118 protein-coding genes, 2 tRNA genes and 2 riboswitches (1 of these 122 only partly in view) are annotated in these 110,322 nt (G+C 62.2%); of the genes, 57 read left to right on the forward strand and 63 right to left on the reverse strand.

Going from position 1 to position 110,322, the window contains the following annotated elements; all coding sequences use genetic code 11:
* Positions 1-292 precede the first annotated feature (292 nt).
* Positions 293-1,239, forward strand: a protein-coding gene (locus DMO26_RS05565) for an IS630 family transposase (RefSeq protein ID WP_117191058.1) whose coding sequence is annotated in 2 segments (ribosomal slippage) — positions 293-629 and positions 629-1,239 — 948 coding nt in all. Because the reading frame shifts where the segments join, the coding sequence is not laid out codon by codon here.
* Between the two features lie 92 nt (positions 1,240-1,331).
* Here the strand turns inward: DMO26_RS05565 and DMO26_RS05570 are convergent.
* From DMO26_RS05570 to metG (DMO26_RS05580), 3 genes are all read right to left on the reverse strand, one after another.
* Entirely contained in the window at positions 1,332-1,859 is a 528-nt protein-coding gene (locus tag DMO26_RS05570) for a gamma carbonic anhydrase family protein (RefSeq protein WP_117191059.1), read from the reverse strand.
* A gap of 25 nt (positions 1,860-1,884) precedes the next feature.
* Complete coding sequence (locus tag DMO26_RS05575; RefSeq protein ID WP_117191060.1) at positions 1,885-2,571, reverse strand: fumarylacetoacetate hydrolase family protein; 687 nt, start codon at positions 2,569-2,571, stop codon at positions 1,885-1,887.
* Between the two features lie 128 nt (positions 2,572-2,699).
* Entirely contained in the window at positions 2,700-4,253 is a 1,554-nt protein-coding gene (metG, locus tag DMO26_RS05580) for a methionine--tRNA ligase (protein ID WP_117191061.1), read from the reverse strand.
* Positions 4,254-5,029: 776 nt separating this feature from the next.
* Between metG (DMO26_RS05580) and dusA the strand changes: the two genes are divergently transcribed.
* Positions 5,030-6,079 (forward strand): tRNA dihydrouridine(20/20a) synthase DusA, encoded by a 1,050-nt coding sequence (gene dusA, locus DMO26_RS05590; protein WP_117191063.1) that lies wholly within the window; start codon positions 5,030-5,032, stop codon positions 6,077-6,079.
* Between the two features lie 135 nt (positions 6,080-6,214).
* On the opposite strand, the gene DMO26_RS05595 is transcribed toward dusA, so the two are convergent.
* From DMO26_RS05595 to gcvT, 5 genes are all read right to left on the reverse strand, one after another.
* Positions 6,215-6,544 carry a flagellar basal body rod protein FlgC gene (locus tag DMO26_RS05595; protein WP_117191469.1) on the reverse strand — a complete coding sequence of 110 codons (330 nt, stop codon included), beginning with the start codon at positions 6,542-6,544 and terminating at the stop codon, positions 6,215-6,217.
* Between the two features lie 152 nt (positions 6,545-6,696).
* A complete protein-coding gene (locus DMO26_RS05600) occupies positions 6,697-6,957 on the reverse strand; it encodes a hypothetical protein (protein WP_117191064.1) in 261 nt (86 codons plus the stop codon).
* Positions 6,958-7,353: 396 nt separating this feature from the next.
* Positions 7,354-10,218, reverse strand: a complete 2,865-nt coding sequence (gene gcvP, locus DMO26_RS05605; RefSeq protein ID WP_117191065.1) for an aminomethyl-transferring glycine dehydrogenase — start codon at positions 10,216-10,218, stop codon at positions 7,354-7,356.
* Positions 10,215-10,577, reverse strand: coding sequence for a glycine cleavage system protein GcvH (gene gcvH, locus DMO26_RS05610; protein ID WP_117191066.1), 363 nt, complete (start codon positions 10,575-10,577; stop codon positions 10,215-10,217). Before gcvH ends, gcvP begins: the two co-directional genes overlap by 4 nt.
* Before the next feature lie 76 nt (positions 10,578-10,653).
* Positions 10,654-11,802: a glycine cleavage system aminomethyltransferase GcvT gene (gcvT, locus tag DMO26_RS05615; protein WP_117191067.1), complete on the reverse strand. Its 1,149-nt coding sequence runs from the start codon at positions 11,800-11,802 to the stop codon at positions 10,654-10,656.
* A gap of 68 nt (positions 11,803-11,870) precedes the next feature.
* Positions 11,871-11,951: riboswitch (glycine riboswitch) on the reverse strand.
* Positions 11,952-12,039, reverse strand: a riboswitch (glycine riboswitch).
* 194 nt (positions 12,040-12,233) lie between these two features.
* Here gcvT and DMO26_RS05620 point away from each other — a divergent pair.
* Complete coding sequence (locus DMO26_RS05620) at positions 12,234-12,611, forward strand: hypothetical protein (RefSeq protein ID WP_117191068.1); 378 nt, start codon at positions 12,234-12,236, stop codon at positions 12,609-12,611.
* 76 nt (positions 12,612-12,687) lie between these two features.
* Positions 12,688-13,245, forward strand: coding sequence for a copper chaperone PCu(A)C (locus DMO26_RS05625; RefSeq protein WP_404947018.1), 558 nt, complete (start codon positions 12,688-12,690; stop codon positions 13,243-13,245).
* Positions 13,246-13,412: 167 nt separating this feature from the next.
* Here the strand turns inward: DMO26_RS05625 and DMO26_RS05630 are convergent, their stop codons facing one another.
* Positions 13,413-13,829, reverse strand: a complete 417-nt coding sequence (locus DMO26_RS05630) for a DUF2000 domain-containing protein (protein WP_117191069.1) — start codon at positions 13,827-13,829, stop codon at positions 13,413-13,415.
* 164 nt (positions 13,830-13,993) lie between these two features.
* Here DMO26_RS05630 and DMO26_RS05635 point away from each other — a divergent pair, with 164 nt between their 5' ends.
* Entirely contained in the window at positions 13,994-14,491 is a 498-nt protein-coding gene (locus tag DMO26_RS05635; protein ID WP_264319346.1) for an Lrp/AsnC family transcriptional regulator, read from the forward strand.
* Positions 14,492-14,682: 191 nt separating this feature from the next.
* On the forward strand, positions 14,683-16,278 hold the full coding sequence (locus DMO26_RS05640) for an EAL domain-containing protein (protein ID WP_117191071.1): 1,596 nt from the start codon (positions 14,683-14,685) through the stop codon (positions 16,276-16,278).
* Between the two features lie 28 nt (positions 16,279-16,306).
* Here the strand turns inward: DMO26_RS05640 and DMO26_RS05645 are convergent, their stop codons facing one another.
* Positions 16,307-16,585, reverse strand: coding sequence for a hypothetical protein (locus DMO26_RS05645; RefSeq protein WP_117191072.1), 279 nt, complete (start codon positions 16,583-16,585; stop codon positions 16,307-16,309).
* A 123-nt stretch (positions 16,586-16,708) separates the two neighbouring features.
* Here DMO26_RS05645 and crcB point away from each other — a divergent pair, with 123 nt between their 5' ends.
* Genes crcB through DMO26_RS05670 form a run of 5 tightly spaced genes read left to right on the forward strand, consistent with a single transcriptional unit; the run spans position 16,709 to position 20,134 of the window.
* Complete coding sequence (gene crcB / locus DMO26_RS05650) at positions 16,709-17,086, forward strand: fluoride efflux transporter CrcB (RefSeq protein WP_117191073.1); 378 nt, start codon at positions 16,709-16,711, stop codon at positions 17,084-17,086.
* Between the two features lie 38 nt (positions 17,087-17,124).
* Entirely contained in the window at positions 17,125-18,114 is a 990-nt protein-coding gene (locus tag DMO26_RS05655; protein WP_117191074.1) for an RluA family pseudouridine synthase, read from the forward strand.
* Positions 18,114-18,767: an HAD-IA family hydrolase gene (locus DMO26_RS05660; protein WP_117191075.1), complete on the forward strand. Its 654-nt coding sequence runs from the start codon at positions 18,114-18,116 to the stop codon at positions 18,765-18,767. The genes DMO26_RS05655 and DMO26_RS05660 overlap by 1 nt, the downstream gene beginning before the upstream one ends.
* A gap of 27 nt (positions 18,768-18,794) precedes the next feature.
* Positions 18,795-19,586: an ATP12 family chaperone protein gene (locus tag DMO26_RS05665; RefSeq protein WP_117191076.1), complete on the forward strand. Its 792-nt coding sequence runs from the start codon at positions 18,795-18,797 to the stop codon at positions 19,584-19,586.
* Between the two features lie 56 nt (positions 19,587-19,642).
* Positions 19,643-20,134 (forward strand): hypothetical protein, encoded by a 492-nt coding sequence (locus DMO26_RS05670; protein WP_117191077.1) that lies wholly within the window; start codon positions 19,643-19,645, stop codon positions 20,132-20,134.
* 74 nt (positions 20,135-20,208) lie between these two features.
* Here the strand turns inward: DMO26_RS05670 and fghA are convergent, their stop codons facing one another.
* The 10 genes from fghA to DMO26_RS05720 all read right to left on the reverse strand — a co-directional run bounded on the left by fghA (position 20,209) and on the right by DMO26_RS05720 (position 27,796).
* Positions 20,209-21,042, reverse strand: coding sequence for an S-formylglutathione hydrolase (fghA, locus tag DMO26_RS05675; protein ID WP_117191078.1), 834 nt, complete (start codon positions 21,040-21,042; stop codon positions 20,209-20,211).
* Between the two features lie 14 nt (positions 21,043-21,056).
* Positions 21,057-21,719: a DUF1345 domain-containing protein gene (locus tag DMO26_RS05680; protein WP_117191079.1), complete on the reverse strand. Its 663-nt coding sequence runs from the start codon at positions 21,717-21,719 to the stop codon at positions 21,057-21,059.
* 16 nt (positions 21,720-21,735) lie between these two features.
* On the reverse strand, positions 21,736-22,206 hold the full coding sequence (locus DMO26_RS05685) for a YaiI/YqxD family protein (protein ID WP_117191080.1): 471 nt from the start codon (positions 22,204-22,206) through the stop codon (positions 21,736-21,738).
* 58 nt (positions 22,207-22,264) lie between these two features.
* Positions 22,265-22,453 (reverse strand): YegP family protein, encoded by a 189-nt coding sequence (locus DMO26_RS05690; protein ID WP_117191081.1) that lies wholly within the window; start codon positions 22,451-22,453, stop codon positions 22,265-22,267.
* A 68-nt stretch (positions 22,454-22,521) separates the two neighbouring features.
* Entirely contained in the window at positions 22,522-23,649 is a 1,128-nt protein-coding gene (locus DMO26_RS05695) for an S-(hydroxymethyl)glutathione dehydrogenase/class III alcohol dehydrogenase (RefSeq protein ID WP_117191082.1), read from the reverse strand.
* A 119-nt stretch (positions 23,650-23,768) separates the two neighbouring features.
* On the reverse strand, positions 23,769-24,383 hold the full coding sequence (locus DMO26_RS05700) for a GNAT family N-acetyltransferase (RefSeq protein ID WP_117191083.1): 615 nt from the start codon (positions 24,381-24,383) through the stop codon (positions 23,769-23,771).
* 58 nt (positions 24,384-24,441) lie between these two features.
* The gene (locus DMO26_RS05705) at positions 24,442-25,719 is read right to left on the reverse strand and encodes a hypothetical protein (protein WP_117191084.1); all 1,278 of its coding nucleotides are present in this window, start codon (positions 25,717-25,719) and stop codon (positions 24,442-24,444) included.
* Positions 25,720-25,854: 135 nt separating this feature from the next.
* Positions 25,855-26,490 (reverse strand): hypothetical protein, encoded by a 636-nt coding sequence (locus DMO26_RS05710; RefSeq protein ID WP_162894737.1) that lies wholly within the window; start codon positions 26,488-26,490, stop codon positions 25,855-25,857.
* Between the two features lie 180 nt (positions 26,491-26,670).
* A complete protein-coding gene (locus DMO26_RS05715) occupies positions 26,671-27,585 on the reverse strand; it encodes a DMT family transporter (protein ID WP_117191086.1) in 915 nt (304 codons plus the stop codon).
* Positions 27,586-27,711: 126 nt separating this feature from the next.
* A tRNA-Leu gene (locus DMO26_RS05720) sits at positions 27,712-27,796 on the reverse strand.
* 176 nt (positions 27,797-27,972) lie between these two features.
* Between DMO26_RS05720 and lipB the strand changes: the two genes are divergently transcribed.
* Positions 27,973-28,692 carry a lipoyl(octanoyl) transferase LipB gene (lipB, locus tag DMO26_RS05725; protein ID WP_117191471.1) on the forward strand — a complete coding sequence of 240 codons (720 nt, stop codon included), beginning with the start codon at positions 27,973-27,975 and terminating at the stop codon, positions 28,690-28,692.
* An 11-nt stretch (positions 28,693-28,703) separates the two neighbouring features.
* Positions 28,704-29,126 (forward strand): OsmC family protein, encoded by a 423-nt coding sequence (locus DMO26_RS05730; protein ID WP_117191087.1) that lies wholly within the window; start codon positions 28,704-28,706, stop codon positions 29,124-29,126.
* On the opposite strand, the gene DMO26_RS05735 is transcribed toward DMO26_RS05730, so the two are convergent.
* From DMO26_RS05735 to DMO26_RS05745, 3 genes are all read right to left on the reverse strand, one after another.
* Positions 29,123-29,620 (reverse strand): BON domain-containing protein, encoded by a 498-nt coding sequence (locus DMO26_RS05735; protein ID WP_117191088.1) that lies wholly within the window; start codon positions 29,618-29,620, stop codon positions 29,123-29,125. The two genes, DMO26_RS05730 and DMO26_RS05735, sit on opposite strands and share 4 nt — an antisense overlap.
* Before the next feature lie 65 nt (positions 29,621-29,685).
* The gene (locus DMO26_RS05740) at positions 29,686-29,943 is read right to left on the reverse strand and encodes a BON domain-containing protein (RefSeq protein ID WP_117191089.1); all 258 of its coding nucleotides are present in this window, start codon (positions 29,941-29,943) and stop codon (positions 29,686-29,688) included.
* Positions 29,944-30,009: 66 nt separating this feature from the next.
* Positions 30,010-30,501, reverse strand: coding sequence for a peptide deformylase (locus DMO26_RS05745; RefSeq protein WP_117191090.1), 492 nt, complete (start codon positions 30,499-30,501; stop codon positions 30,010-30,012).
* A 219-nt stretch (positions 30,502-30,720) separates the two neighbouring features.
* Here DMO26_RS05745 and mgtE point away from each other — a divergent pair, with 219 nt between their 5' ends.
* Together mgtE and DMO26_RS05755 are read left to right on the forward strand one after the other, a co-directional pair.
* Positions 30,721-32,139 (forward strand): magnesium transporter, encoded by a 1,419-nt coding sequence (mgtE, locus tag DMO26_RS05750; RefSeq protein ID WP_117191091.1) that lies wholly within the window; start codon positions 30,721-30,723, stop codon positions 32,137-32,139.
* An 84-nt stretch (positions 32,140-32,223) separates the two neighbouring features.
* Complete coding sequence (locus DMO26_RS05755; protein ID WP_162894738.1) at positions 32,224-32,616, forward strand: MerR family transcriptional regulator; 393 nt, start codon at positions 32,224-32,226, stop codon at positions 32,614-32,616.
* Between the two features lie 143 nt (positions 32,617-32,759).
* On the opposite strand, the gene DMO26_RS05760 is transcribed toward DMO26_RS05755, so the two are convergent.
* Positions 32,760-33,719: a DUF1624 domain-containing protein gene (locus DMO26_RS05760; protein WP_117191092.1), complete on the reverse strand. Its 960-nt coding sequence runs from the start codon at positions 33,717-33,719 to the stop codon at positions 32,760-32,762.
* A gap of 51 nt (positions 33,720-33,770) precedes the next feature.
* The gene (locus DMO26_RS05765) at positions 33,771-34,469 is read right to left on the reverse strand and encodes a DUF599 domain-containing protein (RefSeq protein ID WP_117191093.1); all 699 of its coding nucleotides are present in this window, start codon (positions 34,467-34,469) and stop codon (positions 33,771-33,773) included.
* A 233-nt stretch (positions 34,470-34,702) separates the two neighbouring features.
* Here DMO26_RS05765 and DMO26_RS34770 point away from each other — a divergent pair, with 233 nt between their 5' ends.
* The 3 genes from DMO26_RS34770 (at position 34,703) to DMO26_RS05775 (ending at position 36,959) form a co-directional block, all read left to right on the forward strand.
* On the forward strand, positions 34,703-34,828 hold the full coding sequence (locus tag DMO26_RS34770) for a hypothetical protein (protein ID WP_264319349.1): 126 nt from the start codon (positions 34,703-34,705) through the stop codon (positions 34,826-34,828).
* Between the two features lie 165 nt (positions 34,829-34,993).
* Positions 34,994-36,394 (forward strand): L-serine ammonia-lyase, encoded by a 1,401-nt coding sequence (locus tag DMO26_RS05770; RefSeq protein ID WP_117191094.1) that lies wholly within the window; start codon positions 34,994-34,996, stop codon positions 36,392-36,394.
* A gap of 127 nt (positions 36,395-36,521) precedes the next feature.
* Entirely contained in the window at positions 36,522-36,959 is a 438-nt protein-coding gene (locus tag DMO26_RS05775; protein WP_117191095.1) for a DUF1489 family protein, read from the forward strand.
* A gap of 26 nt (positions 36,960-36,985) precedes the next feature.
* Here DMO26_RS05775 and DMO26_RS05780 read toward each other — a convergent pair whose 3' ends face one another.
* The 3 genes from DMO26_RS05780 to DMO26_RS05790 form a co-directional block, all read right to left on the reverse strand.
* Positions 36,986-37,255 (reverse strand): hypothetical protein, encoded by a 270-nt coding sequence (locus DMO26_RS05780; RefSeq protein WP_117191096.1) that lies wholly within the window; start codon positions 37,253-37,255, stop codon positions 36,986-36,988.
* Positions 37,256-37,339: 84 nt separating this feature from the next.
* The gene (locus DMO26_RS05785; RefSeq protein ID WP_117191473.1) at positions 37,340-38,878 is read right to left on the reverse strand and encodes a D-alanyl-D-alanine carboxypeptidase; all 1,539 of its coding nucleotides are present in this window, start codon (positions 38,876-38,878) and stop codon (positions 37,340-37,342) included.
* 142 nt (positions 38,879-39,020) lie between these two features.
* On the reverse strand, positions 39,021-39,755 hold the full coding sequence (locus DMO26_RS05790) for a hypothetical protein (protein WP_117191097.1): 735 nt from the start codon (positions 39,753-39,755) through the stop codon (positions 39,021-39,023).
* Positions 39,756-39,914: 159 nt separating this feature from the next.
* Here DMO26_RS05790 and DMO26_RS05795 point away from each other — a divergent pair, with 159 nt between their 5' ends.
* On the forward strand, positions 39,915-40,283 hold the full coding sequence (locus DMO26_RS05795; protein ID WP_117191098.1) for a VOC family protein: 369 nt from the start codon (positions 39,915-39,917) through the stop codon (positions 40,281-40,283).
* Between the two features lie 52 nt (positions 40,284-40,335).
* Here DMO26_RS05795 and DMO26_RS05800 read toward each other — a convergent pair whose 3' ends face one another.
* The 3 genes from DMO26_RS05800 to DMO26_RS05810 form a co-directional block, all read right to left on the reverse strand.
* On the reverse strand, positions 40,336-40,947 hold the full coding sequence (locus DMO26_RS05800; protein WP_162894739.1) for a transglutaminase-like cysteine peptidase: 612 nt from the start codon (positions 40,945-40,947) through the stop codon (positions 40,336-40,338).
* A gap of 566 nt (positions 40,948-41,513) precedes the next feature.
* The gene (locus DMO26_RS05805) at positions 41,514-42,125 is read right to left on the reverse strand and encodes a PilZ domain-containing protein (protein WP_117191099.1); all 612 of its coding nucleotides are present in this window, start codon (positions 42,123-42,125) and stop codon (positions 41,514-41,516) included.
* Positions 42,126-42,211: 86 nt separating this feature from the next.
* A complete protein-coding gene (locus DMO26_RS05810) occupies positions 42,212-42,808 on the reverse strand; it encodes a PAS domain-containing protein (RefSeq protein WP_117191100.1) in 597 nt (198 codons plus the stop codon).
* 236 nt (positions 42,809-43,044) lie between these two features.
* Between DMO26_RS05810 and DMO26_RS05815 the strand changes: the two genes are divergently transcribed.
* Together DMO26_RS05815 and DMO26_RS05820 are read left to right on the forward strand one after the other, a co-directional pair.
* Entirely contained in the window at positions 43,045-43,806 is a 762-nt protein-coding gene (locus DMO26_RS05815; RefSeq protein ID WP_226951202.1) for a rhomboid family intramembrane serine protease, read from the forward strand.
* A 105-nt stretch (positions 43,807-43,911) separates the two neighbouring features.
* Entirely contained in the window at positions 43,912-44,346 is a 435-nt protein-coding gene (locus DMO26_RS05820) for a CBS domain-containing protein (RefSeq protein WP_117191102.1), read from the forward strand.
* Positions 44,347-44,390: 44 nt separating this feature from the next.
* Here the strand turns inward: DMO26_RS05820 and DMO26_RS05825 are convergent, their stop codons facing one another.
* The 3 genes from DMO26_RS05825 to folE all read right to left on the reverse strand — a co-directional run bounded on the left by DMO26_RS05825 (position 44,391) and on the right by folE (position 46,552).
* Complete coding sequence (locus DMO26_RS05825; RefSeq protein WP_117191103.1) at positions 44,391-45,350, reverse strand: patatin-like phospholipase family protein; 960 nt, start codon at positions 45,348-45,350, stop codon at positions 44,391-44,393.
* 108 nt (positions 45,351-45,458) lie between these two features.
* On the reverse strand, positions 45,459-45,920 hold the full coding sequence (hisI, locus tag DMO26_RS05830; protein WP_117191104.1) for a phosphoribosyl-AMP cyclohydrolase: 462 nt from the start codon (positions 45,918-45,920) through the stop codon (positions 45,459-45,461).
* Positions 45,921-45,937: 17 nt separating this feature from the next.
* A complete protein-coding gene (folE, locus tag DMO26_RS05835) occupies positions 45,938-46,552 on the reverse strand; it encodes a GTP cyclohydrolase I FolE (RefSeq protein WP_117191105.1) in 615 nt (204 codons plus the stop codon).
* 287 nt (positions 46,553-46,839) lie between these two features.
* Here folE and DMO26_RS05840 point away from each other — a divergent pair, with 287 nt between their 5' ends.
* The 6 genes from DMO26_RS05840 (at position 46,840) to DMO26_RS05865 (ending at position 51,729) form a co-directional block, all read left to right on the forward strand.
* Positions 46,840-47,301, forward strand: coding sequence for an iron-sulfur cluster assembly scaffold protein (locus DMO26_RS05840; RefSeq protein ID WP_117191106.1), 462 nt, complete (start codon positions 46,840-46,842; stop codon positions 47,299-47,301).
* Positions 47,302-47,305: 4 nt separating this feature from the next.
* Positions 47,306-47,677: a membrane protein insertion efficiency factor YidD gene (gene yidD, locus DMO26_RS05845; RefSeq protein WP_117191107.1), complete on the forward strand. Its 372-nt coding sequence runs from the start codon at positions 47,306-47,308 to the stop codon at positions 47,675-47,677.
* Positions 47,677-48,102 (forward strand): DUF2267 domain-containing protein, encoded by a 426-nt coding sequence (locus DMO26_RS05850; RefSeq protein ID WP_162894740.1) that lies wholly within the window; start codon positions 47,677-47,679, stop codon positions 48,100-48,102. The genes yidD and DMO26_RS05850 overlap by 1 nt, the downstream gene beginning before the upstream one ends.
* Positions 48,099-48,620: a DUF1697 domain-containing protein gene (locus tag DMO26_RS05855; RefSeq protein ID WP_117191108.1), complete on the forward strand. Its 522-nt coding sequence runs from the start codon at positions 48,099-48,101 to the stop codon at positions 48,618-48,620. The genes DMO26_RS05850 and DMO26_RS05855 overlap by 4 nt, the downstream gene beginning before the upstream one ends.
* A 127-nt stretch (positions 48,621-48,747) precedes the next feature.
* Positions 48,748-50,778: a threonine--tRNA ligase gene (gene thrS, locus DMO26_RS05860; RefSeq protein ID WP_117191109.1), complete on the forward strand. Its 2,031-nt coding sequence runs from the start codon at positions 48,748-48,750 to the stop codon at positions 50,776-50,778.
* Between the two features lie 111 nt (positions 50,779-50,889).
* Positions 50,890-51,729, forward strand: a complete 840-nt coding sequence (locus DMO26_RS05865; protein ID WP_117191110.1) for a lysophospholipid acyltransferase family protein — start codon at positions 50,890-50,892, stop codon at positions 51,727-51,729.
* 93 nt (positions 51,730-51,822) lie between these two features.
* Here DMO26_RS05865 and DMO26_RS05870 read toward each other — a convergent pair whose 3' ends face one another.
* Positions 51,823-52,806, reverse strand: a complete 984-nt coding sequence (locus tag DMO26_RS05870; protein WP_117191111.1) for a hypothetical protein — start codon at positions 52,804-52,806, stop codon at positions 51,823-51,825.
* Positions 52,807-52,914: 108 nt separating this feature from the next.
* On the opposite strand from DMO26_RS05870, the gene DMO26_RS05875 reads away from it, so the two are divergent.
* Positions 52,915-53,496, forward strand: a complete 582-nt coding sequence (locus tag DMO26_RS05875; protein WP_117191112.1) for a nitroreductase family protein — start codon at positions 52,915-52,917, stop codon at positions 53,494-53,496.
* A 4-nt stretch (positions 53,497-53,500) separates the two neighbouring features.
* The gene (locus tag DMO26_RS05880; protein ID WP_117191113.1) at positions 53,501-54,115 is read left to right on the forward strand and encodes a flavin reductase family protein; all 615 of its coding nucleotides are present in this window, start codon (positions 53,501-53,503) and stop codon (positions 54,113-54,115) included.
* Here the strand turns inward: DMO26_RS05880 and DMO26_RS05885 are convergent.
* Positions 54,055-54,768, reverse strand: a complete 714-nt coding sequence (locus DMO26_RS05885; RefSeq protein WP_162894741.1) for a hypothetical protein — start codon at positions 54,766-54,768, stop codon at positions 54,055-54,057. The genes DMO26_RS05880 and DMO26_RS05885 overlap by 61 nt on opposite strands.
* A 107-nt stretch (positions 54,769-54,875) precedes the next feature.
* Between DMO26_RS05885 and DMO26_RS05890 the strand changes: the two genes are divergently transcribed.
* Positions 54,876-56,003 carry a DUF2336 domain-containing protein gene (locus DMO26_RS05890; protein ID WP_117191115.1) on the forward strand — a complete coding sequence of 376 codons (1,128 nt, stop codon included), beginning with the start codon at positions 54,876-54,878 and terminating at the stop codon, positions 56,001-56,003.
* 6 nt (positions 56,004-56,009) lie between these two features.
* On the opposite strand, the gene DMO26_RS05895 is transcribed toward DMO26_RS05890, so the two are convergent.
* Complete coding sequence (locus DMO26_RS05895; protein WP_117191116.1) at positions 56,010-56,441, reverse strand: hypothetical protein; 432 nt, start codon at positions 56,439-56,441, stop codon at positions 56,010-56,012.
* Between the two features lie 124 nt (positions 56,442-56,565).
* Here DMO26_RS05895 and DMO26_RS05900 point away from each other — a divergent pair, with 124 nt between their 5' ends.
* Complete coding sequence (locus tag DMO26_RS05900) at positions 56,566-57,024, forward strand: GNAT family N-acetyltransferase (RefSeq protein WP_117191117.1); 459 nt, start codon at positions 56,566-56,568, stop codon at positions 57,022-57,024.
* On the opposite strand, the gene DMO26_RS05905 is transcribed toward DMO26_RS05900, so the two are convergent.
* Entirely contained in the window at positions 57,002-58,216 is a 1,215-nt protein-coding gene (locus DMO26_RS05905; protein WP_117191118.1) for an AI-2E family transporter, read from the reverse strand. The two genes, DMO26_RS05900 and DMO26_RS05905, sit on opposite strands and share 23 nt — an antisense overlap.
* Positions 58,217-58,467: 251 nt before the next feature.
* Between DMO26_RS05905 and DMO26_RS05910 the strand changes: the two genes are divergently transcribed.
* A complete protein-coding gene (locus tag DMO26_RS05910) occupies positions 58,468-61,020 on the forward strand; it encodes an HWE histidine kinase domain-containing protein (protein WP_117191119.1) in 2,553 nt (850 codons plus the stop codon).
* Between the two features lie 71 nt (positions 61,021-61,091).
* Here the strand turns inward: DMO26_RS05910 and parE are convergent, their stop codons facing one another.
* Positions 61,092-63,143 (reverse strand): DNA topoisomerase IV subunit B, encoded by a 2,052-nt coding sequence (gene parE, locus DMO26_RS05915; RefSeq protein ID WP_117191120.1) that lies wholly within the window; start codon positions 63,141-63,143, stop codon positions 61,092-61,094.
* A 195-nt stretch (positions 63,144-63,338) separates the two neighbouring features.
* On the opposite strand from parE, the gene DMO26_RS05920 reads away from it, so the two are divergent.
* The 5 genes from DMO26_RS05920 to DMO26_RS05940 all read left to right on the forward strand — a co-directional run bounded on the left by DMO26_RS05920 (position 63,339) and on the right by DMO26_RS05940 (position 68,461).
* Positions 63,339-64,226 carry an alpha/beta fold hydrolase gene (locus DMO26_RS05920; RefSeq protein WP_117191476.1) on the forward strand — a complete coding sequence of 296 codons (888 nt, stop codon included), beginning with the start codon at positions 63,339-63,341 and terminating at the stop codon, positions 64,224-64,226.
* A gap of 246 nt (positions 64,227-64,472) precedes the next feature.
* Positions 64,473-65,243 (forward strand): triose-phosphate isomerase, encoded by a 771-nt coding sequence (tpiA, locus tag DMO26_RS05925; protein ID WP_117191121.1) that lies wholly within the window; start codon positions 64,473-64,475, stop codon positions 65,241-65,243.
* Positions 65,244-65,335: 92 nt separating this feature from the next.
* Positions 65,336-65,791, forward strand: a complete 456-nt coding sequence (secG, locus tag DMO26_RS05930; protein ID WP_117191122.1) for a preprotein translocase subunit SecG — start codon at positions 65,336-65,338, stop codon at positions 65,789-65,791.
* 126 nt (positions 65,792-65,917) lie between these two features.
* Positions 65,918-67,555 (forward strand): CTP synthase, encoded by a 1,638-nt coding sequence (locus DMO26_RS05935; protein ID WP_319025393.1) that lies wholly within the window; start codon positions 65,918-65,920, stop codon positions 67,553-67,555.
* Between the two features lie 135 nt (positions 67,556-67,690).
* Positions 67,691-68,461, forward strand: a complete 771-nt coding sequence (locus DMO26_RS05940; protein ID WP_117191124.1) for an SDR family oxidoreductase — start codon at positions 67,691-67,693, stop codon at positions 68,459-68,461.
* A 7-nt stretch (positions 68,462-68,468) separates the two neighbouring features.
* Here the strand turns inward: DMO26_RS05940 and DMO26_RS05945 are convergent, their stop codons facing one another.
* Entirely contained in the window at positions 68,469-69,557 is a 1,089-nt protein-coding gene (locus tag DMO26_RS05945; protein ID WP_117191125.1) for a citrate synthase/methylcitrate synthase, read from the reverse strand.
* Between the two features lie 58 nt (positions 69,558-69,615).
* Between DMO26_RS05945 and DMO26_RS05950 the strand changes: the two genes are divergently transcribed.
* Positions 69,616-70,779 carry a citrate synthase gene (locus DMO26_RS05950; protein ID WP_226951203.1) on the forward strand — a complete coding sequence of 388 codons (1,164 nt, stop codon included), beginning with the start codon at positions 69,616-69,618 and terminating at the stop codon, positions 70,777-70,779.
* Positions 70,780-70,870: 91 nt separating this feature from the next.
* On the forward strand, positions 70,871-71,296 hold the full coding sequence (locus DMO26_RS05955; RefSeq protein ID WP_117191126.1) for a VOC family protein: 426 nt from the start codon (positions 70,871-70,873) through the stop codon (positions 71,294-71,296).
* 28 nt (positions 71,297-71,324) lie between these two features.
* On the opposite strand, the gene DMO26_RS05960 is transcribed toward DMO26_RS05955, so the two are convergent.
* The 11 genes from DMO26_RS05960 to DMO26_RS33565 form a co-directional block, all read right to left on the reverse strand.
* A complete protein-coding gene (locus DMO26_RS05960) occupies positions 71,325-71,504 on the reverse strand; it encodes a hypothetical protein (protein ID WP_117191127.1) in 180 nt (59 codons plus the stop codon).
* The gene (locus DMO26_RS05965) at positions 71,501-72,934 is read right to left on the reverse strand and encodes a cryptochrome/photolyase family protein (protein WP_117191128.1); all 1,434 of its coding nucleotides are present in this window, start codon (positions 72,932-72,934) and stop codon (positions 71,501-71,503) included. The genes DMO26_RS05960 and DMO26_RS05965 overlap by 4 nt, the downstream gene beginning before the upstream one ends.
* Before the next feature lie 56 nt (positions 72,935-72,990).
* Entirely contained in the window at positions 72,991-74,205 is a 1,215-nt protein-coding gene (locus DMO26_RS05970; protein WP_117191129.1) for a molybdopterin molybdotransferase MoeA, read from the reverse strand.
* A gap of 3 nt (positions 74,206-74,208) precedes the next feature.
* Positions 74,209-74,688, reverse strand: coding sequence for a cyclic pyranopterin monophosphate synthase MoaC (gene moaC, locus DMO26_RS05975; protein ID WP_117191130.1), 480 nt, complete (start codon positions 74,686-74,688; stop codon positions 74,209-74,211).
* Positions 74,688-75,503 carry an indole-3-glycerol phosphate synthase TrpC gene (gene trpC, locus DMO26_RS05980; protein WP_117191131.1) on the reverse strand — a complete coding sequence of 272 codons (816 nt, stop codon included), beginning with the start codon at positions 75,501-75,503 and terminating at the stop codon, positions 74,688-74,690. The genes moaC and trpC overlap by 1 nt, the downstream gene beginning before the upstream one ends.
* A gap of 4 nt (positions 75,504-75,507) precedes the next feature.
* The gene (gene trpD, locus DMO26_RS05985; RefSeq protein WP_117191132.1) at positions 75,508-76,536 is read right to left on the reverse strand and encodes an anthranilate phosphoribosyltransferase; all 1,029 of its coding nucleotides are present in this window, start codon (positions 76,534-76,536) and stop codon (positions 75,508-75,510) included.
* A gap of 14 nt (positions 76,537-76,550) precedes the next feature.
* Positions 76,551-78,434, reverse strand: coding sequence for a SurA N-terminal domain-containing protein (locus tag DMO26_RS05990; protein ID WP_117191133.1), 1,884 nt, complete (start codon positions 78,432-78,434; stop codon positions 76,551-76,553).
* A gap of 118 nt (positions 78,435-78,552) precedes the next feature.
* Entirely contained in the window at positions 78,553-79,470 is a 918-nt protein-coding gene (locus DMO26_RS05995; protein WP_117191478.1) for a DUF72 domain-containing protein, read from the reverse strand.
* Positions 79,471-79,534: 64 nt separating this feature from the next.
* Positions 79,535-79,882, reverse strand: coding sequence for a DMT family protein (locus DMO26_RS06000; RefSeq protein ID WP_117191134.1), 348 nt, complete (start codon positions 79,880-79,882; stop codon positions 79,535-79,537).
* A gap of 39 nt (positions 79,883-79,921) precedes the next feature.
* Positions 79,922-80,650, reverse strand: a complete 729-nt coding sequence (locus DMO26_RS06005) for an endonuclease III domain-containing protein (protein ID WP_226951204.1) — start codon at positions 80,648-80,650, stop codon at positions 79,922-79,924.
* 152 nt (positions 80,651-80,802) lie between these two features.
* Entirely contained in the window at positions 80,803-80,964 is a 162-nt protein-coding gene (locus tag DMO26_RS33565) for a hypothetical protein (RefSeq protein ID WP_162894742.1), read from the reverse strand.
* Positions 80,965-81,151: 187 nt separating this feature from the next.
* On the opposite strand from DMO26_RS33565, the gene DMO26_RS06010 reads away from it, so the two are divergent.
* A tRNA-Ser gene (locus DMO26_RS06010) sits at positions 81,152-81,241 on the forward strand.
* Positions 81,242-81,557: 316 nt separating this feature from the next.
* Positions 81,558-82,208, forward strand: a complete 651-nt coding sequence (locus DMO26_RS06015; protein ID WP_117191136.1) for a LysE family translocator — start codon at positions 81,558-81,560, stop codon at positions 82,206-82,208.
* Between the two features lie 275 nt (positions 82,209-82,483).
* On the opposite strand, the gene DMO26_RS06020 is transcribed toward DMO26_RS06015, so the two are convergent.
* Positions 82,484-83,203, reverse strand: coding sequence for a Crp/Fnr family transcriptional regulator (locus tag DMO26_RS06020; protein WP_117191137.1), 720 nt, complete (start codon positions 83,201-83,203; stop codon positions 82,484-82,486).
* Positions 83,204-83,358: 155 nt separating this feature from the next.
* Here DMO26_RS06020 and DMO26_RS06025 point away from each other — a divergent pair, with 155 nt between their 5' ends.
* From DMO26_RS06025 to DMO26_RS06060, 8 genes are all read left to right on the forward strand, one after another.
* Positions 83,359-83,589: a DUF6894 family protein gene (locus tag DMO26_RS06025; RefSeq protein ID WP_117191138.1), complete on the forward strand. Its 231-nt coding sequence runs from the start codon at positions 83,359-83,361 to the stop codon at positions 83,587-83,589.
* Positions 83,590-83,877: 288 nt separating this feature from the next.
* Entirely contained in the window at positions 83,878-84,990 is a 1,113-nt protein-coding gene (locus DMO26_RS34910) for a septal ring lytic transglycosylase RlpA family protein (protein WP_319025391.1), read from the forward strand.
* Between the two features lie 69 nt (positions 84,991-85,059).
* Complete coding sequence (locus tag DMO26_RS06035) at positions 85,060-86,226, forward strand: D-alanyl-D-alanine carboxypeptidase family protein (protein ID WP_117191479.1); 1,167 nt, start codon at positions 85,060-85,062, stop codon at positions 86,224-86,226.
* A 65-nt stretch (positions 86,227-86,291) separates the two neighbouring features.
* Positions 86,292-86,972: a dTMP kinase gene (gene tmk, locus DMO26_RS06040; RefSeq protein ID WP_117191140.1), complete on the forward strand. Its 681-nt coding sequence runs from the start codon at positions 86,292-86,294 to the stop codon at positions 86,970-86,972.
* A complete protein-coding gene (locus DMO26_RS06045; protein ID WP_117191141.1) occupies positions 86,969-87,997 on the forward strand; it encodes a DNA polymerase III subunit delta' in 1,029 nt (342 codons plus the stop codon). The genes tmk and DMO26_RS06045 overlap by 4 nt, the downstream gene beginning before the upstream one ends.
* Before the next feature lie 122 nt (positions 87,998-88,119).
* Positions 88,120-89,667, forward strand: a complete 1,548-nt coding sequence (gene metG, locus DMO26_RS06050) for a methionine--tRNA ligase (RefSeq protein WP_117191142.1) — start codon at positions 88,120-88,122, stop codon at positions 89,665-89,667.
* Between the two features lie 9 nt (positions 89,668-89,676).
* The gene (locus tag DMO26_RS06055; protein ID WP_117191143.1) at positions 89,677-90,459 is read left to right on the forward strand and encodes a TatD family hydrolase; all 783 of its coding nucleotides are present in this window, start codon (positions 89,677-89,679) and stop codon (positions 90,457-90,459) included.
* Positions 90,460-90,462: 3 nt separating this feature from the next.
* A complete protein-coding gene (locus DMO26_RS06060; RefSeq protein WP_117191144.1) occupies positions 90,463-91,284 on the forward strand; it encodes an MBL fold metallo-hydrolase in 822 nt (273 codons plus the stop codon).
* A 283-nt stretch (positions 91,285-91,567) separates the two neighbouring features.
* Here the strand turns inward: DMO26_RS06060 and DMO26_RS06070 are convergent, their stop codons facing one another.
* The 3 genes from DMO26_RS06070 to DMO26_RS06080 form a co-directional block, all read right to left on the reverse strand.
* Complete coding sequence (locus tag DMO26_RS06070) at positions 91,568-92,047, reverse strand: GNAT family N-acetyltransferase (protein WP_117191146.1); 480 nt, start codon at positions 92,045-92,047, stop codon at positions 91,568-91,570.
* A gap of 77 nt (positions 92,048-92,124) precedes the next feature.
* Positions 92,125-92,709: a J domain-containing protein gene (locus DMO26_RS06075; RefSeq protein WP_117191147.1), complete on the reverse strand. Its 585-nt coding sequence runs from the start codon at positions 92,707-92,709 to the stop codon at positions 92,125-92,127.
* A gap of 137 nt (positions 92,710-92,846) precedes the next feature.
* Positions 92,847-94,001: an MFS transporter gene (locus tag DMO26_RS06080; protein WP_162894743.1), complete on the reverse strand. Its 1,155-nt coding sequence runs from the start codon at positions 93,999-94,001 to the stop codon at positions 92,847-92,849.
* A 269-nt stretch (positions 94,002-94,270) separates the two neighbouring features.
* Between DMO26_RS06080 and DMO26_RS06085 the strand changes: the two genes are divergently transcribed.
* A complete protein-coding gene (locus tag DMO26_RS06085) occupies positions 94,271-94,696 on the forward strand; it encodes a DUF4864 domain-containing protein (protein WP_117191149.1) in 426 nt (141 codons plus the stop codon).
* A gap of 30 nt (positions 94,697-94,726) precedes the next feature.
* Here DMO26_RS06085 and tgt read toward each other — a convergent pair whose 3' ends face one another.
* The 5 genes from tgt to coaD all read right to left on the reverse strand — a co-directional run bounded on the left by tgt (position 94,727) and on the right by coaD (position 98,720).
* Positions 94,727-95,857, reverse strand: coding sequence for a tRNA guanosine(34) transglycosylase Tgt (gene tgt, locus DMO26_RS06090; RefSeq protein ID WP_117191150.1), 1,131 nt, complete (start codon positions 95,855-95,857; stop codon positions 94,727-94,729).
* On the reverse strand, positions 95,854-96,951 hold the full coding sequence (queA, locus tag DMO26_RS06095) for a tRNA preQ1(34) S-adenosylmethionine ribosyltransferase-isomerase QueA (RefSeq protein WP_117191151.1): 1,098 nt from the start codon (positions 96,949-96,951) through the stop codon (positions 95,854-95,856). Before queA ends, tgt begins: the two co-directional genes overlap by 4 nt.
* A gap of 73 nt (positions 96,952-97,024) precedes the next feature.
* Complete coding sequence (locus DMO26_RS06100; protein ID WP_117191152.1) at positions 97,025-97,534, reverse strand: peptidylprolyl isomerase; 510 nt, start codon at positions 97,532-97,534, stop codon at positions 97,025-97,027.
* Positions 97,535-97,609: 75 nt separating this feature from the next.
* On the reverse strand, positions 97,610-98,182 hold the full coding sequence (locus DMO26_RS06105) for a peptidylprolyl isomerase (RefSeq protein ID WP_117191153.1): 573 nt from the start codon (positions 98,180-98,182) through the stop codon (positions 97,610-97,612).
* A gap of 46 nt (positions 98,183-98,228) precedes the next feature.
* Complete coding sequence (coaD, locus tag DMO26_RS06110) at positions 98,229-98,720, reverse strand: pantetheine-phosphate adenylyltransferase (RefSeq protein ID WP_117191154.1); 492 nt, start codon at positions 98,718-98,720, stop codon at positions 98,229-98,231.
* Between the two features lie 95 nt (positions 98,721-98,815).
* Here coaD and DMO26_RS33570 point away from each other — a divergent pair, with 95 nt between their 5' ends.
* From DMO26_RS33570 to DMO26_RS33575, 3 genes are all read left to right on the forward strand, one after another.
* A complete protein-coding gene (locus DMO26_RS33570; protein ID WP_162894744.1) occupies positions 98,816-98,995 on the forward strand; it encodes a hypothetical protein in 180 nt (59 codons plus the stop codon).
* Positions 98,996-99,144: 149 nt separating this feature from the next.
* On the forward strand, positions 99,145-99,300 hold the full coding sequence (locus DMO26_RS06115; RefSeq protein WP_162894734.1) for a hypothetical protein: 156 nt from the start codon (positions 99,145-99,147) through the stop codon (positions 99,298-99,300).
* A gap of 29 nt (positions 99,301-99,329) precedes the next feature.
* On the forward strand, positions 99,330-99,473 hold the full coding sequence (locus DMO26_RS33575; RefSeq protein ID WP_162894745.1) for a hypothetical protein: 144 nt from the start codon (positions 99,330-99,332) through the stop codon (positions 99,471-99,473).
* Between the two features lie 131 nt (positions 99,474-99,604).
* Here DMO26_RS33575 and gyrA read toward each other — a convergent pair whose 3' ends face one another.
* Positions 99,605-102,457 carry a DNA gyrase subunit A gene (gene gyrA / locus DMO26_RS06120; protein ID WP_117191156.1) on the reverse strand — a complete coding sequence of 951 codons (2,853 nt, stop codon included), beginning with the start codon at positions 102,455-102,457 and terminating at the stop codon, positions 99,605-99,607.
* Between the two features lie 228 nt (positions 102,458-102,685).
* Between gyrA and DMO26_RS06125 the strand changes: the two genes are divergently transcribed.
* Both DMO26_RS06125 and DMO26_RS06130 read left to right on the forward strand, forming a co-directional pair.
* Positions 102,686-103,315 (forward strand): MarC family protein, encoded by a 630-nt coding sequence (locus tag DMO26_RS06125; RefSeq protein ID WP_117191157.1) that lies wholly within the window; start codon positions 102,686-102,688, stop codon positions 103,313-103,315.
* Between the two features lie 129 nt (positions 103,316-103,444).
* Positions 103,445-104,593, forward strand: a complete 1,149-nt coding sequence (locus tag DMO26_RS06130; protein ID WP_117191158.1) for an HPP family protein — start codon at positions 103,445-103,447, stop codon at positions 104,591-104,593.
* A 53-nt stretch (positions 104,594-104,646) separates the two neighbouring features.
* Here DMO26_RS06130 and DMO26_RS06135 read toward each other — a convergent pair whose 3' ends face one another.
* Positions 104,647-105,186: a single-stranded DNA-binding protein gene (locus DMO26_RS06135; RefSeq protein ID WP_117191159.1), complete on the reverse strand. Its 540-nt coding sequence runs from the start codon at positions 105,184-105,186 to the stop codon at positions 104,647-104,649.
* Positions 105,187-105,432: 246 nt separating this feature from the next.
* Between DMO26_RS06135 and uvrA the strand changes: the two genes are divergently transcribed.
* Both uvrA and DMO26_RS06145 read left to right on the forward strand, forming a co-directional pair.
* Complete coding sequence (gene uvrA, locus DMO26_RS06140; protein WP_117191480.1) at positions 105,433-108,354, forward strand: excinuclease ABC subunit UvrA; 2,922 nt, start codon at positions 105,433-105,435, stop codon at positions 108,352-108,354.
* Between the two features lie 49 nt (positions 108,355-108,403).
* A complete protein-coding gene (locus DMO26_RS06145) occupies positions 108,404-109,216 on the forward strand; it encodes a DUF72 domain-containing protein (RefSeq protein ID WP_117191160.1) in 813 nt (270 codons plus the stop codon).
* On the opposite strand, the gene DMO26_RS06150 is transcribed toward DMO26_RS06145, so the two are convergent.
* Positions 109,213-110,322 carry the 3' portion of an NAD(P)H-hydrate dehydratase gene (locus tag DMO26_RS06150; RefSeq protein ID WP_117191161.1) on the reverse strand. It continues 375 nt past the right edge of the window, so only the last 1,110 of its 1,485 coding nucleotides appear in the window; its start codon lies beyond the right edge, outside the window — the gene reads right to left on this strand; it ends in the stop codon at positions 109,213-109,215. The two genes, DMO26_RS06145 and DMO26_RS06150, sit on opposite strands and share 4 nt — an antisense overlap.

Genomic DNA, 110,322 nt, shown 5'->3' on the forward strand with positions numbered 1-110,322 from the left:
CGTCGCCTTCTCCTGGCAAGGCAACGACGAAATGGAGGAAGCTCAAGGCGACGGCTGGGCCGAAATCCAACCAGATGGCTCCGTCATCGGACAAATCTGTTTCCATAACGGTGATGAAGCTGACTTCCTCGCCCGAAAGTGGACTTCTTCAACACCCTGCTAAAGCGTGTCGCGATCTTTCGGATTCGCTTGCCACGCCCTTAGAGCGGAATCCGATCTGAATGAATCGGACTGGCTATGCAAATCAGCTTTTGTCTGATTCATGGATGTTCGCCGGTAGGAGGCGGCGGACATGTCGAAAGCTTTATCGATGGATTTACGCGTTCGGGTTCTTGCGGCGGTTTCGCAAGGTCGTTCGCATCGGGCTGCGGCCGAACGCTTCAAGGTGAGCGCCGCCAGCATCAGCAGATGGCGCAAGCGTGAGCGTGAACAGGGCGATGCCCGGCCTGGTGCCTTGGGCGGAGATCGGCGCTCTGCCCGGATCGATGCACACATGAACGCCATCCTCGAAGCCTTGGGTCCGGACAAGGACGCCACCATTGAAGAGGTTCGACACAGCCTTGCCGAACAAGGCCTGTTCTTCGGTTTTGGCACGATCCAGCGTTTCTTCGCGCGTCATAACATCACGCGCAAAAAAAGAGCGCGCATGCCACGGAGCAAGATCGTCCCGACATCCTGAAGCGTCGGCAGGAATGGTTCGACGGTCAACGCGATCTTGATCCGGCGCGTCTCGTCTTTATCGACGAGACCTGGGCATCCACCAATATGGCACGACGTCATGGCCGGTGCATGAGAGGCGAGCGTCTGAGGATCAGCGTTCCTCACGGCCACTGGAAAACGACAACCTTCATCGGAGCGCTGACGCTACGCGGTTTCATCGCGCCCTTCGTCATAGACAGGTCGATCAACCGCATTGCTTTTGAGACCTACGTGGAAAAGGTCTTGCTGCCGGAGCTTAACGCCGGCGACATCGTCGTGATGGACAATCTGTCCAGCCACAAAGGGCCACGGGTCCGCGAAATGATCGAAAGCGTCGGCGCAAGGCTCGAATATCTTCCGCCCTACAGCCCGGATTTCAACCCTATCGAAAACGCCTTCTCAAAGCTCAAGGCACTGCTGCGAAAGGCCGCCGAACGATCCATGGACGGTCTCTGGACCGCCATCGGCAGCTTGCTCAAGCTCTTCACGCCGAACGAATGCCAGAACTATTTCGCAGCAGCCGGATACGATGCAACGTGATCGGATTCCGCTCTAGGTTCTTGTTTTTACGCGTATCGTTGTCGCAAAACCGCTGCACACTTTTGCGCGACATACTTTAGAGCTGTCTGACTTTAGATCTGTCTGAGATCGCGCGCGAACCGTCTCCAGTTGGCGACATACCGCACCGCCGACTGGCGAAGTTTTTCGGCAGCCTCGTCATCCAAGGTGCGGATGACCTTGGCCGGCGAGCCGACGATCAGCGAATTGTCCGGGAATTCCTTGCCTTCGGTGATCAGCGCATTGGCGCCGACGAGGCAGTTGCTGCCGATCTTCGCGCCGTTCAGGATCGTCGCGCCCATGCCGACGAGCGAATTGTCGCCGATGATGCAGCCATGGACGATGGCGTGATGGCCGATCGTGCAATCCCGGCCGATCCGGACCGGATAGGCGGGATCGGTATGGATCATCACGCCTTCCTGGATATTCGTTCCGGCGCCGATTACGATCGGCTCGTTGTCGCCACGCAGCACGGAGCCGAACCAGATGCCGACATCCTCGCCGAGCTCAACCTTCCCGATGACGGTCGCGTCCGGCGCGACCCAGTAACGGTCCGAGGCGGGCAGTTTCGGCTCGAATTCTGCAAGGGCATAGATCGGCATGGGTTCTTCCTCCGAAATTCCATGATCAGATGACGGTGAGCGACAGTCTTCCGACGCCGTCGATGCCGCAATCGATCCTGTCGCCGCGGACGACCGGGCCGACGCCGGCCGGCGTGCCGGTCATGATGACGTCGCCGGGCGCCAGCACGAAGAGTTTCGACAGTTCGGCGACGATTTCCGGCAGTTTCCAGATCAGCTGGTTCAGGTCGCCCGACTGCTTTCGCGCGCCGTTGACATCGAGCCAGACGGCACCGGCGTCAGGGTGGCCGATTTTCGTAGCCGGCATCAGGGCGCCGACGGGGGCGGACTTTTCGAAGGCCTTCGATGCTTCCCACGGCCGGCTCATCTTCTTTGCCGCGTCCTGCAGGTCGCGGCGGGTGAAATCGATGCCGACGGCATAACCATAGATTTTGGAGAGCGCGTCCCCGACGGCGATATCGGTGCCCCCGCCGGAAAGCGCGACGACCAGTTCCACCTCGTGGTGAACGCTGGAGGACAGCGGCGGATAGGGAAAGGCCTCGCCGTTATAGATGTTGTCGGCATTCTTCTGGAAGAAGAACGGCGGCTCGCGGGTCGGATCGCCACCCATCTCGATCGCGTGATCGGCATAGTTGCGGCCAACGCAATAGACACGCCGCACCGGAAACTGTTCCGTGACGCCCTCGACGTCCAGGAGCACGGGTTCGGGGGCGGGGATCACGGTGGCGCGCATGACGGATATCCTGATGAAAAAGACGGTGGGACGCCTTTGTCTCGCAATTCGCTCCACAATCCTAGCCCCTTTTTGAGCAGGCCAGGCGAACTGGTCGAGCAGCAGGCCTGACCTTGAGCCGACCACCTTCAAGCTGCCGCTCTTCTTGGAAAGAGAACGGCTTCCGGCGCGGCTTTGACCCCGCCCACGATCAGTGGACCCCGATACAGGTTCGGTAATGGTATTCCAAGCCTCAGATGCAGCTCCGCGGCCGATCTCGGCAGAAACGGAAGGAGGCAGCGGGCGACGACGGCAAGGCCTTGGACCTGTTCGGCCAGGGACGCGGCAAGACGATCAGAGATAAGCTCCCGATCTGCCGGCGCGGGATCGCCTGCCAGCGCCTTGGCATCCGCCCACGGTGCACGTTTTGCGAGCCGCCTGTTCGCCTCGCCGATAAACTCGAAGATGTTTGCGAGCCCTACATGGAGTTCGTAAGCGTCGAAGGCTTTGGCAACCTTTTCCGGAAGGCGGGCCGCTTCCCGCACGAAGTCATTGTCCGGCACCGGCGGAACGATCCCGTCGCAGGAGGCGGACAGGAGGGCAAGCACCCGGTTGGCGAGATTGCCAAGCTGCCCTCCAAGCTCTCCTGTCCATGCGGCTTCGAGACGCTCGGCCGAGAAGTCACCGTCATCCCCCGAACGTATATGCCGGAGCAGGTAGTATCGCAGCGCGTCCGGCGTCCCGTAGGACTGGATGATGCGTTCCGGATCGATCCCGTTGCCGGCCGACTTGCCGATTTTCCGGCCGTTTACGGTGACATAGCCGTGTACGAGGATCGAGGACGGCGGCGGCAGACCCGCGGACAGCAGGATGGCCGGCCAATAGATGGCGTGAAACTTGGAAATGCCCTTGCCGACGAGGTGGATGCGTTCGCCGTCACCATTCCAGTAGCGCTGGAGGAGAAATCCATCGGCACCATGGCCGAGACCGGTCAGGTAGTTCGCCAGGGCGTCGAACCACACGTAGACGACTTCATCCCCATCGGGGACGGGAACGCCCCAGCCGCGCGCGCGCTCGGCACTGCGCGACACGCTGATGTCGGTCAGGCCGCGTCGCAGCAGAGCGACCACCTCGTTGCGCCGATGGGCCGGAACGATCCGAAGCTCGTCCGCCTCGATGAGTTCGAGGAGCCGGTCGCCGTATCGGGACAGCCGGAAGAACCAGTTCTCCTCCCGGATGATATCGAGAGGGACGTCATGTTCCGGGCAGCGTCCCTCACGGAGTTCGGATGGATCGTAGAATTGCTCGCAGCCGACGCAATAGAGGCCTTCGTAGGCCTTGCGATAGAGGTCGCCGTTTTCGGCGCATGCCCTCCATAAAGCGTGGACGCAGGCGACATGTCTCGGATCGCGGGATGTGCGCACGAACTCGTCGTTGGAAACATCGAGGCGTCCGCCGAGGCGCTCAAACCTGTCTGCGTTCGCATTCACGAAGTCCTTCACGGGCAGCCCCGCAGCTTCTGCGGACCTGACGTTCTTCAGGCTGTTGTCGTCTGTCCCGCACTGGAACCTGACGTCGCGGCCGAGAAGGCGGAAATGACGCGCATAGGCGTCGGCCTGGACGAGCTCGAGCGCGAAGCCCACATGCGGCGCGGCGTTGACGTAGGGGATCGAGGCGGTGATATAGATGTTCGTCTTGTTCATCGGTATTCCTTTCGAAGGCTGTTGTTGCCCGCGAGACGGATCGACCAATGAAAAGACCGCCTCGAAGGCGGTCGCTGGTGCACTATGGACGCACGAAACCCGCCACGCTATGAGCGCGGCATCATCATCACGAAGATGTTGATCAGGTTCTTGTCCATGCGATGTTTCTACCACCACGGGCCGTTTCGAACAAGGGCGCTCTTTGAGCGGGTAAGACGGCGGGTCGAGACCGTTGATCAGACCGCCGCCGAAACCGTAGTCGAAGCTGAGATAGGCGAAGTCCTTGATGTAACGGCCGACAGCCAACATCGATTCCCCGCCGCTCATATGTATCGCGTCTTCGCGAGCGGGCACGGGCGATGGACCGCCCTATGATGTCGGCAAGCGGTCCGGAGTACTTTTGACCACGACAGACTCACGGCAGGGAAGCAATACTGAACGCGTGGATATCCCTATTTTCCCGCCATCCGGCCGGCGACTGGTCCGGCATTCCCGGCGTTCGCGGTTCATCAAAAACCGATACCGAGGAAGAGAGGAAATAGTGACGAGACGGGTATTTACCCGCTCACCATCCGGATTGCCGGCAATTATGCCAAGCCCACCGCCGATCCGCCGACGCTGCCATGCCTGTGCGCAGCCGATGGCGCCCCGGACCGCTTCCTCGTTTGGTGCATGACGGTTTAATTGGTACATTGTACCGGCCCGCCATTGAAAAGAACGGATCGGGTATAAAAAGACCTGTAAACAAGACGGAGAAGAGAGTGCCGCAAGAGCCTATGAAACAAGAAAAAGCAAGATATATCAAGGCTCCCGTCTTCGCCGTCGCGCCGATGATCGACTGGACGGACAGGCACTGCCGGTTCCTGCACCGGCAGTTGTCGAAGCGGGCGCTGCTCTATACCGAGATGGTGGTGGCGGATGCGATCATTTTCGGTCCGCGCGAGAAGCTGTTGTCCCATTCGGCTGCCGAGCATCCCGTCGCGCTGCAGCTTGGCGGATCGGACGCGGCCAAGCTTTCCGACGCGGTCCGGATCGCCGCCGACTACGGCTACGACGAAATCAATCTGAATGTCGGCTGCCCGTCGGACCGGGTGCAGTCCGGCACGTTCGGCGCCTGCTTGATGCGGGATGCGACGCATGTGGCGGATCTGGTCACGGCGATGAAGCGGGTTTCGACCGTGCCGGTGACGGTCAAATGCCGCATCGGCGTCGATGACCAGGAGCCGGCGCAGGTGCTGCCGGATTTCCTCGCCCGGATGATCGGCGCCGGCGCTGACGCGATCTGGATCCATGCCCGCAAGGCTTGGCTGCAGGGGCTTTCGCCGAAGGAAAACCGCGAAATTCCGCCGCTCGACTACGACCTCGTTTATGCCATGAAGCGGGAGAACCCCGACGTGTTCATGGGCATCAACGGCGGCATCGCCGATCTCGAACAGGCGGCCCGGCATCTTAGCCATGTGGACGGGGTGATGCTCGGCCGCGCCGCCTATCACAATACCGGGCTGCTGGCCGGGGTGGATGCGTTTCTGGCGGGTGCAGGTCCTGCAGGGGCGACCACTCCCGACGTCGACTGGCTGGCGCTGCGCGATACGATGATGGACTATGCGGCGGAGTTGGTTGACCGGGGCGGGCGGCTGCATCATGTCACCCGGCATATGGTCGGGCTGTTCCAGGGTTTTGCCGGCGCCCGGCGGTTTCGCCAGATACTCTCCACCGACGCCGCCCGCCCGGGTGCCGGACCGGAAGTCATCGCGGCAGCCTTTGCGGCGGTCGATATCGATGGCGGTCCTCGGGTTCAGCCCGAGGAGCAGAAGCTGGCGGGGTGAGGGCGGTTTCGTTCTAACCTCATCCGCGTGAGAGGGAGAGGAGGCTTCGGGGGTTAGTCAGACCTACTCGCCCCTTGGGGATCTCGATGATTTCAGTTGGACGGGGCGCTGAAACCTGCCTCCGTTCGGTCGCCCTCAATCCCGCTTCATGCTCATCAGCACATCCCACATGTCCGCCCCCGTCTCGAACACGGCCGCATTCGTCGCAAATCCTTGTTCCGCGCCGAGCACGTCGAGCAATTCGCTGGCCGGATCGACATTCGAACCGTCCGGGGACGCGGGGGAGGTGGAAGGCGTGACGGAGGCGGAGACGCCGCCGCCGTCCGGCAGGGAGGCGAACTGCGTCGTCAGGCGGTTATAGCCGGCGGTGCCGGCATTGGCCATGTTGTGGGCGGCGGTGCCGAAACGGCGGGTTTCGGCCTGCATGCCGGAAACTGAAATGCCCATCGCCGCCGAAATGCTCATCGCCGTCATCTCCATGAGGTTGGATGGGCGGGTTATAGGGTGAAAGGCTTCAAGGAAGGGTGAAGGCGCAGGGTTAAGCGAGAGGCAGGTGCAGACGAAAAGCCGTGCCGGAACAGGACGGCCAGGCCCTGGGAAGACACGGCTTGCGGCCGTCAGGCTTCACCCAGCTGGCGCAGCAGATGCTGCAGATGCTGCGATTCCGGCATCGCATCGCGAGGCCCGAGTTTCAGGCGGTTGCGGTCGGCGAGGTCGAACAGGTACCAATGGATGAGGGCGGAGGCAATATCGGCCGCCGCTTCGTTGCGGATGTCCACATCGTTCTCATCGCACCAGGCGCGCAGAAATCTCTGCAGGAGTTCGAGATCATCCGATCCGAGCATCACGGCCGCCGGCGCGGCATTTGGCTGAAGCATAGGCATTCCCCACCATACAGGCCGGGCTCCCAATGTCCGGCCTTTTGATGCGGCGGAACGGCCAAAGGCGGTTCCGCAGCGATCCATGTCATGTTATCTCAGCCAAAGCTTGTGCAGAACTTTCTAATATACAATTATCCGCTGTATCTTAGAGGCAGTGTGCGTCCAGGGGGGCGGAGAGCATCCGGGAGGGGGAAGTAGACGGTTATCGCCAGGGAGGCAGGGCCGCATCCGCGCGTCCGGCACTCTTCCATGGGCCGGAGCATTCGTCTTTCGACACGGTCGCGTGGAACCGTCTCGAAAGATGGCTGGTCATCCGGCCCCACGTTTGAGCCTCGGTGCTCGTCGTAGCAGCCGGTTCGCAGGATCAATAGCCGGGCTGCGCCCGACTGTTCCTCACTCGGCGGCTTCGGCATAGGCCTCCATCGGCGGGCAGGTGCAGACGAGGTTGCGGTCGCCGTAGACGTTGTCGATGCGGTTGACCGGCGACCAGTACTTGTCGACCCTGAAAGAGCCCGGCGGGAAGCAGGCCTGTTCGCGGGAATAGGGGCGGTCCCATTCGCCGACCAGGTCTTCCACCGTGTGCGGGGCGTTCTTCAGCGGGTTGTTGGCCTTGTCCATGCGGCCCTCCTCGATGGCGCGGGCCTCTTCGCGGATCGCCAGCAAGGCATCGCAGAACCGATCGATCTCCGCCTTGGTTTCGGATTCTGTCGGCTCGATCATCAGTGTGCCGGCGACCGGCCAGCTCATGGTCGGCGCGTGGAAACCGCAGTCGATCAGGCGCTTGGCGATATCGTCGACGGTGACGCCGGCAGAGGCGTTCAAGGGCCGCGTGTCGATGATGCATTCATGCGCGACGCGGCCTGATTCCGATTTGTAGAGCACGTCATAGGCGCCCTTCAGCCGGGCTGCGATATAGTTGGCGTTGAGGATCGCCACCTTGGTCGCCTGCGTCAGGCCTTCGCCGCCCATCATCAGGCAGTAGGACCAGGAGATCGGCAGGATGGAGGGGGAACCGAAGGGGGCGGCGGAGACGGCACCTTCTCTGCCGTCCGATTCCGGATGGCCGGGGAGGTGGGCCGCCAGATGGGACTTGACGCCGATCGGACCCATGCCGGGACCGCCGCCGCCATGAGGGATGCAGAAGGTCTTGTGGAGGTTCAGGTGGCTGACGTCGGAGCCGATATCGCCCGGGCGGGCAAGCCCGACCATGGCGTTCATGTTGGCGCCGTCGAGGTAGACCTGGCCGCCGTATTCGTGGGTGATCTCGCAGATCTCCTTCACCGTTTCCTCGAAGACGCCGTGGGTCGAGGGATAGGTGATCATGCAGCAGGAGAGGTTCGCCGCATATTGCTCGGCCTTCGAGCGGAAATCGTCGAGATCGACGTCGCCATTGTCCTTCGCCTTGACGGGCACGACCTTCATACCGGCCATCTGCGCCGACGCCGGGTTGGTGCCGTGCGCGGAGGTCGGGATGAGGCAGACGTCGCGGTGGGTGTCGCCATTGGCGATATGGTAGTTGCGGATGGTCAAGAGGCCCGCATATTCGCCTTGAGCACCGGAATTCGGCTGCATGGAGAAGGCGTCGTAGCCGGTGATCTGGCAGAGTTTCTGCGACAGGTCGTCGATCATCTCCCTGTAGCCCAAAGCCTGGTCGGCGGGGGCGAAGGGGTGGATGTCGGAAAATTCCGGCCAGGTAATCGGCAGCATTTCCGCCGTGGCATTCAGTTTCATGGTGCAGGAGCCGAGCGGGATCATCGCCCGGTCGAGCGCGAGATCCCGATCCGAAAGTCGGCGGATATAACGCGTCATCTCGCTTTCGGCGCGGTTCATGTGGAAGATCGGATGCGTCATGTAGGCCGACTTGCGGAGCAGCGCGTTCGGCAGGCGGTATTCCGGCTCGAAATCCGAAACCTTGAAATTGCCGCCGAAGGCGCGCCAAACGGCTTCGAGCGTCGCGGGGCGGGTGCGCTCGTCGAGCGACATGCCGATCTTCGTTTCGCCGACCTTGCGCAGGTTGACGCCTTCGGCGACGGCGGCGCGCATGACGAGGCCCTGCATGTGGCCGACCTCGATGGTGATGGTGTCGAAGAACGTGTCGGGCTCGATGCGGTAGCCGAGCTTTTCGAGCCCTTTCGCCATCAGCACGGCCTTCTTGTGGACCTGCTGGGCAATGGCCTTCAGCCCGTCCGGGCCGTGGAAGACGCCGTACATGGAGGCCATGACGGCGAGCAGGACCTGGGCGGTGCAGATGTTCGACGTCGCCTTTTCGCGGCGGATATGCTGCTCGCGGGTCTGCAGCGACAGGCGGTAAGCGCGGTTGCCGCGCGCATCTATGGAGACGCCGACGAGGCGGCCGGGCATGGCGCGCTTGTGGGCATCCTTGACCGCCATATAGGCCGCATGCGGGCCGCCGTAGCCGACCGGCACGCCGAAGCGCTGCGACGAGCCGATGGCGATGTCGGCGCCCATTTCGCCGGGGGATTTCAGGAGCGTCAGGGCCAGCAGGTCGGCGGCCATCGCCGCGACGGCGCCAGTCTGGTGCAGGCGGGCGATCAGGCCGGAGAAATCACGGACGTGGCCGTGGGTGCCGGGATACTGGAAGATCGCGCCGAAGACGTCGACCGGGTCGAGGTCGGTCATCGGATCGCCGACGATGACGGTCCAGCCGAGCGGCGCGGCGCGTGTCTCGATCAGCGCGATGGTCTGCGGATGGCAGGCGGCGTCGACGAAGAAGGCGGCCGCCTTGGATTTCGCCTGGCGCTGGCAGAGCGCCATCGCTTCGGCGGCGGCGGTCGCTTCGTCGAGCAGCGAGGCGTTGGCGACGTCGAGGCCGGTCAGGTCGCAGACCATGGTCTGGAAGTTGAGGAGCGCTTCGAGGCGGCCTTGCGAGATTTCCGGCTGGTAGGGCGTGTAGGCCGTGTACCAGGCGGGGTTTTCCAGGATGTTGCGCTGGATGACGGGCGGCGTGATCGTGCCGTAATAACCCTGGCCGATCAGCGAGACCAATGCCTTGTTCCTGTTGGCCGTATCACGCAGCTTGTCGAGCGCTTCGCGTTCGGTGAGTGCCGGACCCCAGGCCAGCGGGACGATCTGGCGGATCGAGGCGGGTACGGTGGCGTCGATCAGCTTGTCGAGCGTCGGATAGCCGACGACCTTCAGCATCTCGGCCATTTCGGACGGCGAGGGGCCGATATGGCGGCGGTTGGCGAAGTCGTAGGGCTGATAGTCGGTGAAATGGAAATCGGTCTGGTCGCTCATGCGATGAGCTCCTTGTAGGCGGCCTCGTCCAGCAGCGTGTCGGCGTCGGACGGGTTCTTGAGCTTCAGCTTGAAGAACCAGCCGGCGCCCTGCGGATCGGAATTGACGAGCGAAGGATCGTCGACGATCGCCTGGTTGATCTCGGTGATCTCGCCATCCAGCGGACAATAGACGTCGGAGGCGGCCTTGACGGATTCGACGGTCGCGGCGCCGGCTTCCCTGGCGAGCTGGCTGCCGACTTCCGGCAGTTCGACGAAAACGAGGTCGCCGAGCTGTTCGGCGGCATGCGCCGTGATGCCGACGGTCGCGATATCGCCTTCGAGTTTCAGCCATTCGTGTTCGGCGGTGAATTTCAGCATGGGGAGGTCCTCTCTGGAAAAGTGATATTCGAGTTCGTTCGGAAGGCGTATGTGGCACCCTCCTCTGTCATTTTGCTTACCGCTTATAGGTGGCCGTGATGAAGGGCAGGGCAGAGACCATCATCGGCAGGAATTTGCCCCGCACCTCCGCGAAAACCTGCGTGCCGGCACCGGCATGCGACGTCGGCAAGTAACCCATCGCAACCGGGCCTTCGACCGTCGGCCCGAACGTGCCGGACGTCACCTCGCCGAGCTCCGTCCTGCCTTCCGCGTCGGCAAACAATTTCGCATGGGCGCGGACCGGGGCCTTGCCTTCGGGCTTCAGGCCGACGCGGCGGCGGGACGTGCCGTTCGCAAGTTCGCCGAGGATGCGGGAGGCGCCGGGAAAGCCGCCTTCGCGCTCGCCGCCGGCCTTGCGGGCCCTCTGGATCGCCCATTCGAGCGAGGCTTCGATCGGCGAGGTGGTCGTGTCGATGTCGTTGCCGTAGAGGCAGAGGCCGGCTTCGAGGCGCAGCGAGTCGCGGGCGCCGAGACCGATCGGCTGGCAGTGCAGGTCTTCGAGCAGCGCCCTGGCGACCTGTTCGGCCTGCGATGCGGGAACGGAAATCTCGAAGCCGTCCTCGCCGGAATAACCGGAGCGGGAGACGATGCAGGGCGCGTCGTGGAGAAGGGCGTCGCAGACGTCCATGAACTTCATATCGACCACGTCCGGCCAGAGGGCGGCGAGGACATCCTCGGCGCGCGGACCCTGGAGGGCGATGAGCGCGCGGTCTTCAAGGAGTTCGACATCGCAATCGACGAGATGCGCCTTCATATGGGCGAGGTCGGCGTCCTTGCGGGCGGCGTTGACGACGACGAAGAGATGGTCGCCGCGATTGGTGATCATCAGATCGTCGAGAATGCCGCCATTGTCGTCGGTGAAGAAGCCGTAACGCTGGCGGCCTTCCTTGAGGCCGAGGATATCGACGGGCACAAGCGTTTCGAGCGCGAGCGCTGCATCGGCATAAGCGCCGCTCTTCGCCCTCACCATGACCTGGCCCATGTGGGAGACGTCGAACAGGCCTGCGGCGGTGCGGGTGTGCAGGTGTTCCTTCAGAACGCCCGCCGGATATTGCACCGGCATATCGTAGCCGGCGAAAGGCACCATCCGGGCGCCGAGCGACAGATGAAGGGCGTGAAGCGGGGTCGTTTCAAGGGCAGTCTGATCGTCGGTTCGGTGACCCAATGGGACGCCTCCAGATTGACGCGGATCGCGCGCCGGCTCAATCTCAAGCGCGTTGCCGCGCCGGTTTATGAGCCCCCTCTGTCCTTTTGGCCTGAGATTGTTATCCCTTCGGCGAGCCTATCAAAAGGCTTCTCTCCAGAGTTCCTGTCGGTCGATCGCTGGTCCTTTTGCCTGAGAGTTTCCGGGGCGGTTGCTCCTTCGGCACCGCATCGAAGCGGCTTCTCCCAGCGAGTCTGGCCGGTATTATCGACCTCGATGGCGGTTTGGCAAGCCCCTCATGTCGCGGCCGCCAAGATTTCTGTCGCAATGCAACAAATGCTGTTTGACCTAATGCAAAGACGGGATGAACCGGTGCGGTACAAGCAGCGAAAGTGGTTTTGCGCTTGCAGGCGATTTGGTTTATTGGCTGCATGGATCGGGCGGACAGAGCGATGACGGCACGGCGTGACATTGCGGCGAACTGGATGCGCATCTTCTGCGCCGTGGTTCTCCTGTCACTCGGATTCGGTCACCAGTCGTTGTCGGCTGCGGCCCCACCGGATGCCCATAGCGAGGCCTACCGCCTGCCGGACGGCATGTTCGCGGATATCTGTTCGGAAGGCGGGCACGGGCACAAGGCGCCGGCAGCGAGGCCGCTGTGCGAGGTCTGCCTGCTCGCCGCCTCGGTCATCCTGCCGCCGCCGAGCGGCGAAGCCTCAAGCGTGGGGAAGGGCATTGCGCTCGATAATCCGCTTCGGCCGTTTCCCGGCCTGCCCGGCACCAGCACTGTCGGCCGGCCGAAATCCCGCGCTCCGCCGTCGCCGACCTGATCCGTCATACCGTCAAAAGATCCATCATATTCCCGGTCGGCCGGCAAAATGTGTCGTCACCGGAAGGAGACATTCCATGAAGACCATCACCAAGATCGCTCTTTCGGGCCTTTTCATCGCAGCTGCCGTCATGCCGTCGATCGGCACCGCTTCCATGCAGGAGACATTCCGGGTGGCCGCGACGGACATGAACAAGACGGGCGCCGGAGATGCGGCATCCGCACACGGCGTCGCGGTCAAGGTCGGCGACCTGGAGGTGAGCGGCGCGTTCACCAAGGCCATGCTCCCCGGCCAGCCGGTTGGCGGCGGCTATTTCACCGTCCGGAACAACGGCGCGGCCGACGACAGGCTCGTCTCGGCGTCCTCGCCGATCGCCGGCACGGTGGAACTGCATGAGATGGCGATGCAGGGCCAGGTGATGAAGATGCGCAGGCTGGACGGCGGCATCGCCATCCCGGCCGGCAAGACGGTGGAGCTTGCTCCCGGCGGGCTGCACCTGATGTTCATGAAGGTCACGGAACCCTTCAAGAACGGCGGCAAGGTGCCGGTGACGCTGACATTCGAGAAGGCCGGCAAGGTGGATATCACGCTGCCGGTCGGAGCCGCAGGTCCGGGCGGTCATCAGCACAATTGAGGCGCGGGACGTCCATGGACCTTCGGCAAGGGCGCAAGCCGGTGCGGCGTTGGCCTTTGTCACGGAAGGGAGACAGTCAAGTTCTCCTCCGAAAGAACCATTTCACGGCGCAGACGTACCGTGAAATGGCCTTGCCGGGGAGGGAGCGGGACAAAGGCCGGCTTTTTCTACCGCAGCAGCTTTAGGCTGCCGGTGAGCGATCTGACCCATTTCGAAGGACCTGCGAGTCCAAGGCCGTCGATGACTTCCTCGGCCAAGTCCCGGTCGGGGAAGCCTGCCTCGTATTCGCGGTAGTCGTGCAGCGGCCGGGCGAAGGCGGGAAAGGCGACGACAGCGCGTTCGCCTGGCTGCGTCAGGGCTTTCAGCATGGTGGCGCGGATGACATCGCCCTCGGCCTGCAGGACGGGGATGGGACGGTTTGAGCTGGTGTCGATTACACGGTTTTCACGGTCCGTCAGCTTGCGGGCGGCAAGCACCGGCATCCGGGCGCCGAGGCCGATCGAGATATTGCCGACGGTATTGGCGATCAGGCCGAGCGGCAGGGCAGGGTTGACGATGATGGCGAGGCGGACGTCGTCGGTCATGAGTGGAAGAGCATTCCCTGGTGGAAGAGACGCCGAAGACTAATGCCGTTCGAATGGTGGATCCTGCCTTTTGCTTTCCGATTTCACATCGAATTGGTAGAACCTGTCCCTTCAGAGGGAAAATCGGGCAGGATTTTATGGGAAGCGATTTCGAACGGGCAGACATGCGAATCCTTCAGGCGTTGCAGGCGGACGGCCGGCTGACCAACCAGTCGCTTGCCGACAAGGTGGGGCTTTCTACCTCGCCGAGCTGGCGGCGTGTCCGGCATCTCGAAGAGACCGGCGTCATCCTGGGATACAAGGCGGTCCTGGATCGCAAGGCGATCGGTCTCGGCGTGCTCGCCTTCGTCCGCGTCAAGATCGACAGCCACAACGAGGAGGAGGCGGAAGCCTTTGCCGAAGAGGTGAGCGGCATCGACGAAGTGGTCGCCTGCTATAGCATCGCCGGCGATGCGGATTTCCTGCTGCAGGTCGTCTCGGCCGATCTCGACGCCTATGCGGATTTCGCGATGTCGACGCTGCGCCGGCTGCCGCGCATCAAGGAAATGCAGACGACCTTCGTCCTGAAGGAGATCAAGGCTTTCGACGGGTTTCCGCTGAAATTCGCCGGCGCTCCAACCCCGGTTGAGGCGGTTGCGCGGCGAGGCCGAAATAAGCCGTGAGGGCTGCCGGCGCCCCAAACGATTGCTGCGCCGGTTTCCGCGGCCGGTCTGGACTGTGCGGTTTTAGATCCTGCTTTCATACAACCCAATCGAGTTGAAGCAAGGAATCTTAACAAAAGTCAGGAATGAATGGCACACGATCTTCCACAGGGTTTCGTCCTAAAGAGGTTTTACCCCAAAAGGGTTTCGGCATGGAGTTGCGACGTTCTCGCGTGATTGCGGTGGCCATCTTGCTCGGCCTCCTCGGGGCGGTCATTCCGATTGCGGCCATGGTCTATATCTCCCGGGCGATCACGGTGGAGAAACAGCAGGATAGTCTCGCGCGGGTGGCCGGGCAGACCATCATGCGCGCCAGCCGCACGTTCCGGGACGCCAAGATCGCGCTCGACTCGCTCGCCTATCCGCGGCTGCCTCCCTGCTCACCCCAGCATATCGCCCGCATGCGGGTGGTGGCGTTCAACACGATCTCCGTGGAGGAGGTCGGCTACTTCGAAAACGGGCTGCTGAAATGCACCTCCTGGGGTCCGGCGTCCGGCAATGTGAGACGGGTAGCCGCCGACTATACGACGCCGGACGGGCTGGATGTGACAATGAAGGTGACGCCCGCCGTCGCGATGGGAAATCCGGTCATGGCGTTGCATTACGGCGCCTACGGCGTCCTTGTCGATCCAGGTCGGTTCGTCGATGTCCTAGTGGAGGATCATATTTCGCTGGCGCTTGCCAACCAGGACGGAGTGCCGATCAACTCGCTGCATTCGCCCGATCCGAAGCTCGTCAGATCGCTGACGGGCGGACCCCGGAAAGGGATGACCGACACCTTGCTCTATGCGGTTGCCCGCGACAACGGGCTGATCGCCATCGCCATGGAGCCGAAGGCGAACCTTTCCGGCAAACTGCGCGATGAGCAGTTCCTCCTTCTGCCGGTCGGCGGGTTCATCGCCGCTTTCATCGTCGGCGTGGTGATCTGGCTGTCGAAGAAGCGGTTGTCACCTCTCGGGGAGCTGGCGATCGCGGTGCGCAACCGGGAATTCGTCGTGCATTACCAGCCGATCATCGATCTCAAGAGCGGCGCCTGCGTCGGCGCCGAGGCGCTGGTGCGCTGGCGAAGGCCCGACGGGTTCCTGGTGCGGCCCGACCTCTTCATCCCGCTTGCCGAGGAAAACGGTCTGATCATGCCGATCACCGACCAGGTGGTGCAGGCGGCCGTCCGCGACCTCGGCCCGCTGTTGCGATCGGAACGCGCGCTGCATGTGGCGATCAACCTGGCGGCCGCCGACATCACCTCGGGGCGTATTCTCGACGTGCTTGCAAGGACGCTCGCCGGAACGGATATCGAACCGGGGCAGATCTGGCTGGAGGCCACCGAGCGCGGTTTCATCGACATCGAGGCTGCCCGGGTGACGCTGATACGAGCCCGCGAACGCGGCCATATCGTGGCGATCGACGATTTCGGCACGGGCTATTCCAGCCTCCAATATCTTCAGGGACTGCCGATGGATGCCCTGAAGATCGACAAGTCCTTCATCGACACGATCGGACGCAACACGGCGACAAGTGCGGTGACGTCGCATATCATCGAAATGGCGAAGACGCTCGACCTCAAGATCGTCGCCGAAGGTGTCGAGACCGAGGAGCAGGCCCAATATCTGAGAGCCCACGAGGTGAATTTCGGCCAGGGCTGGCTGTTTTCCAAGCCGCTGCCGGCTTCGGACTTCATCGACTATTACCGCAACAACAAAACCCGCTCGGGGAGCGGGCGGGGAGGGATCCGGGTCGTGGCGGCCTGAGGTGCTTTGGAAGGCTTGCAAAAGCCGATCAGTCGTCGAGGTCGCGATAGGCCGACTGTGCCTGATGAAAGGTGGTCTGCTGGCGCGGCGCCTGGCCGGCCCCCAGGAGATCGAGCGAAACGCTGGCGGCAGGGATCATCAGATCAACATCGCCGGGGTCGCCGGCGTTTTCGGCGCGGCGGGTATTGCGGTCGGCATCGGCCTTCATGTCGGCCGCTTGGTCCTTCGGCGAAATGCGCCGGCCAGGCCTCAGGGCTTCCATCGCGATCGCGGCGGTATTCGCCGATATGCTAACCACAAGTGTCATGTCGCCTGTCACTATTTTTCTCACATGATAAATAGTATGGCGAGCGGGCTTTGTTCCGCTTTAAGCAAAATGTCGGCATTTTATCGATATGACGATTTTCGCATCCGCGATACACGGAAACCCATGATCAACATCCTTCTCGTCGCCATCGGCGGAGCCTTCGGCTCCGTCTGCCGTTATCTCGTCGGGCTGTGGGCGCTACGCCAGTTCGGCCCGGGCTTCCCGTGGGGAACGCTTGCCGTCAATGTCGTCGGCTCGCTGGCGATCGGGTTCCTCAGCGAGATGATCATCCGCCGGTTCGACGGCTCGCCGGAGATGCGCCTGCTGCTGATCACCGGCATGCTCGGCGGTTTTACCACCTTTTCGGCCTTCTCGCTGGATTTCGTGATTCTGCTCGAACGCAGCTCCACGTTCGCCGGCGCAACCTATGTGGTTGCCAGCGTGGCGATCTCGCTCGCTGCGGTCTTCGCCGGGCTGGCGCTCGGGCGGGTAATGCTCTAAAGGGCAGGACTGATCACAGATAAGATGAAAGAGCTTTGATGGCAGGCATCGAGCATATCCGCGTCGAGGCGGACGAGGCGGGCATGCGGCTCGACCGCTGGTTCAAGATCCACTACCCGGGGCTCGGCTTCGGCGCACTGCAAAAGCTGCTGCGCTCCGGACAGGTGCGGGTCGACGGCGGCCGCGTGAAATCCGACGCCCGCGTGCAGCCGGGCCAGACGGTGCGCATTCCGCCGATCGAGGCGGACGCCAAGAAGACCGGCCCAATCGCCGGCAGGGATCTGAAACATTCGAGCGATTTCGAGCTTTTGTCGCGCATGGTGCTGCACGAGGACGAGAAGGTGATCGTCCTCAACAAGCCGGCAGGCCTTGCCGTACAGGGCGGCTCGGGCGTTTCGCGGCACATCGACCAGATGCTCGACGCCTGGACGAACCACAAGGGCGAAAAGCCGCGGCTCGTCCACCGGCTCGACCGCGATACGTCCGGCGTGCTGGTGATCGCCCGCACCCGGGGTGCTGCGCAGAAGCTGACGGCCGCCTTCCGCGAGCGCGATACCAAGAAGACCTACTGGTCGCTGGTGAAGGGCGTGCCGCGCAAGCACGAGGACAAGATTTCAACCTGGCTCGTGAAGGAGCAGACGCCGGACGGCGACCGCATGCGGATCGCCAAACATGGCGAGGAGGGCGCCGATCATGCGGTGTCGTACTACCGCGTGCTGGAAACGGCGGCGCAGCGTCTCGCCTGGCTGGAAATGGAGCCCTATACCGGCCGCACCCATCAGCTGCGCGTCCATGCGCTGCATATCGGCCATCCGATCATCGGCGATCCGAAATATTTCATCGACGATCCGAACTGGGATTTCCCGGGCGGTATCCAGAAGCGGCTGCATCTGCATGCCCGCCATATCGACATTCCGCATCCTTCCGGCGGGCGGCTGAAGGTCACTGCACCATTGCCGCCGCATATGGTTCAGAGCTGGAACCTGCTCGGCTTCGACATGGAAAACGGCTTGAGAGACGACGACTGATGAAACTCGTTCTTTTCGATTGCGACGGTACGTTGGTCGACAGCGCCGCGCTTATCCACGAAACGATGCGCCGCACGTTTGAGAAATTCGACAAGCCGGAACCCGGATTCGAAGATACCAAAGCGATCATCGGGCTGACGCTCGACATCGCCATCGCCCGCATGCAGGGCAAGCAGCATGCGGACGAAGAGGCTGTCGAGATGATGGCCTATTACAAGTCGCTGTTTTCCGTCGTCCGGCAGGACCTTAACTACCGGGAGCCGCTGTTCGACGGCATCCGCGACGTGATCGATGTGATCGGGCCGCGCGAGGATCTGCTGATCGGAGCCGTTACCGGCAAGTCCCGGCGCGGGCTGAAGCTCGTGATGGAGACGCACGGCTTCGACAAGTATTTCGTCGTCGGGCGCACGGCGGACGATTGTCCTTCGAAACCTCACCCGGCAATGGTGACGGAATGCTGCGACGAGACCGGCATGAAACCGTCGGACACCCTTGTCATCGGCGATGCCATTTACGATATGCAGATGGCGAAGGCGGCCGGTGCCACCGCGATCGGTGTTGCCTGGGGTTATGCCTCGGTGCCCGAGCTGAAAGAAGCCGGAGCCGATGCGATCGTCCATCATCCGCGCGAGCTACTCGCCCATATCGGCTGAAAACCTGCGGACAATTAGGCCTATACCATGCGTGACATCTTTCCCGATCCATCCGACGTCCTGAGCCATCAGGACCCGACGCGCCGGGCGCAGATCCAGATGCAGAAGCCGCTTCCGAAACGCTTCTATACGGAAGTTTCCGTCGCGGAGGGCGAGGGCGGGCATGCGATCCAGCTCGACGGCAAGCCGGTCAGGACACCGGCCCGCAACGGCCTCGTGGCGCCGACTGCGCGGCTGGCGGAGCTGATCCGCGACGAATGGGCAAACCAGGTGGACGTGATCGATCCCGGCACCATGCCGGTGACGCGGCTCGTCAACACGGCGATCGACGGGATCGCACCGGACACCCAGCCGGTTTTCGAGGACATCCTGCGTTTTTCGTCGAGCGACATGCTCTGCTACCGCGCCGAGGGGCCTGCGAACCTGGTCGCGCGCCAGAACGAACGCTGGGACCCGATCATCGACTGGGCCGCGAGCACGCTCGGGGCACGCTTCATCCTGATCGAAGGCATCATGCCGCAGGAGCAGCCGAAGGAGGCGATAGCCGCCTTCGCGGTGACGCTCAGGAAATACGATACGGCGATCGAACTTGCCGTGCTGCACACGGTGACGACGCTGACGGGCTCGGCGATCCTGGCGCTTGCCTTCGCGGAAGGACGGATTACCGGCGAGGAGGCCTGGACGCTCGCCCATCTCGACGAGGACTGGACCAACGAGCATTGGGGTACCGACGCGGAAGCCGAGCATCGGCGCGCCAAACGGCATGACGAGATGCAGGCGGCCACCGCAGTTTTTCTTGCATTGAGACCGGCCGCTTAATGCTTCTCTAACCCTGTCTGGAGGAACATCGGGAACCGTCACTTTCGGGTTCCTCCATGTTCCGCTGCGTCCTTCGTTTTGTCCTGATCCTGCTGGCGGTGCTGCCGTTGACGGCGTTTCGCATGCCGGCGGGCAACGAAGCCCGGGAAAAACTGCTTTATGACGTGCGGGGCGCCTTCGTGACCGCGCGGCCCACCGTGCCCCAGGGACTGGTGATCGCCACCGACATGCTGGTGGACGAGGCGATCCGCTCGACGGTGCGCAAGACCATGCTGCCGCGGACGATCATCTCGGTGCGCATCGAGGAGACGTCGCACATGCCGCTGATGATCGGTAGCCGCCATGAGGCGCGCGTGACCGTCAAGGCGATCTCGGTGTCGACCGGCGAGCCGATCGCCGAAGGCACGTTCAGGACATCGCTCTTCCTGCTCGACGGCGGTGAGGCCGACAAGGCGCTCGCCGAAAGGATCGCCGACCGGATCACCAGCGAGTTCCGCCTGGACGGCCAAGGCGGGCGCCCGGCGATCGCCAGCGCGCTGTTTCCTTGATGATCAGGACAAGTGTTTGCGGTATCGAGTGGATCAGCGTTTGACGGAACATGTCCTCTTCAAGGGACTTTGCCTTATCTCAGCCGCTCCGCGTGCCAGCGCAGGTGATCGTCCATGAAGGTCGAGATGAAGTAATAGGAGTGGTCGTAGCGCTCGTGCATGCGGAGCGTGAGTGCGATATCCGTGCCTTTGATCGCTTCCTCGAACAGCCAGGGGCGCAGGCCGTTTTCGAGGAAGCCGTCGGCCTTGCCCTGATCGATCAGGAATTCCGGAAAGCGGGCGCCGTCCTTCACCAGCGCGCAGGCGTCGTATCGGCGCCATGCGGTCCTGTCCGTTCCCAGATATTTTTCGAAGGCGGGAGCGGACCAGTCGGCGGTGGAGGGTTCGACGATCGGTGCGAAAGCCGAGCAGCTCCTGAAGCGTCCGGGGTTCTTCAACGCGATGGTCATGGCGCCGTGACCGCCCATGGAATGGCCGAAAATACCTTGACGTCCCATGTCCATGCGAAAGTGTTGACTTACGAAGTTGGGTAGTTCCTCGGTGATGTAGGTGTACATCCGGTAGTGCTGGTCCCAGGGCTTCTCGGTGGCGTCGAGATAGAAACCGGCCCCCTTGCCCATCTGCCAGTTGGTGAGTTCGTCCGGCACGTCGTTGCCGCGCGGGCTCACATCCGGGCAGACGACGATCAAGCCGAGTTCGGCGGCGAGACGGCGATACTCGCCTTTTTCCATGACGTTCGCATGGGTGCAGGTGAGGCCGGAGAGATACCAGAGAACCGGGCAGGGCTCTCCGATCGCCTTCGGCGGCACGAAGACGGCAAAGGTCATCTCGCAATTGCAGGCCTCCGAATCGTGCTGGAAGACGCCCTGCATGCCGCCGAATGCGGTGTTCTGGGAAAGGACCTTCATGGGAAACTCCGAGATTATTGTCCCATCGAGACCACGGCGTTGACGGCCGCGGCGACGAGCACGGTGTTGAAAAAGAACGAGACGACGGCATGCAGGAGGTTGATCCTGCGCATCCCGGTGGAGGTGATCGTCGTGTCCGACGTCTGCGCCGTCATGCCGATCACGAAGGAGAAGTAGAGAAAATCATAGGCGCCGGGATCGTCGGTCTCCGGGAAGTCGAGGCCGCCGCGCCTGGCGTCGTTTTCCTCCTCCTGTTCGGCCGGCCGCCAGTAGAGATGGGCATAATGCAAGGCAAACATCGTATGGATCGTCAGCCAGCCGAACACGACCGATGCAAAGGCGAGCGAGACTTCCGCCAGGCTGGCGGGTCTTGCGCTGTTCAGGGCCTCGAAAAGCGCGATGACGGCGGTGACCACGGCAAACAGCGTCACGGCCAGGATGACCGGGGCGGGCTCATCGTCGTTCTGTCCCTTGGCCTTCAGCGCCGCGCCATCGAGATGTGGGATCCGCATCGCGATCATGGCGAGGTAGATCAGAAAGAAAACGATCGCCGCGGCGCCGGGCGCAAGATGCGGCGCATAGGTGAGCAGAAACGGCAGACAGACGAGCGACGCGATGGTGCCGGCGAAGAACGGCCCGTGCCGGTGATGCTTCAGGGTCGACCAGTGGCTCGGCATGGCGGCTTCCGATATCTCAAGGGCCGGATCCGGGGCCAGGTTGAGGACCGGATTTGGCGCGCCGGCAGAGGCGGTCCAGTACTTCGAGAAATTTAGACCGGTCGCGCGATGCAAAGGCCGCGTTGTAACCCTTGCTCTCGCCGGTTTCCCTCAGATGTGCACCGAGATCACGCATGGCGCTGGCCATGCCGATATTGGTTTCGTCGAAGATGCGGCCGGTCGGGCCGGTGACGAGTGCGCCTGTCGCAACACATCGGCCGGCAAGCGGCACGTCGGCGGTCACGACGATGTCACCCGGGCCGGCGCGTTCGGCGATCCAGTTGTCAGCCGCATCGAAGCCTGCGGAAACGATGACATTGTGCACCATCGGATCACGCGAAGGACGCAGGCCGGAATTGGCGACGAAGGTGACCTCGAGGCCGTGGCGTTCGGCCACCTTCAGGATTTCAGGCTTCACCGGGCAAGCGTCCGCATCGACATAGATCATGCTGTCGTCGTTCTCTCAGTGATGCAATGCGCGAGAGGCGGAGCCGTGCGGATGTCTCTCAGGCCATCGCCGTGGTCTGATCGTCCGTGGTTGCCCCCGGCGCATTCTTCTTGATGGATTCGATGGCCGCGACGGCGGACGCCTTTGCGGAATAACCTTCCGACGAGAACAATGTCTGGCCGTTGGACGCCTTGAAACGGAACCGGAATTCGCCGGCCTTGTCCTTGTAGATCTCGAATTTGTACATATGGATGTCCTTTCAATACGACGGGCGGATAATAGAGGCGATTTGTTCCAGAATACAAGCCGGTGGGATCAGTAGATCACCACGGAGCGAATGCTTTCGCCGCCGTGCATCAGTTCGAAACCCTTGTTGATATCTTCGAGCGGCATGGTGTGGGTGATCATCGGATCGATCTCGATCTTGCCCTCCATGTACCAGTCGACGATCTTCGGCACGTCGGTGCGGCCGCGTGCGCCACCGAAGGCGGTGCCCATCCACGTGCGGCCGGTGACAAGCTGGAAGGGCCGCGTCGAGATTTCCTGACCAGCGCCGGCGACACCGATGATGACCGACTTGCCCCAGCCACGGTGGGACGATTCGAGCGCCTGACGCATGACCTTCGTATTGCCCGTGCAGTCGAAGGTATAGTCGGCGCCGCCGATCTGGTCTGCGCCGCGCTTGGTCATGTTGACGAGATAGGGCACGATGTCTTCGCCGACGTCCTTCGGATTGACGAAATGGGTCATGCCGAAGCGTTCGCCCCAGGCCTTCTTGTCGTTGTTGAGGTCGACGCCGATGATCATGTCGGCGCCAGCAAGCCGCAGGCCCTGGATGACATTGAGGCCGATACCGCCGAGACCGAAGACGATCGCCGTCGCGCCGATTTCCACCCTGGCGGTATTGATGACCGCGCCGATGCCGGTGGTGACGCCGCAGCCGATGTAGCAGACCTTGTCGAAGGGGGCGTCCGGGTTGATCTTCGCGACGGCGATCTCCGGCAGGACCGTATAGTTCGCGAAGGTCGAGCAGCCCATGTAATGATGGATCCTGTCCTTGCCGATCGAGAAGCGCGACGTTCCATCGGGCATGAGACCCTGGCCCTGGGTGGAGCGAATCGCGGTGCAGAGATTGGTCTTGCGGGACAGGCACGAGGGGCATTCGCGGCATTCCGGCGTGTAGAGCGGAATGACGTGGTCGCCCTTCTTCACCGAGGTGACGCCCGGACCGACATCGACGACGATGCCGGCACCTTCATGGCCGAGGATCGCGGGGAAGAGGCCTTCCGGATCGGCGCCCGACAGCGTGAAATCGTCGGTGTGGCAGATACCGGTCGCCTTCACCTCGATCAGCACTTCGCCGGCGCGCGGGCCTTCGAGCTGCACGGTCATCACTTCGAGCGGTTTTCCAGCCTGGACGGCGACTGCGGCGCGGACATCCATAGTGTCTCTCCCCTGGTGCTTCAGAATCTGCGTTCATTCGGCGCGGACTTTGGCATGGCGGGGTGTCCCCGCTCAAGCCGGAACCGGCCGCTGGAGGTCGCAAAAAGGCGGGAGCACGCTCAAGGCTGGATGAGCGGCACGTGTGGTGAAGCGGTGCGAGGAACGAGGCCGGTCAGGCGAGGATCGTCCAGCACCTCGACCATCAGCGCATAGGGCTTGAAACCGGAACGCTGGTAGAAGGGAAGCGCTGCCGCCGAATCGAAATGGCAGGTATGCACCCAGAAACGGCGGATCGGCCTCGCCCAGGCCTTTTCGATCGCCCAGTTCATCAGGAAACGGCCGCCGCCCTTGCCGATCGCCTCGGCGATCAGCCCGAAGAAGGACAGTTCGCACTCGCCTTCCTGGCGGAAATCGAGTTCGAGCAGGCCGATCCGGCGCCCGCCATCCTCCAGGACATAGACCTCCACGCCGGGATCGTTCAGGATCGCCGAAAGCTCGTCATCGGCCATGGCAAGGCGGGAAACCCACATCCAGTTTTCCCCGACGGCCCGGAAGAGCGCCCGGTATGCGGCCAGTTCCGACGGCATCAAACGCTTCAGGGCCAGGGTTTCCGGCGCCCGGGCGGTCTTTCCCGTGGGCCGCACCAGCATTTCGAGACAGGTCACGACCGTTGCAAGCTTGCCCGGCGGGACGGGAAAATAGCCAAGGGGAAGGGCGGTGTGTTCGCTTTTCATACAACCTTTGGAGCGGTTTCGAGCCGCAGAGTCAATGGCATGGACAGTCAAGGATGCGTCAATGGCCGAACAGCCTATCGCAGGCAAAGACAATCGCGTAGGAGTGGATGGAAACCGCGGCATAAAGGCCGAAGCCCGCCATAAGCCGCTCCGCCGGGTGCATCGGTTCGAGCTGCTCGCGCGGCTTGATCGAAACGGCCCCCATCAGGCTGATCAGGGTGAAGACGGCAAGTGTGGCGATCAGCGCAGTGGCGGAAAGACCGATCCGGAAACCGACCCAGAGCATCAGCAGCGTGATGCCGAAGCTGGCGATGAGGAGCAGGTTGCGGCTCGTGAAGATCTGGCGCAGCACCTGACCGCCGTCGAAGCGGTGCATGGGCAGGAGGTTGAGAAGATTAAAGGCGCCGAGGATCAGCAGGAAGACGAGCGCCGGCTGCCGCAGGCCGCCGAGCGACAGGAAGCGGCCGGTGGAAAGCTCATGCGCGGAGATGATGATCGGCACCAGGAAAGCGGACATGCCGGCGCCCATCAGGGCGCAGGTCGCGACTTCAAACCGGCTATTATAGGGCCGTCCGCCGATTGCGATTCCCCCGAGCAGCGGCACGAAGATCATCCTGACCCTTTCATGGCCGAAGGCCCGGTAGGCGACCATGTGGCCGAGTTCGTGGAAGACGATCACCAGCGTCAGGGCGGCCGAGATCGCAAGGCCTGCGGCGGTGAGCCCGAAGAAAGGCCAGAGCAGCAGCGTCGAAAGGAGCGCCAGGAAAAACTGGGTCGCCGGATGTTCGACGAGCCCGCCGGTGCGCGGCTGCCCGTCCTTCAGCCAGGCGGCGAGCGAGGAAAGCTCGCGGCGCATCGTGAAATAGCGGAACAGATAGACCGCAAGCCCGCGATAGCTGTCCGTCTGGGCGAAGGTGATCGTCGCGCCGCCGGCGGCGGTGGAGACGGAGCGGCGTTCCTCGAAATCGTTCCAGAACGACAGATCGAGGGCGGTGTCGTCGATTACGCGGGCGCGGCTTTCGTAGGTGCCCTCCGCGGCATCGATGCGATCTTCGACTTCGAATACCCGTCCGATCGGCTGGCCGCGGCGGTCGGGATGGCGGTAGGCGACCCGGATGCGGCCTTTCCCACCATCCTCGTGCCGGCTCGACAAGATTGCCGGGTTCCAGCTCGCCTCTTCGCCGCCCGGGTGGACCGCCTCCCACAGGCGTTCCGGGCTCGCCTCGAGCCGGCGGCTGAGCGTTATGGTGCGGCGACCGACCGGTGCGGCCATCATCAGCCAGATGAGGCCGAGATTGAGCGTCAGCAGCACGACGGCGGAAACGATGGACGTCACGGGAGATCTCCTGGGGCCGCCGGCATGGCATGGGCCGATCATCGCCGGCGATCATAGCCCTTCCGTTTTTCCCCTCGGTTTATGCAATCGCTAAAATACGATCCAGCAGCCGCGTCGATCCCTCTCGCCGCCATTTCAGGCGGCGACCTCCTCGTCCAGAACCTGCCGGTCGTCGGTCACCAGCCAGCGATCGGTGCGCAGAACCTCCTTCGGCCGGTCGAACGTGACGACCGCCGACATCATGTCCCGCCAGGCCGGGTGGTGTTCGGAACGCGGAGCGCATTCGTCGATTTCCTTCAGCACCCGGGCTTCGAGCGGAGAAAGCATGAGACGGCCACGATCGAGCGCGCCGCGCAGGACGCGCCACACATGGGCGAGGTCATAGGCGGTCACGCCCGGGGCGGCTGGTCTTGCGGCATGATAAGCACCGATGGCATGCGGCTCCAGGGCGAGGCGGATCTGATCGAGCGCGAAGGCGGACAGGCTTTCCGGCACTTCCGCAGCGACTTCCATCACATGCAGGAGGAGCTCCAGTTCAAGCGCCGAATGGACGACGCCATCGATGGAAATGCTGCGAATCAGCCAGCCGGCCTTGGCTTCATCGATGAGACCCGCCGGAGCGGCGCCATGCACGATGAAAGCCGTCATCGTCTCGACGAAATAGGCAGTCCATTCGGGATTCGGTTCCGGGCAGGCTTCGTTCAGCGCAAAGAGGCCAAGGGCATCCTCGAAAGAACGAACGCCACCGGGCAGCGCGTATTTGCGCAGCATCAAAACATCTTCGGCCACAATGCGACCCTTCCCGGCGATGACGCATGCCGGAAAAGAAAAGCGGAACCCGCTCATCTCTTTTCTCCGTTTCATCATGAAACTGCATGTGGGTCATAAATTGCAGAAGTTGAGGGCCGGCAAAGAAGGGCGGTTAACCCGTGCTCAAGGCCATTGCTAAACTCATGCGGCCTGCTTCGATTTGAGACGTTCGCGCCAAATGATGAAGAGGCCGGAGGCGACAATGATAGCGATGCCGAGCCACTTGGAGGCCGTCGGAAAGTCGTCGAAGAGCGCGTAGCCGAGGACGGTCGCCGAGATGATCTCGAAATACTGAAAGGGAGCCAGCAGCGAAAGCGGCGCCAGGCGAAACGCGCGGACGACCAGCAGGTGCATGTAGCCGGAGATGGAGCCGAGGAGGACGAGTAGAAGAAGTCCGAGCCAGGTGGCAGGAAGCGAGGGCTGAAAATCGGCGCCGCCGAGATCGCTGCCGATGCTCAGCGCGCCCAGCATGAACAAGGTGCCGCCGAGGCCCGCCATGGTCTGCATGACGAGCAGCGAATCGGCCTCGCCGATGGCACGGTTCAGAAAGAGGTAGAGCGTATAGAGGAAGGCGCAGGCGACCGGCAGCAGCGCCGTCCAGCCGAAGATCGCGTAGCTCGGCTGGATGACGATCATCGCGCCGCCGAAACCGATGACGATCGCCAGCCAACGCCGCCAGCCGACCTTTTCGCCCAGAAAGATCGCCGACATCATCGTCAGCATGAAGGGTTCGACGAAATAGATGGCGAAGACGTCTGCGAGCGGCATGTATTTGACCGCGACGAAGAACATCAGGCTCGCCCCCGCATGCAGGACGCCGCGCAACAGGTTCATCCAGGGGCGTTTCGCCCGGAAGACGGCGGCGCCGGTGAAATAGACGAGCGGCAGGACGCAAACGAGCTGGAAGAAGAACCGGTAGAAGGTGACCTGCCCCGGAGACATCGCCTCGAACGTCGCCATGTATTTGGCGATCGCATCCATCACCGGCAGGATGACCATGCAGATGGTCATGATTGCCATGCCCTTCAGGGGATTTTCAGGTGTGGGAGAGGGCATGCCGGGCACTTTCAAAGAACGCGTTCTTCAACCACAGGCGTAGGCGATCTTCAAGCGGGGAGCTCGGGCCGACTGGTATCCGACGGCATCCGGGCAACAAAAAACCCGGCCGGAGCCGGGTTGATTTGGTGCGGTCGAGAAGACTCGAACTTCCACGTCTTGCGACACAGCGACCTCAACGCTGCGCGTCTACCAATTCCGCCACGACCGCATCGTGGTAGGTGCCGATTTGCGCCGGCGGGGAGCATGTAGCAAAAGGATCTGGTGGGCACAAGTGCGCCGTGACAGATTTTTGAAGGATAAAAATCCTCTGTGGAAATGCCTATATGGGCAGAGGTCGAAAAGCCCGGCTTGCCGGCCGTTTCCGTTTTTGCCAGAAGAATTTCCATGCTGACACGTACCGACCTCAATATCTCCATGTTGCCGAAAGAGGGCTCGCCGCCGGTCCGCTGGCGGATTTCCGAAGGTCTCGTTCCCTATGAGGAGGCCGTGGCGGAGATGGAGCGCGAGGTGGCGGCGATCGCCGACGGGAGGACCGACGAACTCGTCTGGCTGCTCGAGCACCCACCTCTCTATACAGCCGGCACGAGCGCCGATTCGGCCGATCTCATCGAGCCCGACCGGTTCCCGGTGTTTTCCACCGGCCGCGGCGGCGAATACACCTATCACGGCCCCGGCCAGCGGGTCGGCTATGTGATGCTCGACCTCAAACGCCGGCGGCAGGACGTGCGCGCCTATGTGGCGGCGCTGGAGGAATTGATTATCCGCACGCTCGGGATGATGAACGTGCGCGGCGAGCGGCGCGAGGACCGCGTCGGGGTCTGGGTGCGCCGGCCGGAAAAGCCGCTTCTGCCGGACGGATCCATGGCCGAGGACAAGGTGGCGGCGCTCGGAATCAGGTTGCGGCGCTGGGTAAGCTTTCATGGCCTGTCGCTTAACGTCGATCCGGATCTTTCGCATTTTTCTGGCATCGTACCCTGCGGAATCAGCGCCCATGGCGTGACGAGCCTCGTGGATCTCGGACTTCCCGTCATGATGGCCGATGTCGACATGCGGCTGCGCGAGGCTTTCGAGGATATTTTCGGGCCGACGGTTTCGGAACGATAAGGGAAAAGCGGATGGTGGAACTGAAGGTAAAGCCCCGGCCGATCGGCGCGACGGCGGTGCTCGGACGGCTTGGTCACCCGCAGGTTACGAGCGAGACGAACGGCAGCGTGGATGTGGTCACGGGCGCTTCCGAGGTGGGTTTCAATCCGCTCGACCTGATGTTCTCGTCGCTTGCCGCCTGCCTGGTGCTGAGCGCCCGCATTGCGGCGAGCAAGCTCGGTATTCTGGATCGTCTGAAGGAAGTCCAGGTGCATGTCACCGGAGAAAAGGCCCACGAAGGTCCTTCGCGGATAACCCGCTTTGTCGTCGACATGCGGATCGACGGCGATTTCAAGCCGGAGGAAAGGGCGGAAATCGCCGAGATGGCGGAAGAAATCTGCACCGTCAGCAATACGCTGAAAGGCACGCCGGAGTTTTCAATGGAGATGGGCTAGTCGTCGTCCGGAATGCGGCTGTCGACGCCTTCGAGCCGCAGATTGTTGACGATGCCATTCACGCCTTTGATCGCCTGGATGCGGCGGACGATTTTCCGGGAGGCGGATGCCTCGTCCACGGCGCCTTCGATCGTCACGGTGCCGTTCTCGACATGGAGGTCGATCGAGGCCATATCGATCCCGTCCAGTTCCTCGATCGCATCGCTGACGCGTTCTTCGAGGTCGTCGGCTTCTTCCAGACCTTTGGTGGCGGGGCGGACGTCGTCGGCGAGACGCTCTTCCAGTCCGTCGAAATCCGCTTCGTCGATCCGGTAGCCTTCATTGCGGTCGTTGTCGAAATTGGCCTTGGTGCCGCCGTAGGCGGTGTTGTCGACCGGCCTTGCGCCGGCGCCGGCGGCATCGTCGTAGGGCCAGCCGTCGTCGATATTGCGATCGTCGTAGTCGCGGAAATCCTCTTCGCGGGAAATATCGTCAACCTTGCGCTTGGCCGGCATGGTCGTCTCCTGTCATCTTCCTGGAAATAGGCCCGGCGCACCTGCCGGCGCGCCGGGCAACAGCCTCAATGGCTCGTGGATGCGCCATTCTTGTTGCCCGTCAGGGTCAGATGGCTTTCGACATCATGTACGCCATCCACGGTTTCCGCGCTCAGCACCGCCTTGCGGGCCGAAAACACGGTATCGACCGAACCTTCGAGAATAACCTTGGTTCCCTCGGCATGCGGCTCGATATGGGATGCGTCGACGTCCGGCAGGCCGGCCAGACGTTCGGATACCCGCTGTTCGAGTTCGGCTGCGGTCTTGTCTGCGATTGCATTCATGGTCGTAGCTCCTCGTCAATCTGCGACGGGACAACGGACGAATGCGGTTTTTGTTCTGGGCTTGCGCTATTTTCCCTTGTCCCACCTGCGGAGGAGGCGGTCGCGTTTCAGGCGGGACAGGCGCTTCAGCCAGAAGATCCCGTCGAGCTGATCGATCTCGTGCTGGATGCAGATGGCATGGAAGCCTTCGGCGTCCTCCTCGTGGAACGCACCCTTGATATCCTGATAGCGGAACCGGATTTTTCGCGGGCGTTCGACCTCGTCCGTGGCACCGGGCATGGAGACGCTGCCTTCGATGTGCCGCATGGTCTCGGCCGAAAGGGCGAGGATTTGCGGATTGACGTAAAACCGCGGGCCGTCCTGCTTTGGCAGTTCCAGCACGACGAGGCGGGTGAACACGCCGACATGAGCGGCGGTGATGCCGACGCCCGATGCTGCCCGCATGGTGTCGAGCAAATCACCGGCGAGGACCGCAAGCTCCGCATCGAAAAGGGCCACCGGCTCGCAGGGTTTCGACAGCCCCGGATCTGGATATTTCAGGATGGCGCGGACGGTCATCTTAACCTCATCGGCATGGTTTTCGGATAGAGACATACGAAGGTGATCCCGCATGCTCAAGCCTTGCCGCTTGAACACTGCTGGACGCCTCGGGCCAATTGTTCTAGCAGGAGGATCAGGCGAGGGAAGCGGTCGTGCCGGATGGGGTTATCCGGTTGTTGACAGTATGCTTTTCGCCGCCATTCTCCTTGTTCCGGACGTCAACAGCGAGGGCGGCAGATGAGCGATATCGGCGAAGACACCCGCCTGCGCACCAGGACCGACGAAGCCGGCGACGACATCTATTCCGAGGACGGCTCGATCCGCGCCGATTTCCTGGCGATGGTGGGTGCGGCGATCGCCGACCGCGACACGCTTTTCCTGCGCAGCCATGTCGCACGGCTGCACGAATCGGAGCTCGGCGACCTTCTCGAAGCGATCCTGCCGGACCAGCGCCTTGCGCTCGTCAAGCTGCTCGGCAGCGACTTCGACCTGACGGCGCTGACCGAGGTCGACGAAGCGATCCGCATGGAGATCGTCGACCAGATGCCGAACGAGCAGATCGCGGCGGCGATCGGCGATCTCGATTCGGACGATGCGGTCTACATTCTCGAGGACCTCGACCACGAGGACCGGGAGGAGATCCTCGCGCAGCTGCCGTTCACCGAACGGGTGAGGCTGCGCCGCGCGCTGGATTATCCGGAGCAATCGGCCGGCCGCCGCATGCAGACGGAATTCGTCGCGGTGCCGCCGTTCTGGACGGTTGGCCAGACGATCGACTACATGCGCGAGGACGAGGACCTGCCGGAGAGTTTTACGCAGATCTTCGTCATCGACCCGACCTTCAAGCTGCTTGGCGTTCTCGACCTGGACCGGCTGCTGCGCAGCAAGCGGCAGGTGAAGATCGAGACAATCATGCGGGAGACGAATTATCCGATCCCCGCCGACATGGACCAGGAAGAGGCCGCCCAGCTCTTCGAACAATACGACCTCCTGTCGGCAGCCGTCGTCGACGAGAACGGCAGGCTGGTCGGGGTGCTGACCATCGACGACGTGGTCGACGTGATCCAGGAAGAGGCGGAGGAGGACATCATGCGCCTCTCCGGCGTCGGCGATGAAGAACTGTCGGACTCGGTCAAGGAAACATCTCGTTCCCGCGTTCCATGGCTGCTGATCAATCTTTTCACCGCCTTCATTTCCGCATCGGTGATCTCGCTTTTCGAGGCGACGATCGAGCAGGTGGTGGCGCTGGCGATCCTGATGCCGATCGTCGCCGGCATGGGGGGCAATGCCGGCTCACAGACGATGACGGTGACGGTGCGCGCGCTCGCCACCCGCAACCTCGACATCCACAATGCCTGGCGCGTGGCGCGTCGCGAAGCCGGCGTCGGGCTCATCAACGGCGTGGTGATCGGCTGCCTCGTCGGCACCGTGGCGGGCCTCTGGTTCCATGACGTGCATATAGGCGGGCTGATCGCCACCGCCATGCTGATCAACATGTTCGCAGCCGCGATGGCAGGCATCCTGATCCCGCTGGTCCTCGACCGGGCCGGCGCCGATCCGGCGGTATCCTCCGCGGTCTTCGTGACGGCAATCACCGATACGACCGGGTTCTTCTCGTTCCTCGGGCTCGCCACATGGTGGTTCATGCTGAGCTGAATTCCGCGATCGACCGCCAGAGCGAGGCGGCAAAATTGACTGTTACGTAAAAGTCAATTAGTTTGAACGCCGACGCAGCAGGAATTGATCGTGAACAAATATTATAGCATCACGGAGCTGACGCGTGAATTCGGGGTCTCGACCCGCACGCTTCGCTTCTATGAGGATGAAGGTCTCATCCATCCCGAACGCCGCGGTCGCACCCGGCTTTTTCGGGCGGCGGATCGCAGGCTCATCCAGGAAATCCTGCGCGGGCGCCGCATCGGTTTCACTATCGCCGAGATCCGAGAAATCATCCAGGTCTACAAGGAGCCGCCGGGCGAGCTCGGCCAGTTGAAGCTCCTCATGAAGCGTATCGACGAGAAGCGCGACGAACTGCGCCAGAAGCGCAAGGACATCGACGACACGCTGGCCGAACTCAACAATGTCGAGGAAGCCTGCCTGACCCGGCTTGCCGAGATTGGCGTCGGGACCTGAAACCTCAAATCTGAAGCGTCTCCGCATGCCGCAGGACCGCAGCGGCACATGGGCGCGATCATTCAGTTTCGCTTGCCGCGCTTCGGGCTCCTGTTTTACCCTTGTCGTTGGCGCAAAACCGCCGCGCTTTTTGCGCGGCAGCCCTAGTTTCCGAACTGGGCGCCTATCGAACATTCCTCGGCAATCGCCTGGACGCGCTCGTCCTGCGGCGCGAGGGCTGCAGTCTGCAGCGGTGTCAGCAGCGACTGGGCGATCAGCCGGTCGGCCGTGCAGCCGCAGAAGCGCTGGCACAGGCCCTTGTCGTTGCCTTGCTGCAGGCAGCCCGCCTCGCAGCTCCGCACATAACTGACGCGCGGATCGGGCGCCGGGGCCGGAGAGATGAGCGAGAAAAGATAGACGAGGGCGATCAGCACCGGCTGATGGATGAGGTAGATCGCCAGGCTATGGCGACCAGCTTTCGAGAGAAGGTTCGGGCTCGTCTGGATCCCGGCTAGGCGTGGCAGCCAGCCGCGGAACATGGCGAGGCGGGCAATCGCCACGCCGGCCAGGAGCGCCGCGATCCAGGGGAAGAGCGGCACATAGTCGTTGGAACGCGGCGGGTATTCCGAAAAGCCCAGCCAGGCAAGCCATCTGGTGTCGAACAGAGCCGAATCGAGAAGGCCGGGACTGAGGCCGTAGTCGGCGACCATCAGGGCAATGACGGCAAGGACGAGCGCACCCGTGACCGGCGGGGGCAGGCGCAGGAAAGCCAGGCCGATCAGGCTCGACAATGCGATATTGTGCAGGATGCCGAAATAGATCCACTCGTTTGGAAAGGCGACGCGGGTCGCGATGCTGATCGCCGCGGCCGCGCCGGCGACCATGGCGAACCGCTTCCAGAAGGAACGCCAGCGGACCGCCGGAACATGCGCCAGCACCAGGCTGACCCCGGCGAGGAAAAGAAAACTGCTGGCGATCGACCGGGCGTAGATGCGAAAGAAGCCCTGCGTGGCCGTGCCGGGATCGAGATAACCGAAGAATTCCAGGTCCCAGGTGAAATGATAGGTCGCCATGGCGACGAGCGCCACGCCGCGCAGCGTATCGATCAGCGTGATACGGGGCATCCTGAGGGAGAGAGCTGGGTTTTCGGCGACAGTCACTGCGGGTCTTTCGGTTTACGAGGCATCACGGTCCATGATCGCCAGCCGCGCCTCGGAAAAATACTGGCGGCGGGCGAGCACGAAGATGACGAAGACGGTCATCGCCATGAACATATAGGGCCCGGCGAACCAGCCGAGATAGCCGACCGACAAAAAGAGGGCCCTGAGCCCGGCGTTGAAATGCTTGGCGGCGATGGTGTTCATGCGCACCACCTGATCGGCCGCCCGTTCCGCAGCTGCGCGGTCGACATTCGTCTCGTGCATCATCGGCAAGGCGCCGAACAGAATGGTGCAGTAGTTGAAGAGGCGATAGGACCAGCCGAACTTGAAGAAGGCATAACCGAACAGGAAGGTGAGGCCGGCCACCTTGATCTCGAAAGCGGTTCGTCCGCCATAGGCGACCATGGGCAGGTTGCCGAATACCGCTTCCACCTTGTCGGTGGCGCCCAGCAGCGCGAAGCAGCCGCCGATCGCGAAGATCGAGGTGGAAGCGAAGAATGCCGTACCGTTCTGCAGACCCGCCATGATCTGGGTGTCGATCATCTTCAGGTCACGCCGGAGCGAATTGTAGATCCAGGACTTGCGGCGCTCGGCCATGGCCCGGTTCAGGCTGGCGCGCGGGAAAATCCAGGATCCCGAACCGGCCGTGACCCAGGAATAACCCGACCAGAGCAGGGCGAAGAGAGCAAGCGCGATATAGTCGGCGATCGTCATGGGTCTCACCGGGACTCAAGGGGTCGATATTCCAGTTCGTCATGCTTTGTTTCGCGCGCGTCGGCAAGCCTCAGGGCAAAAGCACGGAACCCTATCGCCCCCGAAGGCATTGGAAGAATGACAGACCTGTGGCTTTGTCGCGGTTTGCGCCACGTTTTCGCCACTTTCCGCATTGCGGACGCGGGCGCTTTTTAATAGACCATTGCCATACGATCCTTCGAGGACGTCATCCGATGCGCGAAGAACCTGGAGACCACATGGACGAGACGGCACAGAAATCTTGCTGGGGCGTGACCTTCAAGGCGCTGGTAGGATTTGCGGGCGCGCTTGCCCTTGCCTATCTTTTCGGCGCGATCTGATTTTTCAGGTCGAAACCCCTATTTCGAAATCGGCGTGGCATTCAGTCCGCGCCGTTTCTATGTAAGGCTGGTGTCGCTGGCATCACAATCGATGTCGGGCAGCCGCCTGAGCGTTGCAGCGGCGCGGCATAGATTTCGCCATTATCGTTCGTCGCGTGGGTTTTCATGTTTCTCTCCGTCTTCGACGTCTTCAAGATCGGTATCGGGCCTTCGAGCTCTCATACGATGGGACCGATGTCGGCCGCCAACCGCTTCCTGGACCTCATCTTGTCCAACGAGTGGCCGCGGCCGGTGGGCGCGCATGTGACGGCGTTGAAGGTGAGCCTGCACGGATCGCTTGCCTTTACCGGCATCGGACACGGAACGGGCAGGGCGGTGATCCTCGGCCTGATGGGTGAGGAACCGGCCAAAGTCGATCCGGACCGGATGGACGAAATCATCGCCGAGGTGGAGCGGACAGGCCGCGTGACGCCGGCCGGGCATCCGGCCTACGAATTCCAGCCGAAGACCGACCTGATCTTCGACAAGAAGCAGCCGTTGCCGGGCCATGCCAACGGCATGAGTTTTTCCGCGCTCGACCGCGACGGCCGGCTGCTCCTGAGGCGCATATATTATTCGATCGGCGGCGGTTTCGTGGTGACGGATACCGAACTGGAGGCGATGCGCACGGCAAAGAAGGCCTCTTCGGATGTCCGCGTGCCCTATCCCTTCGCCTCCGCCAAGCAGATGCTCGACATGGCGCGCGGCTCCGGTCTGACGATCGCCCAGATGAAGCGGGCGAATGAAGAGACCAAGATGAGCGCCGCCGACCTCGATGCCGGTCTCGACCGCATCTGGGAGGCGATGAAAAGCTGTATTGATCGCGGCCTGAAGGTTGATGGCATCATGCCCGGAGGCCTGAAGGTGAAGCGCCGGGCGCGCGCCATCCATGACAAGCTGAACGAGGAGTGGCGCAGCAACCGGCTGAACCCGCTGCTCGCCAACGACTGGCTCTCCGTCTACGCCATGGCCGTCAACGAGGAGAATGCCGGCGGCGGGCGCGTCGTGACGGCACCGACCAACGGGGCCGCCGGCGTCATTCCGGCGACGGTTCGGTATTACCTGCATTTCCATGAGGATGCGACGCAGGAGGATATCAGGACCTTCTTGCTGACAGCGGCCGCGGTCGGCGGCATCATCAAGCACAATGCCTCGATCTCCGGTGCGGAGGTCGGCTGTCAGGGCGAGGTGGGATCGGCGGCCGCGATGGCGGCGGCGGGCCTTGCCGCCGTGATGGGCGGTTCGCCGGAACAGATCGAAAATGCCGCCGAGATCGCGCTCGAACACCATCTCGGCATGACCTGCGATCCCGTCGCGGGCCTCGTGCAGGTTCCCTGTATCGAGCGCAACGCGCTGGGCGCGGTGAAGGCGGTGACCGCGGCCTCGCTTGCCATCAAGGGCGACGGCACGCATTTCGTGCCGCTCGACGCCTGTATCGAGACCATGCGCCAGACCGGCAACGACATGAGCGAGAAATACAAGGAAACCTCGACGGGCGGGCTTGCCGTCAATGTCGTCGAGTGCTGAGCTTATTTGGAGCGCCGCATCTTGCCTTTCCGAAAATCGATCTCGGTTTTGAGGCCGATGCCGTCGCCGCTGTGGAGGGAGACCGCCGAGACTTGACCTTCAGCGTCGATGGGTCTTCAAAGAGCACATGTCTCTTCATCTGATAAAGCTCTGCGTCGGCGCGGATTCGATCCAGGATCTCCGGGAATGGGTCGCGGAACGCTCCCTCAATGCGATTGCGGCCGGCCTCGATCCGCACAGCGTGCATACCACCCGCATGGTGCCGAAACGGGTGGACGAACTTCTCGATAACGGTTCGCTCTACTGGGTGATCAAAGGGCAGGTCATGGCCCGCCAGAAGCTCCTCAACATCGAGACGTTCACCGGCGGCGACGGCATCCAGCGCTGCCACCTCATCCTTGGCCCGGAGGTCATCGAAACAGCGCCGCAGCCGAAGCGGCCGTTCCAAGGCTGGCGGTATCTCAAAAGCGAGGAAGCGCCGCGCGACCTCGGCAAACTGGGCGAGGACATTGCGGCGCTTCCCGAAGAACTTCGGCGGGAACTCGCCGAACTCGGTCTGCTTTAGGCGAATTCGGCCCTCACCGGCCGAACTCAGCGGAGCTTGAGGCGGACCGGCGTACGACCGGAGCGGGCGCCGATATGCAGGTGAATACCGGCTTCCGGCTGGGAATGCCGCCAGGCACGGGCGCCGTGGCTGAGCAGCATGGCGACAAGATCGCGGGTCTTTTCCTTCGAACGGCCAAGACCGATGCCCGCGAGGCGCATGGCCGCTTCGTGAAGCGGATTGAGGGCGATGCCCTTGGCCCGGCTTTTCGATGCGGTACCAAAGACAAACTCGGCGCTGTTTTCATTCACTCCCATAGGAAACCCCGTATACGCGTTACTCTCGAGATTCCACCGCGCCGCCCATGTCGGCGCGGGCATTTCCTTGTCCGTCCGCGCCGCTCACTGGAGCGAAGCCCAGCAGCTGATGCCCTTTTTCTTCAGGACATTGCAGGCGTCGACTGCCGTCTTCTGGTCTTCGAAACCGCCGAAGCGGGCGCGGTAGATCTGTTCGCCGTTATTGGTATAGGCGACAGTGAAGGGTTTGGCGGAACGCAATACCTTGCCGCCTTTATCCTGCGCATTCTGCAGGATATCCTGAGCCATCTTCTGGTCCGGGGACGCGCCGATCTGGATCACCCAGCCGGCCGGAACAGACTTGGTTTCCTTGACGTTCGCCTTTGTCGAGGCCGTCGTGACGGCGTCGACGGTCTGCTTGACCGGGCGAATTGCAGCCACCTCCTCGCGGCGTTCCGGGATATATTCCGGAGCCGGCGTCGGGACGGCGCTTGCCATGGCGCTGTTCATGACCTGGCTGATGACCTTCTTCTGCTCCGGCTCGGCCGCATAAGCGGACGCCGCAGCGGGAGCGATGGAGGCAGGCTGCTCATTGTAGCGGGCACCCGGCAGCGGGCCGGCCGGCGGCAGGTCGAGCGCTGCCATCTGGCGCGCGTCGGACTGCGTGGCAGTTACGGCCGGAGCCATTCTTACAGGCGCCGCGGGAGCGGCAGCGGCGACCGCCGGAGACGGAGCCGCCTGGGCGATCAGGTTGGAATTGCCGCTGCGGGAAGCCTGCGGCAGATATTCCGCGACCAGCTTGCGCATGGTGGCGTCACGGGCGGCGCTGGAGCGACCGCCAAGCACGACTGCGACGATCGAACGGCCGTCGAGCTGTGCCGAGGTCGCAAGATTGCTGCCTGCCGCGCGAGTATAACCGGTCTTGATGCCGTCGACGCCCTTCACGGTGCCGACAAGGCGATTGTGGTTGCCGATCGTCTGCCTGCCGAAATTGAAGCTGCGGATGCCGAAATAACCGTAATACTGCGGGAAATGCTGACGCAGTGCCATGCCGAGGCGGGCCTGGTCGCGCGCCGTCGTCATCTGTGCGGTGTTCGGCAGGCCGTGAGCATTGCGGTAGGTGGTGCGCGTCATGCCGAGCGCACGCGCCTTGCCGGTCATCATCTGGCCGAAACGCTCCTCGGAGCCTCCGAGGAATTCGCCCAGCGCGGTTGCGATGTCATTTGCCGAACGAGTCACGAGGGCGCGGATCGCCTGATCGACCGTCACCGCTCCGCCGGCGCGGACGCCGAGCTTGGAGGGGGGCTCGGAAGCGGCGTTGGCCGAAACCGGAACCTGCGTCTCGAGACTGATGCGGCCAGCCTCAAGCGCTTCGAATGTGAGATAGAGCGTCATCATCTTGGTGAGCGATGCGGGATAACGCAGGCCATCCGGATCTTCCGAATAAAGAACCTTGCCGGTCTTGGCATCGACGACGATGCCGGCGTATTTTGGCGCGGCCTCCGCATGGGTGGAGGCAAAGACCGAAACGGCCAGAACCAAGGTGAAAATATACCCGAGAAACCGTCCCGGAACCGTTACACCATCCTTGGGGAAGGAGGCGGAGAACATTGTTTTCGACACTGCCGCACTCATCGCTTGCATCATATTAGCACGTCCGGACGCACCCCCGTCACGGCCGTTGCCAAAACCTTAGGGGAATAGCGTTACCAAGAGGTTTATGATGAACGGCAACCTACCTCGATGTGCCGCATTTTAGTCATCATCCGCCCGTCCGTGGCGCCGCCTACCGGGCGAGCCGGGTTTCGACAAAGGATCGAACTGCGGCATCAATATGTTGCCAGTCACCCAAAAGCGTGCTGGAGAACCGATAGAGGACGGACAGGTCCTGGCCGACATGGATATCGCGCTGGCAGTCACCGCTCGTCGGCCGCTCCCCTTCGCCCGGCAGCAGGCAGCGGACGACATAATCCGGCCCGCCGGGCCGCGGCGCCGTGAGAACCACCTCGCTGCCGTAACCCGAATCCGCTTGCAGGCGATGGAGCGTCAGCCCGAAATTCACCTCCTGCGGAGCGCCTTCGAACAGTTTCGAATAGATGGGATCGAGACGGCCCGACATATCGCGCGACATGGTGCTCTGCGACAATTGCAGGAAAACCAGCGAGGACGATTGCGCGACATCGTCGAAGCGGGAGCGCAAATCCGGCTCGTAGCCCTTGAGTTCCGGCCAGGTGAGGTAGAGATCGACGCGCTCCGCGCTGCCGTTCAGGCGCTGATCGCGAAAGCGGATGGTGTTGGCGGCGAGATCGAGCGTGTCCTGGCCGATCCGGATTGAAAACTGTTCGGTACTGTCGGTGTGGCCGGCAAGCGCGATCCGTTCCCCGAACCAGCGGCCGGCGATACCGATCGCCGCCGTGAGAAGCGCAAGCACCGTGATGACCGCCGTCAGCCGATAGAGAAACCGGTTGGAAATCAGCGGCGCTTCTTCGGCGGCCTGAAGGATTGGGGCTGGACCTGCCATGACACGCGCTCCATGTTCAGCATCTGCGAGATTCGCCGTGCGTCGGGAAGACAACGGATACGGAACGCGCCGGAGCGAAGCGGCAATGAGTCTGGCGGCTTAGCGTTAACTTTTGGTAAACGAAATTGAGTGGCAAGTCGGCGACGGAGGGAGGACGACGTGCAGCTTTTCCATGGAATCAACGTGGTATCGATTTCGGTCACCGATCTTGGGGGGGCGCGGCTCTTCTACGGCGAGACGCTGGGGCTCGGAACCCCGCTCTACGACCTGCCGGAGGCGGGCTGGATCGAGTTTTCGACCGGGGCGGGCGGAGCCAACCTTTCGGTGACGCTTGCCGGAGCGGAATGGCAACCCTCCACCGGCACGACCGTGGTCCTCAATGTCGACGACTGCCATGCGGCGGTCGATGAGCTCAGATGCCGGGGCGTTGCCTGTGGCGAGCCCGTCGTGTTCGACGGGCATGTCGTGTATGCGAGCTTTCACGATCCGTTCGGAAACCGACTGCAGATGTGCGGCCCCGCAGCCTGATCGCGGCCGCGGCGAGCAGGATCGCGGCCGTCTGCCGTTGAACTGACGGGCCTTACTGGCCGACCGAGCCGACGGCGGCGGCGCGGCCGTCCTGAAGCTTGACCCAGCGGGCGGGATCGTCGTTCGCCTGACGCTTCAGGTAGGTGTATTCCGTATCGGTCCAGAGGAGCACTTTGTTGCGCATATTGTCGAGGACGAAGTCGCCGCGATCGGTGCGGACCGTGAGGACGGCATGGCCTTCGCCATTCGGCTGAAGCACGACGGTGATCAGCAGGTCGGACGGATCAAAACCCTTCTTCATCAGCATCTTGCGCTTCAGGAGCACGAAGTCCTCGCAATCGCCGACGGTGCGCGGATAGGCCCAGCGCTCTTCGACGCCGTAGATTTCCTGATCGGTCATCGGCGTGATCGAGGAATTGACCGTGTAGTTGATGTCGAGCATCGTACGCCACTTGTCCTCGGTGAGGCTCATCGGGCCAGCATCCTTATAGGTCGCGACGCATTCGCTCGTATAAGTCTTGCAGAATTCGTAATGGCCGATCGGCGGATTGGCCTGGCCGATGATGCGCATCGCACCGGCCGGCATGGCCGAGGATTGTCCGGCGGAAAAGATCGTCATGAAGGCAGTGATGGCGGCGAGGCCCAGTCCCTTGCGGTATTTCATTTTTTTGTCTCCCCGTTATGGGAAGAACACTGCCACAGAGGACTTGAGCGACCGCAAAATCTCGCAGTAAAATCAATCTCTTATTTGAATTCAATTCATCTAAAATATGGCTCAAATACGCCTCGAAGTTTCTTCAATTCCAAGGCGAATTCGTCGAAAATTTTCATAAAATGCATACTATCCCCCGTGCCTCTAGGCGCCGGATTTCGTTATCCTATTGTTAGTAAAGGCTTTTCTCTTGCAGTCGAGATGATGCCTCAAGGGCCTGAATACCAGCGCTTCGCGGGCATCCGTCTCACGTGACACTGCGGCGCGGACATCGAACTCTGCCAGGGAGGCGGGTCAGGAGGGCTTTTGCGGGTCTAGGTCGCCCTGAAAAAAAGTGCCGAAAGGGGACAAATTTTTCGAAAAAGTTCATTTCGGCACATATCATCCGGTGTGGGCGACCCTTTTTGCGGATGGAATCGGGAATAGGGAGGTCCTACGGCGATGCAGACAGCGCCTGACGGAGGCACGCAGCCATCAGAGTTCCTACGCCATGATGGCGGTCGCAATTCGGGATGTGATTAGAGAAATTCTCTCAGCGTCTCGCGCGACTGGACCGAGCCGAACTCGATCGCCACGCCTTCCATGAAGTGGCGGACGACGCGGCCGCGCATGTTGCCGAGCCGGACCGGCGTGCCGAGCGCCGGGCGGATATCGATATCGATCGCCGCGCCGGAAAGCGAAAGGTCCATGATGCGGCATGCATAACGCCGGCCGTCATCGAGGGTGATCTCGGAGCGCGTGTTGCGCGGTGCAAGGCGATCGTGACGGCGGTCTTCGGGCAGGCCGAGTTCGTGCTTGTTGGCGATCCAGGTCAGCTGTGCGGCGAGTTTTTCGCGTTTGCGGTCCGTCGCGTTGATCGACATGACGAACCCATCCTCGGAGAGGCTGACGACGGTACCCTCCAGGCGGCCTATGTGGTCGAGATAGGCGATCACGCGCTCGCCCATGCGAGGGCGGCCGACACAGGTGAAGCTGACATCGCCCGGCGACATGTCCACCGTCGTGCAGGGAAACTCCTCATGGGTCGCCAGCATCAGTCTTCCACCGATATTGACCGACACCCGCTGGAATGCCCGCTGGGCGGGCATGGCCTGAGATGACGGAGCAGATGCCGGCTGGAATGAATACATGTGAGAAGCTTTTCTCTTCGAGCGGTCTATCTTTGTGATAACGCTTCGCGGTTAACAGAAGGTTTGAACACCTTCCCGGCTACCGGTCAGGATGCCCGGCCAGAAGAGGACTGGCGCCCCGGCAGCAGGCGCCGCAGGGCGTCAGGAATGCTGCGGCGATCGCCGGTAACGGGGACGCCGAAATGCGATGCGGCGCCGGTGAGAAAGGTCCAGTCTTCGAGGGCAAGTCCGACAAGGGGTCTGTGGGTGGCCGAAAATCTCTCCTCGCAAGGCAGAAGGGCACCGAGCACGCGATCACAGGCATCGACTTCCGTCGACCGGACGGGCATCAGCAGCATCTCATAGGGGTGTTGCGTGTCCCCATTCGATGCAAGCACGTCGAGAAGTGCCGGCTTTTCGTACAGAATGACATGTCGGGCAATTTCGGCCGGGCGGTGCTGATCGCCGTCGGTCCATACCGTCGCAAAGGGGGCGCTGCGGAATTCGCGATTGAACAGGTCGCAGATTCGCGTGCCGGCCAGCCGAAAGGCGAGAACGCCTTGGGTGTCGTTTGCGATGATGAAGAGGTGCGGCAGGAGATGGCGCAGAGCCGTGGGATCGATTTCGGTACGCAGCGGCGCGGCATGGTCACCCTTGATATTGATCCAATAGTCAAAGATTGCCCGGCTTGCCTGGTTTCGCATTCGTCACCACCTGTCACATTTCGATGCAGATCGTGCGTCATGCCCGACCGTTTTCCCATCTGGAGCGAAATTCGTGCCACGGAGGGAGGGCCAAGGTTAACGCGGCGTAAACCGCGGCGCCGCGAACGGGCAGCGCTTTCCTTTGACGGGTCGCTCCTATATGCCTGTCGCTATACTCGGGCGAAAAGACAGACTGGCCGGCGAAAGACATGCCGGCGAAGAGGCAGGCAAAAGACGTGACCGATACGAACAATGGGCCCGAGGGCGCCGATGAGGGACAGGAAGCGGAGGCCGAAAGCTCGCAGCCGGTGTTCAACCTGCCGCAGAGCCTTGTCATCACACTGGCCTTGCTCGTGGCGATCTATGTGGTCCAAGAATACCTGCTTGACGATGAGACGCGCCTGCGGTTCATCCTGAGATTTGCTTTCATACCGTTTCGCGATCCGCAGGTTTTCGGCGAGCAGGGGCCGGAATGGCTATGGGCGCCGGTCACCTATTCGTTTCTGCACGGCAGCGTCGAGCACATTCTGTTCAACGGCCTGTGGCTGATGGCATTCGGAGCACCCGTCGTCCGGCGCATCGGCACGCTGCGGTATGTTCTTTTCTGGGCGTTCTCCGCCGCTGCCGCCGCCGGTCTGCACGCTTTGCTGGCTCCAGGCGATATCACGCCGCTAATCGGCGCCTCCGGCGTCGTTTCGGCCCTCATGGGAGCCGCCTGCCGTTTTGCCTTCCCCGGGGAGCGGGGGTACGACCGCACCTACGGCCATCTTTATCCGCGCCAATCCATCAAAGGATCGTTCCGGAACCGCACCGTCGTGATCTTCACCGCCATGTGGTTTGCCGGTAATCTGCTGATCGCCTTCGGCGTCACCCTGTTCGGCGCGGACATGGGGCCGATCGCCTGGGACGCCCATATCGGCGGCTTTCTGTTCGGTTTTCTGCTGTTCGGTCTGTTCGACCCCCTGCCGCCGAGCCGGACGGCGATCACGCAACCTTGATCTCGATTCGCTCCCGCTCTAGATTTCCATGGTAGGCGAGGGGCGATCCTTATATCCTTGAGGGAGAAATGGCGCCAAAGCCAATCTGGTTGCGAGGAGAGAGCCATGGCAATAATCGTCAAGAACATGCTCGATGCGAAGGGGCGCGACGTGGTGACCGTCAGTCCCGACAGGACGCTGCTGGACGTCGCGGGGATATTGAACGACAAAAAGATCGGCGCCGTCGTCATCACCGGCATGGAGGGCCGGATCGCCGGCATCTTCACCGAACGCGACCTGGTGCGGGCGATCGCCGGCAAGGGGCCGGCCGTTCTCGACCAACCCGTCAAATCCGCGATGACCACGGCAGTGCAGCGCTGCAAGGAAGAAACGACCGTCGACGAACTGATGGGCATGATGAGCAGCGGGCGTTTCCGTCACGTGCCGGTCGAGCAGGATGGCAAGCTTTCCGGCATCGTTTCGATCGGCGACGTGGTCAAATCGCGTATCCGGGAGATCGAATTCGAGGCCGAGCAGATCAAGGCCTATATCGCGGGCTGAGATATCCAGCGAACCGCTTGGTGGAGCGCAGTTCTTCGCCTGGTCTACCGGGCGAAGACTTCCTGCATACGCTTCAGTGCGGAAATCTGAGCCATGGTTTCGTGGTAGCCGCGGTCGATCGCTTCGCCGGCACGATGGAATTCGGACAGGCCGATATCGGCGAGCCGGGGATGCAGCGCAAGATCCGGAGGATCGCCGGCAAGCCGGGCGCGCGAAATGCGTTCCTGGATGATATTGAAGGCCTGCACCATGGTGCCGGTGAGGCCGACCCGCACATCGTCCGGCTTCCTGCGGCCATCGTCGACCGGCTGCACGCTTGCGCTGTGCTTGACCACGGCGGAACGGCCGAAGATCTCGTAGTTCAGATTGACGGCCACCACGAGAGGCTGTTCGTAGGCACGGCAGACGGAGGTTGGAACCGGATTGACCAGGGCGCCGTCCACGAGGGTGCGATTGTTGCATTTCACGGGTTCGAAAATGCCGGGCAATGCATAGGAGGCACGCAGCCCGGTGATCAGCGAGCCGCTGGAGATCCAGACCTCGTGGCCGGTATGGAGTTCGGTCGCGACCGACACGAACGGGCGATCGAGATCTTCGATCGACATCCCTTCCAGATGTTCCTGCATGCGCTTGGTGAGCCGCATGCCGCCGAGAAGGCCGCCGCCGCCGATCGTCAGATCCAGAAGGCCGGCAATGCGGCGCATCGTCAGCGAACGGGCGAAGCTTTCGAGTTCGTCCAGCTTTCCGGCGAGATAACAACCGCCGACAAGGGCACCGATCGAGGTGCCGGCGATCATGCCGACTTCGATGCCGGCTTCGTCGAGCGCGCGCAGCACGCCGATATGGGCCCAGCCGCGGGCGGCACCGCCGCCGAGTGCGAGAGCCAGCTTTGCTTTCCTGGGTGCTTCGATGGTTTCAGGGGGCTTCGGCTCCAGAACCTGCGTTCCGCCTGCCTCGGCAGGTGCTGCATGTGGATCATGACGATTCCAACCCCAGTTCAGCATCGACGACAACCTCCACAGCTGAACAATACCCCGTCTGACGATTAAACGCCTCAAGGGGTTTCGAAATCGTTTATCCGTTCGGGGTTTGGCGAAAAACGAGGCAGATGCCTAATTGGTTCCCCGGTCGGAATAAACGACACCCGGATCAAAATGACGCTCGTTGTCGGTGATTTCAAGGACAGCGTTGCTGTCACTTTTTGTGACTGTCCGATAGAAACAGGATCGCCGGCCGGTATGGCAGGCGGCGTCGTGCCCGGCGACCGAGACCTTCAGCCAGACGGCGTCCTGATCGCAGTCGGTGCGCAGTTCATGCACCGTCTGGAGGTTGCCGGAAGACTCGCCCTTCTTCCAGATTCTGGCGCGCGAACGGCTGTAATAATGGGCGATGCCGGTCTCGATGGTCAAAGCCAGCGCCTCGGCATTCATATGCGCGACCATCAGCAGTTCGCCGTCGCGGATATCCGTGACGACGGCCGTCATGAGGCCATTCACATCGAAGCGCGGCGTGAACGCGCCGGCGCCTTCGAGTTCCGCCTTGTCGGCGGAAGGCTTTTCAAAAGAGATCGGCATGGTGATTTCCGGACCGGTCAGCGGTTGCGGGCAAGCATGAAGAAACGCGCCTGTTCGGCGGCATTGGTCTTGAATTCGCCGGTGAAAGTCGTCGTTGTCGTATGCGAGCCCTGCTTCTGTACGCCGCGCATTTCCATGCACATGTGTTCGGCCTCGATCATCACGGCGACGCCGCGCGGCTTCAGGGTCTCGTCGATGGCGGCGGCGATCTGGGCCGTCAGGTTTTCCTGCGTCTGCAGCCGGCGGCCGAAGATCTCCACGACGCGGGCGATCTTGGAAAGGCCGAGGACCCGGCCGTTCGGCAGGTAGGCGACATGCGCCTTGCCGATGATCGGCAGCATGTGGTGTTCGCAATGGGAGAAGAACGGGATATCGCGCACCAGCACGATGTCGTCATAACCCGAAACTTCCTCGAAGGTGCGGCCGAGCACGTCTTCGGGCGACTGCTCATAGCCCGCAAAGAGCTCGCCATAGGCGGCGGCGACGCGCTTCGGAGTATCGAGCAATCCTTCACGGGCCGGATCGTCACCTGCCCAACGCAGCAGAACGCGGACGGCTTCCTCGGCTTCCTGCTGGCTCGGGCGGGCCTGCACTTCCTTCGAGGCCGGGAAATTCTTCACTATGGCATCCATCTATCGTCTCCCGATGCGGTTCAAGGCCGCATCCGACTGGCTTTACTCACGGTCTGGTCAGCATGCGGGCAGCCGCGGCTGAATTTTTGGGCAATCCGGGGGTATCTGATCCCTGGCGAATGTTTTTACAAGATATCCTATTCCGATTTCGGTAGGATTTCGTGAAAACATCCTTTCTTGATGATCCCGTCTCCAGGGCACATATAAGGTCAGAAACCCTTTTGTGGTAGTCCGCCGGACCGGACACTGTGTTCAGAAAGCGACCATCGGACTGCAAGCGAGCCGCCATGGATGATATCTACAACAGCAAGATCCTCGAATTCGCCGGCAACATCACCCATGCGGGCACGCTGCCGGATGCGGATGCGAGTTCGGAGAAACATTCGAAACTCTGCGGCTCCAAGGTGCGCGTCTACCTGAAGATGGACGGCGATACGGTCACCGATTTCGCCCATGAAGTGCGCGCCTGCGCGCTCGGCCAGGCATCGTCGTCGATCATGGCGCGGCATGTGATCGGTGCGACGGTGGGTGAAATCCGCAAGGCGCGCGCGGACATGCTCGCCATGCTGAAGGAGGGCGGCGAGGGGCCGGAGGGGCGTTTCGAGGAGATGCGCTATCTAAAGCCGGTCAAGGACTACAGGGCTCGCCATGCATCCACAATGCTGACCTTCGAGGCGGTGGTCGACGCGATCGGACAGATCGAGACCGAGGCCGAGGCAAGGGAACGGGCCGAAGCGGCCGCCGTCTAACCCGATGTGTGGCTCTCCCGACTGCCGGCATTCCGGATCGCCAGCGAAAATGGCGCGTGGGCGCAACTGGGCCGGGCCATTCCGAAAGACGCCTGACCGGTTCCTCGGCATGGGATTGATCCGGCTCTATCAACTCACCCTTTCCGGTTTCATCGGCAATTCCTGCCGGCATATCCCGACCTGTTCCGAATACGGCTACGAGGCGGTCGCGCGGCACGGGCTGTGGCCCGGCGGATGGATGACGCTGTTCCGCGTTTCACGCTGCGGGCCGGGCGGCACCGGCGGGCTCGATCCCGTGCCGGAGACGCTGGAGGCCCGGCAACACTGGTGGACGCCCTGGCGCTACTGGCGACGTCACCTTGTGGAGACGGGCTGATGACGGTGCCGATGGAATACCGGCAGGCCTCGCGGGATTTCGACGCCTTCATGCTGGATGCCCGCGACGGCGCCATGCTGCAGACCACCAACCAGACCTACACGATGGTGGAGGCGGTGTTCACCGTATTCCGTCGCAGGCTGTCCGTTCCCGATGCGCTCCTCTTCGCGGAGGTTCTGCCGCCGGTGCTGCGGGCGATCTTCGTTTCGCATTGGGATGTCGATGAGCCGGTTCGTCCATTCGACGAGCGAACAGCGATGATACGAGAAGTGAAGGCCTTCCGCGGCTACCACAATGTTTCGCCCGACGATTCGATTGCAGTCGTCGCCTCGGCGCTTCGGCGCCATGTGGACGCTCAGGTTTTCGAACGGACACTCTTGAGGCTGCCTGCCGGTGCGGCCGACTTCTGGCAGGCCGACCGATGATCTATGTGGCGCTGCTCTACAGCATCGTTCTCGGTGGGGGCAAACGCGTCGTCATGGCGGATTTGCGCCGTATGGCCGAAGACCTCGGCTATCGGAACTGCCGGACGCTGGTTTCGACTGGCAATCTCATCTTCGAAACGGACGAGTCACCGGTCAGGGATATCGAAACGGTGCTGGAAACGGCATTCGAAAATCGGTTCGGCAAGCATGTTGATATTGTCGTTCGCTCCGGCCCGGAATGGCTGGCGCTTTACGCCACCAATCCGTTTGCGGGCCGCGAAGGTTCGGAGATCGGCGTGCGAGTGATGCGCGAACCACTCGACGAACGCGTTCTGGCGCGTCTCGAAAAACACCGGAACGACGAGAGGATTGCGGTGGTGGGCGGCGATCTCTGGGTCGATTTCGGGGGCCAGGCGAGCGGGACGCGGCTGCTCTCCGCTCTCACCACCAAAAAGCTCGGCGTCGGCACGATGCGCAATGCCAATACGGTCATCCGGCTTGCCGAAATGATCGCCTGAAGGGCCGCTTGCCTTTACTAGAACACGAAAAACCTCTATCAGCCGGCCCGCGCGACCCGCTTGGCGAAGCGCTTCATTTATTCCAACACCACCCGCATTCGTTGGCGGGACTGGACAGGAGAAAGACATGTCCCAATCCGTTTCCCTTACTTTTCCCGATGGCTCCGTCCGCGTTTTCGATGCCGGGACGACCGGCCGCGATATCGCGGAAGGCATTTCCAAGTCGCTCGCCAAAAAGGCGGTTGCGGTGGCGATCAACGGCACCGTGCAGGACCTGGCCGATCCCGTCACCGACGGTTCGATCGCCATCATCACCCGCACCGATCCGCAGGCGCTGGAACTGATCCGCCACGACGCGGCACATGTGATGGCGGAGGCCGTGCAGGCGCTCTGGCCGGGCACCCAGGTCACCATCGGCCCGGTGATCGAGAACGGATTCTATTACGACTTCAAGCGTGTCCATAAGGAGAGCGGCGAGGATTGGCCTTTCACGCCCGAAGATCTGCCGAAGATCGAGGCGAAGATGAAAGAGATCGTGAGCCGCAACGAGCCTTTCACCAAGGAAGTCTGGTCGCGCGATGAGGCCCGCAAGGTTTTCGGCGAGATGGGCGAGACCTACAAGGTCGAGCTCGTCGACGCGATCCCGGAAGGCGAGGACGTCAAGATCTACCGTCAGGGCAAGTGGTTCGACCTCTGCCGCGGTCCGCACATGGCCTCCACGGGCCAGATCGGCACCGCCTTCAAGCTGATGAAAGTGGCCGGCGCCTATTGGCGTGGGGACAGCAACAACCCGATGCTGACGCGCATCTACGCGACCGCCTGGGCGACGCAGGAAGAACTAGACCAGTATCTCCACGTGCTGGCGGAAGCCGAAAAGCGCGACCACCGCAAGCTCGGCCGGGAGATGGACCTCTACCATTTCCAGGAAGAGGGACCGGGCGTCGTGTTCTGGCACGGCAAGGGCTGGCGCATGTTCCAGACGCTGACGGCCTATATGCGCCGCCGGCTGGCCGGGACCTACGAGGAAGTCAACGCGCCGCAGGTGCTCGACGCCTCTCTGTGGGAGACCTCCGGCCACTGGGGCTGGTACCAGGAGAACATGTTCGCGGTGAAATCCGCCTATGCGTTCACGCATCCGGACGACAAGGAAGCGGACAATCGCGTCTTCGCACTGAAGCCGATGAACTGCCCGGGTCACGTGCAGATCTTCAAGCATGGCCTGAAGTCCTACCGTGAACTGCCGATCCGGCTTGCGGAATTCGGCATCGTGCATCGTTACGAAGCATCCGGCGCGCTACATGGGTTGATGCGCGTGCGCGGCTTCACGCAGGACGACGCGCATGTGTTCTGCACCGACGAGCAGATGGCTGCAGAGTGCCTGCGTATCAACGACCTGATCCTGTCGGTCTACGAGGATTTCGGCTTTAAGGAAGTGGTCGTCAAGCTGTCGACCCGGCCGGACAAGCGCGTCGGCACCGATGGGCTGTGGGACCGTGCCGAGTCCGTCATGATGGACGTACTGAAGACGATCGAGGCGCAGTCGGAAGGGCGCATCAAGACTGGAATCCTGCCGGGCGAAGGTGCGTTCTACGGGCCGAAGTTCGAGTACACCCTGAAGGACGCGATCGGCCGCGAATGGCAATGCGGAACCACGCAGGTCGACTTCAATCTGCCGGAGCGGTTCGGGGCGTTCTATATCGACCAGAACTCGGAAAAGACCCAGCCGGTGATGATCCATCGCGCCATCTGCGGCTCGATGGAGCGTTTCCTCGGCATCCTGATCGAGAACTTCGCAGGTCACATGCCGCTCTGGATCGCGCCGACGCAGGTCGTGGTCGCGACGATCACCTCGGATGCGGACGATTACGGTCGCGAAGTCGCGGAAGCGCTTCGCGATGCGGGCATGGTCGTCGAGACCGACTTCCGCAACGAGAAGATCAACTACAAGATCCGCGAGCACTCGGTCACCAAGGTGCCGGTGATCATCGTCTGCGGCAGGCAGGAGGCGGAGAACCGCACGGTCAACATCCGCCGCCTCGGTTCGCAGGCGCAGACCCCGATGGCGCTGGACGAGGCAATCGCTTCGCTGTCGCACGAGGCAACGCCGCCGGATCTCCTGCGCAAGCAGGAAGCCAGGAAGGCGAAGGCCGCCGCCTGATCGAAAGCCGACAGCGTCCGCTCCGAAGGGCGGGCGCTGTCAACAAACTGTAATGCAGCTGTAATATTTCGGTGACATTCTCACGAGGCGGGACGTTCCGCGGAGACTGGCTTGCGTTTCGAGGAACTTTCTTACGCCAATGACCGCGACCCGCGCCTGAAGCGCTGGCTCATCCGTTCGATCGAGGGACTTTCCGGCCGGGATCGTTTTGCCCGCCTCTACGATATCTGGCGCACCGATATCGTCGGCAGGAGCGACCGTGTCTTCGGCAAGATGCTCGACCTGATCGATGTCGGCCTCGAGGTTGTCGGCAACTGGCCGCCGCCGGAGCTGCGCGACGCGCCTCTCGTCATCGTCGCCAACCACCCGTTCGGGATCGGCGACGGCATCGCCATTCTGGCGCTTGCCGAACAGCTCGGCCGGCCGTTCCGCGTGCTGATCCACAACGATCTCCTGAAAGTGCCTGAAATGGCGGCCTACTCGCTGCCGGTCTCCTTCGAGGAGACCAAGGAAGCGGTGGCGCTCAACATGCGGACGCGGCACGAGGCGGTTCGTCTGCTCAAGGAAGGCACGACCATCATCATCTTTCCCGCAGGCGGCGTCGCGACCGCCAGGAAGGGTTTTGGCCGTGCCGAGGACCTGCCATGGAAGATGTTTCCGGCAAAACTCATCCAGGCGGCGCGGGCGAATGTGGTGCCGGTCTATTTCGAGGGGCAGAACGGCCCGCTCTTCCATATCGCCAGCCGTATTTCGATGACGCTCAGGCTCTCGCTGCTGATCCGCGAGTTCAAGCGGCTCTCCGGCTCGACGATCCGGGCGCAGGTGGGCGAGATGATGACCTGGGACGAGATGTCGAAGATCGTCGACCGCAAGGACCTGCTCGCAAGGCTCTATGCCGCGGTCTTTTCCATGCGGGCGACGAAGAATCAGCGGCTCCGGAGGGCTGGCTAGGCGGACGGTCCGAACGAGGCCCGGAACGCTCCATTGCCTCGCCTTTCACAATTGCAAGAGGAAGACCGCCGCGTGCGGCTTTGTGCAATTGTGCTAGTTCTTGTCGCTTGCGGCGCCGGCCATCTGGCGCGGTTCGCGCATCAGCACTTCGACCTCGGTGTTGCGGCCGGATTTGACGCTGAACTGGCGTTGATAGATCTTGTTCTTGTTGCGGGCGACCGCAAGATACTCACCTTCCGCCAGAACCATGGTGGAAAAGGCGCTGACGCTTTCGTTGACGACGTCGCCGGCCGCGGTCAGAACCGACCAGGCCGTATCGGCGATCGCTTCGCCGCCCGGCTGGGAAACGAGTTTCAGCGTGATCTGGGCAGCGCGGTGCTGCAACACCGCCTGGGTGAGCTTGCCGGCTTCCACCTGGATGTCGGCGCGGACCACCGCGTTGACGTCGCCATATTCCGAGACGATGTGATAGGTGCCCGCATTCAGCCGAACAACCGTATTCGGCTTGACGTCGGCCATGACCAGCGCCCGGTCGCCATTGTCGCGCGCCTCCGCCGAATAGACCGAAAAGCTCAATTGATTCGGCGGTATGCGTTGATCCGAGCCGGCGACGGCATTCAGCACGAAACCGCCTGCATCGAGCACCAGCGTCTGTTTGGCCACGCTGCCCTTTTCCGGAATGGTCAGCTTCTTGGTGACGCCGGCGCGGCCAAAGGCGCAGTTGACGAAATAGTCTCCCGGCGCGAGTTGGAACGCGGCCGAGCCGCCTTCCGAACTGGCGACGAGCGGCAGCTTCCCGTCCTCGCCGGCCAAGGGACTGAAAACCCGCCAGACGAGGCCTTCCTGCATCACCTCACCATCCTTGGTCAGCCTTGCATCGAAGATCACGTCCTTGGCCACCATGCCGGGCGCTCCTCCGGGCATGGCGGAAAAGGCGTTGAGCTTCGGCATCTTCGCCGTGCTGTTGAGCTGGTGGAAGCTTTTGAAGGCATCTTCCTGCGAGAAAGTTCCGGAAACCGGGCCGAAAACCATGGTTCCGGCGATAATCCAGCGTGCCGCGAAGGAAGTGCCTGACATCTGTTGTGTACCGGTTGACTCTTGTTTTTCGAGCCGTCACTTGAGACTAATGCCAAGGCAATTTCAAGGCCCTCCCTGCAGCATCAGCTCCGATTGAAAGTTCCGACCATGCAAAATGACGTCAAGCTCATCGATTTCCTGCGCGACAGGCATTCCACCCCGGTGGCCCAGATCAGAGAGCCGGGGCCTTCGCAGGAGGAACTGGACGCGATCCTGACTTTCGCGACCCGTATTCCGGATCACGGCAAGCTGGCTCCCTGGCGGCTGGTCGTCTATCGCGGGGACGTGCGTGCCAAGCTCGGCGAGCAATTTCTGGCGCTGGCGCTCAAGAACATGCCTGACATGGCCGATGCGGCCAGGGAAGCGGAACGGACGCGCTTTACCCGCGCACCGCTGGTCGTCGCCGTGGTCAGCACTGCAGCGCCGCATCCGAAGATCCCGGAATGGGAACAGGTGCTTTCGGCCGGCGCGATCTGCTTCAACATGCTCCTTGCCGCAAGCGCGCATGGTTTCGTCGCCAACTGGCGTACCGAATGGATTGCCTATGACGAGGCGGCTCTGCAAGTCCTCGGCATCAAGCCTGGCGAAAAAGTCGCGGGCTTCATCCATATCGGCTCCAGCGATTTCCCGACACCGGATCGCCCGCGGCCGGATCTCGCGCAGATCGTCACCTATGCGGACGAGGCGTAGGCCGATGTTCTACACGACCGACACCAACCTGCACGGGCTAAGGCACGATCCGTTCAAGGCGATCGTCGCGCCACGCCCGATCGGCTGGATCGGCACGAAGGGCAGGGACGGGTCGCTGAACCTTTCCCCCTATTCCTTCTTCAACATCGTCGCCGACAAACCGAAGCTCGTGATGTTTTCGTCGGCCGGCCGTAAGCACAGCATGATGAATGCGGAAGAAACGGGCGTCTTTACCGCAAGCCTCGCCAGCCGGCATCTGGCGGGCCAGGTGAATGCATCCTCGGAGGCTGTCGCCTACGGCGTCAGCGAGTTCGATATCGCCGGGCTGACGGCCAAGATGGCGGAACTAGTCGATGCGCCCTACGTCGCCGAGGCTCATAGCGTGCTCGAATGCCGGGTGACGGAGGTGATCAATCCCAGGGGGCTGGACGGACAGCCATCGCAATCCTTCATGGTCTTCGGCCAGGTGGTCGGCATCCACATCAGCGAGGCGATCCTGCGCAACGGACGGATCGACATGGCGCTGGCACGACCGATCGCGCGGATGGGATACCGCGACTATGCCGACGGAGGTGCGGACGTGTTCGAGATGGTCCGGCCGGCTGGCGCGGGCGACTGACCGTCAAAAACGTCATTGATGATCGGGATTTGTGCCGGCAGGCGGCAGAGCTTGCCGACAAACCCGCTCTCGCGGGCCGTCCCGCATTCGAAGCGGAAAGCCGCCTCGTCACCGGTCGGTGAAGCCGGATCGATGGCTGCGACACCGGAAGCGGAAGCGGCGAGGCCGACAGTGGCTCGCGCAAGCCGTGCCGTGTCGGAAAATGGATCGAAGGCGCGATCCCAGCCTATTCCTCCAAGACGGCGGCTGCAGTTGTGAAAGGTGCCGGCAGCGAGCAGGCCGGATGCATCGGCAAGCGGCACGATCGCAACGCCGCCGGGCGTAACAGCGTTGTGCAATTCCGCGACGCGCAGGGTCGCATCCAGCCGCTGGACCTCGGCACCGCTCCGCGCACCGGAGAGGAACGTCACGGCGGCTCCAAGCCGCACCGCGAATTCGGCCGCTGCTTCCGTTCGGCCGGACGTGAACGGCGGAAGGAGGGCGGCCAGGATCCGTTCGGAGCAAAGCCGCGCCCACGCGCCGCGCAAGCGGTGCGCCGGTTCTGGAAAATCCTCTGTCCCAGACAAATCGAGCGCGATCGCATCGGCGCCCGATGAATACGCGAAATCTGCGTCGGCTACCGGTTCAACAACCAGCCAGGAACGTATTTTCAAGGACTTCGCCATGGTTAAGAAACGTGGTGAACCAATCTTAAACTTTTTGCCTTTAGCGTAAATGCAGCCGGCCGGACCAGATCCGGCATGTGTTATCGGGGCTCGGCGTGATCGTACAGGCATTTCTTCGTTGGTCGGAAACGGCAAGGGCAGGCGACAGGGCCAAGGCGGCCAATGCGCTCGGCCGGGCCTATCTGCAGAGCCCGATGGGCGGCGAGCAACATCGGGCGGCGGCACTTGCGATGACCTATCTGCTCGACGATCCGTCGCCGCGGGTACGGCTCGCGCTGGCCGAGGCTCTTGCCGATTCGGCCGAAGCGCCACGGGGGATCATTGTCGCACTCGCCGAAGACCAGCCGGAAATCGCCTGTACCGTGATCGCCCGTTCCCCGGTGCTGACCGACGGCGATCTCGTCGATCTCGCCGGCCGCGGCGACAGCCTGACACGCGGACTGATCGCCGCAAGACCGCATCTCTCCCGCGGCGTTGCCGCGGCGATCGCCGAGATCGGTGACGAGGGCGAAGCCGTCATCCTGCTTGAAAACGAGACCGCCTCGATCACTCGCGTCTCGCTGCGGCGGCTTGCCGAGCGGTTCGGAGACCGCAGTGACATCCGCAACCTCCTGCTCGAACGCGAAAATCTGCCGGCGGATGCGCGGCACATGCTGGTGAGCCACATTACCGCGGCACTCGCCAGTTCCGGCCTCGTGCGCACCACGATGGCGCCGGCGCGCATCGATCACGTCACGCGTGAGGCAGGTGAAGCGGCAACCGTCGCAATTGCCGGAACGGTACCGCAGAGCGAAATCGCCGGCCTGGTCGAACACCTGCGGGCGGCGGGGCATCTGACGCCGGCATTCCTGATCCATGCCCTCTGCACCGGCAAGGTGGATTTCTTCGCCGGCGCGATCGTTGCCCTCTCCGGCGTCGACGACCGCCGCGTGCGCTCCATCCTGGCTACCGGCCGCGTTCATGCGGTGAGGGCGCTTTTCGAGGCTGCAGGGCTGGGGCGCGATATCGCAGTCGCCTTCGTGGAAGCGGTGCTGCTTTGGCGGCGGGCCGCCTCGACCGGAAATTCCGGCGGCATCTCGGCAGAGCTCCTGACAAAACTCCGCCGCTCCGACGCGGCTCTCGCTCCCATGTCGGAGCTTATCGAGATGATCGAGAAACTGCATCGGCTCGAAGAACGGCTCAATGCCCGCTGCTATGCCAGCGAGATCTCACTGGCAGCCTGATCCTCGTCAATCCTGCAATCGCCTGGCGATCCAGGAATAGCTGCCTTCCACGAGGCGGACGGGTTTCGTCATCAGCGTCTTAACGCCTTCGGTCGTCGGCAGGACGGTCTTCACGCGTCGTATGGCGCGATCCGCAAATGTCTGCTCTTCCTGCGGCGTCACGGGCTCCGGCTGCGGGATCGGGGGCGTGGCTGGTGCCAGTTCGACGGGTTTTGCCTGCGGCTTGGAAGCGCTGGCGATATCGCTGGCTTCCGGCTTCTGGCACACCGCAATGATCACCGGATAGGGCTGGCTGGTGTAACCGGCAAGCTGCTGCTCCGATACGGAATCGCACAATTCGATACTCGGCCACCGGTTTTCGGCCGTTGCGACATAGTGGCAATCGGTCGCGGCGTCGTTGCAGCCCAGAATGGTCATGACGATCAATGCGGAATTCATCTCGGTCCCCGGATGGCAATGGGCGAATTAAAGCGGGCAATCTTGGCCCGATGAAGGCAGCTTCCGGTGACGTGCTGCCTTTGCTATGACCGGAGACATACCGCGGAGCGACCACGAGGGACAGATGACAGTGACGATTGCGCTTGAACCGCCGCGACAGCCCGGGGTGCTGAGGCTTCTCGAACTCTCCGATGCTTATGCGGCTTCACTTTATCCGGCCGAGAGCAATCATATGACCGATGTCGCCACCCTTGAAAGTGACAGCGTCTCGTTTTTTGTGGCACGCCGCGGGGATACGGTTGTGGGCTGCGGCGCTCTGGTGGATGCCGGCGATGGCACGGGCGAGATCAAGCGGATGTTCGTTGATGAGGAGGTCCGCGGCCTCAAACTCGGCAGGCGGCTTATGGACGCGATCCTCGAACGTGCCCGGGAGCTCGGTCTTTCTGCAATACGCCTCGAAACCGGCATTCACCAGCCGCAGGCGGTTGGTCTCTATCGCGCCCATGGCTTCGAGGAGATCGGGCCGTTTGCAAGTTACAGGCCCGACCCGCTCAGCATCTTCATGGAGAAGAGACTTTCCTGACAAGCGGAACCTCGGGGGGACGCTCCATCGCCGGACCGGCGGCGAGTTCGGCCGTTTCGAGTTCCGTCGCGTCGGACATCCTCACTTCGCGGATCCACTCCCGCCAAATCGAGACGAGCAGCGCCATCAGCACCGGACCGATAAAGAGGCCGAGGAAACCCATCGTGCTGACACCGCCGACAAGGCCGAAGAATGTTGGCAGGAAGGGCAGCTTGATCGGACCGCCGACCAGCCTCGGCCTCAGCGTCTTGTCGACGATGAAGAGTTCCACCGTACCCCATACGAACAGGGCGGCACCTTCCACATACGCACCGTTCGCGACGAGATAAAAGGAGATCAGCGTGAAGGAAAGCGGCGCACCGCCCGGAATGAGCGCCATGATGCCGGTGATGACGCCGAGCGTGACGGGCGAGGGGACGCCTGCCATCCAGTAGGCGATGCCGAGCACGATGCCTTCGCCGATGGCAATCAGCGTCTGGCCGGTCACCGTGGAGCTGATCGTTCTCGGAACGACGCGCGAAATCCGCTCCCAGCGGCCCGGCAGTATGCGCTCGCCAAGCAGGTCGATCTCCTCGCTGAAGGATGCGCCGTTGCGATAGACGAAGAAAAGCGCAATCAGCATGAAGAGCAGGGTCAGGATCAGATGGAACGCGCCATCGCCAGCCGCCACGATGGCGCGGTAGATATTGCCGATATTGGCGCCGCTGACGATCTGGATAAGTTCGCCAATGGCGCCCGGAGAGCCGACGCGCTGAACCCATTGGATACCCAGCGTTTCACCGACCCAGGGCAGGCCGGTGATCCAGGCCGGCGGCGGCGCGCCGAAGCGGTTCACTTCCGCTGCCCAGACGATCCACTGCCGCACCTCGCCGATCGTATAGGAGATCGCGATGCCGAGCGGCACGATCAGAAAAAGGAGGATGGAGACAATGGCGATCGAGGCGCCGAGCGTGGTGTTGCCGCCGATGCGACGGAGCAGTTCACGATAAAGCGGCCAGCTTGCAAAACCGATGACGAGTGCGGCGAGAACCGGCACGAGGAAACCGTGGAAAAAATAGATTCCGGCCGCGGCAACGAGTACGAGAAGCCAGCGTGCGGCGGAAATAGGCGGGATCAGCGCCACCCTGCTGGGTGCGACCGGCCCGAGCCAGCGCGGCTCCTTCTGCACCTTGCGATCGTTATTTCCGCTCACCGTCTATCCTTTTTGTTTGCCGCCATCATATGGCTCGTAAGGTTCCCTGGTACAAGACTAGCGTCTTACCCATTAAAAGGAAGCTTACTTACTTGCCCTAGCCGGCAGATGCGATAGAAATATGAAATCACCCTCCGGCTCGAGCCGGAAGTATCACGATAACCTTTCGATGCGGCAGATTTGCGCCTCAACGGAACACCGAGGTGTCGGCCGCCGCCATTTTTCGCGGAAGCACCTCAGGGACTTACGGTATGCCCCCCATGGATGCGGTCGATCTTACCACCTGCGACCGAGAGCCGATCCATATTCCCGGCAGCATTCAGCCTCATGGATGTCTTGTGGCCTGCGATGCCGCAGGCGCCGTCATCGTCCAGCATTCAGCCAACGTGCCGGACATGCTTTCGGTCCCGGCTGACGTGAACGGGAGACGATTGGAAGAGGTGGTCGGCGGCGAGGCCGCGCATGCGCTGCGCAACGCGCTCGCCACATCCGACGATCCGGCGCGGCCGGCGCTGCGGCACGGGTTGAAGATCGCTTCCGGCCGCAGTTTCGACGTTTCGATCCACCGCGTCGACCAGAAGGTCATCCTGGAGTTCGAACCCGCTTCCAGCGATTCCGACCAGCCGCTCGAAGTGGCGCGCATGCTGATCAGCCGCATCCGCAACGTCACCAGCCTCGACCGGCTGATCGAGAGCGCCGCCCGCCTAACCTACGCCATGCTCGGCTACGACCGGGTGATGATCTATCGCTTCGAACAGGACGGCGCCGGCAAGGTGGTCAGCGAATACAAGCGGCGCGACCTCGAAAGCTTCAAGGGTCAGTATTTCCCCGCCGGCGACATCCCGAAGCAGGCACGGGAACTCTATATCAAGAATACCATCCGGGTGATTTCCGATTCCCGCAACCTGCGCGTACCGATCATGCCGGAGATCGATGAAGCGGGCGAGGCGCTCGATCTTTCCTTCGCACATCTGCGCAGCGTCTCGCCGATCCATTGCGAATACCTGCGCAACATGGGGGTTGCCGCCTCCATGTCGATCTCGGTCGTGGTCGACGGCGAATTGTGGGGACTGATTGCCTGCCACCACTATTCGCCGAAAGTACTTGCCATGCCGCAACGGGTCGCGGCAGAGACTTTCGGCGAATTTTTCTCGCTGCATCTCAACGCATTGAAGCAGCGCCAGCTCATGGAAACGGCGAGCCGCGCTCGGCGCTCGCTCGACCGCTTCCTGCAGGCCGCTTCGCATCATGCGGATATCGGCGGATTGTTGCGCGCCTCGCTTGGCGATTTCGGCCCGGTGCTGCCCTGCGACGGGGTGGCGCTCTGGCTCGACGGGATCTGGACGGGCGAAGGTACGGTGCCGCCCCAGCATCTGGCGGGCGAACTGGCGGAACTCATCGGCGAGGCCGCAGGAGGCAGGATATGGTCCACCTTCAGCCTCTCCCGGGATCTGCCGCGTTCGCGGATACCGCCCGAGGTCGCCTGTGGCGTGCTGGCCATTCCGCTTTCCCAGCGGGCGCGGGACTATCTCTTTTTCTTCCGCCGCGAAGTGGTGCAGACCCTCGACTGGGCAGGCAACCCGGAGAAATCCTACGAGACGGGGCCGCTCGGCGACCGGCTGACGCCGCGCAAGAGCTTTGCGATCTGGAAGGAGATGACCCGCCAGCAAGCGCAACCCTGGACCGAGAGCGACATGGAAATCGCTGAGGCGATCCGTGCCGTGCTGGTGGAAGTCGTGCTGCATCACAACGAGCTTCTCGCTGAAGAGCGCGGCAAGGCAGACGTCCGCCAGCGCATGCTCAACGAGGAGCTCAACCACCGGGTCAAGAACATCCTTTCGGTCATCAAAGCACTGGTCGGCCATTCCGTCGATGCGAATGTCAGTCTGAAAGACTATGTCGACGCGCTGAAGGGCCGCATCCAGGCGCTCGCCATCGCCCATGACCAGGTGGTGCGCGGCGGTGACGGGGGCGTCCTTTCCGAACTGCTGGACGCGGAACTGAAACCCTATGGCGAAGGCCGGCGGAGCGTCACGCTCAAGGGGCCGCGTATCTGGCTCGACAGCCGCGCCTTTTCCGTCATGGCCCTGGTTCTGCATGAAATGTCCACCAATGCGGCCAAATACGGCTCGCTCTCGGTGGAGGGCGGACGCCTGGACATCGAATGGACGCGGCTTTCGAATGGCGATTGCGAGCTGTTCTGGACGGAAGACGGCGGACCTCCAGTCAGCCGTCCGGCACGAACGGGTTTCGGCAGCGTGCTCATCAATCGCAGTGTGCCTTACGAACTCGAAGGTCAGGTGAAGGTGGACTATCCCGCACAAGGCGTGAGGGCCCGGTTCCTCATTCCCGCCAAGCATGTCCATCGCCAGGAAGAGCCGATGGAGGATGCTGCCGCGCACGACAGCGGCAATTCTACGCCGCCGGACGGCGTTGCCCCGAAATTCGCCGATCTCGAACTGCTGCTGGTCGAGGACCAGATGCTGATCGCGGCGGATGTGGAAGCCATGCTCGCCCATCACGGGTTCGACAAGGTGACGACCACGCCTTCCGCGGCCGATGCCTTCCGCAAGCTCAAGGATTTTACACCGGATGTCGCGATTCTCGACGTCAACCTCGGTTCCGGCACGTCGCTGCCGATCGCCGAGGAGCTGCTGCGCCGGGATATTCCCTTCGTTTTTGCGACGGGCTACAGCGACAAGTCGATCATCCCCGCCAGTTTCTCGGCTCCCGTGGTGCGCAAACCCTATGAGGCGGCGACGCTGATAGGCGCTGTCACCAAGGTGCTCGGCGAACGGAGCTGAGGACCGTGACCACTCCGGAATTGCGGATCGTGGCAGCGGCCGGGCTGTAGACAGCCCGAAACAGGTTCTCGTCAGATGTCGAGATTTTCCGCGAAGGCGGCGCGTTCTTGGATGAAGCGGAAACGGGCCTCGGCCTTGGTGCCCATGAGATTGTCGACCGCTTCCCGCGTTCCCTCGAAATCCACGTCGTCGATGGCGACGCGCAGCAGCGTGCGATGGGCCGGATCCATGGTGGTTTCCTTGAGCTGGGCCGGCATCATTTCGCCGAGACCTTTGAAGCGGCCGATCTCCACCTTCTTGCCCTTGAAGACCGTCTCCATCAGCTCCGCGCGATGGGCGTCGTCGCGAGCGTAAACCGTCTTGCCGCCCTGACGCAGCACGTAAAGCGGCGGCACGGCAAGATAGAGGTGGTTGCCGCGGATCAGCTCCGGCATTTCCTGATAGAAGAAGGTGATCAGCAGCGAGGCGATATGGGCGCCGTCGACGTCCGCGTCGGTCATGATGATGACGCGCTCGTAACGGAGATCTTCCTCGCGGTATTTCGTCCGCGTGCCGCAGCCGAGCGCCTGGATGAGATCGGCGATCTGCTGGTTGGCGGAAAGCTTGTCGCGGCTGGCGCTGCCGACGTTGAGGATTTTTCCGCGCAAGGGAAGAATGGCTTGGTTGGCGCGGTTGCGGCCCTGCTTGGCCGAACCGCCTGCCGAATCACCTTCGACGATGAAGAGTTCGGCACCTTCGGCCGTGCTCTGCGAGCAGTCGGCGAGCTTGCCCGGCAGGCGCAGCTTGCGCACCGCCGTCTTGCGGTTGACTTCCTTTTCCTTGCGCCGCCGCAGGCGCTCCTCGGCGCGCTCTATCACCCAATCGAGCAGTTTTGCCGCTTCGTTCGGGTTGCCGGCGAGATAGTGGTCGAAGGGGTCGCGCAGCGCGTTTTCGACGAGGCGCTGGGCTTCGACTGTGGCAAGCTTGTCCTTGGTCTGGCCGACGAATTCCGGCTCGCGGATGAAGACCGACAGCATGCCGACCGCCGAGATCATCACGTCGTCGGTGGTGATTTCCTTGGCGCGCTTGTTCTGGGTCAGCTCCGCATAGTTCTTGAGACCCTTGGTGAGCGCGATGCGGAGACCCGCTTCGTGCGTGCCGCCTTCGGGCGTCGGGATGGTATTGCAATAGGAATGAAGCTGCGGATCGCCACCATACCAGGTGATCGCCCATTCCATCGCGCCATGGCCGCTGGTCTTTTCGGTGCGGCCCGAAAAAATCTCGCGGGTGACGGTGAATTCTTTGCCCAAGGTGGCGCCGAGATAATCCTTCAGCCCGCCTGGGAAATGGAAAACCGCCTTTTCCGGAATGTCGCCGCCGGCGGGCACGACACCCGGATCGCAGCTCCAGCGGATTTCGACGCCGCCGAAGAGGTAGGCCTTCGAGCGCGACATGCGGAAAATGCGGCCGGCATCGAATTTCGCGTGCTCGCCAAAGATCTGCGGGTCCGGATGGAAGCGGGTGCGGGTGCCGCGACGATTGTGGACGTCGCCCAGCTCCTCAAGGCCGCCTTGCGGCACGCCGCGCGAAAACCGCTGGCGATAGAGCTTACGGTTTCTTGCAACCTCGACTTCCAGCACATCCGACAGCGCGTTGACGACGGAAACGCCGACGCCGTGCAAGCCGCCGGATGTTTCGTATGCCTTGCCGTCGAACTTTCCGCCGGCATGCAGCTTGGTCATGATGACTTCGAGGGTGGACTTGCCCGGCACCTGCGGATGATTTTCGACCGGGATGCCGCGGCCGTTGTCGGTGACGGTCAGAAAACCTTCGGCGTCCAGATGCACCTCGATGAAATTCGCGTGTCCCGCGACCGCTTCGTCCATCGAGTTGTCGATGACTTCGGCGAAGAGGTGATGCAGGGCCTTTTCGTCGGTGCCGCCGATATACATGCCCGGACGCATGCGCACCGGCTCGAGTCCTTCGAGCACGCGGATCGAGGAGGCGCCGTAGTCGTCTCCGGTCGGTTGCGTGGAGGCGGGACGGGGCGTCGAAGGTTCTGCCTTGACAGCAGGCGCAGGCTCAACGGCGACGGGCTTTGCCGCTATCGGCATGTCGGCGAAAAGGTCGTTATTGTCATCCATCGGCTGCGTCGGTACTACCTGTCGGGGCGCGGAAGAAGAAGCCATACCCATCTCGTGCTGTTTCGAATCACTCGCGATTCTGCCAGAAAGCCGGCTTTTTCGCGATGCCGCAAGGAAACGGTCGTTTTCGAGAAATGCGTTGGGCGGCCTTGAATGGCAAGGCGGCCGACGCGCACTAAGCAGGTGAAGCCCGGCATGTCCACAATTCATTTCATTTTCGGCACGGTTCTTGCGGCGTTTTTGGCCCTTTCGGCGGCCTCTGCCGGCGCTCAGCAAGGACCGGTCAAGCCATTCAAGGACGAGTTGTTCTCGAAGATGCCGGTGATTCAGACTGGCGACGACGGCGCCTACGAGGTGATCGACTACAAGGAACTGCGCGATATCAACGAACGCGACCGCGAACCGGAACGGCGCGTCAAGGACGCCTATATCGATACCGGAGTGCGCGCCTATCAGGAAAACGAAACGCTCGCCGTCGGCAGCCGGCGCATGGATGTCACCAGGGTGGGACGCGCAAAAAACCAGGCCTTCAGCGTGATCTTCATCCACGGGCGGGGGGGCGACCGGCGTCTCGGCGCCAACGACTACACGTTCGGTGGCAACTTCAACCGGCTGAAAAACCTCGCCATCGGCAATGGCGGCACATATTATGCGCCAAGCGTCAGATCTTTCGATGAGACGGGCGTCGCGGATATCGCCGCCCTGATCCGCTACATTTTCGAACAGTCCTCGGGGCGGCCGGTCATCCTTACCTGCGCCTCGATGGGCGGTATCGTCTGCCACCACATCAGCCGGGACAAGGAAACGATACGCTATCTCGCCGGCATGGCGCTCCTGGGAGGCCCGCCCGATCCCGGACTGCCGACGACGCCGTTCGTCAAGCTCAGGCTGCCGATTTATTTCGCGCATGGCAGCGCCGACAGCGTCTACAAGTCCACGGACCAGATCGACATCTACCGGAAATTGCAGAAGGTCGGATATCCCGTCCGATTCACCCTGTTCGAGACCGGCGGCCATGGAACCCCGATCCGCATGGTCGACTGGCGAAAAGTGCTCAATTTCGTGCTTGCTGCCAAAAGATAGGGCCGATAACGCTGCTCCGGCGGTCTCCACCACCTCTAAACGATTGAATCCCGGGATAGGCGGTCGGAACGACCAATTGCTCCCCCTCAGTCGTATCTCATGGAATGGAGCGTTGGAAGCAAAGTCTTGAAACAAGGCCGTTTTTCAGCATAGGAATGGATATGGAACACGTCGGAGGGCGAAGTTTCGCACGTGGAAGTTGCGACTCCTGACTGGAGCCGGACGATGGAGAGGAAAAGACTGCAGATGACGCCTGATGTGCGCCCGCTCGTTGCCGGAAACTGGAAGATGAACGGCACCCGCGAATGCCTGACCGAAATCAAGGCCATGGCCGAAGGCGTTCAGGGCGCTTTGTCCGAAAAGGTCGAGACACTGATCTGCCCGCCGGCGACGCTCATCTATGTGGCGACGGCGCTCGCGACCGACAGCCCGCTGCAGATCGGTGGACAGGATTGCCACCAGAAGGCTTCGGGCGCCCATACCGGCGACATTTCCGCCGAGATGATTGCGGACTGTTTCGGCACCTATGTGATCGTCGGCCATTCCGAACGCCGCACCGACCATGGGGAGACCGATCATATCGTCCGCGACAAGGCGGCGGCGGCGCATGACGCCGGCCTGACCGCGATCGTCTGCATCGGCGAAACGGCCGACCAGCGCGATGCCTACGAAACGCTCGACGTGCTGAAACGGCAGATCTTCGGCTCGCTGCCCCCTGGCGCGACAGCGGAGAACACGGTGATCGCCTACGAACCGGTTTGGGCGATCGGGACGGGACTTACTCCGACCGCGACCGATATCGCCGTCGCGCACTCCTTCATGCGCGCGGAACTGGTCGAATTCTTCGGCGACGAGGGGAGGCGGATGCGCATTCTTTACGGCGGATCCGTGAAGCCCGCCAATGCCGCGGAACTGATGGCGATCGATAATGTCGACGGTGCGTTGATCGGCGGTGCGAGCTTGAAAGCGAAGGACTTCCTCGCCATCTACGGGGTCTATGAAGGGCTGACGGCCTAAAGCTTCCATAAGGGCTTGGAATGCGCGCAGCTCTCATGTAAAGAGCCGCCAACCTCTTATTGTGCCTCCCGTCCGGAGGCGTGGATTTTGATATGCAGACCGTTCTGATCGTCATTCATCTCATGATCGTGCTGGTACTCGTCGGCGTCGTGCTGATCCAGCGTTCCGAAGGCGGCGGGCTCGGCATCGGCGGCGGCTCCGGCTTCATGTCGGCGCGCGGCACGGCCAACGCGCTGACCCGTACGACGGCGATCCTTGCCACGCTGTTCTTCATCACCTCGCTCGCGCTCGGTGTTCTGGCGCGTTACGAATCGCGTCCGAGCGACATCCTGAACCGCATTCCCCAGGGCCAGCAGGGCACGGGCGGCGGCATTCTCGACCAGCTCGGTCCGGCAACTCCGCCGGCTCCGTCGCAGTCCGACAACGGCGTGCCGACCGGTTCGGGCGCGGCTGCTCCGGCACCGGCCGCCCCGGCAACGGGCGCAGCTCCCGCAGCCCCAGCGCCTGCCGCTCCGGCAGCGCCCTCGGGTGTACCGACCGGTCAGTAAGACGCGGTCGAGGTTTCAAGCTCCGGCAGGCCAAAAGCCTGCCGGTTTTATTTTGTGAAGATTCCACAGGCGATTTCGGTCTCCGGACGATTTGGGCTGGCGGAATCACCAATGAGAAGGTATCCGGTGACTCCCATGGCGCGATATGTATTCATCACAGGCGGCGTGGTTTCTTCCCTCGGAAAAGGAATTGCGGCCGCAGCACTCGGAGCTTTGTTGCAAGCCCGAGGTTATCGGGTTCGGCTTCGGAAGCTCGATCCCTATCTCAACGTCGATCCCGGCACGATGAGCCCGACGCAGCACGGCGAGGTCTTCGTGACCGACGATGGGGCGGAAACCGATCTCGATCTCGGCCATTACGAACGCTTCACGGGGCGTTCGGCGACCAGGACCGACAACATCACCACGGGCCGGATCTACAAGAACATCATCGACAAGGAGCGCCGCGGCGACTATCTCGGCGCCACCGTCCAAGTCATTCCGCACGTCACCAACGAGATCAAGGACTTCGTCGTCGAGGGCAACGAAGACTACGATTTCGTGATCTGCGAAATCGGCGGCACGGTGGGTGACATCGAGGCGATGCCGTTCATGGAAGCGATCCGCCAGCTCGGCAACGACCTGCCGCGCGGCACGGCGATCTACGTGCACCTGACGCTGATGCCCTATATTCCGGCTGCCGGCGAGCTCAAGACCAAGCCGACCCAGCATTCGGTGAAGGAACTGCAAGCGCTCGGCATCGCTCCGGACATCCTGCTGGTTCGCGCCGACCGGGAAATCCCCGAAGCGGAACGCCGCAAGCTTTCGCTGTTCTGCAACGTGCGGCCGTCGGCCGTCATCCAGGCGCTCGACGTGGCGAACATCTACGACGTGCCGATGGCCTATCACAGGGAAGGCCTCGACAACGAGGTTCTGGCCGCCTTCGGCATCGAGCCGGCGCCGAAGCCGCGTCTGGAGGCCTGGGAAGAGGTCTGCAACCGCATCCGCACGCCGGAAGGCGAAGTGACGATCGCGATCGTCGGCAAGTATACGGGTCTCAAGGACGCCTACAAGTCGCTGATCGAGGCGCTGCATCACGGGGGTATCGCCAACCACGTCAAGGTCAAGCTCGAGTGGATCGAGTCGGAAATCTTTGAGAAGGAAGATCCGGCGCCCTGGCTGGAAAAGGTGCATGGCATCCTGGTGCCCGGCGGTTTCGGCGAACGCGGTTCGCAGGGCAAGATCAACGCGGCGCGTTTTGCCCGCGAACGCAAGGTGCCGTATTTCGGTATTTGCTTCGGCATGCAGATGGCCGTCATCGAGGCAGCCCGCAATCTCGCCGGCATCGAGAAAGCCTCTTCGACCGAGTTCGGCCCGTCCATGGAGCCGGTCGTCGGCCTGATGACCGAATGGGTCAAGGGCAATGAGCTGGAAGTGCGCTCCGCCTCCGGCGACCTCGGCGGCACGATGCGTCTCGGCGCCTACAAGGCGGCGCTCAAGAAGGATACGAAGATCGCCGACATCTACGGCTCGACCGATATTTCCGAGCGCCACCGCCACCGCTACGAGGTGAACGTGGACTACAAGGAACGGCTGGAAAGCTGCGGTCTCGTGTTCTCCGGCATGTCGCCGGACGGGCTCTTGCCGGAAACGATCGAATATCCGGACCATCCGTGGTTTATCGGCGTCCAGTATCATCCGGAACTGAAGAGCCGGCCGCTCGATCCGCATCCGCTTTTCGCGAGCTTCATCGAAGCGGCGCTGGAACAGAGCCGCCTCGTCTGAGGAAATCCGACAAAAAGCAGGGCCCGCGCCCTGCTCTTTTCCATCAGGCCGAAGGGCCGGTTTTCCGCACTGGCGGTACTGCCGCGATATCCCATATGCTCGCCGGCATTGCTCATTTCATTTCAGCGGTGCGACATGACGATTTTCGACAGATTTTCTCTCAAGGGGCGTGTGGCGCTCGTCACCGGCAGCGGGCGTGGGTTAGGGCTGCAGATGGCGAAGGCCCTGGCGGAGGCCGGCGCGCATGTCGTGCTTAGCGGCCGCTCGATCGATATGCTCGAACAGGCAGCAGCCGCGATCACCGGGGCAGGCGGGGCGGCGAGCGCAGTCGCCTTCGATGTCGCCGATCTCGATACCGGCCGCGAAGTCATTGCGAAGATTCGCGCGGATCACGGCCGGCTGGATATCCTGATCAACAATGTGGGCGCCCGTGACAGGCGTGCGTTTGCGGCATTCAGCGACGCCGAAATCCTTCAGTTGATCCAGACCGACCTGCTCTCGGCAATCGGACTGTCCCGCAGTGCGGCCGAAATCATGAAGGCGCAGGGCCATGGCCGCCTCATCTCGATCACCTCGATCATCGGCAGCATGGCGCGTCTCGGGGACGCCATCTATCCGATCGCAAAACAGGGCCTGACCGGTCTGGTCCGAAGCCTTGCGGCCGAATACGGCCCGTTCGGCGTGACGAGCAATGCGATCGCGCCCGGAATGTTCGCCACCGAAACCAATGCGGCGATCTCCGAAAGCCCCGAGATGATCGCGTTCATGCGCCAGCGCGTGCCGCTGCAGCGGTGGGGCAGGCCCGAAGAGATCGCCGGCGCCGCGCTGTTTCTGGCAAGCGACGCCGGTTCCTTCGTCAACGGTCATGTGCTGACCGTTGACGGCGGCATGTCCATACAGATGTGACTGCGGATCACGCCGCCCGCGGCAGCGGGCCGACATAAACCGAGCGCGGGCGGATCAGCCGGCCCTCCAGCGCCTGCTCGCGGGCATGGGCGATCCAGCCGATCGTGCGGCCGATCGCAAAGACGCCGGTAAAGGCTTCGCGAGGGAATTTCAGGGCATCGAGCAGCAGCGCGGTGTAGAACTCGACATTGACGTCGAGTGGCCGGCCGGGCTTGCGCTCCTTCAGGATAACAAGAGCCGCCTCCTCGACCGCTTCGGAGAGACGGATGCGGTCAAGGTCCACCTGTCCCGTACCGACGAGCGGCTCCAGAGCCTGTTTCAGCGCATCGGCGCGAGGATCGCGAACCCGGTAGATGCGGTGGCCGAATCCCATCAACCGTTCACCGCGGTCGAGCGCTTCGGCAAGCCAGGGCCTGGCATTGTCTTTCGTGCCGATCGTATCGAGCATGTCGAGCACTGGACCCGGCGCGCCGCCATGCAGCGGCCCCTTTAACGCGCTGATGGCGGCGAGCACGGACGAGGTCAGGCCCGCCTTGGTGGAGGCGATGACGCGCGAGGCGAAAGTCGAGGCGTTGAGGCCGTGGTCGCAGATCGTCACCAGATAGGCATCGAGGGCCGCCACCTGTTCGCGGGACGGCAGGGCGGCGGTCAGCATGGCGAGAATATCGGCCGACTGGGGGAGCGAGGGGTTCGGCGCGACCGGTGTCTCGCCTTTGCCGAGCCTCAGCAGGGCCGGCAGGAAGACGGCGGGTGCGGCGGCAAGACGCAATGCGGTATCGAAATCCTCCCCATCCGGCAGGCGGGCGACGAGGGCGCGCACGGCATCCACCGGCGGCATCTTCCCGAGGGCTTCGTCTGCCGTCCGAACATGCGCAAAGACCTCGGTGCGCGCCCGGCCGAGGCGCGCGCCCAGTTCCCCGGCGGCGACCGGCTGCTCGAAGAAGCCGTCGAGCAGCAATGCGGCGGCATCCTCATAGGTCGCCGTCTCGACGAGGTGGTCCAGGGATATGCCGCGGATGATCAGCCGGCCGGCCTCCCCATCCACATCCGACAGCCGGGTTTCGGCGGCGATGACGTCTTCCAATCCGTTTTTCATGGGTGTTTCTCCTTTACGGCAAGGATGATCGGGTCTAGGTGTATTGACGTCAATCTTGATGAAATCGATCAATATGAACGCATTGTGGCTGACGGCCGAGGAGGCGCTCTCACTGCTCGGGACCAAAGCCCAGACGCTCTATGCCAATGTAAGCCGCGGCCGCATCCGCGCAAAACCGGACCCGGCCGATCCGCGTCGCAGCCTCTATCAGGCCGACGACGTGAAGCGGCTTGCCAAGCGCAATGCGGGACGGCGGCAATCGGCAGCGGTGGCGGCCGATGCGATCCGCTGGGGCGATCCCGTCATGCCGACGGCGATCTCCTCGATTTCCAACGAACGGCTGTTGTATCGCGGCCGTGATGCAGTCGAACTCGCCGGGTATGCCACGCTGGAACAGGTCGCAGCGCTTCTCTGGGATGCCGAGACGGTTGAGATCCAGCCGGGCGGTGCGGACCAAGGGCCGAACTCGCGGATGAGGGCGGCGTTCGCGGGACTGGCGGCCCGGGTGATGAACGACCTGCCGGCGCTGCGGCGAAAAACTTTTGTATTGCGGGCGGAGGCGGCGGATGTGTTGTCGACGGCAGCGCAGGCGCTCGCGCCGTTTGGCGAGCCGTTGCCGCTGCACGAGAGGCTGGCATTCGGCTGGCGAAGGCCGGATGCTGCCGAACCGATCCGCAGGGCGCTGGTGCTGGCGGCCGAGCATGAGCTCAACGTCTCCGCCTTTGCGGCAAGGGTGACGGCATCGTCGGGGGCCGCGCTTTCCGCCGCCGCGCTTTCCGGTCTTGCGACGCTCACCGGCCCGCGGCATGGCGGCGCCTGGATCAGCGTGACCGCGCTGGCGGAAAAGGCGGCTTCCGTCGGAGTGCGCGAGGCGATCCGCGGCATGCTGTCGACGGAAGGCGTCGTCAGGGCATTCGGGCATCGGCTCTACCCGCACGGAGACCCGCGCGCCAAGGCGCTGATGGAAAGCTTCGACTCGCCGCCGCTTTATGGCCTGCTTGCCGAGGCCGGAGAGGAACTGCTCGGGGAGCCGATCAACATCGATTTTGCCCTGGGGGCGATGGCCGCCGGTTTCGACCTGCCGGACGACGCGCCGCTCGTCATCTTCGCGCTATCGCGCACCGCCGGCTGGCTGGCGCATGCGATGGAACAGGTCGAGAGCGGCCACCTGATCCGGCCCCGCGCGCGTTACGCTGGTCCCGACGCAGATGCCGGCCCATAAGTCCTGCAAAAGCGCGGACCACGGGCCGGAAAACATGACACTGTCATGAATATTCCCCTATCCTGAACTGGGAATCAGGTGGGCCAGGGCAATGATGGGCAAAGACTTCAGCTTGACTTTAAGCCTCTTCGTGGCACAGGGGCTGGAGCGCCGGACGGCGGATTTCTATACGGCGGTGTTCGGCGCGGTCGAGACCAACTGTTATGAAATGCTGCGGCTGACGATGATCGAGATGCAGATCGGTCCGATGGGGATCGTCATCTGCGGGTCAGATCCCGTCCGCGAGGCGGCGCCCTCCTATGTCGGGCCGTTCCACCCGAAAGCGCCGGGAACCGTGAGCAGCATTTTTCAGCTCACGGTGCCGGATGTCCGATCACTGGTGAAAGCGGCGCTGGAAGCAGGCGGGACCATGCGCGACAAGCTGCAGCTCGACATGCAGGACCGGCTCGTCGCCTCGATCTTCGATCCGGCCGGCCATGTCTGGGTGCTGATCGAACGCGGCGAGGACGGCGAATAACGCCGCCTCCAGCCCTGCATTCCCGGAACTACGAACGGCCGGCCTTCAGCACATTCGTCCACCAGACCAGATCGTCGAGCATGACATTGGCCTGCTGCGCCAGCGCTTCGAAATCGGCAAGCGTCTTTTCCCCTGAAGCACGGCGGCGAACTGGTCGCGCGAAATGTGGCTTGGACGCTCCTCGGCGACGAAGTCGATAGGTGATCATCGAATATTTCGATAGGCGGCAAGGGCCCGGTCGCGGGCGAAACCATGATCGACAATCGGCCTGGGATAGGTTTTCCCGAGTTCGACGCCGGCCTCTTCCAGGATATGCGGGGGCGCCTCGAACGGCTCATGGATGTATTTGCGGTCCAGTTTCGCAAGTTCGGGCACATGCGCGCGAACATAATCGCCATCCGGATCGAATTTGACGCCTTGCAGGACGGGGTTGAAGATTCGGAAGAAGGGCGATGCGTCCGCGCCGGAACCGGCGACCCACTGCCAATTGGCGGAATTGTTGGCGGGGTCGGCATCGACCAGCGTATCGCGAAACCATTCTTCGCCCTTTCGCCAGTCGATCATCAGGTCCTTGATGAGAAAGGAAGCGGTGATCATGCGCACGCGATTGTGCATGAAACCGTAGCGCCAGAGCTGCCGCATGCCGGCATCGACGATCGGGTAACCTGTCAGTCCCCTTGTCCAGGCGCGAAACTCGTCCGCCTCGTATTCCCATTGGAAAGCGTCGAAGGATGCATCCCAGTTCTTTTCAGCGAGTGCCGGGAACTCGATGAGCAGGCCATAGCAAAAGTCGCGCCAGGCAACCTCGCGGCGAAAATGAGCAACATCCTCCGAAGCCGTTTTCGATAGGCCTTTCGTAGCGTGCCAGATGCGCGCCGGCGAGATTTCCCCAAGCGCCAGGTGCGGGGAGAGGAGCGAGGTGGCATCGACGGCCGGAAGATCGCGGCCGCGCTTGTAGCCGTGCAGACCGCCGTCGACGAAACGGGCAAGCTTTTGCTGCGCGGCAGCCTCGCCTGGTGTCCATATCGTCGGGAAATCGGCCGCCCAGTTCGGCTTCCCGGGCCGCAGTTTCCAGCTGTCGAGACTTTCCGAGCGCGGATGATGCCGGAGCGACGGGATTTCTGCCGGGGCGTCGATCGGGTCGGGAGGCTCGCCCAGCTTCTGCAGCCCGTTCCAGAAGGGTGTGAACACCTTGAAGGCAGTGCCGGAGCCGGTGCGGATTGCCTTCGGTTCGTGCAGCAATTGTGTGTGAAAGGCGCGGACGGCTACGCCGTTTTCCTTCAGCGCGACGGCGATATCGCGATCGAAGGCGTTGCGCTCGTAGGCGCGGTTGACGAAGACGGTTGTGGCGCCAGCCTCGCGGGCGATCTCGGTGAGCACGTCCTCGGCCCTGCCTGAGACAAGCATCAGGTCGCTTCCGAGCGACTTGAGCGAGGCCTTGAGCGCGGTGAGGGAATGGTGCAGCCACCACGCCTGCGCCGCGCCGAGCGGACCGATATTTAGATGCTCGGGTTCGCGGATATAGACGGGTATGACAGGGCCGCCGGCTTCGACCGCAGCATGCAGGGCCGGATTGTCGTCGAGGCGCAGGTCCTTGCGGAACCAGAGGATGGCCGGGGCCGGATCAATGTCGGACAAAGGCCTCTCCGTTTAGCACAATCAGCCGCAAGTTCCGGACTTCACTGGAAATCGGATCAGGGCCTCAGCAGCAATACAGGGCAGGGGGCGCCGGCCGGTAATTCCGACGCATGGGCGGGACGGACGATCAACCCGTCGGAATGGGCAAAGATCTTCATCATCGACGAATCCTGCTTCTCGAAGGCTTCGGCGACGAGGTTGCCGTCGCGGTCCCTGGAGAGCCTGGCCCGCAGATAATCCTGGCGCTGGTCGTTGGGGCCAAGCGTCTTGGCGGTGACGCCCTGCACCTCACGCTGCCTTTCGGGCAGGCGAGCGAGTTTGCGCAGCAGGGGTTCCAGGAACAGCATGCCGGTCACCAGGCTCGCGACCGGATTTCCGGGCAGGCCGAGCACCTGCATGTCGCCGAGCGCGCCGACCATCAGCGGCTTGCCGGGCCGCATGGCGATGCGCCAGAAATCGAGCTCCATGCCAGCCGCCTTCAGCGTCGACTGCACCAGGTCGTGGTCGCCGACCGACGCGCCGCCGAGCGTGACGAGGACATCCACCTTTTCGTTACGCGCCCTTTCGATGGCCGCCGCAATATCGGCCTGCCGATCCCTGACGATGCCGAGGTCGAGGACTTCGCCGGCATTGTCGCGAACCAGGGCGGCGATGCCAAAGGTATTGGAAGCGATGATCTGGGCGCTTCCCGGCGTTTCACCGGGCGGCAGAAGTTCGTCACCGGTTGCGAGAACCGCGACGCGCGGGCGACGATAGACGGGAAGTTCTGGATGATTCATCGCGGCAGCAACCGTCAGGTGGGAAAAATCGAGCACGGTGCCGGCCGGCAGGACGATCTCGCCCTCGGAAAAATCCTGGCCGCGCGGGCGGACATGCCGGCCCTTCACCACCTCGAACCTGGTGCGGATGCGATCGCCCTCGAGTTTTTCCGCATCCTCCTGAATGAGGATCGAATCGGCACCCTCCGGCAGCGGCGCGCCGGTGAAGATGCGCACGGTCTCGCCCTGGCCGAGCGCGCCTTCGAACGCATATCCGGCGGCGGCGCTGCCGATGACGGTGAGCTCTGTCCCGATCGCCGGGGCGTCAGCGGCATTCAGGGCGTAGCCATCCATGGCGGATGCATGGAATGGCGGCTGGGTGAGGCGGGCGGCGAGACCGGTCGCAAGCACCCGGCCGTTCGCCTCGCCGAGCGGCACCGTCTCAAGCGTCTCGATCGGCTTTGCCCGATTTAGCAGGCGGCTTTTCGCTTCGGAAACGGGCAAAAGCGCCATGATCTATTCCCCTGCGCGAAAAATTCCGGATTTGCCGCCGGTCTTTTCGAGAAGGCGGATGCCACCGATCTCCATGCCCTTGTCGGCGGCCTTGGCCATGTCGTAGATCGTCAGGCAGGCGACGGAAACGGCGGTGAGTGCCTCCATCTCGACGCCGGTCTTGCCGGTCAGCTTGGCGGTGGCGGTGACCCTGAGGCCGGGAAGCGTGTCGTCCTCAGCGATCTCAACCGACACCTTGGTCAGCATCAGCGGATGACAGAGCGGGATGAGATCGGAAGTCTTCTTGGCTGCCATGATCCCGGCGAGCCTTGCAGTGCCGATCACGTCGCCCTTCCTCGCATTGCCCTCGCGGATCAGGCTCAAGGTTTCCGGCTGCATCCGGACATAACCTTCGGCGGTCGCAGAGCGTGCCGTTTCGGTCTTGTCACCGACATCGACCATATGCGCCTCGCCGGAGGCGCCGATATGGGTAAGCTTCGCCATTATTCCGCCGCCAAGGTTCCGGCGTCGCCGGTAATCAGCAGCCGGGTCGCGGCGGCCACGTCGTCCTTGCGCATCAGGCTCTCCCCGACGAGGAAGGTACCGATTCCGACCTTTTCGAGGCGGCAGCAGTCGGCATGGGTGAAGATGCCGCTTTCGCCGACGAGAAGGCGATCCGCCGGCACCATCGGCGCCAGCTTCTCGCTGGTTTCGAGGCTGAGTTCGAAGGTGCGCAGGTTGCGGTTGTTGATGCCGATCAGCGGCGAGGGGAGTTTCAGTGCCCGCTCCGTCTCCTCCTCGTCATGCACCTCGATCAGCGCATCCATGCCGAGCTCGGCCGCAACGTCGTAGAGTTCCCGCGCTTCCGCATCGGAAAGCGAGGCCATGATCAGGAGAATGCAGTCGGCACCCCAGGCCCGCGCTTCATAGATCTGGTAGGGTTCGAACATGAAATCCTTGCGCAGCGCCGGCAGCGAACAGGCGTTGCGGGCGGCGGCCAGGAATTCCGGCGCGCCCTGAAAGCTCGGCTTGTCGGTGAGCACCGAAAGGCAGGCGGCGCCACCGGCCTCGTAGGCTGCGGCAAGGGACGGCGGATCGAAATCAGGACGGATCAATCCCTTGGAGGGGCTCGCCTTCTTGATCTCGGCGATCAGGCCGAAACGGCCTGCATCCTTCTTCGCCTGCAAGGCGCGGTGGAAACCGCGCGGCGCGGGCTGGCCGGCGGCGCGGGCCTTGATCTCGGCAAACGGAACACTTGCCTTGGCCGCGGCGATCTCCTCGCGCTTGTAGGCTTCGATCTTCTTCAGGATATCCGTCATGACCTCAATCCTCTCCCCTGGCCTTTTCGTTGGAGACGGCCACCAGCCGATCGAGCGCGGCGGCTGCCTCGCCGCTTTCCAGCGAGCGGCCAGCCAGCTTCATGCCGTCCATCAGCGTTTCCGCCTTGCCGGCAACCACGAGTGCGGCGGCGGCGTTGCAAAGAGAGATATCGCGATAGGCGTTTTTCGCGCCGCCCAGCACAGCCCGCAGAGCCGCGGCATTGACGGTGCCATCGCCGCCCTTGAGCTCGGCAAGCGTTGCCGGCTGCACGCCGAAATCCATCGGTGTCAGTTCGAAGGAGCGGATCTTGCCGTCTTCCAGCGCCGTCACCTGCGTGATGCCGGTGGTGGTGATCTCGTCCATGCCGTCACCATGCACGACCCAGACGGTCTCGGAGCCGAGATCGCGCAGCACCTCGGCGATCGGCGCCACCCATTTCGGGGCGAAGACACCAAGCAGTTGGCGCTTGGCGCCGGCCGGATTCGAGAGGGGGCCGAGCAGATTGAAGATGGTGCGCGTGCCGAGTTCCACCCGGCTTGGGCCGACATGTCGCATCGCCGCATGGTGCATGGAGGCAAACATGAAACCGATGCCCGCCTGCTCAATGCAACGGGAGATCAACTCCGGACCGATTTCCAGATCGACGCCGAGGACCGACAGCGTGTCGGCCGTGCCGGATTTCGAACTCTGGGCCCGATTGCCATGCTTGGCGACGGGAACCTTGCATCCGGCAACGATCAATGCGGCCAAGGTCGAGATGTTATACGTCCCGAGGCCGTCGCCGCCGGTGCCGACGATATCGATCGCATCGGCGGGGGCAACGACCGGCAGCATTTTGGCGCGCATGGTGGAAACGGCGCCGGTGATTTCGGCGACGGTCTCGCCGCGCACGCGCAGCGCCATCAGGAAGCCGCCGATCTGCGATGGCGTCGCTTCGCCGGACATCAGGGTCTCGAACGCGTCGCGGGCTTCGTCGCGGCTGAGGCTCTCGCCGTTCGCGACCTTGGCAATAAGTGGTTTCAGCTCAGGCATACTCGGCGCATCCTCTACTGCAGCATGGCCTGATTGGCGACGTTCTGGTCGACCGAAACGCCGTAACTGTTCTTCAGGCTGTTGACCATCTGGTCAAGCATGTCGTCCCCGGCGGCGTCAGCCATCTGCTGCAGCTGCTGGTCTCCGGAGAGAGCGTCGCTCGTCACCTGATCGACAGCGGTGACCTTCAGGAGAAGGCGGCTTTCGCCATCCGCACCGAGGGCGCTCGCCGTGATGTCGACCGGCCCGGCAAAGGCGGCCGAGATCGCTTCGCTGCCGAAGATCGCATCCTCGGCGCCGCGCCGCAGGCCCTGCTTGCTTTCGACCGCGAGACCGAGTTCGCCGGCGATCGCGGCGAGCGTTTCACCCTTGTCCAGCCGACCCTTGAGTTCGGTCGCCTTTGCGGCGAGCGCCTGGCGCTGCTGATCGGCCGTCCAGTCGGCAACCGCCTTATCCCGCACCTCGGCCAGGGGACGATCGCGCTCCGGCACGATGTTGCGGACTTCGAACCAGACATAGCCGTCATTGCCGAGGCTGACAGGGATCGTGTCGGCGCCGGGATCGGTCTTGAAGACTTCGCCGATCAGCGTATTGGAGGACGGCAGGTCGGTGATACGCTTTTCCTGCTGATCGCGGGCGGAGGCATCGGTGGTCACGGTGACGGTCTTGAGGTTCATCGCCTTGGCCGTGTCTTCGAGCGAGGTGCCGCCGCTGCGCATATCCTCGAAACGGTCATGGACGCTCAGCACTTCCTGGGAGGCTGCCGTCACGGCAAGCTGTTTGCGAAGCTCTTCTTTGACCTCGTCGAACGAACGCGTCGTTTCCGGACGAATATTGGTCACTCGCAGGATGACAGGGCCGAATGTGCCGTTGACCACCGGCGTCGTGCCGCCGACGGCTGCAACCTTGAATGCCGGATCGACGAAAGCCGGATCCGGCATGCTCTCCCTGGTGAAATCGCCGAGCAGAACGTCCGCGGCGGTCTTGCCCTGGTCCTTGATCAGCTGGTCGAAGTTTGCCGTGCCGTCCTTCAGCTGCGTCGCGGCCGCCTGCGCCATCTCCTTGTTCGGGAAGGACAGTTGCTCGATCGTGCGCGTCTCGTGGGTCTTGTAGCCGTCCTTGCGCTTTTCGTATTCGGCGCGGACCTGATCATCCGAGATGGAGGACGCGTCCGCGATATCGGCCGGCTGAAGCTTCACATAGGCGAACGTGCGATATTCCGGCGCGCGATAGCGGCCCTTCACGCCTTCGAACCACTTGGAAAGCACGTCGTCGGCCGGCGCCTTGACCGGATCGATATTGGCGTTCGACAGGAGGAGATAATCGACGCTGCGGGTTTCATCGCGATAGTGTTTCAGCGCATCGACAAGAACCTTCGGCGGCTTGAAGCCGTCCGATACCGCCTCGACGATCTGGCTGCGCACCGCGACCTTGCTGCGCTCTTTGATGTAGTCGTCCTCGCGGATGCCGGCATTGCGCAGCCGCGAGGTGAAGAGGTTGCGGTCGAACTGGCCGCTTGTGCTCCTGAATGCCGGATCCTCGGCGATGAGGTTCGCCAGCCTGTCTTCCGAAAGGCCGAGATTCATGTCGTCGGCGAGCTGATCGAGGGCGGCGCCTGCCGAAAGCTGGGCAAAGACCTCGTTCTCGACACCGAAGGCGCGGGCCTGCTCGGCGGTGAGCTGGGTGCCGAACTGCCGGCTGAGATTGGCGATCTGGCGCTGGTAGGCGAGCCGGAATTCCTGAGGGGAGATCTGTTGGTCGCCGACCGTCATCACCGCATTGCCGCTGGTGGTGAACACGGTGTTGGAAATGCCCCAGATGCCGAACGAGACGACCAGAAGCAGAAGCAGCGACTTGGCGACCCAGGAGCGGGCGGCATTTCTGAGGGAATCAAGCATCGATCAACATACCTTGCGAACAGTCCGGACGCCTTGGAAAGGCGGATTGAAGGACTGTCTCTAAATCAAACCGAGACGGAAATGAAGGCGTGCCGACGGAAAAGCGATTGGAGCCGGTTCAAGCGCGTCTGGCATGCCTTGCGGCAGCCAGGGCAGGGCCTGCATCCAGCCGGTCTGCGAGCGCCTGGGCGTCCCGCGGGGCACGGACTTTCACGTCATTGTCGAAATAGACATAGACATCGCGCCCGCGGGTGCGCGGCAGGGAGGCTGGGCCGACACGCGTCGCCTCCCGGGGATCGTGCCCTCTCGTCCATTGGCGGATTAGGTCCGCCCAACGGTTCAGCGCCTCGTCGTCATAACCGCTCACATAGAGTTGTTCCGAGCCGTGCAGCCGGCAATAGACGAAGTCTGCGGTGAGATCCATCAGAAGCGGCCATTCGACCGTATCGGCGACCACCAGGCCGACCTCATGGTGGCGAAGCAGATCGATAAACTCTTGGGAACGAAAGCTGTCATGGCGGATCTCGAGGGCGTGACGGATCGGCCGTACCGCATCCGTCTCCACATGGGCGCGTCCTTCGAGGCGGGAATCATGCCGGGCGGCAAGCTCGGCCGCCTCGTCCGTCGTCTTCGGCAGACGTTTCAGAAAGGCTTCGAAACGATCCGGTTCGAACGCCATCCGCGGCGGAAACTGCCAGAGAATGGGACCAAGCTTTCTGCCGAGGCGAAGAACGCCGGATGCCAGGAAATTGGCAAGCGGCGTCTCGATGTCGACGAGACGCCGCATGTGAGTGATGTATCGCGAACCCTTCACCGCGAAGACGAAATCGTCAGGCGTCGCCTCATACCAGGCGGCAAAACTTTTCGGGCGTTGCAGCCCATAGAAGGTTCCATTGATCTCGATGGAGCGGAAACGCTCGGCAGCGTAGGAGAGTTCCTGCTTCTGCGGCAGACCCTCAGGATAGAACATGCCGCGCCAGGGTTTGTAAGTCCAACCCGAAATGCCGATCCGGATATCGCCCGAACGCTTCTTCATCATGCCACCTGACGTTACGATGGTCCGAACGCGGTGGCAGTTTGCTGGTTCCCGGCCTTGGATTTTATTTCGTGAAGATGAAGAAGGCGCCGAGCGCGATGAAGCCGAAGCCGACGATCTGCTTCCACTGGATCGATTCGCCGAGATAGAAGACCGAAAAGATCACGAAGACCGAAAGGGTGATGATCTCCTGAATGGTCTTGAGCTGGGCTGCGTTGAAATAGCCATAACCGATGCGATTCGCCGGAACCTGCGCGCAGTACTCGAAGAACGCGATGCCCCAGCTGACCAGGACGACGAGATAAAGCGGCTTGTCCTCGAACTTGAGGTGCCCGTACCAGGCGAATGTCATGAAGACGTTCGACAGGATCAAAAGGCCGATGGTCATGAAAGGTGCGGCGGAAGTGAACATGTGGCGAATCCATGGGAATTGGCAGGATCGCCACGGCAATCATGTTCGGTCGGGAAAGGCAAGCATCCTATCGATGCGGCCGGAGCCGCCTAAGTCTGTTTTCTTAATTGCGCGGCCGGGTGGACTGGAGAGCCCTGCATGACGGCAGTACCGCCGGAGTGGACACCGGGAGCAGTCCGCGGTCTCGAAGCGGCAGAATGTCTGTCCGAGCCGCTTGACCATGACATGGAATTCCGACAGCTCGAATGCCGTCCAGTCCGGCACCGCGGACATGACCGCATCATAGGTCGTTCTTGTATCGGCGCGGGGACCGACGATCCCGAAGCGTGCGAGTACCCGAATGACATGCGCATCCACCACGAAAGCCGGCATCGCGAGCGTGCTGAAATTCAGTGTCGACGCGGCCACCTTGCGGGCGACGCCGGGCAGCGTCTCCAGCCAGGAGAGCGCCTCGGGAACGGAGCGGTTCTTCAGGGACGAAAGATCGAAATCCGGATACACTCTGGCGACTAGGCGAAGTGATTCCTTGACGTAGCCGGCCTTGTCGGCTGCAAAAGTGACCTCGTGGATGACGCGTTCGATCTCGGCAAAGGGGGCGGCCGCAAGCATCTCCCACCGCGGATAACGACGCACAAGCTTTTCATAAGCTCTAAGCGAGACCCCGTCCTTCGTACGGCTGCTGATCATCGACTTCACGAGTTGCCCCACCGGCTTCCGGACATTGTGCGGACGATAACCGGCAAAGGCCGCGCGCAAACTTTCGCGCATTCGCGGTATATCATTGGTCGAGGCTGCAAAGTCGAAAGTGATCTGCATGCCGCACCATACGAACAAAGCAGGAACATTGCAATATCAAAAACTGATTCGGGCTCGCACGCAGAGGCAGTAGAAGGCGGAAGCTCCGCCTGGACACCTCGCATTCAGTGCAGGGTTTCTGGCCGGATTTCCTCGTCCAGAATGCGGAAGGCCTCGTAAAGCGCCTCGACGAGGATATCGGTCAGCTTGTCGGCGTCGTTTTCCTGTAGAAACAGCGCAATTGCCTGTTCGGAGGGCTGACTGACGGTGGTTCGTTCGTTCGACATGATCATTGTCCCCAGTCTTCAACGGGTTCATCCCGGATGAGGGTGACGATAGGAATATTGGCTTGCGCAAAGCTTGAGCGCATCCGGCAGAGACAGGAGCGTGTTCAGCATGCCGCGAGGCCCCGAAAGAGAAACACCGGCGATCCGGTTGACGGTGGGCGCGCGGGAGCTATAAAGCCAGCGCAAAGGAAGAGTGTCCGAGTGGTTTAAGGAACCGGTCTTGAAAACCGGCGTGCGGGAAACCGTACCGTGGGTTCGAATCCCACCTCTTCCGCCATTTGCCGCTGATTGCCGCCTACACCAAGCGGCACAGAAACCGCCGATTCCACGCTATAGCTCCATATATCGAGGCAATCGACCTCAATCCGGTCGTTCATGGCAGAAGTTCATGAAGCTAAAACGGAGCTTACAGGTGGCTTCACGGTCATATCTATCGCAGAAGTCAGGTGCGGAATTGCCGTTTAATTGGAGCGTAACTACAAAAAAATGCCAAGGAGTTCGGTCGTCAGCTTTCGGAGATGCCGCAGGTTTACCTCGCCTTGGGCGCGGTCCAATGCTATCGCTACTGTCATAGGGAACGGAGCAAGACAATCATGGATTTGGCAATTCCTAGCGCAACCAATCTCGGCCTGTTCGTCAGCGCTACGCTCGTGCTGCTTCTCGTGCCGGGACCGGCAGTCCTTTACATCTTTGCGCGCTCGGTCGAGCAGGGCCGTTCTGCCGGCCTCGTTTCGATCCTTGGCATCCACACGGCCACGCTTGTTCATGTCGCCGCCGCCGCTGTGGGGCTGTCGGCGCTCCTGGCGTCATCCGCGCTCGCCTTCAGCGTCGTGAAGTATGCCGGCGCCGCTTACCTGATCTGGCTTGGCCTCAAGAAGATTTTCGGCACGTCAGACATTCCCGACGTCGAGAACGGTTTACCAGTACGTAGCCGCATGCGCCTCTTTCGTGAGGGCTTTATAGTCAACCTCCTCAATCCGAAGACGGCGCTGTTCTTTCTGGCTTTCCTGCCGCAGTTCGTTGAGGTCGACCGTGGCCATGTGGCAATGCAGATCGCTTTTCTCGGGATTCTCTACACAGCGATCGGCGTTCTGACGGACAGCACTTATGCACTTGCTGCCGGCACGGCCGGCAAGTGGCTAAAGCGCAGTCCCGTCTATCTGAAGGCTGAACGCTGGGTCAGCGGTTTCGTCTACATCGGCCTTGGCTTGACGGCCGCTTTTGCGGGCAATCAGAAGAAATAGACTCGCCTGACCTCCTCGGAAGTCGCCCTAAACGGTTAGCCCGTGGTGGCGATCTGGAATGATGGCATGCCGCCGCAAAAGTCAGGTACAACAATTAGCGACTTCCAAGGGACTTTTGCGGCGCGACTGTCGGCAGCTTTTTGGGCCGTCCGCATGACAGCCGCCATTTCGCTTCTCTCCACTCAATGTCGCCATTCGCGCAGGCCTGGACAGTTCTCGTTTCGTCGTTTTCAGTCCGCCCGATTGCCGTCATGGCCGTTTTCTTTCCCGCCGGTCTATCGGGGCTCCACCCGCAGACTGAGATAGGTCGGATCGAATTCGGCCATTTCCACGAGCCCTTCCCAGTCAAGAACCGTGATCGTCTGATTGATCCAGGAGATCAAGCCCTCCCTGCGCAACGCCTGGATCACCCTGTTCATGTGAACCAGCGAAAGACCCAGCACATCCGCCATCTCGCCTTGGGAAAGCGGCAGATAGAAACTCCGCTCGTGGGTGCGCCGCACCGCCGTCAGCCGGACATAGAGTTCGCAGATGATATGGGCGAGGTGCGATACCTTGGAGCGGCGACCCATCGCTACGATCCAGGCCCGATGGATCGAGCCGTGTACCAATGTGTCGAGCCAGAGCATGCGGGCCAGATGCGGTTGGCGTTCGGTGATCAGCTTGAGATCAGGATGCTCCGCAAGGGCGATCTGGCAGTTCGACAGGGCTATGACGCCGTGGTCCATGGTCTTCAGCAGAAAGGCGTGCAGGTCAACGAAATCGCCGGCTATGTGGATTGCCGTAATCTGGCGCGTTCCTTCCGCCGTCAGCTTGTAGCGGGCGGCAAAACCGTCGATCAGCAGGCTGCTATAGCCAGGCCTTGATCCCTCCGAGACGATATCCTCCGCCGCCGAAAACCGCCGCCCGCGATGCAGGATAGCCTTCAGCGTCTCCCGCTCCTCATCGGTCAGGACGTCGTGCCGCTGAAGATTGAGAAGCAGAGATTCGATCACGGGTGTTCCTCGGCCAGCTGCGGTTCAACGGACGCCAACAAGCCTCATATAGGGCCGCGGTTTCTCACGACCACTCGCGCGGCCATACGGCGTTGCCGACCGAACAAGCATCGTCGCCGGCATTCGGTGCTGCGTAGCGAAACGGCTAACATGGCATGGCACAGTTCGATCTCATGAATGGCGAAGGCCTGGTTCGAGACGAACAGGGACAGGAAATGCCCGAGAGCGTGAGCATCAGCCGGGAAGTGAGCAGGACACTCGCCGATATCGCCAGTGAAGAACTTCCCAACGGAGGAAAGGGAACGATCACGATCGAGATCCGCGACGAGCGCGGCCGCGCGGGTCTTCGACATCAGTCTTTCATTCAAGACCCGCTGGCACGGTGAAGCGGACGTATAAGTCGTAGATGTATCAATTCCGAACAGTGAAATCTTCACATCCGAGGCGCGACCCGGAAAGAACATTTCGAGAAATCATTAACCATACCAAATAGAAGTTCTCCTACCGGCCCGAATTCGTTCGCATTTTCGCCACGTTGCCAGCATGAATTCTGTTCCGTTAAGTTCGGTGGCGTAGGGGTATGTCCCGAACTGGTTCAATAGTTGCGGGAGCAGGGCGGTTTTACGAGGACCGTTCCCTGCCGATCGCGGTGAAGGCGGCATGGGGCAGAAGAGTTGAGCGTGAGTGGCGGCAAGCTTTCGCTGGGTGCGAAATGGCTGGGAATATCACTGGTTTGCGTCGGCATGGCGTCCTGCGCCATGACTGAGGCTCCCAAGAGTAGCAAGCCTCGCAGCAAGGAATATTTCTCCGAGAAGGAATATGGCGTTAGGGCGAGCCCTCGCGTGGTGGCTGACGGCCGGCCGGTGCCGAAGGGCGGCGGGCGTTTCATGGTCGGCGATCCCTATCAGGTGAAGGGCAAGACCTACGTTCCGAAGGAAGACCCGAATTACAACAAGAGCGGGCTTGCCTCCTGGTACGGCTCGGCCTTTCATGGCCGTCTGACCGCCAATGGCGAAGTCTACGACAGCGCGTCCATCACGGCCGCCCATCCGACCTTCCCGCTGCCGAGCTATGCGCGCGTCACGAACATGGATAACGGCTCCTCGGTGATCGTTCGCGTCAACGATCGCGGCCCCTATCATCCGGGCCGCATCATCGACGTGTCGGAAAAGACCGCGCAGCTTCTCGACATCAAGCGGGTCGGTACTGCGAACGTGAACGTTCAATATGTCGGGCGCGCCCGCATGGACGGACAGGATACGCCGTTCCTGATGGCCTCTTATATCCGCAAGGGCGACCGGCTGCCGTCGATCCGGCCGGAAGGTCAGATAGCATCCGGCGTGATGGTCGCCTCCAACCAGACGCTTCGCGACCAGATCCAAAGCTACAGTTCGTCGATGCCGAGCCCGGTCGCCTTTGCCGGCCGCACGCCGAGCGGCCCTGCGCCGGCCGCTCAGTCGAAAGAGCCTTTCCAGGCGGTGGAAAATTTCTCGGGACTGCCGCACTCCGGGCCTATGCCGACGGAGCGGCCGGTGGGCGGGTCGACCCGCCCACCGGCACCGGCCTATGCGGCAAACCATGTCGTCCAGCCACAACCGGAGCAAGCGAGAGCGCCGCAGGCGCGTACCGATGTCGCTTCCTATGCGCAGCCGGTGCAGGCAAGGCAGTCGCAAGCCCAGCCGACCGCAACCGCCTATGCCGAACCGGCCGGCGGCAGAGCGCCGCAGGTGATGTTCGGCAACATGATCCTCGAAGGTCCTCGGCCCGCTCAAAAGCCCGTGCGTTAAGCCTTGCGTCGATTGCGGCGGGCAAGCGCCGCTGCTACGCATAGGATGTAACGGTCAACCGGATTGATGATGCGGCGTCTTCTGTTCCTCCTTTGCGTGATCGGTCTTGCGGCCATGTCGGCCTCCGGCACGGCCGGCGCCCAGGAACCGTCGCCGGCTTTCGTCACCAAGGCGAAGCAGATCTACCTCGTTGAGGCAAAGACCGGAACCGTGTTACTGGCCTCCAACGAGAACCAGGCCTTTCCACCGGCCTCGCTCGCCAAGCTCATGACGATGGAGGTGGTGTTCAGTGCCCTGAAGCGCGGCGAGATCACCGGGGACACGACCTATCCCGTTTCGCAATATGCCTGGCGCACCGGGGGCGCTCCATCGGGCACGACGACGATGTTTGCCGCGCTCAAGTCGCAGATCCGCGTCGAGGACCTCGTCAAGGGCGTCATCATCCAAAATGCCAATGATGCCTGCATCGTGCTGGCGGAGGGTATTTCCCGCACCGAAAGCGAATTTGCGGTCCGCATGACGGCGCGCGCCAAGGACCTTGGGCTCGGCCGCTCGGCTTTCGCGAACTCGACCGGGCTGCCAGATGGAGAAAGCCGCACCACGGCCCGCGATCTCGTCGAACTCGCCCGGCATATATATCGGGAATATCCGGACTATTACCCGCTCTACTCGCAGCCGGATTTCGAATGGAACAAGATTTTCCAGCGCAACAAGAACCCGCTTCTGGCGCTCAATATCGGCGTCGACGGACTGGGGGCCGGTTTTGCCGAAGGTTCCGGATATGCGCTCACGACCTCCGTGCAGCGCAACGGCACACGGCTTTTTCTCGCCATGGGCGGGCTTGCGAACGACAAGGAGAGGCTCGAAGAGGCGCGGCGGGTGCTGGAATGGGCCTTGTCCTCCTTCGAGACGAAGGTCCTTTTCAAGAAGGACGAGGTGATCGGCCAGGCGAGCGTCTACGGCGGGACTTCCCGGTATGTGGATCTGGTCGCCCGGGAGCCGGTCGATATCTATCTCCCGGCCAACAATCCCGACCGCCTGTCGGGACGCATCGTCTATCGCTGGCCGCTGCGGGCTCCCGTCGCGGCAGGCCAGGACGTCGGAACCTTGCGGATATCCGCCGGAGACAGGGTCGTGCGGGAGGTGCCGCTGGTCACCGCCGAGGCCGTCGGCACAGGCAGTCTGACCAGCCAGGCAACCGACGCGCTTCTGGAACTGATGTTCTTCTGGCTCTAACGTATTGTTTCGCAGCGCACCCATATGCGCTATAAGCTAAAAAACAAAAGAGTACGGAAACACGCGTGGCAGAACGTTCCGGATTGTTCGTGACATTCGAAGGCGGCGAAGGGGCCGGGAAATCCACCCAGATTCGTCGGCTTGCCGATGTATTGCGTCGGCGCGGGCATGACGTACTCATGACGCGCGAACCGGGCGGATCACCGGGAGCCGAAGCAGTGCGTCACGTGCTGCTTTCCGGTGCCGCGGAGGAGTTCGGCGTGCGGATGGAGGCGATGCTGTTTGCCGCGGCCCGCAACGACCATGTGGAGGAAGTGATTCGGCCGGCGCTCGAAAGTGGCGCGATCGTGCTGTGCGACCGGTTTATCGACAGCTCCCGGGTCTATCAGGGCGTAACCGGCAATCTGGAGGCGGATTTCATCGAGGCGTTGCAGCGGGTGGCGATCGATGGCGTCGTGCCGGATTGCACGCTGATCCTGGACCTGCCCGCCGAGGTGGGCCTGAAGCGCGCCCGCAAGCGCGGCGGCAGCGACGCGCCGGACCGGTTCGAGCGAGAGGAGATCGAGACGCACGAGAAGCGCCGCGAGGCCTATCTGGAGATCGCCGAAGCCGATCCGGCCCGCTGCCATGTCGTGAATGCGGAGCGTTCCGAGGACGCGATCGCTGACGAGATCTTCAAGGTGGTCGAGCCGCTGGTGCGCGAACTCGGTTTCGCACGGGCAAGCAGCGCGGAATCCGTCGGATGAGCGAGGACATTGCCGGCCTTCTCGACGGCGCCGTGCCGCCGGCGCGCAATCCGCATCTTTACGGCCATCGCGCCGCCGAAGAATTCCTGGCGCGGAGTTACCGTTCGGGGAAGGGCCATCACGCCATTCTGATCGAAGGTCCGGAGGGAATCGGCAAGGCGACGCTCGCTTTCCGCTTCGCCAACCATGTCCTGACCCATCCCGATCCGGCGACGGCACCCGAACACCTGGCAGATCCCGATCTCAACTTGCCCGTCAGCCGCCAGATCGCCTCCGGCGCATCACACAATCTCCTGCATCTGACGCGGCCCGTGGATGAAAAGACCGGCAAGGCAAAGACGGCGATCACTGTGGACGAGGTGCGCCGGGCGGGGCATTTCTTCTCGCAAACTTCCGGCACCGGCAATTGGCGGATCGTCATCATCGATCCCGCTGACGACCTCAACCGCAATGCGGCGAACGCCATCCTGAAGATCCTCGAGGAACCGCCCCGCCGGGCGCTCTTCCTGGTTCTGTCGCACGCGCCCGGAAAGCTGCTGCCGACGATCCGGTCCCGCTGTCAGCCACTGAAACTGTCACCGCTTGATGATGAAGATCTGTCGCGGGCACTCGCCGGGCTGGGTACACCGCTCGACGGCGGGCGGACCCAGGAGACCGTGCTTGCGATGTCGAAGGGCAGCGTGGCGCAGGCGCTGAAGCTTCTGAATTACGGCGGTACCGAAATCATCGCCGCGTTCGATGACGTGATGGCTGCCGAAGGCCCGGCCGCGCGCAAGGCAATGCACCGGCTGGCCGACGTGCTTTCCGGCAAGGAGAGCGAAGTGATCTTCGGATTTTTCCTGGAGCATCTCAGCGACCATCTGGTAGCCCGGGCGAGGGCGGCGGCGCTGGCCGGCGATCTTTCCGGCGCCGACCGGCAGGCAAAGCTCGTCAGCGACATCAACGAAAAGGTGAGCGTCGCGCAGGCCTATAATCTCGACCGCAAGCAGACCATCCTGTCGATCCTTGAAGCCGCACGACGATAGGCCGATATCCAGGCGCGGAACGTCATCCAGGAACTTTGTGTTTCGCATCAGCGAAACATGCGCTAAGAGCGCTCAGCACGGATCCGTGCCGGACAGTTTCCTTTCAAGTCCCGAGTGCAACAATGCCGAACAAGACGCCCTATTACATCACCACCGCGATTTCCTATCCCAACGGCAAGCCGCATATCGGCCATGCCTACGAGCTTATCGCGACGGACGCGATGGCGCGCTTCCAGCGCCTCGACGGCAAGGACGTTTTCTTCCTGACAGGCACGGACGAGCATGGCCAGAAGATGCAGCAGACGGCGCGCGCCGAAGGCATTAGCCCGGAAGTGCTTGCCGAACGCAATTCCAACGAGTTCCGCGAAATGGGTCGGCTGCTGAACTCGTCCAACGACGACTTCATCCGCACCACCGAGCAACGCCACCATGAGGCCTCGAAAGACATCTGGAACCGGATGGCCGACAATGGCGACATCTACAAGGACACTTATGCCGGCTGGTATTCGGTGCGCGACGAGGCCTACTACGCCGAAGACGAAACACAGCTGCGCGACGGCGTTCGCTATGGCCCGCAGGGCACGCCGGTCGAATGGGTCGAGGAGTCGAGCTATTTCTTCAAGTTGTCCGCCTACGAGGACAAGCTGCTCAAGCACTATGAGGAAAATCCGGACTTCATCGGACCCAACGAGCGCCGCAACGAAGTGATTTCCTTCGTCAAATCCGGCCTGCGCGATCTCTCCGTGTCGCGCACCACGTTCGACTGGGGTATCAAGGTACCGAACGATCCGGCGCATGTGATGTATGTCTGGGTCGACGCGCTGACCAATTACATCACTGCCACCGGATACATGGAAGACAAGAACGGTCCCCGCGCCAAATATTGGCCGGCGGACGTGCATATCATCGGCAAGGACATCATCCGCTTCCACGCCGTCTACTGGCCGGCTTTCCTGATGTCGGCCGGCCTGCCGCTGCCGAAGCGCGTCTATGCGCACGGCTTTGTGCTGAACAACGGCGAGAAGATGTCGAAGTCCCTCGGCAACGTCGTTGATCCGTTCGAACTGCTGGAAAAGTTCGGGCTCGACTATGTCCGCTATTATCTCTGCCGCGAGATCTCCTTCGGCCAGGACGGCAACTGCAACGACCAGCTGATCGCGACACGCGTCAATGCCGACCTCGCCAACGGCATCGGCAACCTTGCCAGCCGCTCGCTGTCGATGATCGTCAAGAACTGCGAAGGCATCGTTCCGGAGCCGGGTGAACTCACCGAAGCGGACAAGGAACTGCTGGCGCTTGCCGACGGCATGCTCTCAACCTGCCGTGACGAGATGAACCGCCAGGCGATCCACAAGGCGCTCGGCGCGGTCATCGCCGTCGTTTCTGAGACCGACCGCTATTTCGCCGCCCAGGCGCCCTGGGTGCTGAAGAAGACCGACCCGGAGCGCATGGGTACCGTGCTCTACGTGACGGCGGAAGTGGTGCGCCAGATCGCCATCCTGCTGCAGCCGTTCATGCCGGAATCCTCGACCAAGCTGCTCGATCTCGTGAAAACGCCGGCGGACAAGCGGGACTTCAGCGCACTCGGCGAGGCTCACCGCCTGAAGCCGGGCAGCGTGCTGGAAGCGCCGACGCCGGTCTTTCCACGTTATGTGGCTCCGGAAGCATAAGGCTTCGTGATGCTGATCGATACCCATTGCCATCTGGATTTCGCTGATTTCGCGGAGGAGCGCGACGCCATCGTGGCACGCGCCCACGAGGCCGGCGTCGGACAGATGGTGACCATATCGACCCGGGTCCGCAAGCTCGACGGCCTGCTGGCGATCACCGAAAAATATCCCTCGGTCTTCTGCTCGGTCGGCACGCATCCGAACAATGCCGGCGAGGAACTGGATATCCAGACTGAAGACTTGGTACGGCTCGCCAACCAGCACGAAAAGATCGTCGCGATCGGCGAGGCCGGGCTCGATTATTTCTACGACACGCAGACGCCGGCCGACCAGAAGACCGGGCTCGCGCGCCATGTCGCTGCGGCGCGTGAAACCGGCCTGCCGCTCGTCATTCACAGCCGTGCGGCCGATGACGACATGATCGAGATCCTGACGACGGAAAGCGGGAAGGGGGCTTTCCCCTTTATTCTGCACTGCTTCTCATCGGGCGCCGAGCTTGCCCGCGTCGGCGTCGAGCTCGGCGGTTACGTTTCCTTCTCAGGAATCCTGACATTCCCGAAATCGGAGGAGCTTCGCGATATCGCTGGAACGGTTCCGATGGACCGGCTGCTGGTCGAAACCGACGCACCGTATCTTGCGCCCAAACGCTGGCGTGGAAAGCGCAACGAGCCGTCCTACGTGGTGAACACGGCGGAAGTGCTCGCCGAATGCAAGGGCGTGAGCTACGGCGAGATGGCCGAGGTCACCACGGAGAATGCGTTCCGCGTCTTTTCCAAGATGCCGAGGCTCTGAGCGGTGGCGGAATATCGGCGGCGCTTCACCATTCTCGGCTGCGCCTCGTCGCCGGGGGTGCCGAGGCCGAACGGCGACTGGGGCGCCTGCGATCCGAATAATCCGAGGAACCAGCGGACGCGCGCCGCCTTCATGGTCGAGCAGATCGGCCCGGACGGCGGCAGCACCGTCGTCGTTGTCGATACCGGCCCGGATTTCCGCCAGCAGATGGTCGCCAATAACGTGCAACGAGTCGATGCGGTGCTCTACACGCATGCGCATGCGGACCATCTGCACGGCATCGACGATCTCCGAACCTATTTCATGCTGCAGCGCCATCGCATTCCGATCCATGCCGATCCGTTCACGATGGAACGTATCTATCAGGGTTTCGGCTATTGCCTGGAAACGCCGCCGGGTGGCAATTATCCGCCGATCGCACGGCCGTTCCTGATCGAGAGCATGGACGAGCCGATCATCATCGACGGACCGGGCGGAGAAATCCGTTTCCTGCCGCATCGGCAGGTGCATGGCGACATCTATTCTCTCGGCTTCCGCATCGGCGACGTGGCCTATTGCAGCGATGTGAGCGACTTTCCGCCGGAAAGCGTGCCGAAACTCGGCGGTCTCGATGTGCTGATCATCGATACGCTGCAATACAAATTCCATCCGAGCCATCTTTCGCTCGAACAGGCGCTCGGCTGGATCGCAAGATTTGCGCCGAAGCACGCGATCCTGACCCATATGCATATTCCGCTCGATTACGAGACGGTGATGGCCGAGACGCCGGACAACGTCGAGCCGGCCTATGACGGGCTGGTTTTCGACGTAACGGTCGATCTGTAGCGAACCGCGGCGCCAGCGTTTTCAACTACATCGATTGTTCCATAATCTATCTTATCTGATCAATGGTAGAGGCTGGGGCAGATTCCATTTTCAAATGCAACAGTCTCGCCTCTCGACGTTCTGGTCAATGCCAACGTCGGTTCCCGAAAGATCCTCTGCAAGCAGGCTGATCCGCTTCAGGCCCGCGGATCGCTTGACCGTCGTGCCCCAACGTCGGTCATCGAGCCGGCCTTCGGTATAGCCGGTCGGATAGGCACGGATTTCGCCATGGTCATTCGGGCCGTCAGCTTTCCGCAAAGGTCTTCAGCGTGTCGCCGGACAGCCGGTAACGGATCCACTCGTTCATCGGCTCGGCGCCGATCGTCTCGTAGACGCGGATCGCCGGTTCGTTCCAGTCGAGCACGCTCCATTCGAAACGGCCGCAGCCGTTTTCGAGCGCGATCTGCGCCAGCCGCCTCAGCATCGCCTTGCCGGCGCCAAGCCCACGTGCCCTGGGCGTTACATAGAGGTCTTCGAGATAGAGCCCGTTTCTGGCCTGCCAGGTGGAATAGCTGTAGAACCAGATGGCCATGCCGACGGCAACGCCATTCTGTTCGCAGATCAGCGCCCGCGTGACGGACGTTTCCCCGAAGATCGACTGCTCGATCGTTTCGACGGTCGCCGCGACCTCATGCTCGGCCTTTTCGTAGATCGCCAGTTCTCGGATGAAGCCGAGCAGCGTCGCGGCATCATTGCGAGTTGCCTCACGTAAGGTCAGCGCCATCAAAAAATCCTTTAAAAATAAAGCGCTGAAGCTATGTCCGAACGCGATCCTCGATGTCAAGCCGCTACGGCAATCCGCTATTCGGCAGCGGTTTTGATCTCGGTGATCTCGACCTCGTAGGAGTAACCGTCGAGCATTCCATAGGCCTGTTCGATATTGCCGATCTCGGCCTCAGCCTTGCCGATCGCGCCGTCGATCGCCTCGCAGCGGGATCTCAGCATACGGCCGAGCACATCGGTCTCGGGCTTACGGCCGAGGCGATCGATATGGTTGCGGATGCGGGCTCGGTGGCGTTCCATCTCGAGAATATGGAAACGCGCATTGACGATCTTGTCGGTGAGCTTGCGGCGCATCGCGGCGACGGGATCGAAACTCCCCGGCTCCCGTTCGTCGAGGATGATCTCGTTGACCAGCGTTTCGAGAATCACCAGACCCTGCAGGTCCTTGCTGTCGGCGAGTTCCGGATCGTAGCCGGTGTCGTCGTAGACCTTGCGGCGTACGGGATCGGACAGAAGCTCATAGGACGTGGTAAGCTTGCTGAACATGTCGACATCCCCACCTGCGTCGGGGTGAGCCGTTTTCGCACGTTTGCGATAGGCCGTCTTGATGGCTGCGCCATCCGCCTCGCGGGGAACACCAAGCATCTCGTAAGGGTCGATCACAGTGTCACCTGTTTTCGGCAATTCCAGTTTTATCGTGGTAACGGCTAAGTCCCGCAGGCTCAACCCTTTATCCATTCTTGTGGCCAATTAGGGGCAGTTCATGTCGGCGCCGTGGCCCCTGCCCGATTTCCCACAGGCTAGTTTCGCGAGGCGCGCCACGAAAGTCGACGGCCTTCCGCTACCGGAGCCATCAGAAAGCTGACGGCGACGCAGGGCAGAAGCACCAGGAAGGTCGCAACGAGGCTGACATGCTCGGCGATGAAGCCGAGCAGCGGCGGAACGCCGATGGTCGACAGCATGAGCGTCAGCGACAGAGCCGCCAGGTTTTCCGAAGGCTGCCCCTTGCCGCGTTCGATCGTCGTCGAGACCGCCAGAGGAAAAGCCAGCGCGATACCGCAGCCGATCAGAAAGAGAGCGACGCCTGCAAGCGTCAGGCCTGGCGTCGTCACGAGCAGCACGATGCCGAGCGCAACGGATACGGCGGATGCACGTACCAGGACCGTGGGGCCGAAACTGCCGCGCAGCATGTCTCCGGAAAGCCGGGTCAGGCCCATGCCGATCGTGAAGGCTGCGTACAATATGCCGGCGATGGCCGGATCGGCCTTCAGTTCTTCACGCAGGAAGAAAATGCCCCAGTCGTAGACTGCGCCCTCGACAATACAGAGACCGAAGACCATGACGCAGATAAGCAGGATCGTCCGGTCCGGCAGGACATAAGCCGACCGCCTGCTGCCGGGTCGTGTTTCCGGTTGGGGATCCTTCGGTGTCACGAAAAACACCAGCAGGCAGGCCGCGACGACAAAGCCGGCAGCCATGGTCTGCTGGACGAAAGGCGTCACCGCCTTTTCCGCCAGAAAGCCGGAGCAGAGTGAACCGACCAGCAGCCCGACGGACCAGAAACCATGGCTGCGGGCCAGAACCTTGGTGCCGGTGCGCTGTTCGATATTGGCGGAGATCATGTTGGCCGCCACATCGAAAATCGTGCGGACAAAACCGAAGAGAAAAAAACAGATCACGAAGCCGCTGACGGGAAGCGCGGCGAGCCCCGGAGTGAGCAAGGCACAGACAGGCAGCGTCATCAACGCAGTCATCCGAGGCGTCAGCCGGTCGGTGATCCGGCCAGCGATCGGCAGGGACAGGAACGTGCCGAGCGGCGCGCTCAGGAGCGCCAAGCCGAGCGCCGCCTTGTCGATGCCCATCGATGCCTGGATGGCCGGCAGCCGCGTAAACAGAGAAATGAACAGGATGGCATTGCTGAAATAAAGCAGCGCTGGCGGCAATAAGGTCTTCATGAAAACGATGTCCGGGCGAATCAGGGCTCCCGGCACATTCGTGACAGGCCGGCCCGCGGCAGACAAGCGGCGATAACGGGACGCTGCCCTGCCCTGGCATTCCACAAGACATCACGAAAATGTGTGCACGACCGAGCCGACGTCATCAGTTTGTAATCATTCGGATTCGATTGCCTCCTGGCGCGGCACTGCCTGAAAAATCCGCAACCGCCTTCTTCTCCTTTGGCGGAAAGACGCTAGCCTTTTCGTATCCTCTCTGGAGAAACCCGATGCTCGTTCGATTTCTGCCTGTCGTTCTGTGTTTCGCTCTTTTTTCCTTTACTGCCGCAAAAGCCGAAGACCCTGTCGCAGATGCGCAGGCCGTCATCGCCAGCCAGATCGCCGCACTCCGGCATGATGATGCCGAAAAGGCCTATTCCTTCGCCTCTCCCGGCATACGCAGCCTCTATCCCAACAAGGACCAGTTTCTGGCCATGGTGCGAAAGGCTTACGAACCGGTCTATCACGCCGGCAACTATGCCTTCGGCCGCTCCAAGACGATCGGCGGCGGCGAAGTGGTGCTGCAGGAGGTAATGATCAGCGCCAAGGAAGGCAAGGATTGGACCGCGATCTACGAGATGCGGCTGATGGACGACGGTTCCTACAAGGTCAACAGCGTCCGGATGATCCGCAACACTGCAAGCCAGGGGATCTGAGACGGCCAGCCGCCCCGCCTGCCGGTCCAGTCAGACCGGATCGATATCGCCCTTGGCCCAGGCTTCCTGTGTCTCGGCATAAAAATCCGCAAACCGGCCTTCGGCGATCGCCTGGCGGATGCCCCTCATCAAATCCTGATAGTATGACAGATTATTCCAGGAGAGGAGCATGCCGCCGAGCGCTTCGTCCGAGCGCACGAGGTGGTGCAGATAAGCACGGGAATAATCGCGCGCGGCCGGGCAGGTCGATTCCTCGTCGAGCGGCCGCATGTCCTCCGCATGGCGGGCATTGCGGATATTGACCTTGCCGCGGCGGGTGAAGGCGAGCCCGTGGCGGCCCGAACGGGTCGGCATGACGCAATCGAACATATCGATGCCGCGTGCCACGGATTTCAGGATGTCGTCCGGTGTGCCGACGCCCATCAGATAACGCGGTTTTTCGGAGGGAAGAACGGGAAGCGTCGTTTCAAGCATTTTCAGCATGACGTCCTGCGGTTCGCCGACGGCGAGACCACCAATCGCATAACCTTTCAGGTCGAGCTGCTTCAAGCCCTCTGCCGAGCGGATCCGCAGGTCCGGCTGGTCGCCGCCCTGGACGATGCCGAACATCGCCTTGCCGGGCTGATCGCCGAAGGCGGCGCGGCAGCGTTCCGCCCAACGCAGGGACAGTTCCATGGCCCGTTCGATCTCCTTCGGCTCGGCCGGCAGAGCGACGCATTCATCGAGCTGCATCTGTATGTCGGAACCGAGCAGGCCCTGGATCTCGATCGAGCGTTCCGGTGACATATGGTGCAGGCTGCCGTCCACATGGCTCTTGAAGGTGACGCCCTTTTCGTCCAGCTTGCGCAGTCCGGAAAGAGACATGACCTGGAAGCCGCCGCTGTCGGTCAGGATCGGATGCTTCCAGCGGATCAGTTCGTGCAGGCCGCCGAGGCGCGCGACACGTTCTGCGCCCGGCCGCAGCATCAGGTGATAGGTATTGCCAAGGATGATATCGGCGCCGGTATCGCGCACCTGGTCGAGATACATGGCCTTGACCGTGCCGACGGTGCCGACGGGCATGAAGGCCGGCGTGCGGATCGTGCCGCGCGGCATGGTGATTTCGCCGAGTCGCGCGTCGCCATCAGTGGCCTTGAGGTTGAACTGGAAGGCTTCGGTCATTTGGTCGTCCGGAAAAGCAGGCTGGCGTCTCCGTATGAATAGAAGCGGTAGCCTGTCGAGATGGCGTGGGAATAGGCCGAGCGCATCGTCTCCAGCCCCGAAAACGCCGAAACGAGCATGAACAGCGTCGATCTCGGCAGGTGGAAATTGGTCATCAGCATGTCGACTGCCCTGAAGCGATAGCCGGGTGTGATGAAGATGCCCGTCGCGCCGCTCCAGGGCTTGATCGTGCCGTCGTCGTCGGCAGCGCTTTCGATGAGGCGGAGCGACGTGGTGCCGACGCAGACGATGCGTCCGCCGGCGCGCCTCACGGCATTCAGCCGGGCAGCGGTCTCGGCGCTTACGTGGCCGATCTCCTGGTGCATCTTGTGGTCGGCCGTATCGTCCGCCTTGACCGGCAGGAAGGTCCCTGCCCCGACATGCAGCGTCACGAAATGCCGCTCGATGCCGGCAGCGTCGAGTTTGGCGAACAGATCCGGAGTGAAATGCAGGCCGGCGGTAGGGGCCGCGACGGCGCCCTCCTCCCGAGCGTAGATGGTCTGGTAGTCCTTCTGATCCCGCGCGTCCTCCGACCGCTTGGCGGCGATATAGGGCGGCAGCGGGATATGCCCGACGGCCATGATCGCCTCGTCCAGTGCCGGTCCTGAAAGGTCGAAACGCAGCGTCACCTCGCCGCCTTCGCCCTTCTCCTCAACGGTCGCAGACAGCGAACCGAGCAGGCAGGCATTGCCGGCATAACCAGCTTGGGGACCGAACTCGATCCGATCGCCGATCTTGATGCGCTTGCCGGGCTTTGCGAAAGCCTTCCAGACATTGGGCGCAGTGCGCATGTGAAGTGTCGCGGAAACCTGCTGGCCGCCCGCGCCCTCGCGATGCCGAACGCCTTCCAGTTGGGCGGGAATGACCTTTGTGTCGTTGAAGACCAGCGCATCGCCCGGCTTGAGAAAATCGACCAGATCAGACACGCCGTGATCGGCAAGAACGGGACTGCCGCCAGGCCTGACGACGAGCAGCCGGGCACTGTCGCGCGGGCTTGCGGGCCTGAGCGCGATGTTTTCTTCCGGCAGATCGAAATCGAAGAGATCGACGCGCATTCGTGCTGAAACTTCCAGAAAAGCGAAACCCGCCCCGCCAGGAAGGCAGGGCGGGCCAATCATTCAGACGAGATCAAACGTCCGCAGCGACGCGAACGGAAACGATCGAATCCGGGTCCTTGACTGGCTCACCCTTCTTGATCTGGTCGATGTTTTCCATGCCTTCGATGACCTGGCCCCAGACCGTGTACTGCTTGTTCAGCCACGGAGCGTCGGTGAAGCAGATGAAGAACTGCGAGTTGGCCGAGTTCGGGTTCTGCGAACGGGCCATGGAGCAGGTGCCGCGCACGTGCGGAACGGCCGAGAATTCCGCCTTCAGATCCGGCTTTTCCGAACCACCCATGCCGGCGCGGGCCGGATTGAAACTTTCGGCTCCCTGTTTGCCGAACTTCACATCGCCGGTCTGGGCCATGAAATCGGCGATGACGCGATGGAAGACGACGCCGTCATAGGCGTTTTCGCGGGCGAGTTCCTTGATGCGGGCAACGTGACCCGGGGCCAGGTCCGGCAAGAGCGAAATGACGACTTTGCCCTTGGTGGTTTCCATGATGAGGGTGTTTTCCGGATCCTTGATCTCGGCCATCTGCTTTCTCCTTGATGCGGCGCCCGATGCCGTCGGGGACGGGGCGCCATTCGTTTATCTCAATGTTTCGGCGGCTTATTTCTTTCCGACGGTGACCTTGATCATCTTGTCGGGATTGGTCACTTCGCCGTTTCCGCCCTGGCCGCGCTTGATCTTGTCGACGAATTCCATGCCGGACACGACCTTGCCGACGACGGTGTATTGGCCGTCGAGGCTCGGATATTTGGTGAACATGATGAAGAATTGCGAGTTTGCGGAATTCGGGCTCTGCGACCGCGCCATACCGACGATGCCACGCTCGAACGGCACCTTGGAGAATTCGGCGGGAAGATCCGGCATGTCGGACCCACCCATGCCGGCGCGGGCCGGATTGAAGCCCGCAGCTCCCTGCTTGCCGAACTGCACATCGCCCGTCTGGGCCATGAAGCCCTCGATGACGCGGTGGAAGACGACGTTGTCATAGGCACCCTTGGCGGCCAGCGCCTTGATCTGCGCCACGTGTTTCGGTGCGACTTCCGGCATCAGCTGGATCACCACAGGACCGTCCTTCAGCTGAACGGTGAGGAAATCGTCGGGCGCGGCGGCGGCCGGCAGGATCATCGAAGCCAGGGCAAAAGCGCCGGCAATGGCGAGGCGAAGCAGTTTCATGGAAAGAACTCCAGGGTTCGAAAAGATCAGCGTTTCAGCTCGCTGCTCATTTCAGCTTGCTGTTCAAGGCCTTGAGGACCGCGGCAGGCACGAATGCACTGACATCGCCGCCCATCGCCGCGATCTGCCGGACCAATGTGGCCGTAATGGGCCGCGACGCCGTGCCTGCCGGCAGGAAGACGGTCTGGATATCCGGCGCCATCTGCCGGTTCATTCCGGCCATCTGCATTTCATAGTCGAGGTCGGTGCCGTCACGCAAACCGCGGATCAGGAGGGAGGCGCCATTGGCGCGGGCGGCATCGACTACCAGCCTGTCGAAGGATACGACCGAAACGCTGTCGGCGCGGCCCGGCAGGACCTGCGAAAGCGAGGCGCGGATCAGCTCCGCCCTCTCCTCAAACGTGAACATCGGCACCTTGCCCGGATGAATGCCGATCGCGACGATTACCTTGTCGGCCACGTTGAGCGCCTGCACGAGCACATCCAGATGGCCATGGGTCATCGGATCGAAGGAGCCAGGATAAAAAGCAGTCGTCATACCGAGGTTCGGCCCGTTCCAAGGAAGTTTCCTGGCGCCTTTTGTCATGGAAGCCGCAATCCCGCAAGGCTCTCGCAATTCTGAACGAAAGATGAATGGGCCGTTCAAGGGCGTTTCAGCCGAACTATGGTCTCTTGCGCATGGTGGCAGGCACAAGACCTGCCCAAATCGCGGGAGAAAAACGGAAAATGCTGGCCTTGATGGTGTTGGGCGCTGTGGTTCTCGCCTTCGCACTGGAGGCGGCAATCGTCGCCTTTGGGCCGGAAGAGGCCTGAATTCTGAACGCCAGATGAACAGACCATTCAAGGACGCTTCAGGGCGGCAAGGTTAAGTTTCTCTCAAAATGCGGTGGAACCTGTTTGCGCAAAGCGCGTTCAGGCAAACAAGAAGGAAGACGGAGATGATCGCGAGAAGGAAAATGGTCATGCCCGACAAGATCACGATGATCAACCTCGTGTGGACGGCAATGATCGCTGTAATGCTGACGGCAACAGTAACCCTTTATCAAGATAAATCCGACTTTGGAGATGTGAATTATCCGCAGGTAACGGGTCGTTATAACGATCTCTCTTACTATTGAGGCGGATACACGGACGAGAAAGGACCGCCATGTTCGTGACGTTGACAGTACTTGCAGGTTTGATCAGCATCATGTTCGTGGCCTCCGTGGCCTCCACGATTTCCGAGCTTCGGCGCGAACGCGCAGATATGAAGGATTTCAGGGATTTCGCGCGCCGCCACAGCGCATTCTGACCATTTGAAGGTAGTGAACCGGGCCATTCGCAGGCTTCCCGTCGCGACCGGTTCGAACAAAAGCCGGAGGATTTTCATCCTCCGGCTTTTCGTTTGCCTATACTTGAACCCGGATTTGAACTTGGGGCGGCCTATTCAGGCGCGCCCTCGTCGTTCAAGCCGCTATCGCTCTGGCCCTCTTCCGCGGCTCCGCCGAGATCACCGGTTTCGGCGGTGATTTCCTCCGGCAGTCCATTGCCATTTTCCTCGTCGCCTTCCGGCTCGCTGATGCGCTCGACCGAGACCACCTTCTCATCCTTGGCGGTCGAGAAGATCGTGACGCCCTTGGTCGCGCGGCTGGCGATACGGATGCCGTTGACCGGAACGCGGATCAGCACCCCACCGTCGGAGACGAGCATGATCTGGTCGCCCTCCTCGATCGGGAAGGCGGCGACGAGTTCGCCAATCTCGGCGGTCTTCGACGTGTCGGTGGCGCGAATACCCTTGCCGCCGCGACCGGAGGTGCGGAAATCGTAAGAAGAGGAACGCTTGCCGAAGCCCTTTTCCGAAACCGTGAGCACGAACTGTTCGCGCGCCTTCAGTTCTTCGTAACGCTCGTCGGAGAGCTGTCCCTCTTCAGTGACTTCCTCGCCGACGAGAGCGATGTCCTCCTCGTCTACGCCTGCGGCACGCCGTTCCGCGGCCGAGCGCTTGAGATAGGCGGCACGTTCCCAGGGTTCCGCATCCACATGACCGACAATGGTCATCGAGATGATGCGGTCGCCTTCGCCGAGCGTGATGCCGCGCACGCCGATCGAATTGCGGCCGGCAAAGACGCGCACGTCATCGACTGGGAAGCGGATGCACTGGCCAAGCGCAGTCGTGAGAAGCACGTCGTCGCCCGGCTCGTTGAGGTCGAGGTTCGGCCCCTTGCAGGTCTCGACCGAGAGGATTTCGTCCCCCTCTTCCTCGAGCTTCATGGCGATCTTGCCGTTGCGGTTCACCTGCACGAAGTCGGAAAGCTTGTTGCGGCGGACGGTGCCGCGCGTCGTCGAGAACATGACGTCCAAGTTGTCCCAGGTCGCCTCGTCCTCCGGCAGCGGCATGATCGTCGTAATGCGTTCGCCCGGTTCCAGCGGCAGCATGTTGATCAGCGCCTTGCCGCGCGACTGCGGCGTGCCGATAGGCAGACGCCAGACCTTTTCCTTGTAGACGATGCCGCGCGAAGAGAAGAACAGGACCGGTGTATGGGTATTTGCCACGAAGAGGCGCGTGACGAAATCCTCGTCGCGGGTCGCCATGCCGGAGCGGCCCTTGCCGCCGCGGCGCTGCGCCCTGTAGGTGCCGAGCGGCACGCGCTTGATATAGCCGAGATGCGAGACGGTGACGACCATGTCCTCGCGGGCGATGAGATCCTCATCGTCCATCTCCGGACCGCCCTCCATAATCTCGGTGCGGCGCGGTGTGCCGAACTCGTCGCGCACGGCGGCAAGCTCGTCCTTGACGATCGACATGATGCGAACCCGCGACGACAGGATGTCGAGATAATCGCTGATCTCGGCCCCGATCTTGTTCAACTCGTCGGCGATTTCGTCACGTCCGAGGGCGGTCAAGCGGGCGAGGCGCAGTTCGAGAATGGCGCGCGCCTGCTCTTCGGAAAGATTGTAGGTGCCGTCCTCGTTGAGCTTGTGGCGCGGATCGTCGATCAGGCGGATCAACGCCTCGACGTCCTGAGCCGGCCAGCGGCGGGTCATCAATTCCTCGCGCGCCGACTGCGGATCAGGCGCGCGACGGATGACGAGAATGATCTCGTCGATATTGGCGACTGCGATCGCGAGACCCACCAAGACGTGGGCGCGTTCGCGCGCTTTGCGGAGCAGGTATTTCGTGCGCCGGCTAACGACCTCTTCGCGGAAGGTCACGAACGCCTTCAGCATGTCGAGAAGCGCCATCAGCTCCGGCTTGCCGCCGTTCAACGCCACCATGTTGCAGCCGAAAGACGTCTGCAGCGGCGTATAGCGGTAAAGCTGATTGAGAATCACATCCGCATTGGCGTCGCGTTTGAGTTCGACGACGACGCGATAGCCCTGACGGTCAGACTCGTCGCGCAGATCGGAAATTCCCTCGATACGCTTTTCGCGCACCAGTTCACCGATCTTTTCGACCATCGCCGCCTTGTTCACCTGGAAGGGAACTTCGGTGATGATGATCTGTTCGCGATCGCCGCGCATCGGCTCGATCGTCGCTCGACCACGCATGATGACCGAACCGCGGCCCGTCTCGTAGGCCGACTTGATACCGGCTCGACCGAGAATCAGGGCTCCCGTCGGAAAGTCGGGACCGGGGATGATCTGCATGATTTCCGGCAGCTCGATCGCCGGATTGTCGATCAGCGCAATGCAGGCATCGATGACTTCCGAAAGATTGTGCGGCGGTATATTGGTCGCCATGCCGACAGCGATCCCGCCCGCACCGTTGACCAGCAGGTTCGGAAACTTCGCAGGCAAAACCTTGGGTTCGCTGTCCGAACCGTCGTAGTTCTCCTGGAAGTCCACCGTTTCCTTGTCGATATCCTCCAGGACCTCATGCGCGACCTTGGTCAGGCGCGCTTCGGTGTAACGCATCGCAGCAGGCGGATCGCCGTCGATGGAGCCGAAATTGCCTTGCCCGTCGATGAGCGGTACGCGCATCGACCAGTCCTGCGCCATGCGCACCAGGGCATCATAGATGGAAGCGTCGCCATGCGGATGATATTTACCCATGACGTCCGACACGGGACGTGCCGACTTCACGTATTTGCGGTTCCAGTGATACCCGCTCTCATGGCTGGCATAGAGGATACGCCGATGGACGGGCTTTAATCCGTCGCGGATATCAGGAAGCGCGCGGCTGACGATAACGCTCATGGCGTAGTCGAGATAGGACCGCTGCATCTCTTCCATAATGGAAATGGGCTCGATGCCGGGGGGCAGCTTTCCGCCGCCGGATGTGCTTTGCTCAGTCAAATCGGATCACGATCTTTGTTCGGAATCAGTTGCTTTTTTATAGCGGAAAGCGGCTCGGGACGCCAATTTCCGCCGAGGTTTTGAACAGCTTTTGCGGTGTTTCCGAGGCTTCTTCCCGGGTGATGGGACAATGCTCCAAAAGGTTTGGACGGGCTTTCCTAAACCGCCGGTCTGTCCTAACAATCTTCCGGTGCGACCGCAAGGACTGCGGCCCGACAGGGAGAGGATATGGCGACCCCGGATATGCTGGTCAATGCCTTGACCACGATGCTCGTGACACTCGACCCGCCGGGACTTGCGCCGGTGTTCCTTGGCCTTACCGTGGGCATGACGGCCGTGCAGCGCAGGCAGGTGGCGTTCCGCGGATCCCTGATCGCCTTCGGCATCCTTGCCGTCTTCGCGCTGTTCGGTTCGGGCGTGCTCGGCCTTCTCGGCATCTCGATCGGCGCCTTCCGCATTGCCGGCGGTCTGCTGCTGTTCTGGATCTCCTTCGAGATGGTTTTCGAGAGACGCCAGGAGCGGAAGGAGAAGACTTCGCAGGCCGCCATCACCATCGACCATATCCACAACATCGCCGTCTTTCCGCTCGCCCTGCCGCTGATCGCCGGGCCGGGCGCCATTTCCGCGACCGTGCTCCTGTCGGGAACATTTCCGGGAGCACTCGATCGGGCGCTGCTGATCGGCGTCATCGCCCTCATCATGGCGCTCGTCTACGTGACGCTGCTCGTCGCCGAGCGCCTCGACCGGCTGCTCGGCGTCACCGGCCGGGCAATCCTCACCCGCCTTCTCGGCGTTATCCTGGCAGCGCTTTCCGTGCAATTCGTCGTCGACGGCGTACGCTCGGCCTTTGGCCTGTGAAATTTCCGTAAGCGCGGCGCGACAAAGCGGGACGACCGGCAGGCGACAAAACCGTAATTTCTGCTAGAAGCGGGCGGCGGCGCCGTTTTCCGTGCCGAGACGTCCTATCCTCGATCGAGAGACATCCCGATGCGATCCATCCTGCGCCGGCTGTGGCCGGAAACCCCGCCTGTCAGTGAAAAGGAAAGGCTGCGCGCGGCCGTCGGCGCGGTCATCGGCATATTGATCACCGGCCTGATCGGAAGTCTCGCGGTCAAGGCCGATCCGGTCCTGCCGGCCCTGATCGCCCCCATGGGCGCCTCCGCCGTGCTGCTCTTCGCCGTGCCTGCCAGCCCGCTTGCACAGCCATGGTCGATCCTGGGAGGCAATACGGTCGCCGCGATCGTCGGCGTCACGGCTGCGCTTCTATTTGAGAACCTGTTTCTCGCATCCGCCGTTGCAGCCGGGATAGCCATCGGACTGATGATGACCTTCCGCTGCCTGCATCCGCCGAGCGGCGCGATCGCGCTGACGGCGGTACTGGGCGGACCGACGATCCATGCGCTCGGCTACGGTTTTGTACTCTGGCCGGTATTCGGAAACTCACTCGCCCTGGTCGCCCTGGCGCTGGTCTTCAACAACGTGACCGGCCGAACCTATCCCCACAGGGTCAAGCAGGCTCCGATCGACCACGGCACACGCGATCCGGCCCCGATCCAGCGGATCGGCTTTTCCTCCGAGGATCTCGACGAGGTTCTGAAGGAATACGACCAAGTCCTCGACATCGATCGCGACGACCTCGAAACCATTTTGCGACGGACCGAACTGCGTTCCTATCGCCGGCGTGCGGGCGATCTCGACTGCGCCAGTATCATGTCCCGCGATGTCGTTGCCGTCGCACCCGAAAGCTCGCTCAAAGAAGCCCACGACCTGATGCGCGCCCATCATATCAAGGCCTTGCCCGTGACCGACGACAACGCCCATGTGCTTGGAATCGTCACCCAGACGGATCTGCTGGACAAGGCGAGCTGGGTGGGAGGGCGACCGAAAATCGGTTTCGCGCGACGTTTCCGGCTGGTCATGTCCGGAGCAAGTGCGCCGAACGACACGGTCAAGGATATCATGACATCGCCGGTCAAAACCGTGAGGCCGGACATGCCGGTCTCGGAGGCGATCGTCATGCTCGCGGAAAGCAGCCTGCACTACCTTCCGGTCACCCGGGCCAACGGCAAGCTCGTCGGCATCATTTCACAATCGGACGTGCTTGTCTCCATGCTGGCAGACAAGGCGGCGGCGTAAACCACCGCCAGCCGCCCGAAAGTAGCCCGCCGGGGACTTGGCGCCGCTGCCTCTCAGAACGGGATGTCGTCGTCGAGATCGCGCGAGAAGTTGCCGCCTCCCGAGGACTGGTTGCCGCCGCCGCGGTTCGAGCCGCCGGAGGGCCGGCGATCGTAGTCGCCGCCGCCGAAATCGTCGCCGCCGCCGCCGAAATCGTTGCCTCGGCCGCCGCTGTACCCACCCCTGTCGCCACCGCCCTCGCCGCGGCCGTCCAGCATGGTCAGGGTCGAATTGAAGCCCTGCAGCACGATTTCCGTCGTATAACGGTCATTGCCGCTCTGGTCCTGCCATTTGCGGGTCTGCAGCTGGCCCTCGATATAGAGCTTGGCACCCTTCTTCACATATTGCTCGACGACCTTCGTCAGGCCTTCGTTGAAGACGACGACGTTGTGCCATTCGGTCTTTTCACGGCGCTCGCCGGAATTGCGGTCGCGCCATTGCTCCGACGTCGCGATGCGCAGGTTTGCGATCGGGCGGCCGTCCTGCGTGCGGCGGATCTCCGGATCGGCGCCGACATTGCCCACCAGAATAACCTTATTCACGCTACCAGCCATAATTCTCACCTTGTCCGCCGCATGCTGCGGCCTTTAAATCCATCGCGGTACTCTAGCCCATCGGCCGCTGGCGTTGGGTACTGGAGATTTTTAATCCACAGCGAATTTTGTTCTTTATTTGTTCTAGTTTATTCCTATAGTGCTGTCAATCGAGTCAGGAACGCGGCCGCATCGCGGCAGTTTCGTCTCGACAGGCGTCGATCAATCACTACATAAGGGCCTTCAATCCTCCCGAAGAGCATGATGATGAGCGAACTCAAGACCATTTCCATACGTGGTGCGCGCGAGCACAATTTGAAGGGTATCGATCTCGATCTGCCGCGCAATTCGCTGATCGTCATGACCGGGCTTTCCGGTTCGGGGAAGTCCTCGCTCGCTTTCGACACGATCTATGCCGAAGGCCAGCGGCGTTACGTCGAAAGCCTTTCGGCCTATGCCCGCCAGTTCCTGGAAATGATGCAGAAGCCGGATGTCGACCAGATCGACGGGCTTTCACCGGCGATCTCGATCGAACAGAAGACGACGTCACGCAACCCGCGCTCGACGGTCGGCACGGTCACCGAGATCTACGACTACATGCGCCTTCTCTTCGCGCGTGTCGGCGTTCCCTATTCGCCTGCGACCGGCCTGCCGATCGAAAGCCAGACGGTCAGCCAGATGGTCGACCGCATCCTCGCCTTCGAGGAAGGCACCCGTCTTTATATCCTGGCCCCGATGATCCGCGGCCGCAAAGGCGAGTACAAGAAGGAACTCGCCGACCTGATGAAGAAGGGGTTCCAGCGCGTCAAGGTCGACGGCCAGTTCTACGAGATCGCCGACGTTCCGGCGCTCGACAAGAAATACAAGCATGACATCGACGTCGTGGTGGACCGTCTGGTCGTGCGTTCCGATATCTCCGCCCGCCTTGCGGACAGTCTAGAAACATCGCTGAAACTCGCCGACGGGCTTGCGGTCGCCGAATTCGCCGACAAACCGCTGCCGCCGGAAGATACCGCCGCCGGCGGCTCGGCCAACAAGTCGCTCAACGAGACGCACGAGCGGGTGCTGTTTTCGGAGAAATTCGCCTGCCCGGTTTCCGGCTTCACGATTCCCGAAATCGAGCCGCGGCTCTTCTCTTTCAACAATCCGTTCGGCGCCTGCCCGACCTGCGACGGTCTCGGTTCGCAGCAAAAGGTCGACGAGGCATTGATTGTGCCGGAACCGGCGCGCACGCTGCGGGACGGGGCGATCGCGCCGTGGGCGAAATCCACGTCGCCCTATTACAACCAGACGCTCGAAGCGCTGGGCAAAGTTTTCGGGTTCAAGCTTTCGAGCCGCTGGAACGAGCTTTCGGAGGAGGCGCAGAAGGCGATCCTGCAGGGAACCGAGGAGAAGATCGAATTCCACTATGCCGACGGCGCACGCTCCTACAAGACGGTGAAGAATTTCGAAGGCATCGTGCCGAATCTCGAACGCCGGTGGAAAGAGACGGATTCCGCTTGGGCGCGCGAGGAGATCGAACGCTACATGTCGGCCGCCCCCTGCCCGGCCTGCAGCGGTTTTCGCCTGAAGCCGGAAGCCCTGGCTGTCAAGATCAACAAATTGCATATCGGCGAAGTCACCGACATGTCGATCAAAGTGGCACGCGACTGGTTCGAAGTGCTGCCGGAGCAACTGAACGCCAAGCAGAACGAGATCGCGGTGCGCATCCTCAAGGAAATCCGCGAGCGCCTGCGCTTCCTCAACGATGTCGGCCTCGATTATCTCAGCCTGTCCCGTAATTCCGGGACCTTGTCCGGCGGGGAAAGCCAGCGCATCAGGCTCGCCTCGCAGATCGGCTCCGGCCTGACGGGCGTGCTCTACGTCCTCGACGAGCCGTCGATCGGCCTGCACCAGCGCGACAATGCCCGCCTTCTCGATACGCTGAAGCACCTGCGCGACATCGGCAACACGGTAATCGTCGTCGAGCACGACGAGGACGCGATCCTGGCGGCGGATTATGTGGTCGATATCGGCCCGGCGGCCGGTATCCATGGCGGTCAAGTGGTCGCCCAGGGGGCGCCGCGGGACATCATGGCGAACCCGAAGTCGCTGACCGGCAAGTATCTGTCGGGCGAGCTCGGCGTGCCGGTTCCGGCGGAGCGGCGCAAGCCAAAGAAGGGTAAGGAAATCAAGGTTTTTGGCGCCCGCGGCAACAATCTCAAGAATGTCACGGCAGCCATTCCGCTTGGCGTCTTCACCGCTGTCACCGGTGTATCCGGAGGTGGCAAATCCACCTTCCTGATCGAGACGCTTTATAAATCCGCCGCACGTCGCGTCATGGGCGCGCGCGAAATCCCGGCCGAACACGATCGCATCGACGGTTTCGAGCATATCGACAAGGTGATCGACATCGACCAGTCGCCGATCGGCCGCACGCCGCGTTCGAACCCCGCCACCTATACCGGCGCCTTCACCCCGATCCGCGACTGGTTCGCCGGTTTGCCGGAGGCGAAAGCGCGCGGATATCAACCCGGCCGTTTCTCGTTCAACGTCAAGGGCGGCCGCTGCGAGGCCTGCCAGGGCGACGGCGTCATCAAGATCGAGATGCACTTCCTGCCGGACGTCTACGTCACCTGCGACGTCTGCCATGGCAAGCGCTACAACCGCGAAACGCTCGACGTCACCTTCAAGGGCAAATCGATCGCCGACGTGCTCGACATGACGGTCGAAGAGGGCGTGGAATTCTTCTCGGCAGTGCCGGCGGTGCGCGACAAGCTGCAGTCGCTCTTCGATGTCGGCCTCGGCTATATCAAGGTCGGCCAGCAGGCCAATACGCTTTCGGGTGGCGAGGCGCAGCGCGTCAAGCTAGCCAAGGAACTGTCGAAACGCTCGACGGGGCGTACCCTCTACATCCTCGACGAACCGACGACCGGCCTGCATTTCCACGACGTCGCCAAGCTTCTGGAAATGCTGCACGAACTGGTGAACCAGGGCAATTCCGTGGTGGTGATCGAACACAATCTCGAAGTCATCAAGACGGCCGATTGGATCATCGACATCGGCCCCGAGGGCGGCACGGGCGGCGGCGAAGTGGTCGCGGCCGGGACGCCGGAGCAGGTGGTCAAGGAGAAGCGGTCCTATACCGGCCAGTTCCTGAAGGATCTGCTGGAACGGCGGCCGGCAAAGAAGGTGGAAGCGGCGGAGTAAACTAGCCTTCATCGCGCCGGCTTGAACTCGGGCATTCAGGGAGACAATCATGACCAAAGCCGGCACGATCCGCACGGGTATCGGAGGATGGACCTTCGAGCCGTGGGAGGGCACGTTCTATCCGGAAAAGCTCGCGAAGAAGAAGCAGCTCGAATATGCCGCAGGCAAGCTTGCGGTCATCGAGGTCAACGGCACCTATTACGGCTCCCAGAAGCCCGAGACCTTCGCAAAATGGGCATCCGAAGTCCCGGAAGGTTTCATCTTTTCGCTGAAGGCGAGCCGCTTCACCACCAATCGCAAGGTTCTCGCCGAAGCCGGGGAGTCGATCGAGAAATTCCTCGGGCAGGGATTGGCGGAACTCGGCGATCATCTCGGGCCGCTCCTCTGGCAGTTCGCGCCGACCAAAAAATTCGAGCCCGACGATTTCGAGGCCTTCCTGAAACTACTGCCCAGCAAGCTCGAAGGGCTGAAGCTGACGCATGTGGTCGAGGTCCGGCACGACAGTTTCAAGGTGCCGGAATTCATCGCACTGCTTTCAAAATACAATATCGCTCCGGTCTGCGCCGATCACTTCGACTATCCGATGATCGCCGACGTGACCGCTGATTTCGTCTATGCTCGCCTGCAAAAGGGGTCGGACGACATCAAGACCTGCTATGCGGAACCGGATATGAAGGCCTGGGCAAAACGGCTTACGACCTGGGCCGAAGGCGGCGTGCCGGACGACCTGCCGCTGGTCGATGAAAAACATAAGCCGAAGAAGGAGCCACGCGACGTCTTCGCCTTCTTCATCCACGAGGGCAAGGTGAATGCGCCCTATGGCGCGATGGCGATGCGCGACCTGCTGGAAGGCAGGAATTAGAGATCAAGGCTGACGCCGGCATGGGCGACGAGGTCTTCCGCCGTCATGCCCCTGCCCGCCCGCTTTCCGGCTTCACCATGCAGGTAGACAGCCGCTGCGGCCGACTCGAAGGCCGGCATGCCTTGAGCGAGCAGCGCCCCGATCATTCCGGCGAGAACGTCGCCCGATCCTGCCGTCGCCAGCCAGGGCGGCCCGTTCGTGTTGACATAGGCGCGTCCGTCCGGGCCTGCGATCACGGTATCCGCGCCCTTATAGACGATCGCCGCATGGGCGCGCTCGGCGGCTCCGATAGCCTTTTCCACCTTGCTCAGATCGTCGTTCGCGGCAAGGTCGGGAAAAAGGCGGGAAAATTCGCCTTCATGTGGCGTCAGGACCAGGTGCGGATCACTGCCGCCTGCAAAAGCGTCGAATAATTCCTGCGGCCTTGCCTTGAAGGAGGTGATGCCGTCGGCATCGAGGACCAGGGGCCGGTCCTTGAGTATCAGCGCGAATTGCCTCGCTTTCTCGCCGATACCGAAACCCGGGCCGAGCACGAACGCCGCAAGTTTCGCCGACTGGAGCCAGCTTTCGAGATCGCCGGCGGTATCGATCTTGTGCAGCATGACGGTGGTGAGCGATGCAGCGTTGACCGGCATGGCGTCGCCGGCCGAAGCGACGGTCACCAACCCTGCCCCGGCCTTCAGGCCGGCCGTCGCCGAAAGACGCGCCGCCCCGGTCCTGTCGGCCGGGCCTGAAAAAACGGCAAGGTGACCGCGCCGGTATTTGTGGGTATCGCTTTCCGGTTTCGGCAGGCGTTCGCTCCAGAGCTGCGGGAGGTTTTCCCTGATCTTTCCGGCAACGGATTTGATGATCCGGGCCGGGATACCGATATCGAACACCTCGATCGCACCGCAGAGCGATCGGCCCGGAAGCAGGACATGCCCCGGCTTGCGGGTCATGAAGGTGACGGTGCGGCGTGCCTGAAACGCGGCGCCGAGCGGCACGCCACGCCGACCGCAGAGGCCGGAGGGCAAGTCGACCGCCAGAACGGGGATGTCGGCGGTTTTGAGAATGTCGATCACGTCCGCCACGATCGGCGGCACGGCGCGCGCCAGGCCGGCGCCGAA

The sequence above is a fragment of the Rhizobium terrae genome, from assembly GCF_003425685.1.
Lineage (GTDB): Bacteria > Pseudomonadota > Alphaproteobacteria > Rhizobiales > Rhizobiaceae > Neorhizobium > Neorhizobium terrae.

What these genes read in the sequence shown, in the direction of transcription:
- DMO26_RS05810 (WP_117191100.1), bottom strand. Translation starts at nt 42,808, where the DNA reads ATGCGAAACCAGGCAAGCCGGGCAATCTTTGACTATTGGATCAATATC.
- DMO26_RS05840 (WP_117191106.1), top strand. Translation starts at nt 46,840, where the DNA reads ATGGATGATATCTACAACAGCAAGATCCTCGAATTCGCCGGCAACATC.
- DMO26_RS06135 (WP_117191159.1), bottom strand. Translation starts at nt 105,186, where the DNA reads ATGGCTGGTAGCGTGAATAAGGTTATTCTGGTGGGCAATGTCGGCGCC.
- folE (WP_117191105.1), bottom strand. Translation starts at nt 46,552, where the DNA reads ATGGATGCCATAGTGAAGAATTTCCCGGCCTCGAAGGAAGTGCAGGCC.
- DMO26_RS06025 (WP_117191138.1), top strand. Translation starts at nt 83,359, where the DNA reads ATGGCACAGTTCGATCTCATGAATGGCGAAGGCCTGGTTCGAGACGAA.
- gcvH (WP_117191066.1), bottom strand. Translation starts at nt 10,577, where the DNA reads ATGCTGAAATTCACCGCCGAACACGAATGGCTGAAACTCGAAGGCGAT.
- DMO26_RS06015 (WP_117191136.1), top strand. Translation starts at nt 81,558, where the DNA reads ATGGATTTGGCAATTCCTAGCGCAACCAATCTCGGCCTGTTCGTCAGC.
- DMO26_RS05950 (WP_226951203.1), top strand. Translation starts at nt 69,616, where the DNA reads ATGAAATCGATCAATATGAACGCATTGTGGCTGACGGCCGAGGAGGCG.
- tpiA (WP_117191121.1), top strand. Translation starts at nt 64,473, where the DNA reads ATGACGCCTGATGTGCGCCCGCTCGTTGCCGGAAACTGGAAGATGAAC.
- DMO26_RS05995 (WP_117191478.1), bottom strand. Translation starts at nt 79,470, where the DNA reads ATGAAGAAGCGTTCGGGCGATATCCGGATCGGCATTTCGGGTTGGACT.
- metG (WP_117191142.1), top strand. Translation starts at nt 88,120, where the DNA reads ATGCCGAACAAGACGCCCTATTACATCACCACCGCGATTTCCTATCCC.
- DMO26_RS06005 (WP_226951204.1), bottom strand. Translation starts at nt 80,650, where the DNA reads ATGCGCGAAAGTTTGCGCGCGGCCTTTGCCGGTTATCGTCCGCACAAT.
- DMO26_RS05945 (WP_117191125.1), bottom strand. Translation starts at nt 69,557, where the DNA reads ATGAAAAACGGATTGGAAGACGTCATCGCCGCCGAAACCCGGCTGTCG.
- DMO26_RS33565 (WP_162894742.1), bottom strand. Translation starts at nt 80,964, where the DNA reads ATGTCGAACGAACGAACCACCGTCAGTCAGCCCTCCGAACAGGCAATT.
- DMO26_RS05630 (WP_117191069.1), bottom strand. Translation starts at nt 13,829, where the DNA reads ATGACCGACGACGTCCGCCTCGCCATCATCGTCAACCCTGCCCTGCCG.
- DMO26_RS05765 (WP_117191093.1), bottom strand. Translation starts at nt 34,469, where the DNA reads ATGACGATCGCCGACTATATCGCGCTTGCTCTCTTCGCCCTGCTCTGG.
- DMO26_RS05960 (WP_117191127.1), bottom strand. Translation starts at nt 71,504, where the DNA reads ATGATCACCTATCGACTTCGTCGCCGAGGAGCGTCCAAGCCACATTTC.
- DMO26_RS06100 (WP_117191152.1), bottom strand. Translation starts at nt 97,534, where the DNA reads ATGGCCGAGATCAAGGATCCGGAAAACACCCTCATCATGGAAACCACC.
- DMO26_RS05940 (WP_117191124.1), top strand. Translation starts at nt 67,691, where the DNA reads ATGACGATTTTCGACAGATTTTCTCTCAAGGGGCGTGTGGCGCTCGTC.
- yidD (WP_117191107.1), top strand. Translation starts at nt 47,306, where the DNA reads ATGTGTGGCTCTCCCGACTGCCGGCATTCCGGATCGCCAGCGAAAATG.
- DMO26_RS05730 (WP_117191087.1), top strand. Translation starts at nt 28,704, where the DNA reads ATGGTGGAACTGAAGGTAAAGCCCCGGCCGATCGGCGCGACGGCGGTG.
- DMO26_RS05740 (WP_117191089.1), bottom strand. Translation starts at nt 29,943, where the DNA reads ATGAATGCAATCGCAGACAAGACCGCAGCCGAACTCGAACAGCGGGTA.
- queA (WP_117191151.1), bottom strand. Translation starts at nt 96,951, where the DNA reads ATGCGCGTCGATCTCTTCGATTTCGATCTGCCGGAAGAAAACATCGCG.
- DMO26_RS06145 (WP_117191160.1), top strand. Translation starts at nt 108,404, where the DNA reads ATGACCAAAGCCGGCACGATCCGCACGGGTATCGGAGGATGGACCTTC.
- moaC (WP_117191130.1), bottom strand. Translation starts at nt 74,688, where the DNA reads ATGGCGAAGCTTACCCATATCGGCGCCTCCGGCGAGGCGCATATGGTC.
- fghA (WP_117191078.1), bottom strand. Translation starts at nt 21,042, where the DNA reads ATGAAGGTCCTTTCCCAGAACACCGCATTCGGCGGCATGCAGGGCGTC.
- DMO26_RS05620 (WP_117191068.1), top strand. Translation starts at nt 12,234, where the DNA reads ATGACGGCACGGCGTGACATTGCGGCGAACTGGATGCGCATCTTCTGC.
- DMO26_RS06070 (WP_117191146.1), bottom strand. Translation starts at nt 92,047, where the DNA reads ATGGCGCTGACCTTACGTGAGGCAACTCGCAATGATGCCGCGACGCTG.
- DMO26_RS06125 (WP_117191157.1), top strand. Translation starts at nt 102,686, where the DNA reads ATGGCGACCCCGGATATGCTGGTCAATGCCTTGACCACGATGCTCGTG.
- DMO26_RS05655 (WP_117191074.1), top strand. Translation starts at nt 17,125, where the DNA reads ATGGCAGGCATCGAGCATATCCGCGTCGAGGCGGACGAGGCGGGCATG.
- DMO26_RS05970 (WP_117191129.1), bottom strand. Translation starts at nt 74,205, where the DNA reads ATGGCGCTTTTGCCCGTTTCCGAAGCGAAAAGCCGCCTGCTAAATCGG.
- metG (WP_117191061.1), bottom strand. Translation starts at nt 4,253, where the DNA reads ATGAACAAGACGAACATCTATATCACCGCCTCGATCCCCTACGTCAAC.
- DMO26_RS05760 (WP_117191092.1), bottom strand. Translation starts at nt 33,719, where the DNA reads ATGCCCCGTATCACGCTGATCGATACGCTGCGCGGCGTGGCGCTCGTC.
- DMO26_RS05855 (WP_117191108.1), top strand. Translation starts at nt 48,099, where the DNA reads ATGATCTATGTGGCGCTGCTCTACAGCATCGTTCTCGGTGGGGGCAAA.
- coaD (WP_117191154.1), bottom strand. Translation starts at nt 98,720, where the DNA reads ATGACGACTGCTTTTTATCCTGGCTCCTTCGATCCGATGACCCATGGC.
- DMO26_RS05695 (WP_117191082.1), bottom strand. Translation starts at nt 23,649, where the DNA reads ATGGATGTCCGCGCCGCAGTCGCCGTCCAGGCTGGAAAACCGCTCGAA.
- DMO26_RS05735 (WP_117191088.1), bottom strand. Translation starts at nt 29,620, where the DNA reads ATGCCGGCCAAGCGCAAGGTTGACGATATTTCCCGCGAAGAGGATTTC.
- DMO26_RS05710 (WP_162894737.1), bottom strand. Translation starts at nt 26,490, where the DNA reads ATGCTGCGCAAATACGCGCTGCCCGGTGGCGTTCGTTCTTTCGAGGAT.
- DMO26_RS05820 (WP_117191102.1), top strand. Translation starts at nt 43,912, where the DNA reads ATGGCAATAATCGTCAAGAACATGCTCGATGCGAAGGGGCGCGACGTG.
- DMO26_RS06080 (WP_162894743.1), bottom strand. Translation starts at nt 94,001, where the DNA reads ATGAAGACCTTATTGCCGCCAGCGCTGCTTTATTTCAGCAATGCCATC.
- thrS (WP_117191109.1), top strand. Translation starts at nt 48,748, where the DNA reads ATGTCCCAATCCGTTTCCCTTACTTTTCCCGATGGCTCCGTCCGCGTT.
- DMO26_RS05825 (WP_117191103.1), bottom strand. Translation starts at nt 45,350, where the DNA reads ATGCTGAACTGGGGTTGGAATCGTCATGATCCACATGCAGCACCTGCC.
- crcB (WP_117191073.1), top strand. Translation starts at nt 16,709, where the DNA reads ATGATCAACATCCTTCTCGTCGCCATCGGCGGAGCCTTCGGCTCCGTC.
- DMO26_RS05645 (WP_117191072.1), bottom strand. Translation starts at nt 16,585, where the DNA reads ATGACACTTGTGGTTAGCATATCGGCGAATACCGCCGCGATCGCGATG.
- uvrA (WP_117191480.1), top strand. Translation starts at nt 105,433, where the DNA reads ATGAGCGAACTCAAGACCATTTCCATACGTGGTGCGCGCGAGCACAAT.
- trpC (WP_117191131.1), bottom strand. Translation starts at nt 75,503, where the DNA reads ATGACGGATATCCTGAAGAAGATCGAAGCCTACAAGCGCGAGGAGATC.
- secG (WP_117191122.1), top strand. Translation starts at nt 65,336, where the DNA reads ATGCAGACCGTTCTGATCGTCATTCATCTCATGATCGTGCTGGTACTC.
- DMO26_RS05875 (WP_117191112.1), top strand. Translation starts at nt 52,915, where the DNA reads ATGCAAAATGACGTCAAGCTCATCGATTTCCTGCGCGACAGGCATTCC.
- DMO26_RS34770 (WP_264319349.1), top strand. Translation starts at nt 34,703, where the DNA reads ATGCGCGAAGAACCTGGAGACCACATGGACGAGACGGCACAGAAATCT.
- DMO26_RS06105 (WP_117191153.1), bottom strand. Translation starts at nt 98,182, where the DNA reads ATGAAACTGCTTCGCCTCGCCATTGCCGGCGCTTTTGCCCTGGCTTCG.
- DMO26_RS05900 (WP_117191117.1), top strand. Translation starts at nt 56,566, where the DNA reads ATGACAGTGACGATTGCGCTTGAACCGCCGCGACAGCCCGGGGTGCTG.
- DMO26_RS05570 (WP_117191059.1), bottom strand. Translation starts at nt 1,859, where the DNA reads ATGCCGATCTATGCCCTTGCAGAATTCGAGCCGAAACTGCCCGCCTCG.
- gcvP (WP_117191065.1), bottom strand. Translation starts at nt 10,218, where the DNA reads ATGAGCGACCAGACCGATTTCCATTTCACCGACTATCAGCCCTACGAC.
- DMO26_RS05595 (WP_117191469.1), bottom strand. Translation starts at nt 6,544, where the DNA reads ATGAGCATTTCGGCGGCGATGGGCATTTCAGTTTCCGGCATGCAGGCC.
- DMO26_RS05920 (WP_117191476.1), top strand. Translation starts at nt 63,339, where the DNA reads ATGTCCACAATTCATTTCATTTTCGGCACGGTTCTTGCGGCGTTTTTG.
- DMO26_RS05665 (WP_117191076.1), top strand. Translation starts at nt 18,795, where the DNA reads ATGCGTGACATCTTTCCCGATCCATCCGACGTCCTGAGCCATCAGGAC.
- DMO26_RS06055 (WP_117191143.1), top strand. Translation starts at nt 89,677, where the DNA reads ATGCTGATCGATACCCATTGCCATCTGGATTTCGCTGATTTCGCGGAG.
- DMO26_RS06085 (WP_117191149.1), top strand. Translation starts at nt 94,271, where the DNA reads ATGCTCGTTCGATTTCTGCCTGTCGTTCTGTGTTTCGCTCTTTTTTCC.
- DMO26_RS05910 (WP_117191119.1), top strand. Translation starts at nt 58,468, where the DNA reads ATGCCCCCCATGGATGCGGTCGATCTTACCACCTGCGACCGAGAGCCG.
- DMO26_RS05670 (WP_117191077.1), top strand. Translation starts at nt 19,643, where the DNA reads ATGTTCCGCTGCGTCCTTCGTTTTGTCCTGATCCTGCTGGCGGTGCTG.
- DMO26_RS05805 (WP_117191099.1), bottom strand. Translation starts at nt 42,125, where the DNA reads ATGTATTCATTCCAGCCGGCATCTGCTCCGTCATCTCAGGCCATGCCC.
- DMO26_RS05880 (WP_117191113.1), top strand. Translation starts at nt 53,501, where the DNA reads ATGTTCTACACGACCGACACCAACCTGCACGGGCTAAGGCACGATCCG.
- DMO26_RS05955 (WP_117191126.1), top strand. Translation starts at nt 70,871, where the DNA reads ATGATGGGCAAAGACTTCAGCTTGACTTTAAGCCTCTTCGTGGCACAG.
- DMO26_RS33570 (WP_162894744.1), top strand. Translation starts at nt 98,816, where the DNA reads ATGGGCCGTTCAAGGGCGTTTCAGCCGAACTATGGTCTCTTGCGCATG.
- DMO26_RS06000 (WP_117191134.1), bottom strand. Translation starts at nt 79,882, where the DNA reads ATGTTCACTTCCGCCGCACCTTTCATGACCATCGGCCTTTTGATCCTG.
- DMO26_RS05850 (WP_162894740.1), top strand. Translation starts at nt 47,677, where the DNA reads ATGACGGTGCCGATGGAATACCGGCAGGCCTCGCGGGATTTCGACGCC.
- DMO26_RS05640 (WP_117191071.1), top strand. Translation starts at nt 14,683, where the DNA reads ATGGAGTTGCGACGTTCTCGCGTGATTGCGGTGGCCATCTTGCTCGGC.
- DMO26_RS05895 (WP_117191116.1), bottom strand. Translation starts at nt 56,441, where the DNA reads ATGAATTCCGCATTGATCGTCATGACCATTCTGGGCTGCAACGACGCC.
- DMO26_RS06115 (WP_162894734.1), top strand. Translation starts at nt 99,145, where the DNA reads ATGCCCGACAAGATCACGATGATCAACCTCGTGTGGACGGCAATGATC.
- DMO26_RS06045 (WP_117191141.1), top strand. Translation starts at nt 86,969, where the DNA reads ATGAGCGAGGACATTGCCGGCCTTCTCGACGGCGCCGTGCCGCCGGCG.
- DMO26_RS05635 (WP_264319346.1), top strand. Translation starts at nt 13,994, where the DNA reads ATGCGAATCCTTCAGGCGTTGCAGGCGGACGGCCGGCTGACCAACCAG.
- hisI (WP_117191104.1), bottom strand. Translation starts at nt 45,920, where the DNA reads ATGCCGATCTCTTTTGAAAAGCCTTCCGCCGACAAGGCGGAACTCGAA.
- DMO26_RS05690 (WP_117191081.1), bottom strand. Translation starts at nt 22,453, where the DNA reads ATGTACAAATTCGAGATCTACAAGGACAAGGCCGGCGAATTCCGGTTC.
- DMO26_RS06035 (WP_117191479.1), top strand. Translation starts at nt 85,060, where the DNA reads ATGCGGCGTCTTCTGTTCCTCCTTTGCGTGATCGGTCTTGCGGCCATG.
- DMO26_RS05715 (WP_117191086.1), bottom strand. Translation starts at nt 27,585, where the DNA reads ATGCCCTCTCCCACACCTGAAAATCCCCTGAAGGGCATGGCAATCATG.
- DMO26_RS05800 (WP_162894739.1), bottom strand. Translation starts at nt 40,947, where the DNA reads ATGAAATACCGCAAGGGACTGGGCCTCGCCGCCATCACTGCCTTCATG.
- DMO26_RS05790 (WP_117191097.1), bottom strand. Translation starts at nt 39,755, where the DNA reads ATGGCAGGTCCAGCCCCAATCCTTCAGGCCGCCGAAGAAGCGCCGCTG.
- lipB (WP_117191471.1), top strand. Translation starts at nt 27,973, where the DNA reads ATGCTGACACGTACCGACCTCAATATCTCCATGTTGCCGAAAGAGGGC.
- DMO26_RS05625 (WP_404947018.1), top strand. Translation starts at nt 12,688, where the DNA reads ATGAAGACCATCACCAAGATCGCTCTTTCGGGCCTTTTCATCGCAGCT.
- DMO26_RS05575 (WP_117191060.1), bottom strand. Translation starts at nt 2,571, where the DNA reads ATGCGCGCCACCGTGATCCCCGCCCCCGAACCCGTGCTCCTGGACGTC.
- DMO26_RS05685 (WP_117191080.1), bottom strand. Translation starts at nt 22,206, where the DNA reads ATGATCTATGTCGATGCGGACGCTTGCCCGGTGAAGCCTGAAATCCTG.
- DMO26_RS06130 (WP_117191158.1), top strand. Translation starts at nt 103,445, where the DNA reads ATGCGATCCATCCTGCGCCGGCTGTGGCCGGAAACCCCGCCTGTCAGT.
- DMO26_RS05870 (WP_117191111.1), bottom strand. Translation starts at nt 52,806, where the DNA reads ATGTCAGGCACTTCCTTCGCGGCACGCTGGATTATCGCCGGAACCATG.
- DMO26_RS05780 (WP_117191096.1), bottom strand. Translation starts at nt 37,255, where the DNA reads ATGGGAGTGAATGAAAACAGCGCCGAGTTTGTCTTTGGTACCGCATCG.
- DMO26_RS05745 (WP_117191090.1), bottom strand. Translation starts at nt 30,501, where the DNA reads ATGACCGTCCGCGCCATCCTGAAATATCCAGATCCGGGGCTGTCGAAA.
- tgt (WP_117191150.1), bottom strand. Translation starts at nt 95,857, where the DNA reads ATGACCGAAGCCTTCCAGTTCAACCTCAAGGCCACTGATGGCGACGCG.
- DMO26_RS05700 (WP_117191083.1), bottom strand. Translation starts at nt 24,383, where the DNA reads ATGAAAAGCGAACACACCGCCCTTCCCCTTGGCTATTTTCCCGTCCCG.
- DMO26_RS05600 (WP_117191064.1), bottom strand. Translation starts at nt 6,957, where the DNA reads ATGCTTCAGCCAAATGCCGCGCCGGCGGCCGTGATGCTCGGATCGGAT.
- DMO26_RS05660 (WP_117191075.1), top strand. Translation starts at nt 18,114, where the DNA reads ATGAAACTCGTTCTTTTCGATTGCGACGGTACGTTGGTCGACAGCGCC.
- mgtE (WP_117191091.1), top strand. Translation starts at nt 30,721, where the DNA reads ATGAGCGATATCGGCGAAGACACCCGCCTGCGCACCAGGACCGACGAA.
- trpD (WP_117191132.1), bottom strand. Translation starts at nt 76,536, where the DNA reads ATGCCTGAGCTGAAACCACTTATTGCCAAGGTCGCGAACGGCGAGAGC.
- DMO26_RS05775 (WP_117191095.1), top strand. Translation starts at nt 36,522, where the DNA reads ATGTCTCTTCATCTGATAAAGCTCTGCGTCGGCGCGGATTCGATCCAG.
- parE (WP_117191120.1), bottom strand. Translation starts at nt 63,143, where the DNA reads ATGGATGACAATAACGACCTTTTCGCCGACATGCCGATAGCGGCAAAG.
- dusA (WP_117191063.1), top strand. Translation starts at nt 5,030, where the DNA reads ATGAAACAAGAAAAAGCAAGATATATCAAGGCTCCCGTCTTCGCCGTC.
- DMO26_RS05770 (WP_117191094.1), top strand. Translation starts at nt 34,994, where the DNA reads ATGTTTCTCTCCGTCTTCGACGTCTTCAAGATCGGTATCGGGCCTTCG.
- DMO26_RS05990 (WP_117191133.1), bottom strand. Translation starts at nt 78,434, where the DNA reads ATGCTTGATTCCCTCAGAAATGCCGCCCGCTCCTGGGTCGCCAAGTCG.
- DMO26_RS33575 (WP_162894745.1), top strand. Translation starts at nt 99,330, where the DNA reads ATGTTCGTGACGTTGACAGTACTTGCAGGTTTGATCAGCATCATGTTC.
- DMO26_RS05680 (WP_117191079.1), bottom strand. Translation starts at nt 21,719, where the DNA reads ATGCCGAGCCACTGGTCGACCCTGAAGCATCACCGGCACGGGCCGTTC.
- DMO26_RS05785 (WP_117191473.1), bottom strand. Translation starts at nt 38,878, where the DNA reads ATGCAAGCGATGAGTGCGGCAGTGTCGAAAACAATGTTCTCCGCCTCC.